Origin of the sequence: Citrobacter sp. wls829, assembly GCF_005280825.1 — a bacterium.
Taxonomy (GTDB): domain Bacteria; phylum Pseudomonadota; class Gammaproteobacteria; order Enterobacterales; family Enterobacteriaceae; genus Citrobacter; species Citrobacter gillenii.
On the sequence record NZ_SZWP01000104.1, the window covers coordinates 1 to 115,111 of the forward strand.

At 52.8% G+C, this 115,111-nt stretch carries 107 protein-coding genes and 4 tRNA genes (1 of these 111 cut by a window edge); 67 read left to right on the forward strand and 44 right to left on the reverse strand.

All coding sequences use genetic code 11. The features are described 5' to 3' along the window. The first annotated feature begins 1,217 nt into the window (after positions 1 to 1,217). Positions 1,218 to 5,312, forward strand: coding sequence for a peroxidase family protein (locus tag FDW88_RS20065; RefSeq protein WP_170974187.1), 4,095 nt, complete (start codon positions 1,218 to 1,220; stop codon positions 5,310 to 5,312). 431 nt (positions 5,313 to 5,743) lie between these two features. Here the strand turns inward: FDW88_RS20065 and FDW88_RS20070 are convergent. After that, positions 5,744 to 5,819, reverse strand: a tRNA-Phe gene (locus FDW88_RS20070). A gap of 169 nt (positions 5,820 to 5,988) precedes the next feature. Between FDW88_RS20070 and FDW88_RS20075 the strand changes: the two genes are divergently transcribed. Both FDW88_RS20075 and FDW88_RS20080 read left to right on the forward strand, forming a co-directional pair. Next, complete coding sequence (locus tag FDW88_RS20075) at positions 5,989 to 6,834, forward strand: AraC family transcriptional regulator (RefSeq protein ID WP_137363229.1); 846 nt, start codon at positions 5,989 to 5,991, stop codon at positions 6,832 to 6,834. Between the two features lie 36 nt (positions 6,835 to 6,870). After that, positions 6,871 to 7,461, forward strand: coding sequence for a LysE family translocator (locus tag FDW88_RS20080; protein WP_137363230.1), 591 nt, complete (start codon positions 6,871 to 6,873; stop codon positions 7,459 to 7,461). Here FDW88_RS20080 and FDW88_RS20085 read toward each other — a convergent pair. The 5 genes from FDW88_RS20085 to aspA all read right to left on the reverse strand — a co-directional run bounded on the left by FDW88_RS20085 (position 7,458) and on the right by aspA (position 13,082). After that, a complete protein-coding gene (locus tag FDW88_RS20085) occupies positions 7,458 to 8,033 on the reverse strand; it encodes a transcriptional regulator (RefSeq protein ID WP_115259638.1) in 576 nt (191 codons plus the stop codon). The genes FDW88_RS20080 and FDW88_RS20085 overlap by 4 nt on opposite strands. A 35-nt stretch (positions 8,034 to 8,068) precedes the next feature. Further along, a complete protein-coding gene (locus FDW88_RS20090) occupies positions 8,069 to 9,778 on the reverse strand; it encodes a protein-disulfide reductase DsbD (RefSeq protein ID WP_137363231.1) in 1,710 nt (569 codons plus the stop codon). Then, on the reverse strand, positions 9,754 to 10,101 hold the full coding sequence (gene cutA, locus FDW88_RS20095) for a divalent cation tolerance protein CutA (protein WP_096758613.1): 348 nt from the start codon (positions 10,099 to 10,101) through the stop codon (positions 9,754 to 9,756). The genes FDW88_RS20090 and cutA overlap by 25 nt, the downstream gene beginning before the upstream one ends. A 128-nt stretch (positions 10,102 to 10,229) precedes the next feature. Next, positions 10,230 to 11,531: an anaerobic C4-dicarboxylate transporter DcuA gene (gene dcuA / locus FDW88_RS20100; protein WP_115259636.1), complete on the reverse strand. Its 1,302-nt coding sequence runs from the start codon at positions 11,529 to 11,531 to the stop codon at positions 10,230 to 10,232. Between the two features lie 114 nt (positions 11,532 to 11,645). Then, positions 11,646 to 13,082: an aspartate ammonia-lyase gene (gene aspA / locus FDW88_RS20105; RefSeq protein WP_096758611.1), complete on the reverse strand. Its 1,437-nt coding sequence runs from the start codon at positions 13,080 to 13,082 to the stop codon at positions 11,646 to 11,648. A 339-nt stretch (positions 13,083 to 13,421) separates the two neighbouring features. Between aspA and FDW88_RS20110 the strand changes: the two genes are divergently transcribed. Next, entirely contained in the window at positions 13,422 to 13,901 is a 480-nt protein-coding gene (locus FDW88_RS20110; RefSeq protein WP_115259635.1) for an FxsA family protein, read from the forward strand. 53 nt (positions 13,902 to 13,954) lie between these two features. Here FDW88_RS20110 and yjeH read toward each other — a convergent pair whose 3' ends face one another. Beyond that, on the reverse strand, positions 13,955 to 15,217 hold the full coding sequence (gene yjeH, locus FDW88_RS20115) for an L-methionine/branched-chain amino acid transporter (protein ID WP_137363232.1): 1,263 nt from the start codon (positions 15,215 to 15,217) through the stop codon (positions 13,955 to 13,957). 275 nt (positions 15,218 to 15,492) lie between these two features. Between yjeH and FDW88_RS20120 the strand changes: the two genes are divergently transcribed. From FDW88_RS20120 to FDW88_RS20130, 3 genes are all read left to right on the forward strand, one after another. Next, entirely contained in the window at positions 15,493 to 15,786 is a 294-nt protein-coding gene (locus FDW88_RS20120) for a co-chaperone GroES (protein ID WP_000027827.1), read from the forward strand. A gap of 43 nt (positions 15,787 to 15,829) precedes the next feature. Beyond that, entirely contained in the window at positions 15,830 to 17,476 is a 1,647-nt protein-coding gene (groL, locus tag FDW88_RS20125; protein WP_096758608.1) for a chaperonin GroEL, read from the forward strand. Between the two features lie 186 nt (positions 17,477 to 17,662). After that, complete coding sequence (locus FDW88_RS20130) at positions 17,663 to 18,016, forward strand: DUF4156 domain-containing protein (protein WP_042999161.1); 354 nt, start codon at positions 17,663 to 17,665, stop codon at positions 18,014 to 18,016. Between the two features lie 88 nt (positions 18,017 to 18,104). Here FDW88_RS20130 and yjeJ read toward each other — a convergent pair whose 3' ends face one another. Further along, a complete protein-coding gene (yjeJ, locus tag FDW88_RS20135; protein WP_137363233.1) occupies positions 18,105 to 18,968 on the reverse strand; it encodes a YjeJ family protein in 864 nt (287 codons plus the stop codon). 181 nt (positions 18,969 to 19,149) lie between these two features. Then, on the reverse strand, positions 19,150 to 20,178 hold the full coding sequence (gene epmB, locus FDW88_RS20140) for an EF-P beta-lysylation protein EpmB (protein ID WP_137363234.1): 1,029 nt from the start codon (positions 20,176 to 20,178) through the stop codon (positions 19,150 to 19,152). 40 nt (positions 20,179 to 20,218) lie between these two features. On the opposite strand from epmB, the gene efp reads away from it, so the two are divergent. From efp to ecnB, 3 genes are all read left to right on the forward strand, one after another. Continuing rightward, a complete protein-coding gene (gene efp, locus FDW88_RS20145) occupies positions 20,219 to 20,785 on the forward strand; it encodes an elongation factor P (protein WP_096758605.1) in 567 nt (188 codons plus the stop codon). Positions 20,786 to 20,841: 56 nt separating this feature from the next. Then, positions 20,842 to 20,976 carry a lipoprotein antitoxin entericidin A gene (ecnA, locus tag FDW88_RS20150; protein ID WP_043018154.1) on the forward strand — a complete coding sequence of 45 codons (135 nt, stop codon included), beginning with the start codon at positions 20,842 to 20,844 and terminating at the stop codon, positions 20,974 to 20,976. A 107-nt stretch (positions 20,977 to 21,083) separates the two neighbouring features. Next, positions 21,084 to 21,230: a lipoprotein toxin entericidin B gene (gene ecnB / locus FDW88_RS20155; protein WP_096758604.1), complete on the forward strand. Its 147-nt coding sequence runs from the start codon at positions 21,084 to 21,086 to the stop codon at positions 21,228 to 21,230. A gap of 30 nt (positions 21,231 to 21,260) precedes the next feature. Here ecnB and FDW88_RS20160 read toward each other — a convergent pair whose 3' ends face one another. Then, complete coding sequence (locus tag FDW88_RS20160) at positions 21,261 to 21,860, reverse strand: helix-turn-helix domain-containing protein (RefSeq protein WP_096758603.1); 600 nt, start codon at positions 21,858 to 21,860, stop codon at positions 21,261 to 21,263. 259 nt (positions 21,861 to 22,119) lie between these two features. Between FDW88_RS20160 and sugE the strand changes: the two genes are divergently transcribed. Next, on the forward strand, positions 22,120 to 22,437 hold the full coding sequence (sugE, locus tag FDW88_RS20165) for a quaternary ammonium compound efflux SMR transporter SugE (RefSeq protein WP_016151397.1): 318 nt from the start codon (positions 22,120 to 22,122) through the stop codon (positions 22,435 to 22,437). On the opposite strand, the gene FDW88_RS20170 is transcribed toward sugE, so the two are convergent. The 5 genes from FDW88_RS20170 to frdA form a co-directional block, all read right to left on the reverse strand. Further along, positions 22,434 to 22,967, reverse strand: coding sequence for a lipocalin family protein (locus FDW88_RS20170; RefSeq protein ID WP_137363235.1), 534 nt, complete (start codon positions 22,965 to 22,967; stop codon positions 22,434 to 22,436). The two genes, sugE and FDW88_RS20170, sit on opposite strands and share 4 nt — an antisense overlap. 106 nt (positions 22,968 to 23,073) lie before the next feature. Beyond that, the gene (gene frdD, locus FDW88_RS20175; RefSeq protein WP_003025535.1) at positions 23,074 to 23,430 is read right to left on the reverse strand and encodes a fumarate reductase subunit FrdD; all 357 of its coding nucleotides are present in this window, start codon (positions 23,428 to 23,430) and stop codon (positions 23,074 to 23,076) included. A 10-nt stretch (positions 23,431 to 23,440) separates the two neighbouring features. Continuing rightward, a complete protein-coding gene (gene frdC / locus FDW88_RS20180; RefSeq protein ID WP_003025537.1) occupies positions 23,441 to 23,836 on the reverse strand; it encodes a fumarate reductase subunit FrdC in 396 nt (131 codons plus the stop codon). 10 nt (positions 23,837 to 23,846) lie between these two features. After that, a complete protein-coding gene (frdB, locus tag FDW88_RS20185) occupies positions 23,847 to 24,581 on the reverse strand; it encodes a fumarate reductase iron-sulfur protein (RefSeq protein WP_096758601.1) in 735 nt (244 codons plus the stop codon). Further along, the gene (gene frdA / locus FDW88_RS20190) at positions 24,574 to 26,364 is read right to left on the reverse strand and encodes a fumarate reductase (quinol) flavoprotein subunit (RefSeq protein ID WP_117342443.1); all 1,791 of its coding nucleotides are present in this window, start codon (positions 26,362 to 26,364) and stop codon (positions 24,574 to 24,576) included. The genes frdB and frdA overlap by 8 nt, the downstream gene beginning before the upstream one ends. Before the next feature lie 324 nt (positions 26,365 to 26,688). Between frdA and epmA the strand changes: the two genes are divergently transcribed. Next, a complete protein-coding gene (gene epmA / locus FDW88_RS20195) occupies positions 26,689 to 27,666 on the forward strand; it encodes an elongation factor P--(R)-beta-lysine ligase (RefSeq protein WP_096758600.1) in 978 nt (325 codons plus the stop codon). A gap of 212 nt (positions 27,667 to 27,878) precedes the next feature. Further along, positions 27,879 to 29,381, forward strand: coding sequence for a glutamate/gamma-aminobutyrate family transporter YjeM (yjeM, locus tag FDW88_RS20200; RefSeq protein ID WP_135912694.1), 1,503 nt, complete (start codon positions 27,879 to 27,881; stop codon positions 29,379 to 29,381). Between the two features lie 81 nt (positions 29,382 to 29,462). Here the strand turns inward: yjeM and mscM are convergent, their stop codons facing one another. The 3 genes from mscM to rsgA form a co-directional block, all read right to left on the reverse strand. Then, complete coding sequence (mscM, locus tag FDW88_RS20205; RefSeq protein ID WP_096758598.1) at positions 29,463 to 32,777, reverse strand: miniconductance mechanosensitive channel MscM; 3,315 nt, start codon at positions 32,775 to 32,777, stop codon at positions 29,463 to 29,465. A gap of 17 nt (positions 32,778 to 32,794) precedes the next feature. Then, positions 32,795 to 33,763, reverse strand: a complete 969-nt coding sequence (gene asd / locus FDW88_RS20210) for an archaetidylserine decarboxylase (protein WP_137363236.1) — start codon at positions 33,761 to 33,763, stop codon at positions 32,795 to 32,797. A gap of 92 nt (positions 33,764 to 33,855) precedes the next feature. Further along, complete coding sequence (rsgA, locus tag FDW88_RS20215) at positions 33,856 to 34,908, reverse strand: small ribosomal subunit biogenesis GTPase RsgA (protein WP_170974188.1); 1,053 nt, start codon at positions 34,906 to 34,908, stop codon at positions 33,856 to 33,858. 106 nt (positions 34,909 to 35,014) lie between these two features. On the opposite strand from rsgA, the gene orn reads away from it, so the two are divergent. The 4 genes from orn (at position 35,015) to FDW88_RS20235 (ending at position 36,177) form a co-directional block, all read left to right on the forward strand. Next, positions 35,015 to 35,560 carry an oligoribonuclease gene (gene orn, locus FDW88_RS20220; protein ID WP_096758595.1) on the forward strand — a complete coding sequence of 182 codons (546 nt, stop codon included), beginning with the start codon at positions 35,015 to 35,017 and terminating at the stop codon, positions 35,558 to 35,560. A gap of 196 nt (positions 35,561 to 35,756) precedes the next feature. Next, a tRNA-Gly gene (locus tag FDW88_RS20225) sits at positions 35,757 to 35,832 on the forward strand. Between the two features lie 157 nt (positions 35,833 to 35,989). Further along, positions 35,990 to 36,065, forward strand: a tRNA-Gly gene (locus FDW88_RS20230). A 36-nt stretch (positions 36,066 to 36,101) separates the two neighbouring features. Further along, positions 36,102 to 36,177: transfer RNA gene (locus FDW88_RS20235), tRNA-Gly, on the forward strand. 269 nt (positions 36,178 to 36,446) lie between these two features. Here FDW88_RS20235 and queG read toward each other — a convergent pair. Beyond that, positions 36,447 to 37,586, reverse strand: coding sequence for a tRNA epoxyqueuosine(34) reductase QueG (gene queG, locus FDW88_RS20240; protein ID WP_137363238.1), 1,140 nt, complete (start codon positions 37,584 to 37,586; stop codon positions 36,447 to 36,449). On the opposite strand from queG, the gene nnr reads away from it, so the two are divergent. The 21 genes from nnr (at position 37,585) to FDW88_RS20345 (ending at position 59,461) form a co-directional block, all read left to right on the forward strand. After that, positions 37,585 to 39,114 (forward strand): bifunctional ADP-dependent NAD(P)H-hydrate dehydratase/NAD(P)H-hydrate epimerase, encoded by a 1,530-nt coding sequence (gene nnr, locus FDW88_RS20245; protein WP_137363239.1) that lies wholly within the window; start codon positions 37,585 to 37,587, stop codon positions 39,112 to 39,114. The two genes, queG and nnr, sit on opposite strands and share 2 nt — an antisense overlap. Continuing rightward, on the forward strand, positions 39,104 to 39,565 hold the full coding sequence (gene tsaE / locus FDW88_RS20250; RefSeq protein WP_096758592.1) for a tRNA (adenosine(37)-N6)-threonylcarbamoyltransferase complex ATPase subunit type 1 TsaE: 462 nt from the start codon (positions 39,104 to 39,106) through the stop codon (positions 39,563 to 39,565). Before nnr ends, tsaE begins: the two co-directional genes overlap by 11 nt. A gap of 17 nt (positions 39,566 to 39,582) precedes the next feature. Next, positions 39,583 to 40,917 carry an N-acetylmuramoyl-L-alanine amidase AmiB gene (gene amiB / locus FDW88_RS20255; RefSeq protein WP_117342430.1) on the forward strand — a complete coding sequence of 445 codons (1,335 nt, stop codon included), beginning with the start codon at positions 39,583 to 39,585 and terminating at the stop codon, positions 40,915 to 40,917. Positions 40,918 to 40,926: 9 nt separating this feature from the next. After that, entirely contained in the window at positions 40,927 to 42,783 is a 1,857-nt protein-coding gene (gene mutL / locus FDW88_RS20260) for a DNA mismatch repair endonuclease MutL (RefSeq protein ID WP_137363240.1), read from the forward strand. After that, complete coding sequence (miaA, locus tag FDW88_RS20265) at positions 42,776 to 43,726, forward strand: tRNA (adenosine(37)-N6)-dimethylallyltransferase MiaA (RefSeq protein WP_096758589.1); 951 nt, start codon at positions 42,776 to 42,778, stop codon at positions 43,724 to 43,726. Before mutL ends, miaA begins: the two co-directional genes overlap by 8 nt. Positions 43,727 to 43,810: 84 nt before the next feature. Next, complete coding sequence (hfq, locus tag FDW88_RS20270; RefSeq protein ID WP_096758588.1) at positions 43,811 to 44,122, forward strand: RNA chaperone Hfq; 312 nt, start codon at positions 43,811 to 43,813, stop codon at positions 44,120 to 44,122. 74 nt (positions 44,123 to 44,196) lie between these two features. Then, positions 44,197 to 45,477 (forward strand): ribosome rescue GTPase HflX, encoded by a 1,281-nt coding sequence (hflX, locus tag FDW88_RS20275; protein ID WP_096758587.1) that lies wholly within the window; start codon positions 44,197 to 44,199, stop codon positions 45,475 to 45,477. A 189-nt stretch (positions 45,478 to 45,666) separates the two neighbouring features. Beyond that, positions 45,667 to 46,923, forward strand: coding sequence for an FtsH protease activity modulator HflK (hflK, locus tag FDW88_RS20280; RefSeq protein ID WP_096758586.1), 1,257 nt, complete (start codon positions 45,667 to 45,669; stop codon positions 46,921 to 46,923). A 2-nt stretch (positions 46,924 to 46,925) separates the two neighbouring features. After that, a complete protein-coding gene (gene hflC / locus FDW88_RS20285; RefSeq protein ID WP_096758585.1) occupies positions 46,926 to 47,930 on the forward strand; it encodes a protease modulator HflC in 1,005 nt (334 codons plus the stop codon). A gap of 82 nt (positions 47,931 to 48,012) precedes the next feature. Continuing rightward, on the forward strand, positions 48,013 to 48,210 hold the full coding sequence (locus tag FDW88_RS20290) for a DUF2065 family protein (protein WP_096758584.1): 198 nt from the start codon (positions 48,013 to 48,015) through the stop codon (positions 48,208 to 48,210). Positions 48,211 to 48,312: 102 nt separating this feature from the next. Continuing rightward, positions 48,313 to 49,611 (forward strand): adenylosuccinate synthase, encoded by a 1,299-nt coding sequence (gene purA / locus FDW88_RS20295; protein WP_096758583.1) that lies wholly within the window; start codon positions 48,313 to 48,315, stop codon positions 49,609 to 49,611. 216 nt (positions 49,612 to 49,827) lie between these two features. Then, positions 49,828 to 50,253, forward strand: a complete 426-nt coding sequence (gene nsrR / locus FDW88_RS20300; protein ID WP_096758582.1) for a nitric oxide-sensing transcriptional repressor NsrR — start codon at positions 49,828 to 49,830, stop codon at positions 50,251 to 50,253. Positions 50,254 to 50,291: 38 nt separating this feature from the next. Further along, positions 50,292 to 52,754, forward strand: coding sequence for a ribonuclease R (gene rnr / locus FDW88_RS20305; protein WP_096758581.1), 2,463 nt, complete (start codon positions 50,292 to 50,294; stop codon positions 52,752 to 52,754). A gap of 73 nt (positions 52,755 to 52,827) precedes the next feature. Continuing rightward, on the forward strand, positions 52,828 to 53,559 hold the full coding sequence (gene rlmB, locus FDW88_RS20310) for a 23S rRNA (guanosine(2251)-2'-O)-methyltransferase RlmB (protein ID WP_137363241.1): 732 nt from the start codon (positions 52,828 to 52,830) through the stop codon (positions 53,557 to 53,559). 122 nt (positions 53,560 to 53,681) lie between these two features. Continuing rightward, positions 53,682 to 54,086, forward strand: a complete 405-nt coding sequence (locus tag FDW88_RS20315; RefSeq protein WP_135912690.1) for a YjfI family protein — start codon at positions 53,682 to 53,684, stop codon at positions 54,084 to 54,086. Between the two features lie 15 nt (positions 54,087 to 54,101). Then, the gene (locus FDW88_RS20320; RefSeq protein WP_096758578.1) at positions 54,102 to 54,800 is read left to right on the forward strand and encodes a PspA/IM30 family protein; all 699 of its coding nucleotides are present in this window, start codon (positions 54,102 to 54,104) and stop codon (positions 54,798 to 54,800) included. Positions 54,801 to 54,858: 58 nt separating this feature from the next. After that, positions 54,859 to 55,518 (forward strand): YjfK family protein, encoded by a 660-nt coding sequence (locus FDW88_RS20325; RefSeq protein WP_096758577.1) that lies wholly within the window; start codon positions 54,859 to 54,861, stop codon positions 55,516 to 55,518. Between the two features lie 17 nt (positions 55,519 to 55,535). Further along, positions 55,536 to 55,934: a DUF350 domain-containing protein gene (locus tag FDW88_RS20330; RefSeq protein WP_096758576.1), complete on the forward strand. Its 399-nt coding sequence runs from the start codon at positions 55,536 to 55,538 to the stop codon at positions 55,932 to 55,934. Positions 55,935 to 55,943: 9 nt separating this feature from the next. Beyond that, positions 55,944 to 56,585: a DUF1190 domain-containing protein gene (locus FDW88_RS20335; RefSeq protein ID WP_117342427.1), complete on the forward strand. Its 642-nt coding sequence runs from the start codon at positions 55,944 to 55,946 to the stop codon at positions 56,583 to 56,585. A 2-nt stretch (positions 56,586 to 56,587) separates the two neighbouring features. Further along, positions 56,588 to 57,754, forward strand: a complete 1,167-nt coding sequence (locus tag FDW88_RS20340) for a glutathionylspermidine synthase family protein (RefSeq protein ID WP_137363242.1) — start codon at positions 56,588 to 56,590, stop codon at positions 57,752 to 57,754. 84 nt (positions 57,755 to 57,838) lie between these two features. Next, positions 57,839 to 59,461 (forward strand): isovaleryl-CoA dehydrogenase, encoded by a 1,623-nt coding sequence (locus tag FDW88_RS20345; RefSeq protein WP_115259611.1) that lies wholly within the window; start codon positions 57,839 to 57,841, stop codon positions 59,459 to 59,461. Positions 59,462 to 59,546: 85 nt separating this feature from the next. On the opposite strand, the gene yjfN is transcribed toward FDW88_RS20345, so the two are convergent. Together yjfN and bsmA are read right to left on the reverse strand one after the other, a co-directional pair. Further along, positions 59,547 to 59,822 (reverse strand): DUF1471 family protease activator YjfN, encoded by a 276-nt coding sequence (gene yjfN, locus FDW88_RS20350; protein ID WP_170974189.1) that lies wholly within the window; start codon positions 59,820 to 59,822, stop codon positions 59,547 to 59,549. 147 nt (positions 59,823 to 59,969) lie between these two features. Beyond that, positions 59,970 to 60,299 (reverse strand): biofilm peroxide resistance protein BsmA, encoded by a 330-nt coding sequence (bsmA, locus tag FDW88_RS20355; RefSeq protein WP_096758571.1) that lies wholly within the window; start codon positions 60,297 to 60,299, stop codon positions 59,970 to 59,972. Between the two features lie 182 nt (positions 60,300 to 60,481). Between bsmA and yjfP the strand changes: the two genes are divergently transcribed. Beyond that, complete coding sequence (gene yjfP, locus FDW88_RS20360; RefSeq protein WP_115259609.1) at positions 60,482 to 61,231, forward strand: esterase; 750 nt, start codon at positions 60,482 to 60,484, stop codon at positions 61,229 to 61,231. Here the strand turns inward: yjfP and ulaR are convergent. Continuing rightward, on the reverse strand, positions 61,228 to 61,983 hold the full coding sequence (gene ulaR / locus FDW88_RS20365) for an HTH-type transcriptional regulator UlaR (protein ID WP_096758569.1): 756 nt from the start codon (positions 61,981 to 61,983) through the stop codon (positions 61,228 to 61,230). The genes yjfP and ulaR overlap by 4 nt on opposite strands. 106 nt (positions 61,984 to 62,089) lie before the next feature. Next, positions 62,090 to 63,154, reverse strand: coding sequence for an L-ascorbate 6-phosphate lactonase (gene ulaG / locus FDW88_RS20370; RefSeq protein ID WP_137363244.1), 1,065 nt, complete (start codon positions 63,152 to 63,154; stop codon positions 62,090 to 62,092). Positions 63,155 to 63,520: 366 nt separating this feature from the next. On the opposite strand from ulaG, the gene ulaA reads away from it, so the two are divergent. Genes ulaA through FDW88_RS20400 form a run of 6 tightly spaced genes read left to right on the forward strand, consistent with a single transcriptional unit; the run spans position 63,521 to position 67,930 of the window. Then, positions 63,521 to 64,918 (forward strand): PTS ascorbate transporter subunit IIC, encoded by a 1,398-nt coding sequence (gene ulaA, locus FDW88_RS20375; RefSeq protein ID WP_096758567.1) that lies wholly within the window; start codon positions 63,521 to 63,523, stop codon positions 64,916 to 64,918. A gap of 15 nt (positions 64,919 to 64,933) precedes the next feature. Beyond that, positions 64,934 to 65,239, forward strand: a complete 306-nt coding sequence (gene ulaB / locus FDW88_RS20380; RefSeq protein WP_096758566.1) for a PTS ascorbate transporter subunit IIB — start codon at positions 64,934 to 64,936, stop codon at positions 65,237 to 65,239. 9 nt (positions 65,240 to 65,248) lie between these two features. Next, positions 65,249 to 65,716: a PTS ascorbate transporter subunit IIA gene (gene ulaC / locus FDW88_RS20385; RefSeq protein WP_096758565.1), complete on the forward strand. Its 468-nt coding sequence runs from the start codon at positions 65,249 to 65,251 to the stop codon at positions 65,714 to 65,716. A 13-nt stretch (positions 65,717 to 65,729) separates the two neighbouring features. After that, positions 65,730 to 66,380 (forward strand): 3-keto-L-gulonate-6-phosphate decarboxylase UlaD, encoded by a 651-nt coding sequence (gene ulaD, locus FDW88_RS20390; RefSeq protein WP_096758564.1) that lies wholly within the window; start codon positions 65,730 to 65,732, stop codon positions 66,378 to 66,380. A gap of 9 nt (positions 66,381 to 66,389) precedes the next feature. Continuing rightward, a complete protein-coding gene (gene ulaE, locus FDW88_RS20395) occupies positions 66,390 to 67,244 on the forward strand; it encodes an L-ribulose-5-phosphate 3-epimerase UlaE (RefSeq protein ID WP_115259607.1) in 855 nt (284 codons plus the stop codon). Then, positions 67,244 to 67,930: an L-ribulose-5-phosphate 4-epimerase gene (locus FDW88_RS20400; protein ID WP_137363245.1), complete on the forward strand. Its 687-nt coding sequence runs from the start codon at positions 67,244 to 67,246 to the stop codon at positions 67,928 to 67,930. The genes ulaE and FDW88_RS20400 overlap by 1 nt, the downstream gene beginning before the upstream one ends. Positions 67,931 to 68,066: 136 nt before the next feature. Here FDW88_RS20400 and yjfY read toward each other — a convergent pair whose 3' ends face one another. Further along, entirely contained in the window at positions 68,067 to 68,342 is a 276-nt protein-coding gene (yjfY, locus tag FDW88_RS20405) for a DUF1471 family protein YjfY (protein WP_096758561.1), read from the reverse strand. 298 nt (positions 68,343 to 68,640) lie between these two features. Between yjfY and FDW88_RS20410 the strand changes: the two genes are divergently transcribed. From FDW88_RS20410 to FDW88_RS20435, 6 genes are all read left to right on the forward strand, one after another. Continuing rightward, entirely contained in the window at positions 68,641 to 69,405 is a 765-nt protein-coding gene (locus tag FDW88_RS20410; protein WP_096758560.1) for a TSUP family transporter, read from the forward strand. A 158-nt stretch (positions 69,406 to 69,563) separates the two neighbouring features. Then, positions 69,564 to 69,959, forward strand: coding sequence for a 30S ribosomal protein S6 (rpsF, locus tag FDW88_RS20415; protein WP_096758559.1), 396 nt, complete (start codon positions 69,564 to 69,566; stop codon positions 69,957 to 69,959). Between the two features lie 6 nt (positions 69,960 to 69,965). Beyond that, positions 69,966 to 70,280, forward strand: a complete 315-nt coding sequence (gene priB / locus FDW88_RS20420; RefSeq protein WP_096758558.1) for a primosomal replication protein N — start codon at positions 69,966 to 69,968, stop codon at positions 70,278 to 70,280. Positions 70,281 to 70,284: 4 nt separating this feature from the next. Then, on the forward strand, positions 70,285 to 70,512 hold the full coding sequence (gene rpsR, locus FDW88_RS20425; RefSeq protein ID WP_002210155.1) for a 30S ribosomal protein S18: 228 nt from the start codon (positions 70,285 to 70,287) through the stop codon (positions 70,510 to 70,512). Between the two features lie 39 nt (positions 70,513 to 70,551). Further along, complete coding sequence (rplI, locus tag FDW88_RS20430; protein WP_003025676.1) at positions 70,552 to 71,001, forward strand: 50S ribosomal protein L9; 450 nt, start codon at positions 70,552 to 70,554, stop codon at positions 70,999 to 71,001. A gap of 142 nt (positions 71,002 to 71,143) precedes the next feature. Continuing rightward, entirely contained in the window at positions 71,144 to 72,070 is a 927-nt protein-coding gene (locus FDW88_RS20435; RefSeq protein ID WP_096759481.1) for a DMT family transporter, read from the forward strand. Positions 72,071 to 72,158: 88 nt separating this feature from the next. Here the strand turns inward: FDW88_RS20435 and FDW88_RS20440 are convergent, their stop codons facing one another. Beyond that, positions 72,159 to 72,809 (reverse strand): OapA family protein, encoded by a 651-nt coding sequence (locus FDW88_RS20440; RefSeq protein WP_096758557.1) that lies wholly within the window; start codon positions 72,807 to 72,809, stop codon positions 72,159 to 72,161. A gap of 219 nt (positions 72,810 to 73,028) precedes the next feature. Here FDW88_RS20440 and fklB point away from each other — a divergent pair, with 219 nt between their 5' ends. Both fklB and cycA read left to right on the forward strand, forming a co-directional pair. Further along, positions 73,029 to 73,649, forward strand: coding sequence for an FKBP-type peptidyl-prolyl cis-trans isomerase (gene fklB / locus FDW88_RS20445; protein ID WP_168246986.1), 621 nt, complete (start codon positions 73,029 to 73,031; stop codon positions 73,647 to 73,649). A 309-nt stretch (positions 73,650 to 73,958) separates the two neighbouring features. Beyond that, positions 73,959 to 75,368, forward strand: coding sequence for a D-serine/D-alanine/glycine transporter (cycA, locus tag FDW88_RS20450; protein ID WP_137363246.1), 1,410 nt, complete (start codon positions 73,959 to 73,961; stop codon positions 75,366 to 75,368). A gap of 63 nt (positions 75,369 to 75,431) precedes the next feature. Here cycA and ytfE read toward each other — a convergent pair whose 3' ends face one another. After that, the gene (ytfE, locus tag FDW88_RS20455; protein WP_115259604.1) at positions 75,432 to 76,094 is read right to left on the reverse strand and encodes an iron-sulfur cluster repair protein YtfE; all 663 of its coding nucleotides are present in this window, start codon (positions 76,092 to 76,094) and stop codon (positions 75,432 to 75,434) included. 245 nt (positions 76,095 to 76,339) lie between these two features. Between ytfE and FDW88_RS20460 the strand changes: the two genes are divergently transcribed. Further along, entirely contained in the window at positions 76,340 to 77,911 is a 1,572-nt protein-coding gene (locus FDW88_RS20460; RefSeq protein ID WP_137363247.1) for a methyl-accepting chemotaxis protein, read from the forward strand. Between the two features lie 64 nt (positions 77,912 to 77,975). Here the strand turns inward: FDW88_RS20460 and FDW88_RS20465 are convergent, their stop codons facing one another. From FDW88_RS20465 to FDW88_RS20475, 3 genes are all read right to left on the reverse strand, one after another. Beyond that, a complete protein-coding gene (locus FDW88_RS20465) occupies positions 77,976 to 78,941 on the reverse strand; it encodes a DMT family transporter (RefSeq protein ID WP_137363248.1) in 966 nt (321 codons plus the stop codon). A gap of 75 nt (positions 78,942 to 79,016) precedes the next feature. After that, positions 79,017 to 79,841 (reverse strand): AraC family transcriptional regulator, encoded by an 825-nt coding sequence (locus FDW88_RS20470; protein ID WP_096758553.1) that lies wholly within the window; start codon positions 79,839 to 79,841, stop codon positions 79,017 to 79,019. 74 nt (positions 79,842 to 79,915) lie between these two features. Next, entirely contained in the window at positions 79,916 to 80,770 is an 855-nt protein-coding gene (locus FDW88_RS20475; protein ID WP_137363249.1) for an SDR family oxidoreductase, read from the reverse strand. Between the two features lie 88 nt (positions 80,771 to 80,858). Between FDW88_RS20475 and FDW88_RS20480 the strand changes: the two genes are divergently transcribed. Further along, the gene (locus FDW88_RS20480) at positions 80,859 to 81,233 is read left to right on the forward strand and encodes a helix-turn-helix domain-containing protein (protein WP_115260000.1); all 375 of its coding nucleotides are present in this window, start codon (positions 80,859 to 80,861) and stop codon (positions 81,231 to 81,233) included. Between the two features lie 95 nt (positions 81,234 to 81,328). On the opposite strand, the gene cpdB is transcribed toward FDW88_RS20480, so the two are convergent. Continuing rightward, positions 81,329 to 83,272: a 2',3'-cyclic-nucleotide 2'-phosphodiesterase gene (cpdB, locus tag FDW88_RS20485; RefSeq protein WP_137363250.1), complete on the reverse strand. Its 1,944-nt coding sequence runs from the start codon at positions 83,270 to 83,272 to the stop codon at positions 81,329 to 81,331. A gap of 189 nt (positions 83,273 to 83,461) precedes the next feature. Between cpdB and cysQ the strand changes: the two genes are divergently transcribed. After that, positions 83,462 to 84,202, forward strand: coding sequence for a 3'(2'),5'-bisphosphate nucleotidase CysQ (gene cysQ / locus FDW88_RS20490; RefSeq protein WP_115259599.1), 741 nt, complete (start codon positions 83,462 to 83,464; stop codon positions 84,200 to 84,202). On the opposite strand, the gene FDW88_RS20495 is transcribed toward cysQ, so the two are convergent. Continuing rightward, the gene (locus FDW88_RS20495; RefSeq protein ID WP_096758549.1) at positions 84,192 to 84,749 is read right to left on the reverse strand and encodes a YtfJ family protein; all 558 of its coding nucleotides are present in this window, start codon (positions 84,747 to 84,749) and stop codon (positions 84,192 to 84,194) included. The genes cysQ and FDW88_RS20495 overlap by 11 nt on opposite strands. 326 nt (positions 84,750 to 85,075) lie before the next feature. Here FDW88_RS20495 and FDW88_RS20500 point away from each other — a divergent pair, with 326 nt between their 5' ends. After that, a complete protein-coding gene (locus FDW88_RS20500) occupies positions 85,076 to 85,282 on the forward strand; it encodes a DUF1107 domain-containing protein (RefSeq protein ID WP_003025710.1) in 207 nt (68 codons plus the stop codon). An 84-nt stretch (positions 85,283 to 85,366) separates the two neighbouring features. On the opposite strand, the gene FDW88_RS20505 is transcribed toward FDW88_RS20500, so the two are convergent. The 7 genes from FDW88_RS20505 to FDW88_RS20535 all read right to left on the reverse strand — a co-directional run bounded on the left by FDW88_RS20505 (position 85,367) and on the right by FDW88_RS20535 (position 94,155). Then, positions 85,367 to 86,704: a hemolysin family protein gene (locus FDW88_RS20505; RefSeq protein ID WP_096758548.1), complete on the reverse strand. Its 1,338-nt coding sequence runs from the start codon at positions 86,702 to 86,704 to the stop codon at positions 85,367 to 85,369. A gap of 166 nt (positions 86,705 to 86,870) precedes the next feature. Next, positions 86,871 to 87,941 (reverse strand): 1,4-beta-xylanase, encoded by a 1,071-nt coding sequence (locus FDW88_RS20510; protein WP_137363251.1) that lies wholly within the window; start codon positions 87,939 to 87,941, stop codon positions 86,871 to 86,873. 10 nt (positions 87,942 to 87,951) lie between these two features. After that, positions 87,952 to 89,496: an MFS transporter gene (locus FDW88_RS20515; RefSeq protein WP_137363252.1), complete on the reverse strand. Its 1,545-nt coding sequence runs from the start codon at positions 89,494 to 89,496 to the stop codon at positions 87,952 to 87,954. A gap of 206 nt (positions 89,497 to 89,702) precedes the next feature. Then, the gene (locus tag FDW88_RS20520; protein WP_137363253.1) at positions 89,703 to 90,725 is read right to left on the reverse strand and encodes a Gfo/Idh/MocA family protein; all 1,023 of its coding nucleotides are present in this window, start codon (positions 90,723 to 90,725) and stop codon (positions 89,703 to 89,705) included. Between the two features lie 10 nt (positions 90,726 to 90,735). After that, the gene (locus FDW88_RS20525; protein WP_137363254.1) at positions 90,736 to 91,803 is read right to left on the reverse strand and encodes a Gfo/Idh/MocA family protein; all 1,068 of its coding nucleotides are present in this window, start codon (positions 91,801 to 91,803) and stop codon (positions 90,736 to 90,738) included. Next, a complete protein-coding gene (locus FDW88_RS20530) occupies positions 91,803 to 92,984 on the reverse strand; it encodes a Gfo/Idh/MocA family protein (RefSeq protein WP_137363255.1) in 1,182 nt (393 codons plus the stop codon). Before FDW88_RS20530 ends, FDW88_RS20525 begins: the two co-directional genes overlap by 1 nt. A 10-nt stretch (positions 92,985 to 92,994) precedes the next feature. Then, positions 92,995 to 94,155, reverse strand: coding sequence for a Gfo/Idh/MocA family protein (locus FDW88_RS20535; protein WP_096758543.1), 1,161 nt, complete (start codon positions 94,153 to 94,155; stop codon positions 92,995 to 92,997). A gap of 189 nt (positions 94,156 to 94,344) precedes the next feature. Here FDW88_RS20535 and FDW88_RS20540 point away from each other — a divergent pair, with 189 nt between their 5' ends. Then, positions 94,345 to 95,397, forward strand: a complete 1,053-nt coding sequence (locus tag FDW88_RS20540; RefSeq protein ID WP_137363256.1) for a LacI family DNA-binding transcriptional regulator — start codon at positions 94,345 to 94,347, stop codon at positions 95,395 to 95,397. 47 nt (positions 95,398 to 95,444) lie between these two features. Here the strand turns inward: FDW88_RS20540 and msrA are convergent, their stop codons facing one another. Further along, positions 95,445 to 96,083 (reverse strand): peptide-methionine (S)-S-oxide reductase MsrA, encoded by a 639-nt coding sequence (gene msrA, locus FDW88_RS20545; RefSeq protein WP_115259592.1) that lies wholly within the window; start codon positions 96,081 to 96,083, stop codon positions 95,445 to 95,447. A 212-nt stretch (positions 96,084 to 96,295) separates the two neighbouring features. On the opposite strand from msrA, the gene tamA reads away from it, so the two are divergent. From tamA to FDW88_RS20560, 3 genes are read left to right on the forward strand one after another with little or no spacing between them, the layout of a single operon-like run. Next, a complete protein-coding gene (gene tamA / locus FDW88_RS20550) occupies positions 96,296 to 98,029 on the forward strand; it encodes an autotransporter assembly complex protein TamA (protein ID WP_115259591.1) in 1,734 nt (577 codons plus the stop codon). Then, positions 98,026 to 101,802, forward strand: coding sequence for an autotransporter assembly complex protein TamB (gene tamB / locus FDW88_RS20555; RefSeq protein WP_137363257.1), 3,777 nt, complete (start codon positions 98,026 to 98,028; stop codon positions 101,800 to 101,802). Before tamA ends, tamB begins: the two co-directional genes overlap by 4 nt. Positions 101,803 to 101,804: 2 nt before the next feature. Next, positions 101,805 to 102,149 carry a gamma-glutamylcyclotransferase gene (locus tag FDW88_RS20560; protein ID WP_096758538.1) on the forward strand — a complete coding sequence of 115 codons (345 nt, stop codon included), beginning with the start codon at positions 101,805 to 101,807 and terminating at the stop codon, positions 102,147 to 102,149. Positions 102,150 to 102,313: 164 nt separating this feature from the next. On the opposite strand, the gene FDW88_RS20565 is transcribed toward FDW88_RS20560, so the two are convergent. The 3 genes from FDW88_RS20565 to ppa form a co-directional block, all read right to left on the reverse strand. Next, complete coding sequence (locus FDW88_RS20565) at positions 102,314 to 104,323, reverse strand: TonB-dependent receptor domain-containing protein (RefSeq protein WP_135912674.1); 2,010 nt, start codon at positions 104,321 to 104,323, stop codon at positions 102,314 to 102,316. Between the two features lie 84 nt (positions 104,324 to 104,407). Further along, entirely contained in the window at positions 104,408 to 105,478 is a 1,071-nt protein-coding gene (locus FDW88_RS20570) for a YncE family protein (RefSeq protein ID WP_137363258.1), read from the reverse strand. A gap of 206 nt (positions 105,479 to 105,684) precedes the next feature. Beyond that, positions 105,685 to 106,212, reverse strand: a complete 528-nt coding sequence (gene ppa / locus FDW88_RS20575; protein ID WP_005134479.1) for an inorganic diphosphatase — start codon at positions 106,210 to 106,212, stop codon at positions 105,685 to 105,687. 309 nt (positions 106,213 to 106,521) lie between these two features. Between ppa and ytfQ the strand changes: the two genes are divergently transcribed. The 5 genes from ytfQ (at position 106,522) to FDW88_RS20600 (ending at position 111,701) form a co-directional block, all read left to right on the forward strand. Then, entirely contained in the window at positions 106,522 to 107,478 is a 957-nt protein-coding gene (ytfQ, locus tag FDW88_RS20580; RefSeq protein ID WP_096758535.1) for a galactofuranose ABC transporter substrate-binding protein YtfQ, read from the forward strand. A 105-nt stretch (positions 107,479 to 107,583) separates the two neighbouring features. Further along, on the forward strand, positions 107,584 to 109,086 hold the full coding sequence (ytfR, locus tag FDW88_RS20585) for a galactofuranose ABC transporter, ATP-binding protein YtfR (RefSeq protein ID WP_137363259.1): 1,503 nt from the start codon (positions 107,584 to 107,586) through the stop codon (positions 109,084 to 109,086). 13 nt (positions 109,087 to 109,099) lie between these two features. After that, a complete protein-coding gene (ytfT, locus tag FDW88_RS20590; RefSeq protein ID WP_135953042.1) occupies positions 109,100 to 110,122 on the forward strand; it encodes a galactofuranose ABC transporter, ATP-binding protein YtfT in 1,023 nt (340 codons plus the stop codon). Then, the gene (yjfF, locus tag FDW88_RS20595; RefSeq protein WP_096758532.1) at positions 110,109 to 111,110 is read left to right on the forward strand and encodes a galactofuranose ABC transporter, permease protein YjfF; all 1,002 of its coding nucleotides are present in this window, start codon (positions 110,109 to 110,111) and stop codon (positions 111,108 to 111,110) included. The genes ytfT and yjfF overlap by 14 nt, the downstream gene beginning before the upstream one ends. A gap of 78 nt (positions 111,111 to 111,188) precedes the next feature. Continuing rightward, positions 111,189 to 111,701: a DUF2569 domain-containing protein gene (locus FDW88_RS20600; RefSeq protein WP_115259584.1), complete on the forward strand. Its 513-nt coding sequence runs from the start codon at positions 111,189 to 111,191 to the stop codon at positions 111,699 to 111,701. A 38-nt stretch (positions 111,702 to 111,739) separates the two neighbouring features. Here FDW88_RS20600 and fbp read toward each other — a convergent pair whose 3' ends face one another. Then, entirely contained in the window at positions 111,740 to 112,738 is a 999-nt protein-coding gene (gene fbp / locus FDW88_RS20605) for a class 1 fructose-bisphosphatase (protein WP_096758530.1), read from the reverse strand. Between the two features lie 175 nt (positions 112,739 to 112,913). Between fbp and mpl the strand changes: the two genes are divergently transcribed. Further along, positions 112,914 to 114,293, forward strand: a complete 1,380-nt coding sequence (gene mpl, locus FDW88_RS20610) for a UDP-N-acetylmuramate:L-alanyl-gamma-D-glutamyl-meso-diaminopimelate ligase (protein ID WP_115259583.1) — start codon at positions 112,914 to 112,916, stop codon at positions 114,291 to 114,293. Between the two features lie 584 nt (positions 114,294 to 114,877). Here mpl and FDW88_RS20615 read toward each other — a convergent pair. Beyond that, positions 114,878 to 115,111 carry the 3' portion of a DUF2628 domain-containing protein gene (locus tag FDW88_RS20615; protein ID WP_117342407.1) on the reverse strand. 210 nt of this gene lie beyond the right edge of the window, so only the last 234 of its 444 coding nucleotides appear in the window; its start codon lies off the right edge, out of view — the gene reads right to left on this strand; the stop codon is at positions 114,878 to 114,880.

A 115,111-nucleotide genomic window follows, 5' to 3' on the forward strand; every position in this document is an offset into this window, starting at 1 on the left:
CCGCCATAAACTGCCAGGCATCAAACAAGCGAAGAAGCCCATCCTGACGGATGGGTTTTTTTGCGTCTGTTGTATGTGAAAGCGGGTGGATAGCCGCGTCAGCGCTGTATCTGTCCAGCGAAAGCCTCTCTTCTGTCCGCGTAAAATGTCCTTTATCCTGCCCGTGAACGACAAAGCATTCTTCTTTAATAATAAAATCTAACTGCCCATTAATTTATGGGGGGTAGCAGCGACGGTTGCGGGTAATTGATAAGGAGATGGCTTGGGATTGGCTGAAAAGCCTTGGGAAATACAATAGCAAAAAACCAGTCCGTAGGCTGGTTCTTCTAAATAGTGGTGCTGGACTCGGAATCGAACCAAGGACACGGGGATTATCAAAACTCATGTCAAATTTGGCTGTTAAATGTCCATCTTGCCAGTGTGCCCTATTTAGCTTCGATCCTATCGTGAAATAACTTCTTTCAAGGAAGTCATCTGAATTTTCCGCGCGTCCTTACATTCCGACGTTATCCAGTAAAGCCTCCAGGAAATCCGAGGCTATTCCGTATATCCAGTCAGGAAAATCATAATTTAAACCGCATAAGAAAATTTAACATTACATATAATGACTTCATTTATGTTGGTAATGATATATTAATATAGTTTAGCTCCGGAATTTCAGCAGCGCGGTAATGAGGATGTATTATTTTTATTGTCGCCATTTAAACTTTTATATCATTTTTATTAGTGCGGCTTGATGGGTGTTCAATTTTTTCTTTATGATTTATTCAATACTTGTCTGGATGGGTTTTTGTAGAATATTGAATTTAAAGGAAATTAATGTGCGACTGTTAACGCAGTGATGATCGATTAAATTCTGGGTGATGTATTAGCTATGTAATATTGATGATTTTTTTTGCCATTCGAAATTTAAAAATAGTTTCTACTAATTGACGGATGTTATTTTTTTGGCTTTATTCAATATTAAGGGGGCGCTTGTCTGAAGCCTGCTATCAGTTTGGCAAAGTAAGTCGTCGCGATTTTCCAGTGGGGGCTGAGCATATCTATCATAGGGTCTTTTGTGACGTTAAAGGGTGATATATAGGTTGTGCGTCCACCCGGAGCTCGAAGTCGCTCTACCTATTCGCTCAGTTAGCAATTCCAGGCGCGTAATTCGAGTGCCGCTTACCGGCTTCGCCTTTTCGTGCCTTTCATAATCATTACTGAGAGAAATGAAAATGAAGAATGTCATAAAACCTGACCTGAAATATACCCTCAAACAAATATCTATAGCACAAATGGATGTCGACGATCTCAACTTCAATATATTATCTAACCATCTTGTGCCATTCAGTATGCGAACCTTCGATGCTAGCTTTAACAACCTGGTCACAGGGCAAGGCAAGTTTGGTGTTACAGACTTTTCCTTCCTGCGCTTTTTTGATTCCTCATTTCAGGCGGGATACGCTGGGATATGGTCGGTTATAGATCCGCCGTCATGGATTATCAGCAACCGGACCGCCAATTTCTTATCCGCAGTTGAAGTGAACAAAGAGACCGATCCGGTGCTCGGTATAAGTCTGGATGATGTGTTTGGCACGCCGACGCCGCAGGAGGTTATTGAGCTGGCACCGAGATCCAAGGCTTCTACGCTAACTCAGGACAAGATCACGGTGCATGATGGCATAAACACCAAGTTGAAACCTACCGATCCCATTGTCTTAGCACGCAAGGAAACGTCGACGGAAGCCGATGACGATGACGATGACAATGACGATGTCGGCGGCGACGGTGCTTTCCCTCTCACCGCCAGTGATGTCGCCAACCTGAAGAATCTCGTCAACGGGCTTGAAGGAGGGGAAGACAACGATGCGCTCGGGATCCGAGATCTCGAAGGTACCGGTAATAACCGGGTTCACCTTGACTATGGATCAGCCGATCAGCCGTTCATACGGCTCACCGACGCGCACTACGGCGCCTGGAATGAGACGACCCAAAACCGCGACATCAACCCCCTGTTCTCCGGGCTGGATCCGCGAGCCATCAGCGATGCCCTTGGTGCACAGGAAGCAAATCTGTCCGGCAATGCCGCTGGCGTGAACAGCTTATTCACGGCCTTCGGTCAGTACTTCGATCACGGTCTCGATTTCCTCGGTAAGGGAGGTAACGGAACGATCCAGATTGGCACTCCGGGCTCGGTTCCAAACCCCGCGGACCTGACTCGTGGCACCGTTGACAGTATTGATGCCAATGGAATCCCGCAGCATCTCAATAAAACATCGCCATTCGCTGATCAGAACCAAACTTATGGCTCTAACGAACTCGTCGGCCAGTTCCTGCGAGAAGGTGATGGACTGGGCGGGTTTACGGGCAAGCTGTTAGAGGGCGGACTGGATCCATCAAATCCAAATTTCAAGCTACTGCCCACGCTGAGTGAACTGATCCTGCATCACTGGAACAACAACACGCTGTTCACCGACAGCTCGCTGCCGGGCGACCACCGCGTAGCCTTCCGGGAGTACTTCGCCGGACTGGTCGACAGTAATGGCGTTATCAACCAAGCGATGCTTCCTGCCATGACCTCTAATTTCATGGGAAGTGGCTTTGCGCTGCTGCTCGACACCAACCCCTTTATCAACCTGCTCGACCACTACGTGGCGGGTGATGGACGTGCGAACGAAAACATCGCACTAACCGCGATCCACAACATCTGGGAACGGAATCACAACTTCCATGTCAACGCATTGCTCGAAGCCGGATTTAATGGAACAGCTGAAGAGCTGTTCCAGGCTGCCAAGATCATTAACGAAGCTGAATATCAGCGCGTTATTTACACCGACTTTGCCGACAAGTTGCTTGGTGGCATGAGAGGTGAGGGCGATCACGGCTTCGCCGAGTACAATCCGGAAGTGGATGCACGAGTCTCGCACGAGTTCGCGGTTGCCGCTTACCGGTTCGGGCATTCGCTGATAGGGCAGACGCTGACGGTGCTCGACGCTGAGGGCAATGCAACGCAGGTGCCGCTGTTCGACGCGTTCCTCAACCCGACCAACGATACGAGCGCGTTTAACTTCCCCAAATCGCAATTGCCTTACTCTCCACAGCCAGGCTATGAGCAACTGGGTGCCGCCGGGATCATTGCCGGGGGTGTTGTCCAGCCTGCGGAAGAAGTCGACGTCAATATCGTCGATGCTGTGCGCAACGACCTTGTTCGTATGAGTGCTGACGTATTCGCCTTCGACGTCGCCCGCGAGTGGGACGTTGGTCTGGGTTCGATGAACCAGATCCGGGCCGACCTGATGGCCTCTCTCGATCCGTACGTCAAAGAGGCGGTCAGCTTTGCTGGCGATCTCACACCCTACGGTTCATGGGAAGACTTCCAGGCACGGAACAATCTCAGCGACACCGTCATTGCGCAATTCAAGAAGGCCTATCCCGACCTCGTACTAGAGGATAGTCAAATTGCAGACTTCCTGGCGGCAAATCCTGGCTATAAATTGGTCAACGGAAACACCGTCAAAGGTATCGACAGAGTGGATCTGTTCGTTGGCGGACTCGCCGAGAAGCACATCAATGGTGGTGTGGTTGGCCAGACCTTCTGGGTCATCATCCACGAACAACTTGACCGCATCCAGGAAGGTGACCGGCTGTATTATCTCGATCGCGTGGAGCATCTGGACCTCTACGAGGTTATCGAGGAACAGGGTTTTGCCGGGATCGTGGCACGCAACACGGGCCTGACCAATCTTCCCGAGAACATCTTCGGGACGAGTCAGCTCGATAAACCGCCGGTCATTGCCCACAATAACGTCGTCCTGAATGGTGGGAACGGCATTGACATCCTGAATGGTGGGCTCGGCAACGACGTCCTGAATGGCGGGGGCGGCAACGATACGCTTAACGGTGGGGCTGGCAACGATATTCTCAACGGTGGCCTCGGGGCCGATGTGATGGTGGGTGGTGCCGGAAATGACATCTATGTTGTTGATAATAATGGCGATGTCGTCACAGAAGATCTTAATGGCGGGACAGATACTGTCCAGACTACCCTCCACAATTACACGTTGACCAATAACGTTGAAAACCTGGTGTTCACCGGGACAGGCGCGTTTACCGGCAGAGGTAATGCCGTTGCCAACACCATCACCGGTGGCAGCGGTAATGACTTTTTGTATGGGATGGGAGGAAACGACACGCTCAACGGTGGGGCAGGAAATGACGTCCTTGATGGAGGGGAGGGTGCCGATAACCTTCAGGGCGGGACCGGTAACGATAAAATGACAGGCGGAGAGGGTAACGACAGGCTTGACGGTGGCGAAGGGGCTGATCTGATGGTGGGCGGCCTCGGCAATGACACCTATATTGTTGATAATAATGGCGACGTCGTCACTGAAGGTCTTAATGGCGGGACAGATGCGTCCCAGACCACCCACCATAATTACACGTTTACCGGCAGAGGTAATGCCGTTGCCAACACCATCACCGGTGGCAGCGGTAATGACTTTTTGTATGGGATGGGAGGAAACGACACGCTCAACGGTGGGGCAGGAAATGACGTCCTTGATGGAGGGGAGGGTGCCGATAACCTTCAGGGCGGGACCGGTAACGATAAAATGACAGGCGGAGAGGGTAACGACAGGCTTGACGGTGGCGAAGGGGCTGATCTGATGGTGGGCGGCCTCGGCAATGACACCTATATTGTTGATAATAATGGCGACGTCGTCACTGAAGGTCTTAATGGCGGGACAGATGCTGTCCAGACCACCCACCATAATTACACGTTGACCAATAACGTTGAAACCCTGGTGTTTACCGGGACAGGCGCGTTCACTGGTAGAGGGAATGCCATTGCCAACACCATCACCGGTGGCAGCGGTAATGACTTTTTGTATGGGATGGGAGGAAACGATACGCTCTACGGTGGCGCAGGAAATGACGCCCTTGATGGGGGTGACGGTGCCGATAACCTTCAGGGCGGGGCCGGTAACGATAAACTGACAGGTGGAGCGGGTAACGACAGACTCGAGGGGGGCCAGGGTGACGATATCATGACCGGTGGTGCCGGAAATGACACCTTCGTCTTTAGCGCAGGCTTTGGGCGAGACCGTATTACCAGCGGCTTCGACAGTAACCCCAGCGGCGGACAGGATTACCTCGATGTGAGTTTATTCGGCATTGGTGTGGCGAATTTTGCCAGCAGCGTCAAGATTGCCGGGGGAACAGGTAACAGTACCGTAATTACCATCGGCGATCCTGTTAATGCCAATGTCATTACTTTAGAAAACGTAAACTCTAAAAGCGTCAATATTGATGATTTTATTCTAATCGGATAAGGAGACGACGATGTCGCGCCAGCATACGCCAACAACACTAAATAAGTTATTAAAGGGAACGAAAGCTACCTTTATAACGTTGTTTTTTTAGTCGCGTTATCAATTTGCTTATGCTGGCGCCTCTACCGATGTGAATAGGTTCTATACCCAAAACCGAGGCTATCAAGATTAGGCGTTCAGGATTATTTTATTCCGAAAGCAATATAGTTTAATGCTCTCCATTAAATCTGAATGAGCCACAAGGAAGCGCAAAGAAGTTACAGAAATCCTGAGTGGACAACTTAAAAAAGGTCACAAATTTTTCAGTGCCATCAATATCCTCAGACTGGATGGCGGAAGCTAGGTAATGACATCAGCGGTCAAAGTGACCCGAAATCTACCGTAACCCCAGAAAGCAAAAAACCAGCCCTTAGGCTGGTTTCTCTAAATAGTGGTGCCCGGACTCGGAATCGAACCAAGGACACGGGGATTTTCAATCCCCTGCTCTACCGACTGAGCTATCCGGGCAACGGGGCGCATTAAACCGCATTCACGCCTGGCAGTCAATCAAATATCGTGAAAAGCTGTTCAACCGCTTAATATTACGGCAGTCTGTACGTTTATGCCTGAAGTTTGCACAAATCTTCCAGACAGGTGTGATTTAACCAGGCAATGCTGGCAGCGAGAGGAGGGCAGTATGGCAAACGACTGGCTTGAACTACGACAGCATGCCGATACCGGTATTGAGACTATTAAGGCGCACTTTGAAGGCCATGCCTTTGACCCGCACTGGCATGACAGCTATCTGGTGGGGATCACCCTTTCCGGTACCCAGCAGTTTCACTGTCGCCGGGAGCGTCATCACAGCCAGCCGGGTGATGCGTTTCTGCTAGAACCGGGTGAAATCCATGATGGTGATGCCCCGGTTGCAGGCGGTTTTACCTATCTGACCTTTTACCTTGATGAACAGTGGCTGACCCACACGTTGCATGGGCTGTACGAGGCTACTCCGGGTAGCTATTCACTGCACTTTAACCAAACGCTGACCCGTGAGCCACATCTGGTTCGGGCGATTGGTGAGACATTTGGTTCACTGCATACCGATGAAATGCGTATCGTGCAGCAAAGCAATATGGATAATTTGCTGACTCAGCTCACGGCACATTGTCGGTGGCGTAAGCGTCTGCCATCACAAATACAAGGTTGTGCAATGGCGCATCGAGCGCGGGACTATATGCATGCGCATATGGGCGACAATATCGGCCTTTCCGATCTGGCACGGGAGACAGGAACAGACCGCTTTACCCTGACCCGCAGTTTCAAACGAGAATTCCATATGGCACCGCATGCCTGGCTTATCCAGTTGCGGCTGGCAAAAGCACGTCAGCTCCTGGCGCGAGGGGAACAGCCCGCCGCTGTGGCGACAACGCTGGGCTTTGCCGATCAAAGTCATCTTGGGCGCTGGTTCCAGCGGGCGTACAGGATTACGCCTGCACATTACCGTAAGTTGTGCACAAACCTTCCAGACGTTTCCAATAAATAACGGCACAGTCAGGACTCCAATAATAAGGAGTCACCTGTGAATATTATGCCGTACTTGCTGTTTGCTTTTGTTGCTTCGATAACGCCAGGCCCCACCAATATTCTTGTGCTGACCAGCAGCCAGCATTATGGCGTGAGAGCCACACTGCCTGCGCTTGTCAGCGGCTGTGTGGCCGCCAGCGGCATTGTGCTGATATCTGGAGCCGGTGCGGGTGAACTGCTGCGCCAGTATCCGCTGGTACGCCAGGTGATGAGCTGGGCGGGTGTACTGTGGCTGACATGGATGAGCTGGCAACTGTTTTGTGCTCCGGCAACGAATATTGCTGGGCAAACGCGCCATCGCTTTACTGCCAAAGCAGCGGCACTGTTGCAGATTATCAATCCCAAAACGTGGATGATGGCGCTGGCGGTGGTGGGTCTGTTTGCCCCTACGGGTGAGCATATGCTGCGGGATGTCGCGCTAATGGCGCTGTGGTTCTTACTGATATCTGTGGCGTGCTTGTTGTGCTGGGCGTGGCTGGGTAAGGCGGTAAACAGGGTGTTTCGCACCACCACGGCGATGGTGCGTTTTCAACGGGTGATGGCGCTGTGTCTGCTTATCTCCGCATGGGCGGGGATGTTTGCTTAGGTCAGCGCACCGCCCATACGACATTGAGCGAAGCGCAGGATGTCTTCCGCCAGCCGGTGTGCCGTTTCCACGTCGGCCTGGCTACGATTGACCAGCATGCGGCTCAGGCAACCTTCAAGCACCAGTTCCATCTGTTTGGCGACCATCGCCGGGTCGTCAACTTCCAGCGTCGTCAGCAATTCATGGGTAAAATCATGGGCCGCCTTTTTTTGTTGATCCGCAAGTTGATGGATAGGGTGGCCAGGGTCAGGGTAGAAGGTACAGGCGGCGATGAACAGGCAGCCGGGGTAACGATTGTTGCTCACACATTCGGCCAGGGCGTTATAGCGAGCCAGTAACTTCTGCTCAGCGCTCAGGGTGTCATCAAGCAGAAGCTGACGCCGCCAGATATCTACCCGCTGGCTAAGGTACCGCAGGGCATCGTACAAGATGGCCTCTTTATCGGGCCAGAAGCGCTGCAGCTCATCAAGCGGATAATCAATATGGTCGGCCACCATTTCCAGCGTGGTATTGGCTATCCCTTGCACCTCAAGTAATTTCAGGGCTTCTCCCAGGACATCTTCACGTTGCACGGTATTCTCCTCCGTTTTCCTTTTGCAAGTGTCGCTCACGGTTGGCGATCGTGCAAATGTGCGCTAAATGTTGCGGCATCCATAAAGCCTGTTACCCGCGCGTTTGGCTGCTCTTTACCCTGAGCATCAAAAAACAAAATGGTTGGCAGCCCTAAAACCTGCAGATGCTTCAGCAGTGCGACATCCTGGGCATTATTTGCCGTGACGTCCGCCTGCAGTAATACCGTGTTGCTTAATGCCTGTTGAACCAGCGGATCGCTGAAGGTGTATTTCTCAAATTCTTTGCAGGCTACGCACCAGTCGGCATACAGATCCAGCATCACCGGCTTACCTTTTGCCTCTGCCAGCGCCTGATTTAACGCATCGACCGTCGCGATGGGTTTGAAGTTCAGATGTGCCTGCGTTTGTGCATGCGGCGTACCGTATGCCCAGTCCTGCAAGGGACGTACGCTCACCAGAGCGGCGGCGAGCAGGGCTATTTGCACAAGGCGCATCCATGGGCGTTTGGCTTGCAGACTGGTAATGAAGGCCCAGCTAAAGAACGCGACGCCGAGTAACGACCACAAGCGGATCCCCCACTCGTCACCGATAATACGTTCCAGTAAAAATACGGGAAGCGCCAGGATGACAAAACCAAAGGCGGTTTTGACATGCTCCATCCACGGGCCGCTTTTCGGTAGCAGACGGTTACCAAAGACGGTAATGAGCATCAGGGGCAGTCCCATTCCCAGCGCGTACAGATACAGCGTGCCGCCGCCTAGCCACATGTTTCCGCTCTGAGCGATATACAGCAGAATTGCGCTCAGTGGGGCGGTGGTGCAAGGCGAACAGATCAGACCGGCAATCGCCCCCATTGTAAATACGCTGCCGGGAGAGCCGCCTTGCTGACGGTTACTCATTAACGTGAGGCGTGTTTGCAGTGATGAAGGCAGCTGTAGCGTGAACAGGCCAAACATCGATAAAGCCAGCAGCGTAAAGGCGATAGCAAGGCTAACCAGGACATAAGGATGCTGTAGCGCCGCCTGGAACTGTAACCCCGCAGCGGCAACCACCAGACCCAGCGCGGTGTAGGTGAGCGCCATTCCCTGGACATAGATAAAGGTTAGCAGTAGTGCTCGTCCGGTTGATAAGCGCTGTTTTCCACCTAGCACGATACCGGAAATCAGCGGGTACATCGGCAGGACGCAAGGTGTAAAGGCAATGCCAATCCCGATCAGCAGTGCCCACAATGCGGAGAACGGCAGTTGGGTCGTGGGTTGTGGTTGTTCTTCTGGCGATACCGTTGCTGAAGAGGTCGTTGGTGGTGTTTCTGCACTGGCCGCCACTTCACGTAACGGCACGGTTTTTGTCTCAGGCGGATAACAGAACCCGGCGTCGGCACAGCCCTGGTAGGTAACCGTTAGCGTCGCACCCGCAGCAGCCTGCTTGACGGTGACAGGGATAGTCAACTGCTGACGATAAATTTCACTTTTGCCGTAAAACTCATCTTCATGCCAGACCCCGGGCGGCAATTTTACCTCGGCAGTCTCGGCCTGAGATGGGGTTATACTTATCTGTTTACGATAAAGATAATAGCCGTCTTTGACCTGCCAGGAGAGGTTCAGATCGTGTTGGTTTTGCTGAAAATCGAACACAAATGCCTGGTCGGCCGGGACAAACTGCGAGCGACCTGGTGCGTCAAATAAGCCAGCAAAAGTTGATGTGCTGCAGAGCAGCAGGATCAGCGTAAGGATGCGTTGAGCCATGAGCGGTAATCAAAATCTCCGTGAGTGACGGGTAAAACCAGAAGTTCAGGTGTTTGGTACGGGTGATGTGACTTCAGGCAATCGAGAAGTGCTTGCTGGTGTGAAACTGCGGTTTTTAAGATCATCTGGACTTCATATTCCTGCTCCAGCTTGCCTTCCCAATAATAGAGGGAGGTAGCGCCGGGCAGCAGTGTGACGCAGGCGGCCAGTTTTTCCGCCAGCACTTTAGCGGCCAGATCCTGAGCGGTTGCTTCATCCGGGGCGGTACAGAGCACGACAACGGTATCGGGGATGGAGATATCCTGATTCTTTACATCAAGCATAAACACCTCGAAAGCACAGAGTAACCAGCAAGAGAGGAGTCACTATACAACGGACGGAAGAAGGATGTTAGTCAAAGCGAGACGGGAGAGAGGAACTGCAGGGCGCACAGGCGCCCTGCAGGTAAAACTTACAGCATGAAGCTGCCCAGCAGGAAGCCGAAGCAGACAGCCAGTACCACACCCAGCGTACCCGGGATGAAGAACGGATGGTTAAAGACGAATTTACCGATGCGGGTTGTCCCGGTGTCATCCATCTGAACCGCCGCAACCAGCGTTGGGTAAGTTGGCAGAATGAACAGGCCAGAAACAGCTGCGAAGGACGCGACAGCGGTCAACGGAGAAACGTTCAGTGCCAGAGCCATCGGCATCAGAGCTTTTGCCGTTGCTGCCTGAGAATACAGCAGTGCAGAAGCAAAGAAGAAGATGACAGCCAGCAGCCACGGATGACCCTGAATGACGCTACCTGCAGTCTCTTTGATCCAGTCAATGTTATGAGAGACGAAAGTATCACCCAGCCATGCAACGCCCAGGATACAAATACAGGCGCTCATACCGGCTTTGAAGGTGCTGGAGTTCAGGATAGAGTCCGTTTCAACGCGGCAGATGATCGTGGTCAGCGTCGCGATGCTCAGCATGATGATCAGGATGGCGTTGGTGGTGTTCATCAGCGGTTTAGCGACCAGACCGAGGCTTGGACTGTTGATAATGGCGTAAGCCACCACGCAAACTACGCCCAGCAGGAACAACCATACGGAGGTTTTTGCGCCCGCTTTGATTTCAACTTGTCTTTCACCGCGCAGTTCGACCAGGCCTTCTTCCAGACGTTTACGGTAAATCGGATCGTCAGACAGCTTGGAGTTGAACAGCATAGTGACCAGGAAGGACATCACCAGTACCGCCAGCAGCGTGGACGGAATGACCACGGACAGCAGGTGGATGTAGCTGATGCCATGACCTTCCATGACGGAAGACATGTACACCACAGCTGCGGAGATTGGCGACGCAGTAATCGCAATCTGTGCAGAAACCACTGCAGTAGACAGCGGACGGCAAGGTTTGATGCCTTGTTCCTTCGCTACTTCAGCGATAACCGGCAGCGTTGCCAGAGAGATGTTGCCTGTACCTGCAAAGATGGTCAGGAAATAGGTCACAATCGGTGCAAGGATCGTGATGTATTTTGGGTTCTTACGCAGCAGTTTTTCAGTTTGGTGAACCAAATAGTCCAGACCACCTGCAATCTGCATAGCAGAAATGGCAGCGATGACCGCCATGATAATGGAAATAACATCGAACGGAATGTTACCCGGTTTTACGCCAATAGCGGCGAGAACCAGAACACCCAGCCCACCTGCAAATCCAATACCGATACCCCCAAGTCTGGCACCTAAAAAGATTGCCAGCAAAACGATGATAAGTTCTAAAACTATCATATTAGCCTTCCTTGTTGTTTAACAAGTTGATATTAAATTGTTGTTTTTAAGTAACTTCGTGCAAGAAAAAAGGCACGTCATCTGACGTGCCTTCTCTGGTACTACCCTACACGATTACTGTTCGCTTTCATCAGTATAACGTTTTGCTTTATAAGCAGGGTGCATCAGGTTCTGAGCAGAGAAGATATCGTCCAGCTCAGCTTCGGTCAGCAGGCCACGTTCAAGGACAACTTCACGCACGCTCTTACCGGTTTCGGCACAGATTTTACCGACGATATCGCCGTTGTGGTGACCGATGAACGGGTTCAGATAGGTTACGATACCGATAGAGTTATACACGAATGCTTCACACACTTCTTTGTTAGCCGTAATGCCGCTAACGCATTTTTCCAGCAGGTTATAGCAAGCGTTGCTCAGGATGTGGATAGATTCAAACATCGCCTGGCCAATAACCGGTTCCATAACGTTCAACTGCAGCTGACCTGCTTCAGACGCCATGGTGACGGTGATGTCGTTACCGATGACTTTAAAGCACACCTGGTTGACGACTTCCGGGATAACCGGGTTTACTTTTGCTGGCATGATGGAAGAGCCCGCCTGCAGTTCCGGCAGGTTGATCTCGTTCAGGCCGGCACGTGGGCCAGAGGAGAGCAAACGCAGGTCGTTACAGATTTTGGACATCTTAACAGCCAGACGTTTCAGTGCGCTGTGCACCATAACGTATGCGCCACAGTCGGACGTTGCTTCAATCAGGTCTTCAGCCGGAACACAGGCAAAACCAGTCACTTCAGCCAGTTTCTGTACAGCCAGCGGAGAGTACTCTTTCGGGGTGTTCAGACCTGTACCGATTGCGGTTGCGCCGAGGTTAACTTCCAGCAGCAGCTCAGCAGTACGGCCAATGTTCTTCACTTCTTCTTTCAACAGAACGCTGAAAGCACGGAATTCCTGACCGAGAGTCATCGGTACAGCATCCTGCAGCTGGGTACGACCCATTTTCAGGATGTCCTGGAATTCAACAGCTTTTTGTTCGAAGCCTTCACGCAGTTGGTTAAGGGCATCAATCAGTTTGATGATGGATGCGTAAACAGCGATACGGAAGCCGGTCGGATAAGCGTCGTTGGTAGACTGACATTTGTTCACGTGGTCGTTCGGATTCAGGTACTGATATTCACCTTTCTGGTGACCCATCAGTTCCAGACCGATATTGGCCAGCACTTCGTTGGTGTTCATGTTGACGGAGGTACCCGCACCACCCTGGTAAACATCTACCGGGAACTGATCCATGCATTTTCCGTTATTCAGAACTTCATCACATGCTGCGATGATGGCATTTGCCACACTCTTAGGAATGGTTTGCAGCTCTTTATTGGCCAGGGCCGCTGCCTTTTTCACCATTACCATACCGCGAACAAATTCAGGGATATCGCTGATTTTGTTGTTGCTAATGTAGAAGTTTTCAATCGCTCTCAGAGTATGAACACCGTAGTAGGCGTCCGCTGGAACTTCCCTGGTACCCAACAAGTCTTCTTCGATACGAATGTTGTTTAACATGTGAACCTTCTTTTTCAAGCTGCCAATGATTTTTTACTAAACACACAGGATATATGTGATTTCGATTGTTTCTCGACCGACGATTATCCCCTGCATCGGTCTGATACCCGAGATCATATGCTGGTTCAGGATTTCTACCGTAATCTGGATCACTTAAAACGCGGAAATTACCCCTTAATTATTATTCTGTGAAATAGATCACCCCTTTAGGATTAATACCAAAAATAAGTGTAGAACCCGCTTGAAATTTTGCTAATTCCCCCCACATCTTTCCGATGCGAGTCACATAACCATTCGGACAGACGTGGCGAAAACGGCTGTTATTTACAGGAGAGTCCTTTGCGCTGGATACCATTACTTGCCATTTTTCTCTATGTTTACATAGAGATATCTATTTTCATTCAGGTTGCCCATGTTATGGGTGTTCTGATGACGCTGATTTTGGTCATTTTTACCTCGGTTATCGGTATGTCTCTGGTTCGTAACCAAGGGTTTAAGAACTTTTTGTTGATGCAACAAAAAATGGCGGCGGGTGAAAGTCCTGCTGAAGAAATGATCAAGAGCGTGTCGCTGATTATTGCTGGTTTGCTGCTGGTGCTGCCGGGCTTCTTCACAGATTTCCTTGGTCTTCTTCTTTTATTACCTCCGGTGCAGAAGCATCTGACCATGAAGCTGCTGCCGCACCTGCGCTTTTCTCGTATGCCGGGGGGCGGCTTTAGTGCAGGAACTGGTGGGGGCGAGACCTTTGACGGTGAGTTCCAGCGTAAAGATGATGAGCGCAACCGCCTTGATCATAAAGACGACGACCGTCGGGATTAATGACGTTGTAGGCCGGATACGCCGTGTGAGCGGCATCATCCGGCAACGAGGCTTTACTTGCCGGATTGCGGTGTAACGGCCTTATCCGGCCTGCGGGGTAAAAACAACCACAGTCCAGCCAGCATAACCAGTGCATACAGACTCTTCCAGCCAACCATTGCCAGCAGCAACAGGCACAACAGACAGCCAATCACCGCCAACGCACGATAATGTCCTTTTAGCAGTCGGCACCCTGCCAGCATGCACAGCAGATAAATCATAATAAAGATGCCGTTGGCATAGATGATTAATGCATCGAGGTTGATTTGCAGTATATAGATGCACAATGTGCTGACCACGCAGCAAGCTAACACCGCGTTCAAAGCATTGCGCGGAAGATGGCGAGGGGACAAGCGAGCCAGGTAACTCTCCGGCTTATATTGCGCTTGCGACCACACCAGGCGGGAGAAACTCTGAATATAAATGTTCAGGCTGGCAAAGCAGGCCAGATAACCAATGATGCAGGCGACCCACAGAGCTTGTACGCCAAACAGTTGTACGACAATATTAGGTAGCGATGCCGCCGCAGCCATTTGCTCACCATAGGCGCCAAAATGTAGTACCACGACCGTACATGCCCAGTAGACTGAACCGGCCAGTAGCAAGCCGATCATCAGTGCACGGGGAAAGTCTCGCTCCGGTTTTTTGAACTCCGAGGCCAAGTGTGCGAATGCTTCAAGACCGACAAAACACCAGAACATCACCGACAGCGCCGCGAATAGCCCAGGCAGTTCAACATCGGTAATGGCAGGAAAGGGGATTTCGCCGGGTTTAAGTTCACCCGCCCACCAGATGCCAACGATAAGGGCAACAATCAGCCCGGCGATGACCGTTTGCAGGTTTGCACTGGAGCTGGCACCGCGGGAACCCACATACCAAACCAACGCCAGCGTACCGAGTTCTGCCAACAAAAGCTGCCAGCCATGCCAGCCAAACATGGCTTGACCGAATCCGGCGGCAATGTGCAATGCCGCTGGCAGCCCGACCGGAATCACCGATAAAAACAGCCAGCCGGTAACACGCTCCAGGCGAGGGCCAAAGGCCATGCCGACAAAATGTGCCACACCGCCGGCGCTGGGGTAATGGCGACCGAGCACGGCAAAGACAATCGCTACGGGGAAGACTAGAAGAATGAGGACCGGCCAGGCCCACAGGCTATTGTTACCCGCCACCAAGGCAGCCAGTGCGGGAACAGCAAAAACGCCTGTCCCTAACAATGATGTCGACAACAGGCCAATGCCCTGAGCCAGCCCCAGCTCTTGCTTCAGTCCACTCATAAATTGTTATCCGATTATGCCCGTTAAATAGGCTACAGCGCAGATTTTCGATGGTATCACAATCGGATTTGCTTATGACGACGTGACTGAAATCGGTATTAAATGTGAGGTGTGTCGGTGTTTTGGCGGGATTTTCTCCTGATAAAAAAAATTTTTCGCTTGCCCCCTTGAAGGGAGAAAACCCCATCCCCATCTCTCTGGTCACTAGCCGGTAAACCGTTCACGGGCCGGCGCCACCCATAACTGATAAAGACTTTCTCAAAGGAGAGCTATCAATGAGTATTCGTCCGTTACATGATCGTGTGATCGTCAAACGTAAAGAAGTTGAATCCAAATCTGCTGGCGGCATCGTACTGACCGGTTCCGCAGCGGGTAAATCAACTCGTGGCGAAATCATCGCTGTCGGTAAGGGTCGCATCCTGGACAACGGTACCGTACAGCCGCTGGACGTGAAAGTTGGCGATATCGTCATTTTCAACGATGGCTACGGTGTTAAATCTGAGAAGATCGACAATGAAGAAGTGTTGATCATGTCTGAAAGTGACATCCTGGCGATTGTTGAAGCTTAATCCGCGAACGACACTGAACATACGAATTTAAGGGAAAGAGAAAATGGCAGCTAAAGACGTAAAATTCGGTAACGACGCTCGTGTGAAAATGCTGCGCGGCGTGAACGTACTGGCAGACGCAGTAAAAGTTACCCTCGGTCCGAAAGGCCGTAACGTGGTTCTGGATAAATCTTTCGGTGCCCCAGCTATCACTAAAGATGGTGTTTCCGTAGCACGTGAAATCGAGCTGGAAGACAAGTTCGAAAACATGGGCGCGCAGATGGTGAAAGAAGTTGCCTCTAAAGCGAACGACGCTGCAGGTGACGGTACGACTACTGCGACCGTACTGGCTCAGTCCATCATCACTGAAGGCCTGAAGGCTGTTGCTGCGGGTATGAACCCGATGGATCTGAAACGTGGTATCGACAAAGCTGTCGCTGCTGCGGTTGAAGAACTGAAAGCCCTGTCCGTACCGTGCTCCGACTCTAAAGCGATTGCTCAGGTTGGTACCATCTCCGCTAACTCCGACGAAACCGTAGGTAAACTGATCGCTGAAGCGATGGACAAAGTCGGTAAAGAAGGCGTGATCACCGTTGAAGACGGTACCGGTCTGCAGGACGAACTGGACGTAGTTGAAGGTATGCAGTTCGACCGTGGCTACCTGTCTCCTTACTTCATCAACAAGCCGGAAACGGGCGCAGTAGAACTGGAAACGCCGTTCATCCTGCTGGCTGATAAGAAAATCTCCAACATCCGCGAAATGCTGCCGGTTCTGGAAGCCGTTGCGAAAGCAGGCAAACCGCTGCTGATCATTGCTGAAGATGTTGAAGGCGAAGCGCTGGCTACCCTGGTCGTTAACACCATGCGTGGCATCGTGAAAGTGGCTGCGGTTAAAGCACCTGGCTTCGGCGACCGCCGTAAAGCTATGCTGCAGGATATCGCGACCCTGACCGGCGGTACCGTTATCTCTGAAGAGATCGGTATGGAGCTGGAAAAAGCGACCCTGGAAGATCTGGGCCAGGCAAAACGCGTTGTGATCAACAAAGACACCACCACCATCATCGATGGTGTGGGCGAAGAAGCGGCAATCCAGGGTCGTGTAACCCAGATTCGCCAGCAGATCGAAGAAGCAACTTCTGACTACGACCGTGAAAAACTGCAGGAGCGCGTAGCGAAACTGGCAGGCGGCGTTGCAGTCATCAAAGTGGGTGCTGCTACCGAAGTTGAAATGAAAGAGAAGAAAGCACGCGTTGAAGATGCCCTGCACGCGACCCGTGCTGCGGTAGAAGAAGGCGTGGTTGCTGGTGGTGGTGTTGCGCTGATCCGCGTAGCATCCAAACTGAGCGAACTGCGTGGTCAGAACGAAGACCAGAACGTGGGTATCAAAGTTGCGCTGCGCGCAATGGAATCCCCGCTGCGTCAGATCGTTCTGAACTGCGGCGAAGAACCGTCTGTTGTCGCTAACACCGTGAAAGCGGGTGACGGTAACTACGGTTACAACGCTGCAACTGAAGAATACGGCAACATGATCGACATGGGTATCCTGGATCCGACTAAAGTAACCCGTTCTGCTCTGCAGTACGCGGCTTCTGTTGCGGGTCTGATGATCACCACCGAGTGCATGGTAACCGACCTGCCGAAAGGCGATTCCGCTGACTTAGGTGCTGCTGGTGGTATGGGCGGCATGGGCGGAATGGGCGGCATGATGTAATTTAATCTTCATACTTCAAGCCGCAGGTTCGTTGGCTGCAACTTGAATTATTTGATTAAATACGCATCTCGCGAAAAATGAGAAACCCCCGGGCAGAAATGTCCGGGGGTTTTTCTTTTGGTCATCTTTTTAGTATATGATTCAGCTACGGACAAAACGTCCAGCGCATTGATTATGGGGAATAACATGCACGTGAAATATTTAGCAGGGATCGTTGGTGCCGCGCTACTGATGGCGGGTTGTAGCTCCAGCAACGAACTGAGTTCAGCCGGACAAAGCGTACGCTTCGTTGAAGAGAAGCCAGGTGCCGAGTGCCAGCTGATTGGTACCGCAACCGGTAAGCAGAGCAACTGGCTTTCTGGTCAGCACGGCGAAGAGGGCGGCTCTATGCGCGGCGCGGCGAACGATCTGCGTAACCAGGCTGCGGCAATGGGCGGTAATGTGATTTATGGTGTAAGCAGCCCATCACAAGGTATGTTGTCGAGTTTTGTCCCAACCGCCAGCGAGATGATTGGTCAGGTTTATAAGTGCCCTAATTGATAAACGCTGTTGATGCCGGATGGCGACGCTGAAGCGTCTTATCCGGCCTACGGTACACATAAGCGTAGGCCTGATAAGCGTAGCGCCATCAGGCATTCTGCGCTTTACTGGCAGACTGTAGGCGTAAATGATGCAGCGCGCGCAGGCACTGATCCTGTGTCAGCTTTTGTGTTTTATCCCCCGTGAGTGTTCTGACAAACACTTTGCACGGTACACCGGCCAATTTTTTTAGCCGTGGGCTGAAGTCGATAAGCCGACGAGAGATCGCTTCTACGTCTTTATCATCCGAAGGGGATCGAGTTTTCACCACTGAACCACAGAACCGAACTTTCCCTGCTTTATCTTTATAGCGATAGATGACAGCCAGATAATGATTAAACAGATTATGTTTCCATTCTGATTGTGTATAGGCATCGTATTCAAGATTATCGTTATCCAGGCAATCAATGTCGTACAGAGGCAGGAAATCTAATAACGATGTGATACGCAGTGCTAATTCGCGCATCCCTGCATTATTTATTGCGTGAATAATTGCATGTGCCAGTACCGTAATTTGTAGTTCATTAATTAATAGCTCGCAAACTCGACCATTATGCAGTGTAAGAGAGAGCGTTAAGTTTTCGCCTTCGTCGCTTACTACTGCCAGTGAATTTATCCGACGATTAATATCCGCATTTTTAAGTTCATCCTCCTGAATTAATGGCATGTTTTTATTCATTTTTTGACTGACTTTGTCACGTGCTTTTTCATACTGCAGACGCGCATCCTCGCCCAACAGGTGCTTGGTATGCAATCTGCTCTCCAGCGCGATAAGCAGGTCTCGTAGCCCGAATGGTGACAGAAAAAACAGCGAATCTTTATTTCTGGGTTCCTTTATCTTTAATGCCAGCGCAATGAACTCATTTTTTTGACGAATAATGCCCGTATTAATACCTTTAATCGTTATAGCCACGGCGGTTCTCTCTCACCTAATATTCAACGGAAAACTAAATATTGATTTATTTATATGATTTATAAATACATTAAAAGATAGCTATCGCTAAAATAACATAAATTAAAAGCCAGAGAAGGACTGAATAAATTGAAATTATATTATTCGGCAGTGAGTGTCCGAAAGCGGACACTCATTTGGATTATTGTTGACGTAATTGCAGATCCAGCGGCGTTTTACTGGGCTCTCCGCCAATTTCACGCGCCAGTTTGGGGACCATATAGCCTGATACCAGCGTCAACAGTTCTCGCATGATTTGACGCGCTTCATCGTCGCTGACCATAAAGTGCGCAGCCCCTTGCACCTTATCCAGCACGTGCAGGTAATAGGGCATCACGCCGGCATCAAATAGCGCGTTGCTAAGATTCGCCAGCGTCTGGGCGTTATCGTTCACGCCGCGCAATAACACGCTTTGGTTGAGCAGTGTGACGCCAATCCGACGCAGTTTTGCCATCGCCTGACGAAATGTCTCATCAATTTCGTTGGCGTGGTTAATGTGATTCACCAGCAGAACTTGCAGAGAAGAGTGAGCAAAACGCTCGACCAATCCGTCGGTAATTCGCGCCGGAATGACAATCGGCAAACGGCTGTGAATGCGCAGGCGCTTAATATGTGGGATGGCTTCCAGTTGCGTGAGCAACCAGTCCAGTTCGTGGTCTTTGGCCATTAACGGATCGCCGCCGGAGAAGATAATCTCATCCAGCTCCGGGTGCGCCGCGATGTAATCTAACGCAATCTGCCAGTTACGCTTATTCCCCTGATTATCGGCATAAGGGAAATGGCGACGGAAGCAGTAGCGACAGTTGACCGCGCATCCGCCTTTTACCAGCAGCAACGCCCGATTGCGATACTTATGTAGTAATCCCGGCACGACGCTGTGCTGTTCTTCCAGCGGGTCGGTTGAGAATCCTGGCGCGGCGACAAATTCATCTTGGGAGGTGAGTACCTGGCGCAGCAGCGGATCGTTGGGGTTGCCTTTTTCCATCCGCGCGATAAACGATCGCGGGACGCGCAGGGCAAAAAGACGTTTTGCCTCACGACCTGCGAGCATATTTTCATCAGCGTCTATATTCAAAAGACGTAATAGTTCATCCAGATCGGTGAGAACATCGGCAAGTTGTACTAACCAATCTTCTCTGGATGGGGTGTTTAGGGTTACAATATGCGCCATTTTGTGGCTAAGCTACCAGTTAACAATTTCAGAGGGCCTTATGGCGACTTACTATAGCAACGATTTTCGTGCCGGTCTTAAAATCATGATGGACGGCGAACCTTATGCGGTTGAAGCCAGTGAATTCGTTAAACCGGGTAAAGGCCAGGCTTTCGCGCGCGTTAAGCTGCGCCGCCTGCTGACCGGTACTCGTGTAGAGAAAACCTTCAAATCCACCGACTCCGCTGAAGGCGCAGACGTTGTAGATATGAACCTGACTTACCTGTACAACGACGGTGAGTTCTATCATTTCATGAACAACTCCACTTTCGAACAGCTGGCTGCTGACGCGAAAGCGGTAGGCGATAGCGCTAAATGGCTGTTGGATCAGGCTGAGTGCATCGTGACCCTGTGGAATGGTCAGCCTATCTCCGTGACCCCACCGAACTTTGTTGAGCTGGAAATCGTTGAAACTGACCCGGGTCTGAAAGGTGACACCGCGGGTACGGGTGGCAAACCAGCGACGCTGTCCACCGGCGCAGTTGTTAAAGTTCCGCTGTTCGTACAGATCGGCGAAGTGATCAAAGTGGATACGCGTTCAGGCGAATACGTTTCCCGCGTTAAGTAATACATCCTATTTGATCGATGGCGCAGGCTGCTGCGCCATACTTTTCCAGGGCAGGAATGATGAAACGTCTTCTCGGTCTTGTAATGCTTATCCTGTTCACCAGCACACTCCTGACGGGCTGTAATACCGCACGTGGCTTCGGTGAAGACATCAAACATCTTGGTAATTCAATCTCTCACGCGGCCAGTTGAGCCTGTCATATTGTCTTAAAAATCTGCGTTTTTCCGTCATCCTTCCGGATCTTGTCTATCATTAAGTAGCTATACACAAACAATATTGGCTAGAAAAGGAAGACGTTATGGTTAAAAAGACAATTGCAGCGCTCTTTTCTGTGTTGGTTCTTTCTTCAGTGTTGACTGCGTGTAATACAACAAAAGGTGTTGGGCAGGATATTTCTGAAGGCGGTAGCGCAATCTCTGGTGCAGCGACAAAAGCTCAGCAATAATCATGAACGGTACGACGCTCTGTCGTACCGTTAATTCATTTTCTCGGGTAGCGACAGAAACGGTGAAAAGCGGTTTCCTAAATGCAGCTTGATGCGAATGTTGCGTTTATAGGTGTAAACCGTCTTGCCATGAATGCCGAGGGCCGAGGCTATCGCAGTGTTACTCACGCCATCCATCCACATCGACAGTACTTTCTCTTCCTGCGGCGTAAGCAGCGGTGTCGCGTTTTTAGTGGTCTTAAGCGCAGGACGAACGCAGAGAGCATCCTGAATACTGTCTGACAACTCAGAGAGCGTAGTGCGTTTGGATAATACCGAATGGACGGCGTATTGCGGGTTGTGAGCGGGTACAGGCTTTCTGTCTCCTGATTGCAGTAAAATCAGGGGGATCAGACCACAGCTCATAAAAAAAGGCGCAATCGGCGGACTGGCATGTACATCGCTGAGAAAACCATATAAATCCGCGATCACCAGATGCGGTTTCCACTGCGAAATATGTTCTTTTGCCAGTAAGAGGTTATTGATTCCTGATACCAGAAACGACGAATTAAACCTACCAGAATGATTAAGCAAGGCCTCGACCCCTGTACGGGTAAAGTGGCACCGGTCAATCACTAAAATTTTATGCATAAACTTTTCGCATTCAGAAGTGGGAAAAACGGCTTCCTGACTTCAGAAAGCCATTTATCATAGATAAGACCAATGGCAGCCAAATGCGGGAACTACGCTGCTATTTGTGCTCAATTCTTGCTTTAAGCAGGCAATGGATAAAAATGTTGAAATTCATTTTCTTTCGGGCAAAAATGCTTTTTCATACTTCAGCGTTGTAGGACGACCTGCAAACGCTTCTCTCACCGGGGACGGCCCCATTGTTATTCTGGAGCCTGACATGTCCTGGATCGTTTTATTGATTGCTGGCCTGCTTGAAGTCGTATGGGCAATTGGCCTGAAATATACCCACGGTTTTACCCGTCTGACGCCGAGCATTATTACCATTGTGGCCATGATCGTCAGTATCGCCATGCTTTCCTGGGCGATGCGAACGTTGCCCGTTGGAACAGCTTATGCGGTCTGGACCGGTATTGGTGCGGTAGGGGCGGCCATTACCGGTATCCTGCTGCTGGGGGAATCCGCCAGTCCGGCACGTTTGCTGAGTCTGGGTCTGATTGTCGCCGGAATTATTGGTCTGAAGCTCAGTACCCACTAAGCGCCAGGCTGTTTTACCCAAATTAGCTTGTTCACTTCAAACCCTTCCCGGGCCGCGACTGCCAGCATTTGCTGTTTCATCTCGTCTGAAATAGTGGGGGTACGTGAGAGGATCCACAGGTAGTCGCGATCCGGGCCACAAACCAGCGCGTGGCGATACTCCCGATCGAGAGCAATCACGTTATACCCACCGTAGAATGGACCGAAGAACGACACCTTCAGCGCCGCTCGCGTAGGATCACCAGTGAAATAAGCCTTGCCTTCCGTTTTTTGCCACATGCTTCTGTCGGGGTTGTAGCCTTTATTGATGACGTTGATACCCCCGTCATCGCGTAGGCTGTAGGTGGCCGTGACTTTATCCAGTCCTCGTTCGAAGCGATGATCGAAGCGCGCGATTTCGTACCAGGTTCCGAGATAGCGTTTAGCGTCAAAGTTATTGACAACGGTCACGCCTGAAGGTGGCGTAGGGGTGCTGCAAGCGACAACCAGAAATGCAGCCGTAACGGCAGCAACTACAGGCAGCAAGCGCATAGGATTTTCCTTTTAAGGTTTTTCCTAAGTGTAGAACCTGGCGGGGAATTAAGGGAAGAGAGAGCGAAAAAACGCCCTCTTACCGGATGATAAGAGGGCGGAGCGATTAGATGGTCAGAATACCAATCGCCGTTACAACGGTCAGGATCGCAGCCAGACCGTAGAATACCCACTTGCCAGCTGGCACGTGGATTTTCAGGTCATGCATCGCGTGGTGCATACGGTGTAAACCACACCACAGCGGCAGAACGATCATCAGGAACAGGAACGCACGTCCGATGAAGCTCTGAGCAAATGCCAGTACGCGTTCATAGCTGAAAGCATCAGGAACAAAGCCCAGCGGCAGCATAATGCCTACCAACAGGATCATCACCGGCGCAATGATAGCGCTCCACATACCGCCTGCACCAAACAGGCCCCAGAATACGGGTTCGTCAGAGCGTTTTGGATTTGGATTAATCATTCCGGACTCCTTACCAGAACAGGGCAACAAACAGTATTACTACTGTCGCAACCACAGTAACTGCCCAGAGACCTTTGATGATCGGCTCTGGCCCCATTTTTTCGTCTTTTACGATGATGTTGGCAGCTTTTGGCGCCAGCTCAAACCAGGTTTTGGTATGCAGCAGCGCTGCAGCCAGGGCGATAATATTAAGAATTACCACCACCGGGTTTTGTAAAAAGGCGACAAAACCCATCCAGGACTCTGCACCATGCTTGAGTGCAAACAGGCCGATAATCAGTTCAATGCTGAACCAGACTGCCGGAACTGCCGTACCTTCACGCAGCATGTAAAAACGATAAAATGGCAGTTTTTTCCACCAAGTGGACGTCATTGGCCGCACATAGGCTTTGCGTTTAGTCGTCATCGTGCACTCCTTAGCGTGGTTTCAGGGTAGCGATAAGAAAGTCTTTTGAACTTTCAACTTTACCCTGCTGAATGGCCGCAGCCGGATCGACGTGTTTCGGGCAGACTTCGGAGCAGTAGCCCACGAAAGTACAGGACCAGACGCCGTTCGGGCTGTTCAACTGAGCCATACGCTCCTTCTTACCGTGGTCGCGGCTATCTTCGTTATAACGATGCGCCAGGGTGATTGCAGCCGGTCCAATGAACTCTGGGTTCAGGCCGAACTGCGGGCACGCGGCATAGCACAGACCACAGTTGATGCAACCGGAGAACTGATGATACTTCGCCATCTGCGCCGGAGTCTGGGTGTTTGGACCCTGATCCGGAGTACGCGGGTTACCAATGATGTACGGCTTGATCGCTTCCAGGCTTTCGATAAAGTGCGTCATATCGACGACCAGATCGCGTTCGATCGGGAAGTTGCCCAGCGCTTCAACCTTCATACCGTTGGTGTATTCACGCAGGAAGGTTTTGCACGCCAGTTTAGGCACGTTGTTGACCATCATGCCGCAGGAGCCGCAGATTGCCATACGGCAGGACCAGCGGTAGCTCAGGTCCGGTGCCAGGTTATCTTTGATGTAACCCAACGCATCCAGTAGAGATGTGGTTTCATCATAAGGAACTTCATAGAAAGCACTGTGCGGCGCGGTATCGGTTTCCGGGTTATAGCGCACCACCTCAACTTTCAGGTTTTTCATCTCAGCCATTCGCCTTCTCCTTCTTATCGGCTGCTTCCGCTTCGCCACCGTACATACGTTTAGCTGGCGGCAGAGTGGTGATTTTCACGTCGCTGTATTCCAGGCGAGTTGTGCCGTCAGCATCACGGAAGGCGAGAGTGTGTTTGAGGAAGTTAACGTCATCACGCTCGGTGCAGCCTTCATCCAGACGCTGGTGCGCGCCGCGGGATTCTTTACGTGCCAGCGCAGAGTGCGCCATACATTCAGCAACGTTCAAACCATGACCCAGTTCGATGGTGTACAGCAAGTCGGTGTTGAAGACGCTGGAGGTATCGGTGATACGTACGCGCTTGAAACGTTCCTGCAGTTCGGCCAGTTTATCAACGGTTTTCTGCATGAGTTCCGGCGTACGGTAGATACCGCAACCTTCTTCCATGGACAGACCCATTTCGTCGCGGATTTTTGACCAGTTTTCGTTACCTTCCTGGTTCACCAGATCTTTCAGACGTTTTTCAACGCCTGCAACCTGTGCGTCGAGTGCGGCACCGTTTGCTGCGCCTACCGTTGCAGCGCGTTCTGCAGCACGTTCACCCGCCATGCGGCCAAAGACCACCAGTTCTGCCAGAGAGTTAGAACCCAGACGGTTAGCGCCATGCAGACCAACAGAGGAACATTCACCAACGGCGAACAGACCTTTAATGCGGGTTTCACAGTGCTGATCGGTTTCGATACCGCCCATGGTGTAGTGCGCGGTCGGACGTACCGGGATCGGTTCTTTAACCGGATCGACACCCACGTAGGCTTTCGCCAGTTCGCAGATGAACGGTAAGCGCTCGAGCAGTTTTTTCTCACCGAGGTGACGCAGGTCGAGGTAAACCACATCGCCACGCGGGGTGGAAATGGTGTTGCCTTTACGCCATTCGTGCCAGAAGGCCTGAGAAACTTTGTCGCGCGGACCCAGTTCCATGTATTTGTTCTTCGGCTCGCCCAGTGGGGTTTCCGGACCCATGCCGTAGTCCTGCAGATAGCGATAGCCATCTTTGTTGACCAGAATACCGCCTTCACCGCGGCAGCCTTCGGTCATCAGGATACCGGAGCCTGGCAGACCAGTCGGGTGATACTGAACGAATTCCATATCACGCAGCGGAACGCCGTGGCTCAGTGCCATGCCCATACCGTCGCCGGTAACGATGCCGCCGTTGGTGTTGTAACGGTACACACGGCCAGCGCCGCCTGTTGCCATGACAACCGCATTAGCACGGATTTGCATCAGCGTGCCTTCCATCATGTTCATCGCAACCAGGCCGCGAGCCTGACCGTCATCAACCAGGATGTCCAGGACGAAGTGTTCGTCGAAGCGCTGAATTTGCGGGAACTGCAAAGACGTTTGGAACAGCGTATGCAGCATGTGGAAGCCGGTCTTATCCGCGGCAAACCAGGTGCGCTCAATTTTCATACCGCCGAAGCGACGTACGTTGACGCTACCGTCTTCACGACGGCTCCATGGGCAACCCCATTGTTCCAGTTGCGTCATTTCAGTTGGGCAGTGGTGGACAAAGTAATCCACGACATCCTGCTCACACAGCCAGTCTCCGCCAGCTACCGTATCGTGAAAATGGTAGTCAAAGCTGTCATGATCCTGCGCGACAGCAGCAGAGCCGCCTTCGGCAGCAACGGTATGGCTGCGCATTGGGTACACTTTTGAGATCAGTGCGATTTTAGCGTTGGGATTTGCTTGTGCGGCAGCAATTGCAGCACGTAATCCCGCGCCACCGGCGCCTATAATGGCAAGATCGGCTTGAAAGGTTTGCACGACATTCCTCCAGATTGTTGTTATTTCATCCCCGCCCGTAATCAGATGCTTCATCTGAGTCAAACGGGTTATGAACGCGTTTCCACTGCTCCTTTATAGGTACAATAGTATAGTCTCAGGGAGGAGCGGGAAATTTGACGTGTTCGATTTTTTTAGCGTATCACAGGGGGGAATTATCATTGATTTTGATTAATTTAATTACTAAACCACCCAATGTTGCTTTTTTTATCAACTTGTCCGTGTTTGTTATTCCCTCCCGAAATTTGTCTCGCTAACGCGTTACGAGTAGACTTCGTGCCCTTGTCTTAAATCGGAGAAACAACCATGAGCGAAACGGCAACCTGGCAGCCGAGCGCGTCCATCCCCAATCTGTTAAAACGTGCAGCAATTATAGCGGAAATCCGCCGCTTTTTTGCCGACCGTGGCGTGCTTGAGGTTGAGACACCTTGTATGAGTCAGGCGACGGTTACGGATATTCATCTGTTCCCGTTCGAAACGCGTTTCGTTGGCCCGGGTCATTCTCAGGGCATGAACCTCTATTTAATGACCAGCCCGGAATACCATATGAAACGCCTGCTGGTGGCAGGGTGTGGTCCGGTCTACCAACTGTGTCGCAGTTTCCGTAACGAAGAGATGGGGCGTCACCATAACCCCGAGTTCACCATGCTCGAGTGGTACCGTCCTCATTACGATATGTACCGTCTGATGAATGAAGTGGATGATTTGCTCCAGCAAGTGCTGGACTGCTCTCCGGCGGAAAGCCTCTCTTATCAGCAAGCCTTCCAGCGTCATCTTGAAATCGACCCGCTGTCAGCGGATAAAACACAGTTGCGCGAAGCGGCGGCTAAGCTGGATCTCAGCAATATCGCGGACACCGAAGAAGACCGGGATACCTTGCTGCAACTGCTGTTTGCGATGGGCGTCGAACCGCACATTGGCAAAGATAAACCGACGTTTGTATATCATTTCCCGGCCAGCCAGGCGTCGTTGGCGCAAATCAGTACTGAAGACCACCGCGTGGCCGAACGTTTTGAGGTGTACTACAAAGGTATTGAGCTGGCGAATGGTTTCCATGAGTTGACCGATGCACGCGAGCAGCAGCAACGCTTCGAACAGGATAACCGCAAACGAGCCGCCCGTGGCTTACCGCAACAGCCTATCGATAACAATCTGCTTGAAGCGCTAAAAGTTGGGATGCCGGATTGCTCAGGCGTGGCGCTGGGCGTCGACCGTCTGGTTATGCTGGCTCTGGGGGCCGATAGCCTCGCTGATGTTATCGCCTTTACCGTCGATCGTGCGTAATTCACGTCTCCGCATTGCAAAGTGGCGCATAGTCGTCACTTTGTAGCATCTTTTTTCATTTCCCCTCTAATAGCCACAATTTAACTCTGGAATTTTGTTAGCATTCAGGTATCAATCCTGTGTTGATTTTCTTATTGCTGATCTCTGCAAGGGGGCAGTATTCACCGGTGAGTGGTGTTTGATAAACACTCTCCAGAGTAAGGGATAGTTTAATGACCCAAACAATAAAAAAGATGAGCCTGACTGGTCTCATCCTGATGATATTTACGTCTGTTTTTGGATTTGCTAATAGCCCCTCGGCTTTCTATTTAATGGGATACAGTGCCATTCCATGGTATGTATTTTCTGCATTATTATTCTTTATCCCATTTGCCTTAATGATGGCTGAAATGGGGTCTGCCTATCGGAAAGAAGAGGGTGGGATCTATTCGTGGATGAATAATAGCGTCGGACCTCGTTATGCGTTTATCGGCACCTTTATGTGGTTCTCTTCCTACGTTATCTGGATGGTGAGCACCGCGGCGAAAGTCTGGGTGCCTTTTTCCACCTTTATATTCGGCGCGGATATGACGCAGACCTGGCGTATCGCCGGGTTTGAGCCCACGCAGGTCGTCGGACTGCTTGCTGTTGGCTGGATGGTGTTGGTGACTGGCGTAGCGTCACGGGGTATTAATAAGATTGCTCGCATTACGGCGGTTGGCGGAATTGCCGTCATGTGTCTTAATTTAGTTCTGTTGTTAGTGAGTATCGCTATTTTGTTATTAACCGGTGGCCACTTTGCACAGGATATTAATTTTGTCTCTTCACCGAATCCGGGATATCAGTCCGGTCTGGCCATGCTGTCATTTGTGGTGTTTGCTATTTTTGCCTATGGCGGAATAGAAGCCGTGGGTGGACTGGTTGATAAAACAGAGAAACCTGAAAAGAACTTCGCGAAAGGCATTGTCTTCGCGGCGATTGTCATTTCAGTGGGTTATTCGCTGGCCATCTTTTTATGGGGCGTGAGTACCAACTGGCAGGATGTATTAAGTAATAGTTCAGTGAACTTGGGTAATATTACTTATATCCTGATGAAAAGTTTGGGGATGACGCTGGGCCATGCGCTGCATCTTTCACCTGAGGCGGCAATCACTACGGGCGTCTGGTTTGCGCGTATTACCGGCCTGTCTATGTTCCTTGCTTATACCGGGGCATTCTTCACGCTCAGCTACTCGCCGCTGAAAGCGATTATTCAGGGGACGCCAAAAGCACTGTGGCCTGCACCGATGACCAGACTGAACGCTATGGGGATGCCGACGACGGCGATGTGGATGCAGTGTCTGCTGGTGAGCCTGTTTATTCTTCTGGTGTCGTTTGGCGGCGATACGGCCTCAGCGTTCTATAACAAGCTGACGCTGATGGCGAACGTCTCGATGACGCTGCCGTATCTGTTCCTCGCGCTGGCGTTCCCTTTCTTTAAATCTCGCGTCGGTCTGGAAAGACCGTTTGTGATATTTAAAACCCGAGCCGCAACGCTACTGGCAACGAGTGTCGTGGTGCTGGTGGTGACGTTCGCCAACGTGTTCACCATTATCCAGCCGGTGATTGAAGCTGGCGACTGGAACAGTGCACTGTGGATGACCGGCGGGCCGATTTTCTTCTCGTTGTTAGCCATGGCGATTTACCAGAACTACAGCCGTCGTATAGCCAATGAGCCTGAATGGGCGGTTGAATAAACGACCTGCCTAATCCGGCCTACTAAAGAAGCATCTTCGTAGGCCGGATTAGGCGAAGCCGCCATCAGGCACCACTCACGTTTACAAGCTTCCCGCCGGGCGCTTACCTCTGCCCGCAGAACTTAACGTTCTCCCCGTTTGCTTTCCGCTGAGGCTCTCCAGACGCATCTGGAACGGTGGGAATGGCATATCAATACCGTGCTCACGGAAGCCCGCCAGAATCAGCTGGTGGATCTCGTGGCGCAATGGCATACGGTGTCCCATCTCTGCGGCATAGATACGCAGTTCAAAGATCTGAATCCCCTGCTGAAGGTCAACCAGGAAGACTTCCGGCGCCGGTGTGTCGATAACCAGTGAGCAGCGCTGGGCGGCAGTGAGCAGGATTTGCGTGACCTCCTCGCTGTTGGCTTCTGACGGTGCAGGAATGGTCAATACCACACGAGTCACTGAGTCGGATAACGACCAGTTGATAAACTGCTCGGTGATAAACGCCTTGTTGGGCACGATGATCTCTTTACGATCCCAGTCGCTGATGGTGGTCGCGCGGGTGTTAATCTTGGTCACGCTGCCGGTGAGGTCGCGAATGGTCACCGTGTCGCCAATACGAATTGGTTTTTCAAACAGGATGATCAGGCCGGATATAAAGTTGGCGAAGATCTCTTGTAAACCAAAGCCCAAACCAACACCGAGAGCAGCAACCAGCCACTGCAGTTTCGACCACTCAATACCAATCATTGAGAAGCCCACCAGACCACCAATTAGCATCAGTAGATACTTGGTTATAGTGGTGATGGCGTAACCGGTACCTGGTGTTAAATCCAGGTGCTGCAACAGCGCCAGTTCCAGCAGTGCAGGCAGGTTACGCACCAGCTGGGTGGTGATGATAAACACCAGAATGGCAATAAGCACTGCGCCCAGCGTAATCGGCTCTAAGCTTTCTACGCCCTGCACCGTGGACGTCACATCCCATAGTGAGATATTTTCCAGGAAGCCGAACGCGGAATGAATTTCTGACCACAGCACGATGACTGAAAGCAGGGCGATGAGCATCAGGATAGACCGCACCAGGCGCAGCGACTGTGCGCTTATCGCGTCCAGATCGACTTCGCTTTCATCGATATCTATCGCTCCTTCCAGGCTGGTGGAGTGCGCGGGTTCTTCTTCACCACGTGCACGCTGCGCCAGCATTTCTGCGCGTCGGTGTTTGGCGCGGTCAAAAGCCAGACGACGGCGCTGGATAAGCATCCAGCGGCGGATGACGTGATAAACCACCAGCAACAAGAACCAGATAGCAACAGACGTCTCCAGGCGGGCCAGCAGCGCCTGTGCTGTGGCCAGGTAACCTACCGCGGCCGCAAGAATGGCAACTAACGGGGCACCCATTAGCATATTCCACAGCATGCTGTTGACCATGTTGTCGCCGTTGCCCTCTTTGTCGAGGTACAGCGGGATCCCGGCGCGTTTGAGGCTCAGAGTGACGATGGCCAGTGCGCCACAAATCAACATAAAGCACAGGCGTCCTAATGAAGCGGAGAATTCCCGGTCATTGAGATTATCAAACATGATCACCGCCATGATCAGCGGAACAATCAGTCCGATGCTCATCAGGTAATAGTGCATAGCTTTAGCGACGCGGTTGCGCGGCCAGCCAAAGTGCGCGATGAACAGACCATTCGGCCGCGCAAAGGTAGCGCAAATCATCACCGCCCATAGCATAGGTACCGTGGCGGTCACACCATCGCCGATGGCGACGGCCAGCGGATAGGGCCAGGCTTCCTGCAGGCCGTAACCCAGCGTCGCCCACAGCACCGGCAGCGGCGAGGCAACGAGAATTGACCAGAATACCGTTCGTATCGTCAGCCAGAAGTGATCCTGGGTGACTTTACCGACCCGCGCAGACGATCGCTCAAGAAAGCGGGTGAAGTGCTTACGCGAATAGAGGCTAAACCCTACCAGCACCAGCGCGGCGAACAGCGGCAGCAGCGTGGCTTTACTGGTGAGCATCATGACGCTGGCTTTACCAAGCTGATTAAACGTATCTAATGAGATTAGACGACGCAGATCCTGAACCAAATCGACCGGCCAGGAGAGTGAAATCGGGCTGACGTCAGAGGTCCAGAACAGATAGCGGTGCGTGGCTTCGTTAACCTCTTTCAGCGCATCTTCCAACTGACTATTGGAGACTTTCAGCTTGGTTAACTCGAGTATCAGCGTATCGCCGCCCTGTAGCAGGGAATTCAACAGCTCACGCTGGGTACGCAGTTGGGCATTGAGAATACGGGTCTGCTCTGCGGTAAGCGGCTGTCCATCCGCTTGATGGATCTGGCGTAGCTGCGGCTGTTTGTTGAGGAGGTCTTCATAGCGCATGCGATGTACGCGCAGCTGCGCCATTTCGGTATCGAGCTGTTGCGGCTTAGGCATTTCAGGTAGACGGGAAACCTGCGCGCGAAGAGCTTCGCCCAGCATATTCGACGCCCCCAGCCACTGTGACTGCTCGCGCAGCGTGTTCAATGCCTGACGTACCTGCAACGTTTGACCGGTGGCCTGACGCTGCTGAGACGCCACCAGGTCCATACGTTGTGCCTGTTGGTTTAACGCCTGTGACAGTTCGCGGTTGACCTTGAACTGATCGACAATGCCTTCCGGCAGTCCTGCACTGTTTTCTGCCAGCAGTTCGGTGCTTTCCAACGCCCGCTCCGCTTCACGCTGCCGCTGGCTATTGAGCTGATTTCGTAATGCCTGCAGGTAAGCGTCGAGCTGCTGGCTCTGTTTTTCGGCCAGTTCGGAGCGCATACGCGCCAGTTCCTGACGATTGTTGGCGGAAAGTTGTGCCAGCTCCAGCTCATCGACCAGCGCTTTGAGTCTGGCGGATTCAGCTTGCAACGACTGATTGAGCGGCGTATTGCCGCTGGCTGCGCCAAGGCGTCGTTCAATTTCATTTAATTGACGGCGAGCATCGGTTTGCTGTTGAGGGAGCTGGTTTAATGAATCGGCGATTTCGCGGGCGCGATCCTGCTCCTGCTGGGCCTGACGGCTTTTTTCCAGCAACTGGCTGCTGACCTGCAGGATCTCCTGGTTTAAGGCGTCAGCCGAGAGGTCCGTGGGGATGCTGCGAGGTTCATCGCGCAGGTTGCTAAGCTGCGCGCGTAGCGTCGCGGACAGCTTGGGGAAGTTATCAATAACCTGCTGATACTGTTCGGCGCGCTCGAGAGAGCCTTTACGCTCTTCAAGGGCATTCAGCGCGGACTGGAGCGCCTCGACGGCTTCTGGCTGAGCGGGTTTTGCCGCTTTGGCCTGCTCCAGTTCCTGGGTGATTTGTTTGGTATCGGGGGCCGTCGCAGCGTACGCCCCCTGGCTGAGGCACCAGGCCATCAGAAAAGTGATAATCAGGCGCACAGCAGCGATTCCTATGTTTAACTTTCGTCTTTTTTGTCGTCAACCAGCGGGCTGGCAGCGTGTTCTGCTTCGATCTCGTCTTGCGCAAGCGGGGCGGGTTTGGCCTCTGGCGTCACGAACGTTTCGGTAGAGATTGCCATCGGTTGACCGATTTTGGTGACCGAAAGATCCTGCAACTGCTCGACCAGATTAACTTTGCCTGGCGCAAACAGGTTGATGACGGTTGAACCAAGCTTAAAGCGGCCCATTTCCTGGCCTTTCAGCAGCGCCACTGAACCTTTACTTTCACCTTCAGGCCATGTCCAGCGCTTAATTACACCTTCACGCGGTGGCGTGATGGTGCCAGCCCAGACAGTTTCGATGCTACCGACGATGGTTGCACCGACCAGAATTTGCACCATCGGGCCAAATTCAGTGTCAAACAGGCAAATAACGCGTTCGTTACGGGCAAAAAGGTTGGGCACGTTTTGCGCGGTCAGAATGTTGACCGAGAAAAGATCGCCGGGCACGTACAGCATTTCCCGCAGGATACCGTTACACGGCATATGTACGCGGTGGTAATCACGCGGTGAGAGGTACGTTGTGACAAACGTTCCGTTACGGAACTTGTCCGCCATTTGGTAGTTACCTGCCAGCAGTGCTTCAAGGCTGTAGCTGTGCCCTTTGGCCTGCAACAGTTTGTCTTCTTCGATGTTCCCCAACTGGTTAATCACGCCGTCAGCTGGCATAACCAGAACATTCGGGTCGGTATTAATTGGGCGGGCATCGTCACGCAGTGGGCGCACGAAGAAGTCGTTAAAGGTGCGATAGCTGGCGGTATCCGGCTTTTGCGCCTCTGTCATATCGACCTTGTAATATTTCACGAACAGATCGATAACCAGTTTAGTTAGCCATCCTGCTCGTTTGCTTGCACCCCAACCCGCCAGGCGAGTGAGCCATAGTTTCGGCAGAATGTATTGTAGCGAAAGCTTAAATGAATTTAACAAGGTAGCCTCCAGGCCATAATTTGTTCCCGATCCGGCATGCGGGCCGGATCCTGAAAAAAGGGGGACGATTCTAGCGATGCTTAGCTTAGTTGTCAGTTGTCCGTATCAGAAAAGTTTTTACGCGTTTTTACCTGCGCCATGCTTTCAAGGATGCGGTGATAATTCTCAAACCGAGTTTCGGCGATAGCCCCTTTATCTACTGCTTCACGGATAGCGCAGCCTGGATCCGTATCATGTTTACAGTCGCGGTATTTGCAATGACCTAAGAAGTCATGGAATTCGACAAACCCGTGGGTGATTTGTTCCGGCTCAAGATGCCACAACCCAAACTCACGTACGCCGGGGGAGTCAATGACGTCACCGCCGTGCGGGAAGTGGTACAAGCGAGAGGCCGTGGTGGTGTGTTGCCCAAGACCGGAGTTATCGGAGACATCGTTGGTCAGGATCTCTTTCTGCAGGCCGAGCAGGTTGTTGAGCAGGCTGGATTTGCCCACGCCTGATTGACCAGCAAAAATGCTGATGCGATCGGTCAGCGCTTCCTCAAGCGGCTGCAGGCCGTCTTTTTTATGGCTGGAGACCATCAACACGCGATAGCCAATATTGCGATAGATATCCATCTGCTTATTCACGAAGACCATGCCTTCATCGTCGAGCAGATCGATTTTGTTGAGTACGATAATGGGCTCAACCTGCAACGTTTCGCAGGCAACAAGATATCGGTCGATAATATTGAGTGACAGCTCGGGTAAGATGGCTGAGACAATGACGATTTGGTCGATGTTGGCCGCAATGGGTTTTACACCGTCATAAAAGTCCGGACGCGTTAGCACCGAGGTACGTTCATGTACCGCTTCAACGATCCCTTTAACGTTCACGCCTTCGGCTGCGGCCTTACCTGGACGCCAGACTACACGATCGCCGGTTACCAGCGAACGAATTGTGCGACGGATGTTGCAACGGTGGACATCGCCGTCGGCAGACTCCACGTCGGCATGCATGCCAAAGCGGCTGATAACAATACCTTCAGCGGTCTCGCCAAACAGGTTGTCGTCGTAGTCGGGCTTCTCCGTGGACGTTTTAAGACGACGCTGGTGATTGGCGTTCACGCGGCGCTGTTGGCCTTTGGAGAGTTTATTTTTACTCAATCGTACTGACTCCTGGTCGCCCATGATGGGCAAAACATTTATGATACACGCAATTTTAGATGAATATAGTCACACTGAATGTGACGTCTGAAGGGTGGAAAATAGCATGAGTGGCAATGAAAACAACCTGATTTGGATCGATCTGGAGATGACAGGTCTGGATCCCGAGCGCGATCGCATTATTGAGATCGCGACGCTGGTGACTGACGCCAATCTGAATATTCTGGCTGAAGGACCGACGATTGCCGTCCACCAGTCCGACGCGCAGCTGGCGCTAATGGATGACTGGAACGTGCGTACGCATACCGGAAGTGGTCTGGTGGAGCGCGTGAAGGCGAGCACCATGGGCGATCGTGAAGCGGAGCTGGCGACGCTGGCATTTTTAAAAGAGTGGGTTCCGGCAGGGAAATCCCCGATTTGTGGCAACAGCATCGGCCAGGATCGTCGTTTCCTGTTCAAATACATGCCGGAACTGGAAGCGTATTTCCATTATCGCTATCTGGACGTTAGCACGTTGAAAGAGCTGGCCCGTCGCTGGAAGCCGGAGATCCTCGATGGCTTCACGAAGCAGGGGACACACCAGGCGATGGACGACATTCGTGAGTCCGTCGCTGAGCTGGCTTACTACCGTGAGCATTTTATTAAGCTTTGATTTTGTTCTCCGGTGGCTTGCGTCACCGGCTTTTTGACGCTAAATTGTCCAGCTTGATTGTAAAGTAATCACTTGAACGAGTTTTCAAAAAAATCGTATTCAAGGGGGTTGCAGCTAAACGAATTTCTCGTATAATGCGCCTCCCGTAACGACAGAGATTTACGCGTTACGACAGCAACAAAAGCAGTACAGATTTGCGGGAATAGCTCAGTTGGTAGAGCACGACCTTGCCAAGGTCGGGGTCGCGAGTTCGAGTCTCGTTTCCCGCTCCAAAATTTGAAAAGTGCTTTCTAAGCACAGACCACCAATCGCAGGATTTCGAATTGCGACAAGGCGGCAACTGAATGAATCCTTGGGAACTTACTTGAGTAAGTGACTAAGGTGAATGAAGGCAGCCAACGCAGTAGCGTTTCGAAAGACGAAGATTAAGCGGGAATAGCTCAGTTGGTAGAGCACGACCTTGCCAAGGTCGGGGTCGCGAGTTCGAGTCTCGTTTCCCGCTCCAAAATTTGAAAAGTATCGCAAGATACGCACCACCCAAGCGGGAATAGCTCAGTTGGTAGAGCACGACCTTGCCAAGGTCGGGGTCGCGAGTTCGAGTCTCGTTTCCCGCTCCAAATTCTTATCTCAATAAACATATCCACAACGAATAATCGCGTTGGGGCTGTTTTCTTTTGTCTTTGACATACTCTTGTAAACAGACTTATCCACAGGTCAGAGTAATATTCCTGGAATGCAAAAAACTTCGCTTGGTGAATAGTATCTTTATAACCATTTGAATTTAATGAATTAATTATCATTTCAAATTGTTAATGTGATCACTTGACGATTTTTTCCTTCTTGAATATCAATGTGTTTTTATTTTTATGCACAAGCTGTGGATGACTTAAGCATCACGCGGCAGACCTTTTTCAATCACCCTGACCAGCCGCTGTTTCTTCGGTAACTGCACTTCAACCACGCAGGCATTTCTTTTCTCAATCTGCTGCGCAATCGCCCATTCTATGTGCTCGTCGAGAAGTGGGTGCTCACCTCTGCGATTTTCCAGCGCATTTATTACGGTTTCATCCCACGGGGCATTTCCCAGCGCGACGGCGATATTTCGCAACCAACGCAAGTGTCCGATGCGACGAATAGCCGAACCTTCCGTCACTTTTAAAAACCACGCTTCGCTCCAGCCAAACAGCTCAATCAGTTCCGGGGCATGCAGTTGTTTACGTGGGCTAAAGTCATCTTCTACAGTGAGCTGCGAATAGCGATTCCAGGGGCAAATGAGCTGGCAGTCATCGCAGCCATAGATTCGGTTGCCCAACAGTGGGCGAAACTCTTCCGGGATAGCGCCTTCTAGTTCGATCGTGAGATAGGAAATACAGCGGCGGGCATCAACGGTGTAGGGTTCAACGATGGCGCCCGTGGGGCAAATGGTCATACAGGCCACGCATTTGCCGCAGGCTTCTTCTACAGGCTGATCCACCGGAAGCGGTAAATCGATCAGCAGTTCACCAAGGAAGAAAAATGACCCGGCTTCACGGTTAATAATTAGTGAGTGCTTACCAACCCAGCCAAGTCCGGCTTTTTCCGCCAGCGGACGCTCCAGAATGGGCGCAGAATCGACAAAAGGTCTAAAATTCAGCGAAACGCAATGCTGCTGGATCAACTCTCCCAGCTTTTTTAAACGGTTACGCAGCAGCTTATGGTAGTCACGGCCCAGTGCATAACGGCTGATGTAGCCTAGCGACGGATTTTTTAGCGTGCTGGCAAACGCGGCGTTGGCGGGGAGATAATTCATCCGTACGCTGATGACGCGTAAAGTTCCGGGTAATAACTCGTGGGGGCGGGCGCGCATCATACCGTGACGGGCCATCCAGTCCATTTCGCCATGGTATTGTTTATCCAGCCAGGCCTGCAGTTTGGGTTCGGCTTCGCTAAGGTCTGTATCGGCAATACCGACCTGCTGAAAGCCAAGTTCCAGCCCCCACTGCTTAATTTTTTGTGCTAACTGATTGAGATCGAGGGGCTCTGACATGACGGACCATACAATGAAGAAAAACCCCGCAAGTATACCACACTCCATCTGGCACGCCGATGACATCAAACGGATGGAACATGAGGCGGCAGACAGCCTTGGGCTGACGCTGTATGAGCTGATGCAACGTGCGGGAGAGGCGGCGTTCCAGGTTGCTCGCAATGCATATCCTGCCGCTCGGCACTGGCTGGTGCTCTGTGGCCACGGTAATAACGGCGGCGACGGCTATGTCGTGGCGAGACTTGCCAAAGCCGCGGGGATTCACGTCACGCTATTAGCGCAAGAAAGCGACAAACCGCTCCCACAGGAGGCAGAACATGCTCGTCATGCCTGGCTGAACGCAGGTGGCGTTATCCATGCCCCGGATATTATCTGGCCGCAAGAGGTGGATGTGATTATCGATGCGCTGCTCGGCACCGGCTTAAAACATGCACCTCGCGACCCACTGGCGACATTAATCAAACAGGCGAATGTGCATTCTGCTCCCACAGTGGCTATTGATATTCCTTCCGGTCTGCTGGCGCAGACGGGGGGAACGCCCGGAGCGGTGATTCATGCTGCCCATACCGTTACCTTTATTGCATTGAAGCCCGGTCTGATCACGGGCAAAGCGCGTGATGTCACAGGGTGTATCCATTTTAACGCGCTCGGGCTGGATGCCTGGCTGGCGGGGCAGGACGCGCCCATTCAGCGCGTTGATGCCTCACAGCTTAGATGCTGGCTGACACCACGCCGCGCAACATCGCACAAAGGTGACCATGGTCGACTGGCGATCATCGGGGGTGACTATGGCACAGCAGGCGCCATACGCATGGCCGGTGAAGCGGCGCTTCGCGCTGGTGCCGGATTGGTTAAGGTGCTCACGCGCAGTGAAAATATTGCACCGATCCTGACCGCCCGTCCGGAACTGATGGTCGATGAGTTGACGCCTCGCGCGGTGGAGGAAAGTCTGGTGTGGGCGGATGTCGTGGTCATCGGTCCCGGACTTGGGCAGCAAGAGTGGGGAAAAAAAGCACTGCAAAAAGTTGAGAATTTTCGCAAACCGATGCTGTGGGATGCCGATGCGCTTAACCTGCTGGCAATCAATCCCGATAAACGTCACAATCGCGTGATCACGCCGCATCCGGGCGAGGCTGCGCGACTGTTGGGCTGCTCCATTACAGAAATTGAAGACGATCGCTTACTTTCTGCACAGCGTCTGGTAAAACGGTACGGAGGTGTGGTGGTGCTGAAAGGCGCGGGTACGGTAGTGGCCTCGGAGCACAATGCATTAGCCATTATCGATGCCGGTAACGCAGGAATGGCCAGCGGCGGTATGGGTGATGTCCTTTCCGGAATCATTGGCGCATTGCTCGGACAGAAGCTTACCCCGTATGATGCTGCGTGTGCGGGATGTGTGGCGCACGGCGCGGCAGCGGATGTGCTGGCGGCGCAATTTGGTACGCGCGGCATGCTGGCGACAGATCTCTTTACCACGCTACAGCGTATTGTTAACCCTGATGTGATTGACGTTTATCATGATGAATAGAGTAATTCCGCTACCGGATGAACAGGCGACGTTAGACCTGGGACTGCGGGTCGCGAAGGCCTGTGACGGCGCAACGGTTATTTATTTGTACGGCGATTTAGGTGCGGGTAAAACCACCTTCAGCCGGGGATTCCTGCAGGCGCTAGGTCATAAAGGCAATGTAAAAAGCCCCACCTATACGCTGGTCGAACCCTATTCGCTTGAAAATTTAATGGTATATCACTTCGATCTGTACCGACTTGCGGACCCCGAGGAGCTCGAATTTATGGGGATCCGTGATTATTTTGCCAATGATGCAATTTGCCTGGTGGAATGGCCACAACAAGGTAAAGGTGTGCTCCCGGACCCGGACGTCGAAATACACATCGAATACCAGGCGCAAGGTCGAGAGGCGCGCGTAAGTGCCGTCTCCTCATCGGGTAATTTATTGCTGGCGCGTTTAGCCGAATAACCTTAAAGGGTGGCGGGATGATTTATCGCATCAGAAATTGGCTGATGGCAACCCTGGTCCTGCTGTGCGCGCAGGCAGGGGCCGCCAGCCTTTCCGATCTTCAGGTTTCTAACGGCGAACAACAGGCGCGGATTACGCTCAGTTTTATTGGCGAGCCTGAATATGCTGTTTCGCAGGACGGGAAGCGCACCGTTGCGCTGGATATTAAACAAACCGGCGTGATTCAGGGACTGCCGCTGCTGTTTAGCGGTAATAACCTGGTTAAGGCCATCCGTGCGGGTACACCGAACGATCCACAGTCTTTGCGACTGGTTGTCGATTTAACCGAGAACGGAAAAGCCGCCGCTGTAAAACGGCAAAACGGCGGTAACTATACCGTGGTGTTTACCATCAATGCTGATGCACCTCCGCCGCCACCGCCACCTCCTGTGGTGGTGAAGCGCGTTGAAGCACCCGTTGTCGCTCCGCGTCCGTCAGAACCTGCGCGTAACCCGTTTAAAACGGAAAATAATCGCACGACAGCCGTCATCAACAGTAATACGGCCACGCGGCCTGCCGCTCGGGCGGTGAGCAACAATAATGGCGATAAAGTGGTCATTGCGATTGATGCCGGGCACGGTGGACAAGATCCTGGCGCGATTGGTCCTGGCGGCACGCGTGAGAAAAACGTCACCATCGCCGTCGCGCGTAAGCTGCGCAGTCTGCTCAATGACGATCCGATGTTTAAGGGCGTACTCACTCGTGACGGCGATTACTTCATCTCGGTGATGGGCCGTTCTGACGTGGCGCGTAAACAAAATGCCAACTTCCTGGTCTCCATTCATGCTGATGCGGCACCCAACCGGGATGCCACGGGTGCTTCCGTTTGGGTGTTGTCAAACCGTCGAGCCAACACTGAAATGGCTGGCTGGCTGGAACAGCACGAGAAGCAATCGGAGCTGTTGGGTGGCGCGGGTGATGTGCTGGCCAACAGTCAGTCCGACCCGTATTTGAGTCAGGCGGTGCTGGACCTGCAGTTCGGTCATTCACAGCGTGTAGGGTATGATGTGGCAACCAGTATGATCGGCCAGCTGGAGCGCATTGGTTCGATGCATAAGCGTCGTCCGGAGCACGCCAGTCTTGGCGTATTGCGTTCGCCGGATATCCCGTCTGTGCTGGTTGAAACCGGCTTTATCAGTAACAACAGCGAAGAACGTTTGTTGGCGAGCGATGATTATCAGCAGCAGCTGGCCGAGGCGATTTACAAAGGATTGCGTAATTACTTCCAGTCGCATCCGATGCAAACCGGGCCACAGGGCGCACCGGCGCAAACTGCTAGCGCCATCTCGCCGGGCGACACGTTAACCAATTAAGGATTAGCCATGCCGATTCAGGTTCTACCGCCACAGTTGGCGAACCAAATTGCCGCAGGTGAAGTGGTAGAACGGCCTGCGTCAGTGGTTAAAGAACTGGTAGAAAACAGTATCGATGCGGGTGCAACGCGCATTGATATTGATATCGAACGTGGTGGCGCCAAGCTGATCCGTATTCGTGACAACGGCTGTGGCATTAAAAAAGACGAGCTGGCGCTCGCGCTGGCGCGTCATGCGACCAGTAAAATTGCCTCCCTTGACGATCTCGAAGCTATTGTTAGCCTCGGATTTCGTGGGGAAGCGCTGGCCAGCATCAGCTCGGTCTCTCGTTTAACCCTGACGTCACGTACGCAAGAACAATCCGAAGCCTGGCAGGCCTATGCCGAAGGGCGCGATATGGATGTGACGATTAAACCTGCCGCACATCCGGTGGGCACCACGCTGGAAGTGTTGGATCTGTTCTACAACACGCCAGCACGGCGTAAGTTCATGCGCACCGAGAAAACCGAATTTAACCATATCGACGAGATTATCCGCCGCATTGCGCTGGCGCGTTTTGATGTGACCATAAATTTGTCGCATAACGGTAAAATGGTGCGTCAGTACCGTGCAGTCGCCGCCGATGGGCAGAAAGAGCGTCGTCTGGGCGCGATTTGCGGCACGCCGTTTCTGGAGCATGCGCTGGCGATTGAGTGGCAGCATGGAGATTTAACGCTGCGTGGCTGGGTCGCTGACCCGAATCACACCACGACGGCGCTGGCCGAAATACAGTACTGCTATGTGAATGGCCGTATGATGCGCGATCGGCTGATCAACCATGCTATCCGTCAGGCCTGTGAAGACAAACTTGGGGCCGATCAACAGCCTGCGTTTGTCCTGTACCTGGAAATCGACCCGCATCAGGTGGACGTTAACGTGCATCCTGCCAAGCATGAAGTCCGTTTCCATCAGTCCCGGCTGGTGCATGACTTTATCTATCAGGGGGTGTTGAGCGTATTGCAACAGCAGCTTGAAACGTCGCTGCCGTTGGCCGATGACGACACGCCTGCGCCAAGGCATATCCCGGAGAACCGGGTTGCGGCTGGACGAAACCACTTTGCCGAACCTGCCCCCGCGCGTGAACCGGCTACGCCGCGTTATTCCGTATCGGCAGGCGGTGGTGGTGGCCGTCAGGCGAGTGCCAGTTGGCCACATGCTCAGCCTGGGTATCAAAAGCAGCAGGGGGAAGTTTATCAGCAACTGCTGCAGACACCTGCGCCAACGCATAAAACCACGATGCCTGAAACACCCTCGGCACCGCTTACCGGAAATAGCCAAAGTTTTGGTCGTGTATTGACGATCGTGGGGGCTGACTGTGCATTACTGGAATGTGACGGTCATATTCGCCTGCTGGCGTTGCCGGTGGCCGAGCGCTGGCTGCGTCAGGCGCAGTTAACGCCAGCGCAAGGACCCGTTTGCGCCCAGCCGTTACTGATCCCCTTGCGTTTGAAAGTGACCGATGATGAGAAGACGGCACTGGAAAAAGCACAGAATCAGTTGGCTGAGTTGGGCATTGAATTTCAACTGGATGCGCAGCATGTGACCATCCGAGCGGTGCCTTTACCCTTACGCCAACAAAATTTACAAATCTTGATTCCTGAACTGATAGGCTACCTGGCGCTGCAGTCCGTATCCGAACCTGGCGATATTGCACAGTGGATTGCGCGAAACGTCACGAGTGAACATCCGCAGTGGAGCATGGCTCAGGCCATTACGCTGTTAACGGATGTTGAGCGGCTATGCCCACAGTTAGTGAAGGCGCCGCCGGGTGGTCTGTTACAACCTGTTGACTTACATTCGGTAATGAACGCCCTGAAACATGAGTGATATCAGTAAGGCGAGCCTGCCAAAGGCACTATTTTTGATGGGGCCGACGGCCTCCGGTAAAACGGCATTAGCAATTGAATTGCGTAAAGTTTTGCCAGTAGAGTTGATAAGCGTTGATTCCGCCCTTATCTACAAGGGGATGGATATCGGTACAGCTAAGCCGGATGCTGAAGAGTTAAAGGCTGCGCCGCATCGATTGCTGGATATTCGCGACCCAGCGCAGGCGTATTCTGCGGCGGATTTTCGTCGCGATGCGCTAGCGGAGATGGCCGATATCACCGCAGCGGGACGAATTCCGCTGTTAGTGGGTGGCACAATGTTATATTTCAAAGCCTTGCTGGAAGGGTTGTCGCCGTTACCGTCGGCGGACCCGGAGGTCAGAGCCAGCATTGAGCAGCAGGCGGCAGAGCGTGGATGGGATGCGTTACACCGACAGCTTCAGGAGATCGATCCGGTTGCTGCGGCGCGGATTCATCCAAATGATCCGCAAAGACTTTCCCGGGCACTGGAAGTTTTTTTCATTTCGGGTAAAACTTTAACGGAGCTGACGCAAACGTCAGGAGATGCTTTGCCGTATCAGGTGCATCAGTTTGCAATCGCCCCGGCGAGCCGTGAACTGCTCCATCAGCGAATTGAGCAGCGTTTTCATCAGATGTTAGCTTCAGGTTTTGAAGCAGAAGTCCGGGCGCTTTTTGCCCGAGGAGATTTGCATACGGATTTGCCTTCCATTCGTTGTGTTGGGTATCGCCAGATGTGGTCGTACATTGAAGGCGAAATTTCATACGATGAAATGGTTTATAGAGGTGTTTGCGCCACGAGGCAATTGGCGAAGCGGCAGGTAACCTGGTTACGTGGTTGGGAAGGGGTGCACTGGCTTGACAGTGAAAAGCCTGACCAGGCGCGAAACGAAGTATTACAGGTTGTTGGTGCTATCGCGAATTGAATGTGTACAATTGAAACGTATCGTGCGCAATTTTTCAGAATCGAAAGGTTCAAAGTACAAATAAGCATATAAGGAAAAGAGAGAATGGCTAAGGGGCAATCTTTACAAGATCCGTTCCTGAACGCATTGCGTCGGGAACGTGTTCCAGTTTCTATTTATTTGGTGAATGGTATTAAACTGCAAGGTCAAATCGAGTCTTTTGATCAGTTCGTGATCCTGTTGAAAAACACGGTCAGCCAGATGGTTTACAAGCACGCGATTTCTACTGTTGTCCCGTCTCGCCCGGTATCTCATCACAGCAATAATGCCACCGGCGGCACAGGTAGCAGTAACTACCATCATGGTAGCAGCGCGCAGGGTTCTTCTGCGCAACAGGACAGCGAAGAAACCGAATAAGGTTTTGGGCTGTTTTACACACGGGGAGCCAGAGATCCTGCGTTCCCCGTTGATATATATTAAGGGGTTGACGCTTGTTTGACCGTTATGATGCCGGTGAGCAGGCGGTACTGGTACACATCTATTTTTCGCAAGACAAAGATATGGAAGACCTCCAGGAGTTTGAATCTCTGGTTTCTTCCGCCGGTGTCGAAGCAATGCAGGTGATTACCGGGAGCCGTAAAGCACCGCACCCGAAGTTTTTTGTTGGTGAAGGTAAGGCAATCGAAATTGCGGAAGCCGTAAAAGCGACTGGCGCTGCGGTGGTGATTTTTGATCATGCTTTGAGCCCTGCCCAGGAACGTAACCTGGAACAGTTATGCCAGTGTCTTGTTATCGACAGGACCGGTCTCATTTTAGATATTTTTGCCCAGCGTGCGCGTACCCATGAAGGTAAGTTGCAGGTTGAGCTGGCGCAGTTGCGCCATATGGCTACGCGTCTGGTCCGTGGCTGGACCCACCTTGAAAGGCAAAAGGGCGGGATTGGTTTGCGCGGTCCGGGTGAAACCCAGCTCGAAACCGACCGTCGTTTGCTGCGTAATCGTATTTTGCAGATCCAGTCGCGCCTGCAAAAAGTTGAAAAGCAACGTGAGCAGGGGCGGCAGTCGCGCAAGAAAGCGGATGTCCCAACCGTATCACTGGTGGGATATACCAACGCCGGAAAATCCACCCTGTTCAACCAGATAACCGAAGCCCGGGTTTATGCAGCAGATCAACTGTTTGCGACCCTGGATCCGACGCTACGTCGTATCGACGTGGCGGACGTCGGCGAAACCGTGCTGGCGGATACCGTAGGGTTTATCCGTCATTTACCGCATGACCTGGTAGCGGCATTTAAAGCCACTTTGCAGGAAACTCGTCAGGCGACATTGCTGCTGCACGTTATTGATGCGGCAGATTTTCGTGTGCAGGAAAACATTGAGGCCGTCGATACGGTACTCGAAGAGATCGATGCGCATGAGATCCCGACTCTGCTGGTAATGAATAAAATCGATATGCTGGACGATTTTGAACCGCGTATCGACAGAGATGAAGAAAATAAACCAATCCGTGTTTGGGTTTCAGCGCAAACCGGTATTGGCATACCACAGCTTTTTCAGGCTTTAACAGAGCGTCTTTCTGGTGAGGTTGCGCAGCATACGCTGCGTTTGCCGCCGCAGGAAGGGCGTCTGAGAAGCCGGTTTTACCAACTTCAGGCAATAGAAAGAGAGTGGATGGAGGAGGACGGCAGCGTAGGTCTGCAAGTACGTATGCCGATCGTTGACTGGCGTCGCCTCTGTAAACAAGAACCGGCACTGGAAGACTATGTTGTCTGACCTGTCGGATATGGCCTGAAGATTTTTTCGCCTCTATACCTCGTGGATTTTGTACGGTAGGAAGGCGGCAAGTCCCGGCATCCCCAAACGCATAGTCAACTATGTGACTGGGAGTGAAGGGCGTAGCCAACGCATCTGCAACGCAAAAGACGCAGGTATAGCATCGCATAACAAATATGGAGCACAAACATGGCGTGGAATCAGCCCGGTAATAACGGACAAGACCGCGACCCCTGGGGAAGCAGCAAACCTGGCGGCAACCCTGAGGGAAATGGAAACAAAGGTGGTCGCGAGCAGGGGCCTCCCGATCTTGATGATATCTTCCGCAAGCTGAGTAAAAAACTCGGTGGTCTGGGTGGCGGTAAAGGTACAGGCTCTGGTGGTGGCGGTAGTTCATCGCAAGGCCCGCGTCCGCAACTGGGCGGTCGAGTCTTTACTATTGCTGCTGCCGCTATTGTCATTATCTGGGCAGCCAGCGGTTTCTACACCATTAAAGAAGCGGAACGCGGCGTAGTGACACGCTTCGGTAAATTCAGCCATTTGGTTGAGCCGGGTCTGAACTGGAAACCGACATTTGTGGATACCGTTACGCCGGTAAACGTTGAAGCCGTGCGTGAACTGGCAGCCTCCGGTGTGATGCTGACTTCTGACGAAAACGTCGTGCGCGTTGAGATGAACGTGCAGTACCGCGTGACCGATCCGCAGAAATATCTGTTTAGCGTGACCAGTCCTGATGACAGCCTGCGTCAGGCAACCGACAGTGCACTGCGTGGGGTTATCGGTAAATACACCATGGACCGTATCCTGACCGAAGGGCGTACCGTTATTCGTAGCGATACCCAGCGTGAACTGGAAGAGACCATTCGTCCATACAACATGGGTATCACCCTGCTGGACGTCAACTTCCAGGCTGCTCGTCCGCCGGAAGAGGTGAAAGCGGCATTTGACGATGCCATTGCGGCGCGTGAAAACGAGCAGCAGTACATTCGTGAAGCAGAAGCGTACACCAACGAAGTACAGCCGCGTGCTAATGGTCAGGCGCAGCGTATTCTTGAAGAAGCGCGTGCATACAAAACACGAACCATCCTGGAAGCTCAGGGTGAAGTGGCGCGTTTTGCCAAAATCCTGCCGGAATATAAAGCCGCACCGCAAATTACTCGCGAGCGTCTGTATATCGAGACTATGGAAAAAGTGCTGAGCCATACCCGTAAGGTGTTGGTTAACGACAAGGGTGGCAATCTGATGGTTCTGCCGTTGGATCAAATGCTAAAAGGCGGCAACGCTCCGGCAGCCAAGAGTCAGAGCAGCTCAAACCTGCTGACTCTGCCGCCAGCATCCTCTTCCAGCACGGGAGCAAGCAACACTTCGTCCACCAGTCAGGGCGATATTATGGACCAACGCCGCGTTAACGCGCAGCGTAACGACTACCAGCGTCAGGGGGAATAACGATGCGTAAGTCAGTTATTGCGATTATCATCATCGTTCTGGTAGTGCTGTTCATGTCTCTCTTTGTGGTCAAAGAAGGCGAGCGTGGTATTACTCTGCGCTTTGGCAAAGTTTTACGTGACGATGACAACAAACCATTGGTTGTTGCACCGGGTCTGCACTTCAAGATTCCATTTATTGAATCCGTGAAGATGCTTGATGCGCGTATTCAGACCATGGACAACCAGGCCGATCGCTTTGTCACCAAAGAGAAGAAAGACCTGATCGTTGATTCCTACATCAAGTGGCGTATCAGTGACTTCAGCCGTTACTACCTGGCAACGGGCGGTGGCGATGTTTCTCAGGCAGAAGTTCTGCTGAAACGTAAGTTCTCTGACCGTCTGCGTTCTGAAATTGGTCGTCTGGACGTAAAAGACATCGTTACCGACTCTCGTGGTCGCTTAACGCTGGAAGTCCGTGACGCGCTGAACTCGGGTTCTGCAGGTACGGAAGACGAAGTCGCAACGCCGGCAGCGGATAGCGCGATTGCCGAAGCGGCTGAGCGTGTTCAGGTTGAAACCAACGGTAAAGTACCGGTCATCAACCCGAACAGTATGGCGGCGTTGGGGATTGAAGTGGTTGACGTGCGTATTAAGCAAATCAACCTGCCTGCTGAAGTGTCTGAGGCGATCTACAACCGTATGCGTGCTGAGCGTGAAGCTGTAGCGCGTCGCCATCGTTCACAGGGTCAGGAAGAAGCGGAAAAACTGCGTGCAACAGCGGACTATGAAGTCACCAAGACGTTGGCAGAATCTGAGCGTCAGGGCCGTATTATGCGCGGTGAAGGCGATGCAGAAGCCGCTAAACTGTTTGCTGATGCATTCAGTCAGGATCCTGACTTCTACGCCTTCATCCGTAGCCTGCGTGCTTATGAGAAGAGCTTCGAAGGCAATCAGGACGTGATGATCATGAGCCCGGACAGCGATTTCTTCCGCTACATGAAGACGCCGAGCAACGCAACACGCTAAACTCGCACCCGCGGTTTTAAACCAGCAAAACCACCAGCATCCCCAAGGGTGCGGTGGTTTTCTTTTTAGATAAGGACAACGGATGAACTCAACAATTTTGTTGGCACTCGCGCTGGTTTTGGTGCTGGAAGGGCTGGGTCCGATGCTTTATCCCAGTGCCTGGAAGAAAATGATCGGGGCAATGGCGCAACTTCCTGAAAATATTTTGCGGCGTTTTGGTGGAGGTCTTGTGGTTGCAGGCGTGGTGGTCTACTACATGTTGAAGAAAACGATTGGCTGACCAATAAGTAGACTAATTTACGGATTTCCGCATGCAAAAAGTGCTGTATATCTGAAAAAGCGGTGGTAGAATCCATTTTTAAGCAAACGGTGATTTTGAAAAATGGGTAACAACGTCGTCGTACTGGGCACCCAATGGGGTGACGAAGGTAAAGGGAAGATCGTCGATCTCCTGACTGAACGGGCTAAATATGTTGTGCGCTACCAGGGTGGTCACAACGCAGGCCATACTCTCGTAATCAACGGTGAAAAAACCGTCCTCCATCTTATTCCATCAGGTATTCTTCGCGAAAACGTCATCAGCATCATCGGTAATGGTGTTGTGCTGTCTCCGTCCGCGCTGATGAAAGAGATGAAAGGGCTGGAAGACCGCGGGATTCCTGTCCGTGAGCGCCTGCTGCTGTCTGAAGCGTGTCCGCTGATCCTTGATTATCATGTTGCGTTAGATAATGCGCGTGAGAAAGCACGTGGCGCGAAAGCGATCGGCACCACCGGTCGTGGCATCGGGCCAGCTTATGAAGACAAGGTAGCACGTCGCGGTCTGCGCGTTGGCGATCTGTTTGATAAAGCAACCTTCGCTGAAAAACTGAAAGAAGTGATGGAATATCACAACTTCCAGCTGGTGAATTTCTATAAAGTTGAAGCCGTTGACTACCAGAAAGTGCTGGATGATGTGATGGCGATTGCCGACATCCTGACCTCTATGGTTGTTGATGTCTCCGATCTGCTGGACCAGGCGCGTAAGCGTGGCGATTTCGTCATGTTTGAAGGTGCGCAAGGTACGCTGCTGGATATCGACCACGGTACCTATCCGTACGTAACATCCTCCAACACCACCGCAGGTGGCGTGGCGACCGGCTCCGGCCTGGGCCCGCGTTATGTGGACTACGTTCTGGGTATCATTAAAGCCTACTCTACTCGTGTAGGTGCGGGTCCGTTCCCGACCGAACTGTTTGATGATGTCGGCGAGTTCCTGTGCAAGCAGGGTAACGAATATGGCGCAACCACTGGTCGTCGTCGTCGTACCGGCTGGCTGGACTCCGTTGCTGTGCGTCGTGCAGTACAGATTAACTCCCTGTCTGGCTTCTGCCTGACCAAACTGGACGTCCTGGACGGTTTGAAAGAAGTGAAAATCTGTGTCGCTTACCGTATGCCGGATGGCCGTGAAGTCACGACTACCCCGCTGGCAGCTGACGACTGGAAAGGCATCGAGCCGATCTACGAAACCATGCCTGGCTGGTCTGAGTCCACCTTCGGTGTGAAAGAGCGTAGCGGTCTGCCGCAGGCAGCGCTGAACTACGTCAAGCGTATTGAAGAGCTGACCGGTGTGCCGATTGATATCATTTCAACTGGCCCAGACCGTACTGAAACCATGATTCTGCGCGACCCGTTCGACGCATAATGTAGGTTGTAGCGTAGCGTCAGATGGCGCTGCGCTTGCTTTAAAGCAAGCCGGATGCAAGGCTTTGTATCAGTATCTGGCTTAAAATCATGTAGGTTCCTCGCTTTTTTCCTTCCCGAATTGAAATAAATTAGCGACCTGGCTGGTGGCTGGTTTATCATCAATATAATTAATACTACCAGGCTTATCCGTTTTATCCTTTTTCCAGAGGTTGATGTGCAGTTAACGAGTTTCACCGATTACGGATTACGTGCGCTAATCTACATGGCGTCGCTACCCGAAGGACGTATGACCAGTATTTCTGAGGTGACAGAAGTCTACGGCGTGTCCCGTAATCATATGGTCAAAATAATTAATCAACTTAGCCGGGCTGGCTTCGTTACTGCTATCCGTGGAAAAAATGGCGGTATCCGCTTGGGCAAAGCGGCAAAGGATATTGGTATTGGTGATGTGGTCCGCGAGTTGGAGCCGTTGACGTTGGTCAACTGCAGCAGCGAGTTTTGCCACATTACCCCTGCCTGTCGACTCAAACAGGCGCTTTCTAAGGCAGTGCAAAGTTTTCTCACGGAACTGGACAACTACACACTTGCTGATTTGGTTGAAAAGAATCAACCGCTATATAAATTATTGCTGGTGGAGTGACGAAAATCTTCATCAGAGCTGACAATGGAGGAACCTCGATGTCACATGATCCTTTCCAGGAACGCGAAGCAGAAAAATACGCGAATCCCATCCCGAGCCGGGAATTTATCCTCGAACATTTAACTAAACGTGAAAAACCGGCCAACCGCGATGAGCTGGCCGTTGAACTCAACATTGAAGGCGAAGAGCAGCTCGAAGCGCTTCGTCGCCGCCTGCGCGCGATGGAGCGTGATGGGCAACTGGTCTTCACCCGCCGGCAGTGTTACGCACTGCCGGAGCGTCTTGACCTGCTGAAAGGTACCGTTATTGGCCACCGTGATGGCTACGGCTTTCTGCGCGTCGAAGGACGTAAAGACGATCTGTATCTCTCCAGTGAGCAGATGAAAACCTGCATCCATGGCGATCAAGTACTGGCGCAACCGCTGGGCGCGGATCGTAAAGGCCGCCGCGAAGCGCGTATTGTGCGTGTACTGGTGCCGAAAACCAGTCAGATTGTCGGTCGTTACTTTACCGATGCGGGCGTAGGTTTTGTCGTCCCGGACGACAGCCGTCTCAGCTTTGATATCCTGATCCCACCAGAAGAGGTGATGGGCGCCCGCATGGGCTTTGTGGTGGTGGTTGAACTGACCCAGCGCCCGACTCGTCGCACTAAAGCGGTGGGTAAAATTGTTGAAGTGCTGGGTGACAACATGGGTACCAGCATGGCCGTTGATATGGCCCTGCGTACGCACGAAATCCCTTATATCTGGCCTGATGCAGTCGTTAAACAGGTCGCCGGGCTGAAAGAAGAAGTACCGGAAGAGGCCAAAATCGGTCGTGTTGACCTGCGTGATTTGCCGTTGGTGACAATTGATGGTGAGGATGCGCGTGACTTTGATGACGCAGTCTACTGTGAGAAGAAACGCGGCGGTGGCTGGCGTTTGTGGGTTGCTATCGCTGACGTCAGTTATTACGTGCGTCCGCCTACCCCGCTGGACCAGGAAGCGCGCAGCCGCGGGACTTCCGTCTACTTCCCGTCGCAGGTTGTACCGATGCTACCGGAAGTCCTTTCCAACGGGTTATGCTCGCTGAACCCGCAGGTAGACAGGCTGTGCATGGTTTGTGAGATGACCATCTCCACGAAAGGGCGTCTGACGGGCTACAAATTCTATGAAGCGGTGATGAGCTCCCACGCGCGTTTGACCTACACCAAGGTCTGGCACATGCTGCAGGGTGATGAGGAACTGCGTGAGCAATACGCACCGTTGGTGAAACACATTGAAGAGCTGCACAATCTCTACAAAGTGTTGGATAAAGCCCGTGAAGAGCGCGGCGGTATCTCGTTTGAGAGCGAAGAAGCGAAGTTTATCTTCAATGCCGAACGCCGTATTGAACGCATTGAGCAGACTCAGCGTAACGACGCACACAAGCTGATCGAAGAGTGCATGATCCTGGCGAACATCTCAGCGGCACGTTTTGTTGAGAAAGCCAAAGAGCCGGCACTGTTCCGTATCCACGACAAGCCGACGACTGAAGCGATTACCTCCTTCCGTTCCGTGCTGGCGGAGTTGGGACTGGAGCTGCCGGGCGGTAACAAACCCGAGCCGCGCGATTACGCCGAGTTGTTGGAGTCGATTGCCGATCGACCTGACGCAGAAATGCTGCAAACTATGCTGCTGCGCTCGATGAAGCAGGCGATTTACGATCCCGAAAACCGCGGTCACTTTGGCCTGGCGCTGCAGTCTTATGCCCACTTTACCTCGCCGATCCGTCGTTACCCGGACCTCTCTTTGCACCGTGCGATCAAGTATCTGCTGGCGCAGGAGCAGGGCCACAAAGGCAATACCACGGAAACCGGTGGCTACCACTATTCGATGGAAGAGATGCTGCAACTGGGTCAGCACTGTTCTATGGCAGAACGCCGTGCTGATGAAGCTACGCGCGATGTATCTGACTGGCTGAAGTGTGACTTCATGCTGGATCAGGTCGGTAATGTCTTTAAAGGCGTCATTGCCAGTGTGACCGGTTTTGGCTTCTTTGTCCGCCTGGATGAACTGTTTATTGACGGCCTGGTGCATGTCTCCTCGCTGGATAACGACTACTATCGCTTCGATCAGGTTGGGCAACGCCTGACCGGTGAATCAAGCGGTCAGATGTATCGCCTGGGCGATCGCGTCGAAGTGCGTGTGGAAGCCGTCAACATGGACGAGCGTAAAATCGACTTTAGCCTGATCTCCAGCGAACGTGCCCCGCGCAACGAGGGTAAAACTGCGCGTGAAAAGGCGAAGAAAGGCGATACGGGTAAAAGCACCGGCCGACGTCGTCAGGCGGGAAAAAAGGTGAATTTCGAACCGGATAGCGCATTCCGCGGCGAGAAAAAAGGCAAAGCTAAACCTCAGGCGGATAAAAAAACGGCTGAGAAAAAAGGCGATAAAAAAGCGAAAAAGCCTTCGACAAAAACGCTTAAAATCGCGGCCGCCACCAAAGCCAAACGCGCGGCGAAAAAGAACGTCGCGCAATAACAGCCATAAACCGTAAGCCGGGCGGCCACGCGTTGCCCGGCGTTACACTTAAACTATCTTAACGAGTACATTCATGAGTGAAATGATTTACGGCATCCATGCGGTGCAGGCCCTGCTTGAGCGTGCGCCTGAGCGCTTTCAGGAGGTCTTTATTCTCAAAGGGCGTGAAGACAAACGCCTGCTGCCGCTGATCCATGCCCTGGAAGCCCAGGGTGTTGTCATCCAGTTGGCGAATCGCCAGTTCCTGGATGAGAAAAGTGAGGGTGCAGTTCATCAGGGAATCATTGCCCGCGTGAAACCGGGTTGTCAGTATCAGGAGAACGATCTGCCGGATCTGATTGCCTCACTTGATCAACCGTTCTTTTTGATCCTCGATGGTGTCACCGATCCGCACAACCTCGGTGCTTGCTTGCGTAGCGCAGACGCTGCCGGTGTGCACGCGGTTATCGTACCGAAAGATCGTTCTGCGCTGCTGAATGCCACGGCGAAAAAAGTAGCCTGCGGTGCTGCTGAAAACGTACCGCTGATCCGCGTGACCAATCTGGCACGTACCATGCGTATGCTGCAGGAAGAGAATATCTGGATCGTCGGAACCGCCGGTGAAGCGGACCATACTCTGTTCCAGAGTAAAATGACCGGTCGTCTGGCATTGGTGATGGGCGCAGAAGGCGAAGGTATGCGTCGTCTGACCCGCGAACATTGTGATGAGCTGATCAGTATTCCGATGGCGGGGAGCGTTTCATCGCTTAACGTTTCTGTTGCGACGGGGATTTGCCTGTTTGAGGCCGTCCGCCAGCGTGGATAAACGTTAATTTTCAGAAAAAGCCATCCAATTTCGGATGGTTTTTTTTTATCTAAAACTGATATTCTAATAAGAGAAGGAAAATATTTTTATATTTATTTAAGTATAACATACAGGATTTATATATGGCATGGACCCCGCAGGTGCTGACTAAAGCGCTCACTAATTTTCATGGTTTAAATATAGATATTATAAGTAATGAGCAGTCATTGATTATTAAAATGAATGATTATGGAGACTTACTTCTCAGTATTCTATTTACCTCCCGCCAGATGATTATCGAAACTGTTATTTGCCCAGTGAATAATATTCAGCATCAGGACGCATTTAATCTTTTCTTATTACGCAATCAAAAGCTGCTTCCACTGTCGTCTGTAGGCATTTCTCGTGTGCGGCAGGATGAATACTACGTCGCATTTGGTGCGCTGTCGCTGAACTCCACATTAGAGGACGTGGTGCTTGAAATGACAACGCTCGTGGATAACGCGCTAGATCTGGCGGAAATCACTGAAGAATATACTCACAAATAACAAGGAACGCTGTTGATGGGAATCTTGAAAAGCCTGTTTACCCTCGGCAAATCTGTGCTTTCTCAGGCAGAAGAGTCAATCGAAGAAGCACAGGGCGTCAGAATGCTGGAGCAACACATTCGTGACGCAAGAAATGAACTGGAAAAAGCCGGGAAATCGCGAGTTGACCTGTTGGCACGCGTGAAACTGAGCAATGACAAACTGAAAGATCTGCGCGAACGTCAGTCCACTCTTGAAGCGCGGGCGCTGGAAGCGCTAAGTAAAAACGTCAATCCGTCGTTAATTAACGAAGTCGCCGAAGAGATCGCGCGTCTGGAGAACGTGATTGCGGCTGAACAGCAAGTGCTTACTAACTTAGAAATCTCACGTGATGGCGTTGAAAAGGCCGTTACCGCAACGGGCCAGCGGATTGCTCAGTTTGAACAGCAGCTTGAGGTGGTTAAGGCAACGGAAGCGATGCAGCGCGCTCAACAGGCCGTGACAACATCTACAGTCGGGGCTTCTTCCAGCGTATCGACGGCAGCAGAGTCACTTAAACGTCTGCAAACACGTCAGGCAGAGCGACAGGCCCGGCTGGATGCGGCAACACAGCTGGAGAAAGTGGCTGACGGACGTGATCTGGACGAGAAACTGGCTGAAGTCGGCATTGGCGCTGCCAACAAAAGTTCTGCCCAGGATGTGCTGGCGCGACTACAACGCCAGCAAGGCGAGTAATTATACGGCAAAGCCTGCCCGCAAAGATTGCTAGCTGGCAGGTTAGTAAGGGATAACGATGTCGACTTTTTTACAGCGTATATTTGGCACTGCAGAGGCCGCTACGCCCGTTCGTGGCCCATTGGGCCTACATTTGAGCGCAGGGTTTACGCTCGACACACTGGCGTTTCGCCTGTTAGAAGAGGATTTGTTGGTGGTGTTGCCCGGCGAGGAGTATACCGTTGCGGCAATCAGCCATATTAATTTGGGCGGTGGAAGCCAGATTTTCCGCTACTACACCTCGGGCGAGGAATTTCTGCAAATCAATACTACCGGCGGGTCAGATATGGATGATATCGACGATATCAAACTGTTTGTGTATGAAGAAAGCTATGGCTTAACTCAGAAAAAACACTGGCAGTCCGCCATTAGCCCGGCAGAGATCGGCATGCCAGCGCTTTTCTGGCAGGGTCAGCACTGGCAGCGTTTTTTTAATGACGAAGAACCGGGGAATATTGAGCCAGTCTACATGCTGGAAAAGGTCGAGAATCAGCAGCATGCAAAGTGGGAAGTGCATAACTTTACCATGGGCTACCAACGACAGGTAACAGCAGATACCTGGGAATATCTGCTGTTGAACGGCGAAGAGTCGTTCAATGAACAAGGCGAGCCAGAGTGGATATTCTCACGGGCGCTGGGTGTCGATATCCCATTAACATCTCTTAATATTATTGGTTAACGTCAGGGACGAAAACAATGCATATCCTGGAATCATTACTGGCCTTTTGTGCCTATTTTTTTATTGGTGCGGCCATGGTGATAATTTTTCTTATTATCTATTCAAAGATAACACCGCACAATGAATGGCAGTTGATTAAAAATAACAATACGGCAGCCTCTCTGGCATTTAGCGGCACGCTGCTGGGCTATGTTATTCCTTTATCCAGCGCAGCAATCAACGCGGTCAGTATTCCTGATTATTTTGCCTGGGGCGGTATTGCGTTGGTGATACAGCTTATTATCTACGGTGGTGTACGCTTATATATGCCAGCATTGAGTGAAAAAATTATTAACCACAACACCGCTGCGGGACTGTTTATGGGAACCGCTGCGCTGGCTGGCGGGATTTTTAATGCCGCCTGTATGACATGGTAATGGACGATCATGGCTAGAAAACGTAAATCCGGACAAAAGAAATTGGGAACAGGTCATTCGGCGATCGCCCGAATGAATCGCCCGGTGAATCCCTTTGAGAAAAAACGCAGCCGCTACAGTGGAAAGTATCTGACGCTGGCGATTATGGGCGGCGCAGCATTTTTTATCCTCAAGGGATGCGGGGATGATACAGGCTCGGACAACGACGGCGACGGCCGGTTTTACTCCACGGTGAGCGAATGTATTGATGACGGTAATACCGCTACCGTGTGTGCGGACGGCTGGAACAATGCCAAGACAGAGTTCTATGGCAAAGTGCCAACGCAATTAAGTAAGGCGAGTTGTCAGACCCAGTTTGGCGATTGCTACCTCGATAGCACCGATCAGAGCTGGGTGCCGGTGTTTACCGGTTTTTTGCTCAGTCGGGTGATTCGCAAAGATCGTGACGAGCAGTATGTTTACAGCAGTGGCGGCTCATCATACGTTTCCCGCCCCGTCTGGCGTACGACCTCAGGCGACTATGCCTGGCGTTCCGGTAGCGGAAAAAACGATACCGCCACGACGCATGCCTACACGACGAAGAAAGTCTCGACGGTTTCTCGCGGGGGTTACGGGCGTTCGTCCAGCGCGCGCGGGCACTGGGGAGGCTAACGATGTTACGACATGATATTCCTGTTCGCCAGGATCTGGACCAGATCGCCTACGATCATGGTTTTGATTTTCACATTATCGACAACGAAATCTACTGGGATGAAAGCCGGGCTTATCGCTTTACGCTACGGCAAATTGAAGAGCAGATCGAAAAGCCTACTGCTGAGTTGCATCAAATGTGTCTGGACGTCGTTGAGCGAGCAGTTAAGGACGAGCAGATTCTTCAGCAATTGGCCATTCCCCCACTGTACTGGGATGTTATTGCTGAGAGCTGGCGCAATCGCGATCCTTCGCTGTATGGGCGAATGGATTTTGTCTGGTGTGGCAACAATTCGCCGGTCAAGCTGCTGGAATACAACGCTGATACACCAACGTCGTTGTACGAGTCGGCGTATTTCCAGTGGCTATGGCTGGAAGATGCTCGCCGCAGTGGGGCGATCCCGCGGGACACTGACCAGTACAACGCTATCCAGGAACGTCTGATCGCCCGTTTTAGTGAGCTTTACAGTCCGGAGCCGTTTTACTTCTGCTGCTGTGAAGATTCCGACGAAGATCGCACCACCGTGCTGTATTTGCAGGATTGTGCGCAGCAGGCAGGTCAAGCGTCGCGGTTTATTTATGTTGAGGATCTGGGGCTTGGCGTCGGCGGTGTGCTGACGGATCTTGATGACAACGTCATTCGTCGCGCCTTTAAGCTCTATCCTCTGGAGTGGATGATGCGTGACGATAACGGTCCGTTGCTACGTCATCGCCGGGAAAAGTTGGTCGAACCACTGTGGAAGAGCGTGCTCAGTAACAAAGGGTTGATGCCTCTGCTGTGGCGATACTTCCCCAACCATCCAAACCTCCTGCCAGCCTGGTTCGAAGGTGAAACGTCAAAAATTGCACCCGGCGAAAGCTATGTACGCAAACCGATATTTTCCCGTGAGGGGGGCAACGTCACCATTTTTAATGGTCAGCAGCAGATTGTTGAACATGCTGATGGCGACTACGCAGAAGAACCGATGATCTATCAGGCGTTTCAGCCGCTGCCGCGTTTTGGCGATAGCTACACGCTGATTGGTAGTTGGATCGTCGACGATGAAGCCTGCGGCATGGGGATCCGTGAAGACAATACGTTGATTACGAAAGATACTTCTCGTTTTATTCCTCATTACATTGCTGGCTAAACGTACTTTTGTGATCTCCCTCCTTCGCAGAGAGTGTGGTTCTGACCATACTTAAGGCTATGGCCATTGATGGAGGGAGACACAATGCATTGGCAAACGCATACCGTTTTTAACCAACCAGTACCACTCAATAACAGCAACTTATACCTATCGGATGGAGCACTGTGTGAAGCAGTCAACCGCGAAGGCGCTGCCTGGGATAGCGATCTCCTCGCCAGTATTGGTCAGCAATTAGGCACTGCAGAATCGCTTGAACTGGGTAGGTTGGCTAACGCGTATCCGCCTGAATTGCTGCGATACGATCCGCAGGGGCAGCGGTTGGATGATGTGCGCTTTCATCCCGCCTGGCATTTACTGATGCAGGGATTGTGCGCCAACCGCGTGCATAATCTTGCCTGGGAAGAGGATGCGCGGCAGGGAACGTTTGTTGCCCGAGCTGCACGTTTTATGCTGCATGCACAGGTGGAAGCGGGAACCTTATGCCCGGTGACCATGACCTTTGCCGCTACGCCGTTGTTACTCCAGATGTTACCTTCGCAATTTCATGACTGGCTGACGCCGCTGCGTAGCGATCGCTACGATTCTCATCTTCTGCCCGGCGGGCAAAAACGCGGCCTGCTGATTGGTATGGGGATGACGGAAAAGCAGGGTGGCTCGGATGTGCTGAGCAATACCACTCAGGCAGAACGGCTGGCGGATGGCGCGTATCGGCTGGTGGGGCATAAATGGTTCTTCTCGGTACCGCAAAGTGACGCCCATCTGGTGCTGGCGCAGGCCAGGGGCGGCTTATCCTGCTTTTTTGTGCCGCGATTTTTACCTGATGGCCAGCGTAACTCCATCCGTCTTGAGCGCCTGAAAGATAAGCTAGGCAACCGCTCTAATGCCAGCTGTGAGGTTGAGTTTCAGGACGCGATGGGCTGGCTGCTGGGAGAAGAAGGTGAAGGTATTCGCCATATTCTGAAAATGGGCGGCATGACGCGTTTTGACTGTGCGCTGGGGAGCCACAGTATGATGCGACGCGCTTTTTCTGTCGCCATTTATCATGCGCATCAACGCCAGGTATTTAGCAAGCCGTTGATTGAGCAACCGATGATGCGACAGGTATTAAGCCGCATGGCGCTTCAACTGGAAGGTCAAACCGCGCTACTGTTTCGCCTGGCGCGGGCCTGGGATCGTCGAACGGATGCGAAAGAAGCGTTGTGGGCCCGGTTGTTCACCCCGGCAGCCAAGTTTTCCATCTGCAAAGGCGGTATGCCATTTGTTGCAGAGGCCATGGAGGTGCTCGGCGGTGCAGGCTATTGCGAAGAGAGTGAGCTGCCGCGTTTATACCGTGAAATGCCGGTCAACAGCATCTGGGAAGGGTCTGGCAACATCATGTGCCTTGATGTGTTGCGGGTGTTGGCGAAACAACCTGGTATGGTCGACATGCTCAGCGAGGCCTTTGCCGAGGTCAAAGGGCAAGACAGGCATTACGATCGAATGGTGCGTAAGCTACAGCCGCATTTACACAAACCCAGTGAAGCGCTGGGACGGGAAATTACCCAGCAACTGTTCCTGCTCGGCTGCGGGACGCAGATGTTGCGTTATGCGTCTCCGCCCGTGGCGCAGGCCTGGTGTCAGATGATGCTGGATACGCGCGGCGGGATGAAGTTGTCTGAACAGGTACAGAATGATTTGCTACTGCGGGCAACGGGGGGATTACGGTAATAATATGCCTGATGGCGACGCTGGCGCGTCTTATCCTGCCTACGTTCGTTGTAGGTAGGATAAGTTTACGCCATCCGGCAATCTGTTATGCATAAAGTATGGCCTGTACGCGCCAGTTATCGGGCTGCTGTTCTTCGTACATCTGAATAATCCGGTACCATGAGGCACCTTGCTCATCCGCTTTTAACGCCACAACCCGCTCCACATCCTGCGGATTTCCCGCAATGTTACTGACAGATATCTGGCCAATTTCGTTGAGACCCGTTACGCAGTCAGCGCTGGCGAACTCGGCAGACTGTGCCGTGGTATCCACCATTCCAGTAGAAAGCAGCAGTGAGGATAAGGCTAGTGATTGTTTCATCGTCAGCTCCATTATTCGTACCCCTACACGTGGCAGGGCATTCCATCGCGAGAATAAACCTCCAGCTCCCTGCTGTTGGTTTATTGTGCACAGGAAAACGCATAGGGGCGCAAAGCAATGTAAAACTGACTAAATTTCAACCCAATGTTATTTACGATACAAAATGGCTTGTGAATACCATTGGCCTGTTACGATGGTCTCATCGACTAATAAGACAACGTAATAATCAGCTTTAGCCGCAGCGGCTTTGGCGCGGATCTCTGCCAGCGCATCATCTGGAGAACCTCTTACCAACGCGCTCACAACCCCCAATCGCTGTAACCCATTACTCTGGTCACGGCGGATTTCTTGTGGGTGATCGGCGACGGGCGGTGCCGGTTGTGGCGTGCCCTGCAGCACGCTACAGGCGCTTAACAACATCACCAGCATCAAAGAGGCAAACCGACGCATAACTCTATCTCGTTTCCTGATAGCCATAGTGTAGTGCCTTATTAATTTCCCTTTAGGGGGAATGTTCCCGAATTGTTATCTCTCACGCGATTTTCGAATGAAAATGTTGCGAAAGCGTAACCCAGTTCTCAACATTATGAATCATTGCCGCACACATTCACTTGCGTTAAGTATTTCGCCATGGCATACCAGAAAAAAAGAGGCGACATATGATAGAAATTGAAACACGACAGTTGGCGGGGATCCCTGTCCTGCACGCATTTCCCACGAATAAACACGACCTTTCACTCCCCTGCGTTATCGTCTATCACGGGTTTACCTCTTCCAGTCTGGTCTACAGCTATTTTGCCGTTGCACTGGCACAGGCCGGGTTTCGGGTCATCATGCCCGATGCGCCCGATCATGGCACGCGCTTCCACGGTAATGCGCAGGAAAGAATGCACCGCTTCTGGCAGATATTGCAGCAAAACATGCAGGAATTTACGGCGTTACGTGCGGCGCTGGTGGCTGAAAATTGGCTGTTGGATGAACGTCTTGCCGTGGCAGGGGCATCTATGGGGGGTATGACAACGCTGGGCATTATGGCGCGCCATCCCGAGGTGAAATGTGCAGCCTGCCTGATGGGATCGGGCTATTTTACCCGACTTGCCCATACGCTTTTTCCGCCAGTATTGGTACAGACGACGGAGCAGCAGGCGGAATTTGATGCGATTGTCGCGCCACTGGCTGACTGGGAGGTAACGCATCAACTGGAGCGCCTTGCCGACAGACCGTTGCTGTTGTGGCATGGCCAGGATGACGACGTGGTGCCGGCAGTGGAAACCTTCCGCTTACAACAGGCGCTAATCCAGGCAGGTCTGGACAACTCTCTGACCTGCCTGTGGGAAGCAGGCGTACGGCATCGCATCACGCCAGAAGCGCTGGCGGCGACAGTCGCGTTTTTCCGCCAACACCTCTAAACGCGCAGAATAGTCACGCCCTGTGCTTCCAGCTGTTGCAGGATCTCAGGGTTCGCATTTTTGCCGGTAATCAGCATGTCGATTTGATCGGCACGGCTGAACAGCATGCCCGCGCGCTCACCGACCTTGCTGCTATCAACCAGCACCACCAGTTTGCCGACCACGTTAAGCATCTTTTGTTCAGCCATCGCGGTGAGCATATCGGTTTTATACAGTCCGTCAGCGGTCAGTCCTTTACCGCTGGTAAACATCCAGTGTCCGGCATACAGGCTATTCTCGCTGCCTTGTGGGCTCAGCGTGATGGACTGACTTTTGTTGTACTGCCCCCCCATGATGATCACGCTTTCATGCTCCTGGTCGATCAGAAAATTCGCCAGCGGCAGGTAGTTGGTGATGATTTGCACCGGTTTGCCACACATTTCGCGGCCAAGCAGGAACGCCGTTGATCCACAGTTGATCACGACACTTTCACCCGCGTTCACTAACTGGGAAGCGGCTTTGGCAATCCGCACTTTTTCGTCGTGGTTTTGCGCCTGATGCAGATTCATTGGGGTCCAGCGCGGGCGCTGCTGGGTAATGGCTTCTGCACCGTTACGGACTTTCTTGAGCTTGCCGCTTTCGTCGAGTTTATTGATATCCCGGCGCGCTGTGGCGGGTGAGATTCCCAGACGTTCAATCACGTTCTCAACGGTAACAAAGCCCAATTGCGCCAGCATATCCAGCAATATTTGATGTCTTTGTGCTTCAGTCATGAGCTATTCCGATACAAATTGATTTGAAAAGATGATATTTGAAATAGCCTGAAAATACTAAGATAAATGGGTAAAAATGCCGGGAAGACCCGGCATTTAACTGCAATCACAGGAAGGATTTAAACGGTAAATCCGGTTCAATGGTAAAGCAGTCTTCAAAGCCGCGCGGGTAGTGATACTCAAAATTATCTTTGTCCAGCGGCCAGGTGAACTTGCCGCCAACCTGCCAGATAAACGGTTTGAAGCCATACTTCAGCCGGTCTTTTTTCATCTCCCAAAGAACACGGATCTCCTGTGGATCGGCCTGGAAGTTTGACCAGATATCATGGTGGAAGGGGATAACCACCTGGGTGTTCAGCGCTTCTGCCATACGCAGCATATCGGAACTGGTCATTTTGTCGGTGATACCGCGCGGGTTCTCACCGTAGGAGCCAAGTGCGACGTCGATGTGATGCTCGTTGCCGTGCTTTGCATAATAGTTGGAGTAGTGAGAATCACCGCTGTGATATAGCGTACCGCCCGGCGTTTTGAACAGGTAGTTAACCGCACGTGCATCCATGCCGTCAGGCAGGATACCTGCCGCTTTTTGATCCGCAGGCAAGGTGATCAATGCCGTACGATCAAACGCGTCGAGCGCATGAATTTCAATATCTTTTACTTTAACGACGTCGCCTGGCTTCACCACGATGCAGCGTTCTTTTGGCACGCCCCAACCCACCCACAGATCCACACAGGTTTGTGGTCCGATAAACGGCACATCGTCGGCACAGTTCTGCATGACGGCGGCAGCAACGTTCACGTCGATATGATCGTTATGATCGTGTGTGGCGAGAACGGCATCGATCTGGCGAATAGCGAAAGGATCGAGAACAAACGGCGTGGTGCGCAGGTTTGGCTGGAGTTTCTTCACGCCTGCCATACGCTGCATCTGATGGCCTGTTTTCATCAGTGGATTACCGTGGCTCTGCTTGCCTGTTCCGCACCAAAAATCAACGCAGACGTTAGTCCCGCCTTCCGATTTCAGCCAAATTCCGGTACAGCCCAGCCACCACATCGCAAAGGTGCCTGGTGTAACCTGTTCTTGTTCGATCTCTTCGTTTAGCCAGCTGCCCCACTCCGGGAATGTGCTCAGGATCCATGATTCACGCGTGATACTTTTTACTTTACTCATCGCATTTACCTTCATGTTTGTTCAAGTTGAATCAAATTGTGACTTATTTTGATTAATCCTGACACCATTTTATCAAAATGGCAATGCGTGTTTTTTCAACGAAAAGAGACGTTCTCGATAAATATTGCAATAAGATAAAGTGCCTCCTCATTAATTAATAATCATACTTAATTGTTTTTATTGATTTTATTTTCGTTTTATTGAATGTGGTAAAAACCATTTCATTCGTAAGTGAATAATTTGCGTACTGCATCACATTTAATCAAATTCAATCTTGATGTGATTACTTTTGAAAACTAAAGTGAGGGCACAATATCCTGGGCATCTGTAATGAATGTTCAGCAACTTCGTCTACTGGAGATCGTTATGGAGATCCTCTACAACATCTTTACCGTGTTCTTTAATCAGGTCATGACCAACGCCCCGCTGCTGTTGGGTATTGTGACCTGCCTCGGTTACATCCTGCTGCGTAAAAGTGTCAGCGTTATCATCAAGGGCACTATCAAAACGATCATCGGCTTTATGCTGCTGCAGGCCGGGTCCGGCATTCTCACCAGTACGTTCAAACCGGTCGTGGCGAAGATGTCTGAGGTTTATGGCATCAACGGGGCGATTTCCGATACCTACGCCTCAATGATGGCAACCATCGAACGCATGGGCGACGCTTATAGCTGGGTGGGCTATGCGGTGCTGTTAGCGCTGGCGCTGAACATCTGTTACGTGTTGCTACGACGGATTACCGGGATTCGCACCATCATGCTGACCGGGCATATCATGTTTCAGCAGGCGGGATTGATTGCGGTCTCGTTCTATATCTTCGGCTATTCCATGTGGACCACCATTATCTGCACTGCGGTGCTGGTGTCGCTTTACTGGGGCATCACTTCAAACATGATGTACAAGCCGACGCAGGAAGTGACTGATGGCTGCGGCTTCTCTATCGGGCACCAGCAGCAGTTTGCGTCGTGGATTGCTTATAAAATCGCACCGTATCTGGGCAAAAAAGAGGAAAGCGTTGAAGACCTCAAGCTGCCAGGCTGGCTGAATATCTTCCACGACAATATCGTCTCGACAGCGATTGTGATGACCATTTTCTTCGGTGCGATCCTGCTCTCTTTCGGTATCGATGTGGTGCAGGCGATGGCGGGGAAAACCCACTGGACGGTCTATATCCTGCAAACCGGCTTCTCGTTTGCGGTGGCCATTTTCATTATTACCCAGGGCGTGCGCATGTTTGTCGCCGAACTCTCTGAGGCCTTTAACGGTATCTCCCAACGCCTGATCCCTGGGGCGGTACTGGCCATCGACTGTGCGGCTATTTATAGCTTCGCGCCGAATGCCGTGGTCTGGGGCTTTATGTGGGGCACTATCGGTCAGCTGATCGCCGTCGGCATCCTTGTCGGCGTAGGTTCCTCCATTCTGATCATTCCGGGCTTTATCCCGATGTTCTTCTCTAACGCCACTATCGGCGTGTTTGCTAATCACTTTGGCGGCTGGCGTGCTGCGCTCAAGATTTGCCTGGTGATGGGAATGATTGAAATCTTCGGCTGCGTTTGGGCGGTGAAACTCACCGGTATGAGCGCCTGGATGGGCATGGCGGACTGGTCAATTCTGGCACCGCCGATGATGCAGGGCTTCGCCTCCATAGGGCTGATTTTTATGGCCGTCATTATTGTGATTGCACTGGCTTATATGTTTTTCGCAGGACGCTCATTGCGCGCTGAGGAAGACGCAGAAAAACAACTGGCAGAACAGTCTGCTTAATAAGGAGTTCCGATTATGACCGTACGTATTCTGGCTGTATGTGGTAATGGGCAAGGCAGCTCCATGATTATGAAAATGAAAGTGGACCAGTTTTTAACCCAGTCAAATATCGACCACACGGTGAACAGCTGCGCGGTGGGTGAATACAAAAGTGAACTGAGCGGCGCGGATATCATCATTGCCTCCACCCACATCGCCGGTGAGATTACCGTTACCGGCAATAAATACGTGGTGGGTGTACGTAACATGCTGTCGCCCGCTGACTTTGGTCCAAAGCTGCTGGAAGTGATCAACGCGCATTTCCCACAAGATGTGAAGTAAGGACGCCATATGAAATTACGAGATTCATTGGCGGACAATAACGCGATCCTATTACAGGCCGAGGCCAGCACCTGGCAGGAGGCGGTCAAGCTGGGCGTTGATCTGCTGGTTAAGGCTGATGTGGTTGAGCCGCGCTACTACCAGGCCATTCTGGATGGCGTTGCCCAACATGGTCCCTATTTTGTGATAGCGCCGGGTCTGGCGATGCCGCACGGGCGCCCAGAAGAAGGTGTGAAGAAAACCGGTTTTGCGCTGGTGACCCTGAAAACGCCGCTGGTCTTCAACCATGAAGATAACGACCCTGTCGATATCCTGATAACGATGGCGGCTGTTGACGCCAACACCCATCAAGAAGTGGGCATCATGCAGATCGTTAACCTGTTTGACGATGAAGCTAACTTTGACCGTTTACGTGCCTGCCGCACCGCGCAGGAAGTGCTGGATTTAATTGATAACGCCACCGCGGCGGCTGTTTAAAAGGAACACCAAAATGTCATTACCTATGTTGCAGGTTGCGCTGGATAACCAATCCATGTCTTCCGCGTATGAAACGACACGCCTGATTGCCGATGAAGTAGACATTATTGAAGTGGGTACCATTCTTTGTGTTGCCGAAGGCGTGCGTGCGGTTCGCGACCTGAAAGCGCTGTATCCGCATAAAATCGTGCTGGCAGACGCCAAAATCGCCGACGCGGGAAAAATTCTCTCCCGCATGTGTTTTGAAGCCAACGCGGATTGGGTGACAGTTATCTGCTGTGCAGATATCAATACCACCAAAGGTGCGCTGGACGTGGCGAAAGAGTTCAATGGCGACGTGCAGATTGAACTGACCGGCTACTGGACCTGGGAGCAAGCGCAGGAGTGGCGTGAAGCGGGCATTCAACAGGTGGTGTATCACCGCAGTCGCGATGCGCAGGCTGCAGGTGTGGCGTGGGGTGACGCGGATATCAGTGCGATCAAACGTCTGTCTGATATGGGCTTTAAGGTCACGGTGACTGGTGGCCTGGCGCTGGAAGATCTGCCGCTGTTTAAAGGCATTCCGATTCACGTCTTTATCGCGGGTCGCAGCATTCGCGATGCCGCTTCCCCGGTTGAAGCCGCGCGTCAGTTTAAACGCTCTATTGCCCAGCTGTGGGGCTAAGGAGCAATTATGCTGTCGAAACAAATTCCGCTCGGCATCTACGAGAAAGCACTCCCCGCCGGAGAGTGCTGGATGGAGCGGCTACAGCTTGCGAAAACGCTGGGTTTTGACTTCGTTGAGATGTCAGTCGATGAAACCGACGTTCGCCTGGCGCGTCTCGATTGGGGCCGTGAGCAGCGTCTGGCGCTGGTTAACGCCGTTGCCGAAACCGGCGTGCGGGTACCGTCGATGTGCCTGAGCGCCCATCGTCGCTTCCCGCTCGGCAGTGAAGATGACGTGGTACGTGCGCAGGGGCTGGAGATCATGCGTAAAGCGATCCAGTTCGCCCAGGACGTCGGCATTCGAGTCATCCAACTGGCGGGCTATGACGTTTACTATCAAGAAGCCAACAACGAGACGCGTCGGCGTTTTCGTGACGGGCTGAAAGAGAGCGTCGAGATGGCGAGCCGCGCACAGGTGACGCTGGCGATGGAGATCATGGATTACCCGCTGATGAACTCGATCAGCAAGGCGCTAGGCTACGCGCACTACCTGAATAACCCGTGGTTCCAGCTCTACCCAGACATCGGCAACCTGTCGGCGTGGGATAACGACGTACAGATGGAGCTACAGGCCGGAATCGGACACATCGTCGCCGTACACGTGAAAGACACTAAACCCGGCGTATTTAAGAACGTACCGTTTGGTGAAGGCGTTGTCGATTTCGAGCGCTGTTTTGAGACGCTCAAGCAGAGTGGCTATTGCGGACCCTATCTGATTGAGATGTGGAGTGAAACCACTGACGACCCGGCGGCGGAAGTGGCGAAAGCGCGTGACTGGGTGAAGGCCCGAATGGCAAGCGCAGGTCTGGTGGAGGCGGCGTAATGCAAAAACTCAAACAGCAGGTGTTCGAAGCCAATATGGATCTACCGCGCTATGGCCTCGTGACCTTTACCTGGGGCAACGTCAGCGCTATCGACCGTGAACGCGGGCAGGTGGTAATCAAGCCCAGCGGTGTCGCCTATACGCATATGACAGTAGACGATATGGTGGTGGTGGATATGTCAGGGAAAGTGGTGGAGGGTGGCTATCGCCCTTCCTCTGATACCGCGACTCATCTGGCGCTGTATCAGCGTTATCCATCGCTTGGCGGCGTAGTGCATACCCACTCTACCCACGCCACAGCATGGGCGCAGGCGGGGCAGGCGATCCCGGCGCTGGGAACCACCCATGCGGATTACTTTTTTGGCGATATTCCCTGCACCAGGGCATTAACGGAAGAAGAAGTGCAGGGCGAATATGAGCTGAACACAGGAAAGGTGATCATAGAAACGCTAGCCGACGTTGAGCCGTTACATACGCCGGGCATCGTGGTTTATCAGCACGGCCCGTTTGCCTGGGGTAAAGATGCCGAGGATGCGGTGCATAATGCGGTGGTGATGGAGGAGGTGGCAAAGATGGCGTGGATTGCGCGCGGCATTAACCCCGGGCTTAATCCCATCGATGATTACCTGATGAATAAACACTTCATGCGTAAGCACGGTCCGAACGCCTATTACGGGCAGAAGTAAGAAAAATGCCCCGGAGCTAAATCTTTAAGGGGATGTTATCGGTCTGGCTTCGGCGGCGTTTTACTGTAAAAAAAAGCCCCCAATCAAGGGGGCAAGTCAAACTGTGGCAATGTTCTCGTTGGTTATTTCTGGGTAGCTAGCGATAAATATCCGCGCTGGCGTGCATATTTCCGTTACTTCCGGGTTCCCTGGTGAGGATCACGTGGTAGTAGGTGGCGCCTTGCGCATCTGTTTCTTCATTCAGGGCCTGATTTGCTTCACTTTCAGTGGCGAAGTTATGGTTTATGTAAATCACGCCTAAGCTCTGCACATCATCCATATTCCTGGCCTGACGGTGGGTAATTTCAATGGCTGCCATTGCATTTGCACTGAGCAATAGCACGGCCAAAAGGGTTAACACACGGGTTCGCATAGGTACCTCCTCGACCGCGGTCTCTGGTTAGGGCTCTCCTGTGAGTGGATAACTTCTGATTTAATTTTAACCACAACCGACAGAGTCGATAGCGACCATTTCTGATGCAGTTGTTCAAAAAATTACCGCATAGCCGTCTTTTCTTTAATTAACAATCAACTGATACCTTCCGCTACGGTTAAAAAATTCCTGTTTCCCCGGCATAAGCTCTTACCAAATGGTCAATTTAACCGGAAGGGTACGCCGTTTATAGTGAGCTGAAAAAGAATATAACTTCATGATTATAAGGCAAAAGCTTATGGATACTTCATTCATGGATTTCAGCTACTTCGTGATTATGTTTATGGTTGCGCTGGTGGCGGGTTTTATTAATGTGGTTTCAGGGGGCGGTGGGTTTCTTTCAATTGGCGCATTGTTGATCTCCGGTTTACCGCCGGCCAATGCGCTGGCAACCAATAAAATTCAGGCCTTGGGTAGTTCACTCACCTCTGGGATTTACTTTTTGCGCCGGGGGCATATCAACGTGCAGGAACACAAGTATGTGTTCTTATCTGCCTTTATCGGTTCCGCGCTGGGTACCACACTGATTCAGTTCATTGAGCCGGACCTGCTAAAAAAGCTGCTGCCGGTGCTGATAATTACCGTCGCCATCTACTTTATTTTTGCCCCTAACCTGAGCGAACCAAAAAGAAAGCAGCAGGTATCGCTGTTTCTCTTTTCACTTATCGGCGGTGGGTGCGTAGGTTTTTATGACGGTTTTCTCGGCGCAGGGGCCGGTTCCTTGTATACGCTCTGCTATATCACGTTATGGGGATACGGCATCGATAAGGCGCAAATTCACTCCAACTTTATTAACCTGGCGTCGAACATCGCCTCGATTCTGTTCTTCATTTTCGGCGGTAAAATGATCTGGTCGCTGGGACTGGTGATGTTCGTTGGGCAATCTCTCGGTGCGCGTCTTGGAGCCTCGGTGGTACTGACGCGTGGGAAGAAAGTCATCCGACCGATGATTGTGATTGTCTCGATTTGCATCAGTGTCAAAATGCTGGTGGATATGTATTAATGACGGTTTGATAAATATTCATACAATCACCTTGAGTTTACCTGCTACCGCCAGTATTATGACGCGTCATTTTTCAGCCGACCTTTAACACGTTCCTTGCCTCCATGGGCCTCGGCTGACCCAGACAGGAGGCTGAATAATCCGTAAGGAGCAATTCGATGCGTCATTACGAAATCGTTTTTATGGTCCATCCTGACCAGAGCGAACAGGTTCCGGGTATGATCGAACGCTACACTGGTGCAATCACTGCAGCAGAAGGCACGATCCACCGTCTGGAAGACTGGGGCCGCCGTCAGCTGGCTTACCCGATCAACAAACTGCACAAAGCTCACTACGTTCTGCTGAACGTTGAAGCGCCGCAGGAAGTTATCGATGAGCTGGAAACAAACTTCCGCTTCAACGATGCCGTTATCCGTAGCATGGTAATGCGTACTAAGCACGCTGTTACCGAAGCATCTCCGATGGTTAAAGCGAAAGACGAGCGTCGTGAACGTCGCGATGATTTCGCTAACGAAACCGCAGATGATGCTGAAGCTGGGGATTCTGAAGAGTAATTTCTGATGACCAACCGTCTGGTGTTATCTGGCACAGTGTGCAGGACGCCGCTTCGCAAGGTCAGCCCATCAGGAATTCCTCATTGCCAGTTCGTGCTTGAGCATCGTTCTGTGCAGGAGGAAGCCGGTTTCCACCGGCAGGCGTGGTGCCAAATGCCCGTTATTATTAGCGGACACGAAAACCAGGCCATTACTCACAGTATAACGGTCGGTAGCGCAGTAACTGTTCAGGGGTTCATTTCTTGCCACAAGGCAAAGAACGGCCTGAGCAAAATGGTTCTGCATGCCGAGCAGATTGAATTGATAGATTCTGGAGACTAGCCATATGGCACGTTATTTCCGTCGTCGCAAGTTCTGCCGTTTCACCGCGGAAGGCGTTGTTGAGATTGATTACAAAGACATCGCAACGTTGAAAAACTACATTACCGAAAGCGGTAAAATTGTCCCGAGCCGTATCACCGGTACTCGTGCAAAATACCAGCGTCAGCTGGCTCGCTGCATCAAGCGCGCTCGCTACCTGTCCCTGCTGCCGTATACCGATCGTCATCAGTAATCGGCCGCTGTCTATTAACGACTTTAAGAGGATAAGGTAATGCAAGTTATTCTGCTTGATAAAGTAGCAAACCTGGGTAGCCTGGGTGATCAGGTTAACGTTAAAGCGGGCTACGCTCGTAACTTCCTGGTACCACAGGGTAAAGCTGTTCCTGCTACCAAGAAAAACGTTGAATTCTTCGAAGCACGTCGCGCTGAACTGGAAGCCAAACTGGCTGACGTTCTGTCTGCTGCTGAAGCTCGCGCTGAGAAAATCAATGCACTGGAAACCGTAACCATCGCGTCTAAAGCAGGCGACGAAGGTAAACTGTTCGGTTCCATCGGTACTCGCGACATCGCTGACGCTGTAACTGCAGCTGGCGTTGAAGTGGCTAAGAGCGAAGTTCGTCTGCCGAACGGCGTTCTGCGTACCACTGGCGAGCACGAAGTGAGCTTCCAGGTTCACAGCGAAGTGTTTGCTAAGCTGACTGTAAACGTAGTTGCAGAATAAGTTTTTATTCTAAAAACCGCGTAAAAGCGCCGGCCTTGTGCCGGCGTTTTGCTTTTCTGCCCTCCTGTTTTTCGCTCTGGCTATTCTTTATCCTTTTCGCGATAATCATAAAAATAAAACACAATTTCAAAGTGGTGATGGCATGGACACAACGCACCAACCTCTGTTCGCGCGTAAAAACGTGGTCTACCTGAGCGCGGCATTTTGCTGCCTGCTGTGGGGGAGCGCCTATCCGGCGATTAAAAGCGGATATGAGATTTTCCAGATTGCCACCGATGATATTCCGTCAAAGATTGTTTTTGCCGGATACCGATTTTTGTTTGCGGGGTTATTGCTGCTACTGCTGGCGATGGCGCAGCGAAAACCCATTGGCAGGTTAAGTCCGCGTCAATTTGGTCAGCTTACGCTGCTGGGGCTGACGCAAACCTCGCTGCAATACATCTTCTTCTATATTGGTCTGGCCTTCACCACGGGTGTGAAAGGCTCAATCATGAACGCCACCGGAACGTTCTTTAGCGTGCTGCTGGCCCACTTTATCTATCAGAACGACAAGCTGAGCTACAACAAAGCGTTGGGCTGCATTCTGGGCTTTGCTGGCGTGATGGTGGTGAATTTTAACAGTGGGCTGATGGATTTTAGCTTTACCCTGTTAGGAGACGGTTCAGTGGTATTGGCGGCCTTTATTCTCTCTGCCGCTACGCTGTACGGAAAACGTATTTCGCAGACGGTTGACCCGACGGTAATGACGGGGTATCAGCTGGGGATGGGCGGTCTGGCTCTGGTTATCGGTGGCTACGCTTTTGGCGGAACACTTACCGTCCACGGCTCTGCATCGGTGGCGATTCTGGGCTACCTGACGCTGCTCTCCTCAGTGGCGTTCGCACTGTGGAGTATTCTGCTCAAATACAACCGCGTGGGAATGATCGCGCCGTTTAACTTCCTGATCCCGGTCTCTGGTGCGGTGCTGTCGTCGATTTTTCTTGGTGAGAACATTCTCGAATGGAAATACGCAGTGGCGCTGGTGCTGGTCTGTTCGGGGATTTGGTGGGTGAATAAGGTGAAGCGGTAACGCCTGATGGCACTACCGTTTATCAGGCCTACAATCGCGGGAGCCGTAGGCCGGGTAAGGCGAAGCCGCCACCCGGCAATCAGTACATTTAACGTGCGCGAATAAAGCTGCCGTTAGGCTGACGGGTAAACAGCACCTGCTGGCCGTTGCCGGTATCGATGGTTAACCCCGTGACCACGCCATTGGCATTCTGCCTGATTTGTATCATCTGACCGTCTTTCAGGTTGCTCAGCGGTTTTCCGGTACCTTCAACCTGCGCCATGGCATACACATCGGTCGGTGGAAGATTATGGTCACGGAACACCTGGGCGAGCGTTTTTCCGGAGTCTACACGGTAGGTACGCCATTGTTGGTCAATCCCGCTATCGGGCTGAAAAGGCTGCGTCTGAGGCTGGGACTGCTGGGCTTGCGGCTGCGCATCGGGATCGCCTTCCTGGATGGGTTCCGGTGCGACCGGTGCCATCTGACCCGGATCGTTTTGCGGGGCGACCAGCTGCGCCTGCAGCTGAGCTTCAGTGGGTGGCTGCGATTGCGACTGGAGATCCAACTGGGCATCACGTGTGACCGCAGGAGTATCGCTGGTATCGTTGGAAGGGAGCAGGAAACCTATCACCAGCACGATAGCGGCAGCAATAATGCCGCGGCGATGCATAGGCGGTAGCGGGTCCATAATGCGAAAATTGTCCGGTGCATGCCAGATTTTCGCCAGGGTTGGTTTTAATTCAAAGCGCCCGGGCATGGCTTTCCTCCTGCTCCGCGTCTCGTTCCTGAATCATAGAGTATAGATGCCTGATTCTATGATATTTGCCTTCATGCCCGCTTTCGTGACGTCAACGCGGGATATTCCTATTGTTTATGTTTCCTCGCGATTTGTCATCTGTTCCCGAGACAAAGTTTTACCGGATGCGGCATGGCTGCTATGCTGCCCGCTACTTTACCTCCGATGAAAGGAAATATGATGGCCACCCCGACTTTTGACACTATCGAAGCGCAAGCAAGCTACGGCATTGGTTTGCAGGTAGGACAGCAGCTGAGCGAATCCGGTCTGGAAGGGCTGTTGCCTGAAGCGCTGGTTGCGGGTATTGCTGACGCGCTGGAAGGCAAACATCCAGCTGTGCCGGTTGACGTTGTGCACCGTGCGCTGCGTGAAATCCACGAACGTGCTGATGCGGTCCGTCGCGAGCGTTTCCAGTCTATGGCTGCTGATGGCGTCAAATATCTGGAAGAAAACCGTGAGAAAGACGGTGTAAACAGCACTGAATCCGGTCTGCAGTTCCGCGTTCTGACGCAGGGCGAAGGGGCTATCCCGGCACGTACCGACCGTGTACGCGTGCACTACACCGGTAAACTGATCGACGGTACCGTGTTCGACAGCTCCGTTGCCCGTGGTGAACCGGCTGAATTCCCGGTTAACGGCGTTATCCCTGGCTGGATTGAAGCGCTGACCCTGATGCCGGTGGGTTCTAAATGGGAGCTGACTATCCCTCAGGAACTGGCCTACGGTGAGCGTGGCGCGGGTGCGTCCATTCCTCCGTTCAGCACGCTGGTATTCGACGTTGAGCTGCTTGAAATCCTGTAAGCAGTGACTTCTGTTCCCCTCAGCCTTGGGGGGAGTAGAAAAATAGCGTGAAAAGCTATAGTTATACCGATGTCGATATTTTATCTTGCAAATAGCGCGCTTGCGCGTATTTTTGTGAGCTGATTCGCGCTATCAGAGTGATATGACACTCACTTTAAACATAAAATTAACATTATATCTAAATCTTAGTATTCATCCCGCCAATTCTTACCTAATATCGATGAGTCCTGATAACGGGATCGTCGTATCATAGACACACCAAAGGCCGTAGAGCCTGAACAACACAGACAGGTACAGGAAGAAAAAAACATGGTAGATCAGGTAAAAGTCGTTGCCGACGAAGAGGCTTCGTCTGAACAGTCGCTGCGGCGCAATCTCACAAACCGACATATTCAACTTATTGCCATTGGTGGCGCTATCGGTACCGGCCTGTTTATGGGCTCCGGGAAAACCATCAGCCTCGCCGGGCCGTCGATCATCTTTGTTTATATGATCATCGGTTTTATGCTGTTTTTCGTGATGCGTGCAATGGGAGAATTGCTGCTCTCGAATCTCGAATACAAATCTTTTAGTGATTTCGCCTCCGACCTGCTCGGGCCGTGGGCTGGGTATTTTACCGGCTGGACCTACTGGTTTTGCTGGGTCGTGACAGGAATAGCGGACGTCGTTGCCATTACCGCGTATGCGCAATTCTGGTTCCCTGGGCTATCCGACTGGGTGGCATCGCTGGCGGTAATCATTCTGCTGCTGGTCCTCAACCTCGCCACGGTGAAAATGTTTGGTGAGATGGAATTCTGGTTTGCGATGATCAAAATTGTCGCCATCGTCGGCCTGATCGTGGTTGGTCTGGTGATGGTGCTGACGCAGTTCCAGTCACCTACTGGCGTTCAGGCATCGTTCACCCACCTGTGGAATGACGGTGGCTGGTTCCCGAAAGGCCTGAGCGGCTTCTTTGCGGGCTTCCAGATTGCGGTGTTTGCGTTCGTGGGTATTGAATTGGTCGGGACGACAGCGGCGGAAACCAAAGATCCGGAGAAATCCCTGCCGCGTGCGATTAACTCGATTCCAATCCGTATCATCATGTTCTACGTGTTCGCGCTGATTGTGATTATGTCTGTCACCCCGTGGGGCTCGGTGGTTCCAACCAAGAGCCCGTTTGTCGAACTGTTCGTGCTGGTCGGCTTGCCGGCGGCGGCGAGCCTGATTAACTTTGTGGTTCTGACGTCTGCGGCGTCTTCTGCGAACAGCGGTGTGTTCTCGACTAGCCGTATGTTGTTCGGTCTGGCGCAGGAAGGCGTGGCACCGAAAGCGTTCGCCAAGCTGTCCAAACGTGCTGTTCCGGCGAAAGGCTTAACCTTCTCCTGTATCTGCCTGCTGGGCGGTGTGGTGATGCTGTACGTTAATCCGAGCGTAATCGGTGCGTTCACCATGATCACCACCGTATCGGCGATTCTGTTCATGTTTGTCTGGACCATCATTCTTTGCTCGTACCTGGTGTACCGCAAACAGCGTCCGCAGCTGCATGAGAAGTCGATTTACAAAATGCCGTGGGGCAAGGTGATGTGCTGGGTGTGCATGGCGTTCTTCGTGTTCGTGCTGGTACTGCTGACGCTGGAAGAAGATACCCGTCAGGCGCTGATCGTCACGCCGCTGTGGTTCATTGCGCTGGGGCTGGGCTGGTTGTTTATCGGTAAGAAACGTATGGCAGGTGTACGTTAATAAAAAAAGAGCCGCGACGCGGCTCTAATGCTTCATCAATCAGGGCGCTCTCAGGCGCCCTTTTTATTCACCAGCGAGGGCACGCGGGAACAACACATTGTTTTCCAGACTGATGTGTTCCATCAGGTCGTCGATCAGTTCGTTAATGCCGTTATACATGGCTTTCCAGGTGGTGCAGGCTTCCGGCGGCGGCGTCACGTTTTGGGTAATGTGCTTGATCACTTCGACCAGCTCACCGGCGTCGTCATGCTCGCTTTCCATCACGCTGATTGGCCCCATCGCCTGGCTACCCATTCCCTGTTTGATCATCGGGAACAGGATCTGCTCTTCTTTCATCATGTGGCTGGACAGCTCGTCATGCAGCATGGTCAGGTTTTTCGCCAGACCGCGTGGTACGTTTGGCTTGTCTGCGTGCACGCGTTCAACTTTGGTGGCCTGCAGGATCAGTTCCGGCAGCTGTTCGCGGTGGCGGTCATGATAACGAACGACGATATGGTCGATAATTTCTGCCAGTGCCACGCTGCGCCAGTCTTTTTCCAACGGCTGCTCAGCCAGTTTTGCCAGTTCGGCTTCGATAGCCTCGACATCCAGCTCTTTACGTGCGGCAGCGCGTGCCAGCGTTTGCTTACCGCCGCAGCAGTAATCCATATCGTACTTACGAAACAGTGCCGAAGCGCGAGGAATAGAGAGCGCCAGTTCACCTAAAGGTTGATCGCGATAAGACATAGCCGTTACCTCATTCTCAATAATATAAGATGTATTTTAAATGCAACTTATGGCGAAGGATATACCCCTTTCGGGGTGGTGGGATTTGTGATGGCTGTCACGAAAATTTCTTATACCGTTAACCTGCTGAATCTTATTGAAAAGGCGCAAAACGGCGAAAAAAGCCGCGTCAGAAGATTAAATAAGCGGGCGCGGCTGCCGATAGTTAGACCTCAGACAATACCTGCATAATAAAAAGGCAACAGATGTTCAAACGAATCAAAGTGATAACCTTACTTATCACCGTGTTACTTTCCCTGGGCGCGATGCAGCTCATCTCCGCAGGCGTCTTTATTGGCGCACTCAACAACGATAAGCAAAATTTTAACGTGTCTCAGCTTTCCAGCCAGAACGTGGCCGAGTTTACCGATGCGTGGATTAGCCTGAACCAGGCGCGCGTCACGCTCAACCGGGGCATGCTGCGTCTGCAGGGCACGATGGCCAGCGAGGTGAACGGCGGGCAGCTCACAGAGCTGGTAAGCACGGCAAATCGCCTGCTGGCAGAAGCGAAAGAGCATTATGATAAATACTATGCGTTGCCGGAAACGCCGGGTCTGGATGAACATCTGGCTGATCGACTGGAAGAGCAGTACGGCATTTATTCGACCACGCTTGCCAAAATGAACGCGCTGCTGGCGGAAGGCAAACTGGAAGAGATGTTCAAACAGAATGCTGAACAAAAGCAGACGGCAATGCAGGGTGTGTATCAGGAATGGCGTGCGGCACAATCCGCGCTGGCAAATGCGGGCGTGCAGGATAACGAGAATGACTACCAGAAAATTATCTGGTTGCTGTCTGCCGTCATGCTGATTGTGGTCACGGTGATTGTCGTTAGCTGGATAGCCATGCAGCGCGTGCTGTTGAAGCCACTGCGCGAGGTGATGGAACATATTCGCCATATTGCCGCAGGTGACCTGACCCACAGCATCAGTGCTGACGGCAGCAATGAAATGGCGCTGCTGGCACGTAACGTCCGCGATATGCAGCAGTCGCTGGCGAACACGGTTAGCGTGGTGCGTGACGGGGCCGATACGATTTACACCGGGGCGGGTGAAATCGCCGCGGGCAGTAACGATCTCTCCTCGCGTACCGAACAGCAGGCCGCATCGCTGGAGGAAACGGCAGCCAGCATGGAACAGCTCACCGCTACCGTGAGACAGAATGCGGATAATGCACGACAGGCGACCAGCCTTGCAAAAAATGCCTCGCAGACGGCGCAAAAAGGCGGCACGGTGGTTGATGGCGTGGTGCGTACCATGGATGAAATTGCCACCAGTTCCAGCAAAATCGCGCAAATTACCACTGTTATTGACGGTATTGCCTTCCAGACCAATATTCTGGCGCTGAACGCGGCGGTAGAAGCCGCACGCGCCGGTGAACAGGGGCGTGGTTTTGCGGTAGTAGCAGGAGAAGTGCGCACTCTGGCGCAGCGCAGCGCGCAGGCGGCTAAAGAGATTAAGGCCCTGATTGATGATTCTGGTCATCGGGTCAACGCCGGTACCGCACTGGTGCATGAGGCGGGTGAAACAATGGCGGAGATCGTCAGCGCCGTCACCCGCGTGACCGATATCATGGGTGAGATTGCTTCGGCCTCTGATGAGCAGAGTCGGGGAATCGATCAGGTTGGTCAGGCCGTTGCCGAGATGGATCGCGTGACGCAGCAAAACGCCTCGCTGGTGGAAGAATCCGCGTCAGCGGCGGCGGCGCTCGAAGAACAGGCGGCACGCCTGAATCAGACCGTTGCGGTGTTTAAAGTGTCGCGCCGGATGGCGGCGTAAACGCCTTATCCGGCCTACAAGGAATTATCGCGTAGGCCGGATAAGCGCAGCGCCATTCGGCACATTATGATTGTGGAACCACGACGACGCTCGGTTTCTCCGGCTTGGCTCTGACGGCCACCACCACACCGATAACCAATAACGCGATGCCGCTAATCGTCAGCGCCGACGGCATTTCATGGCGCAAGATAAAGGTATACAGCAGTCCCGCCAGCGTCTCGAATACAATCAACGGCCCGAGGATCACCGTTGGCAGCTTTTGGCTGGCGATGTTCCAGCACAATGCCCCCACCCACGAACACAGCACCGCAATGGCGACCATCAGGCCGATAAATACGCCTGGACGCGGGCCGAAGGGCAGGGAGAAGTCCGGCGTTTGCCCGTTCAGCCACAGGCAGGCCGCAATGTAACCGAGCAGAGAAACGGGCAGCGTCACCAGTGCCTGGGCGGTGGCCCACATCATCGGATGCTTATCGGGGTTTTCACGCAACCAGCGGGCATTACGCAGCGCATACCATGCCCAGCACACCACGGAAACCAGTGCCAGGGCGATACCCGACCCGTAGCGCCAGCCGCTAAAATCAGGTAACCCCTGATTCAACTCAGAAATATTCACGCACAGCAGGCCAATGCCGATCAGCACCAGCGCCGGGGCCAAACGCCACCAGGATAATTTACCGTCACGCTGGCTATAGAGCAGATTGGCGAAGACCGGGATCACTACCGGTAACGTGCCGATGATCATCGTCGAGACCGGCGCACCGGTGCGCTGAATGGCGCTGGCCAGACAAACATAATAAATCAGGTTGCCCATCATCGTCAGAGCCAGCGCGGTTCTCCAGTCCTTGCGCGATAGCTGACGCAGACGTCCGCGACCCAGCCAGGCCAGCGGCAGGGCAATCAGCCCCAGCGCCAGGTAGCGTCCCATCGACTGTAATACCGCCGGGTATTCCGGCACGATCAACGGCCCGACAAAAATCAGCCCCCACATCAACCCCGCCAGCAGGGCGTACAACACACCGCTAATCATTTTGACATCCACATCATTGAACATTGCGCCGAGTGTAGGCAGGGAAAACACCGCTGTATTGTATGAGATTGCGCATTAGCGCGAATAAACCTGCTTCTGATAACGCACAGGCGTAATACCGTAGCGATGGGTAAACGCGCGGGTGAGGTGCGACTGGTCGGTCAGGCCGGTTGCCGCAGCAACGTCGGCGGCGGGCATACCGCGCGTGAGAAAATCTTTGGCGCGCCACAGGCGAACAGCCATGAGCATCTGATGCGGGGTGACGTGAAAGTGCAGTTTGAACTGGCGCTGAAAATGCCAGGGGCTGAGCGCAGCCACGCGAGCCAGTTCGTCGAGCGTAACCGGGTGCATGTAGTTATCATGCAGATATTCGCGCACGCGATCAAAGCGATGCGCGCCTTCCCGCGACACCGGCGCATGACGAGCCAGTGGCTGGAAGGTGTCGATCAGATCGAGCAGCAATCCTTTTTGTGCCAGCGGATCCTCGGTGTTCCACATCCCGTGGATCAGCGAACAGATCTGGCGTGAACGGTGGGGATCGTGGCGCGTCACATCATGGAACCACCAGTGGCGGATCCCGGTGACCTCTTGCAGAAGAGAGGGGTCGAGATAAATCATCCGGTAGCGCCAGCCGTCGGCGGTTTCAGCCTCGCCGGTGTGCAGCTCATCGGGATTCATGGTCACGACGGAATGGGCCGGTGCCACGTACTGGGTGCCACGATAGCGAAAACGCTCGGCGCCGGCTTCGATCGCGCCAATGCCAAACGCTTCGTGGGTATGAGGCTCAAACGCGTAACGCGAGATATGCGCATGATACAGCTCAACGCCCGGTATCTGCGCCAGATGGCGAAAACGGGCGCTGTCTTTCTCATCAATAAACTGCTCAGGTACACCCTGCACGTTATCTCTCCCCACACATCGTCTTATCATTATCAGAGAGGATGCGCGGGGATGCCACCGTAATTAACCAAATTTTAACAGTTTACGATGCCGCTGACGCTCTCCGCCAGCGATGTGGTCGGGCGTTTAATCAGTGTGCTCAGCGTATGGCTGTCGTCAAACAGCCCGCCTTTTGAGGCACCGATATCAGAGTCGGCCAACATCTCTGCCAGTCCGGCAGGCAGGCCAAATCCTTTCAGCGCGGCGGAAAAATCGGCCTCGCTAAGGTTCTGATACACCACTTTTTTGCCGCTCTGTTGAGCCAGTTCGGCGGCCAACTGGCTCAGCGTCCAGCCTTCATCTCCCGCCAGCTCGTAGATTTTCCCGGCATGGCCTTCTTCACTGATGACGCGCGCGGCAGCAGCAGCGTAGTCCGCGCGGGTGGCGGCGGCGATTTTGCCGTCTCCGGCGGCACCAATAAACACGCCGTGCTCGAGGGCTGCGGGGGCGCTGGCGAGATAGTTTTCGCAGTACCAGCCGTTACGCAGCAGCGCGTAATCGAGGCCGGATTCTGCCAGCATCTTCTCGGTTGCCACGTGTTCATCTGCCAGCCCCAGCGGGGAGGTATCGGCATGCAGCAGGCTGGTGTAGGCGATGAATTTCACACGTGCAGATTTCGCCGCATTGATCACGTTGCGGTGCTGTGGGGTACGCTGTCCGACTTCGCTTGAGGAGATCAGCAGCAGTTTGTCGATGCCTTGCAACGCGGTGGTAAAGGCGGCTTCGTCGGTGTAATCCGCCTGGCGGACGGTAATACCCTGCAGGCTGAGGGTAGCGGCTTTCGCTGGGTTACGCACAATCGCCACAATCTGGCTGGCGGGAACGGTTTTCAGCAGGTTTTCAATAACGTGTTGGCCCAGTTGGCCAGTGGCGCCGGTAATCGCAATCATGAGGAACTCCAGGTTTTTGTCTTGTGTTGACTCACGCTAACACCTAAACTTACTTTTAGTAAGTACGCACAAAAAGGTAAGTATGAAAATGACAGATTCGACGCTTTCTCAGCAACTGCGCGACGGCAACTTATTTGCTGAACAGTGTCCTTCCCGCGAGGTGTTAAAACACGTTACCAGCCGTTGGGGAGTATTGATTCTGGTGGCGCTGCGCGACGGCACGCACCGTTTTAGCGATCTGCGCCGTAAGATGGGCGGTGTCAGTGAAAAGATGCTGGCGCAATCCTTACAGGCGCTGGAGCAGGACGGGTTTATCAACCGGGTGTCGTATCCGGTGGTACCGCCGCACGTGGAATACAGTTTGACGCCGTTGGGTGAGCAGGTGAGTGATAAAGTTGCCGCACTGGCGGACTGGATAGAAATGAATTTACCGCAGGTTTTGGCGCAGCGGATCCCGGGGTGAACGATGTGCCGGATGGCGCTGCGCTTATCCGGCCTACAAGTCGGCTTCATGCGTAGGCCGGATAAGACGCTATAGCGTCGCATCCGGCACTAAAATTACTTACTCAAATCCAGCTGATAAATCGCAAAACCGATATCGTCGGTGGCGACTTTTTGCAGCGGATACTGTCCTTTTTCTTTGATAAACGCGGCGGCTTTATCGGACGGCGAGGTTTCAAAACGAATATCCAGCTTCGTCTCGCTGTGGATCGGCGCCAGACGCCAGTTATTATCCGCCGCCGGGTGAATTTCACCGGCACGCTTCGTCTCGGCCCCTATCCACGCGGCCAGCACCGAGCGGTTTTCATCCGGTGAGGCAAAGGCGATATGGCTGTCGCCGGTACCGGCAAACTTACCGCCATAGGCGCGATAGTTATTGGTTGCTACCAGGAAGGTAGCGTCCGGGTCGATAGGTTTACCGTTAAAGGTCAGATGCTTAATACGCTCTGCCTGCGGGTTGATCGTCTGGCATTCGCCGTCGTAGCGGGCGGGTTGTGACACATCAATCTGATAGTCTACGCCGTCGATCACGTCGAAGTTATAGGTACGAAAGCCATCCCAGTTGATCAGCGACTGCGGTTTGCTGCTGTGAATATCAATCTGATTAAACTGTCCTGCGGAACATTCCAGCCACTCTTTCACCTCTTTACCGCTGGCTTTTACCACTACCAGCGTGTTGGGATAGAGGTACAGATCGGCTGCGTTGCGGAAGGTGAGCTGGCCTTTTTCCACTTCAACAAAGCTGGCCGGATCGTTCTTACGGCCGCCCACTTTAAACGGTGCGGCGGCGGAAAGTACCGGCAGTTTCGCCAGATCCGGATCGCCCTGAATAAAGCGTTCAACGTAAGCTTTTTGCGCGTTGTTCACCACCTGCACGGTTGGATCGTCCTGCACCAGTGCCAGATAGCTGTACATGTTATCGGCCGATTTACCGATTGGTTTGCTGACGAATTCGCGCGTGGCGTCGTGGTCGGCTTTCAGGATCTCAACGATTTTTGTGTCTTCAGCGGCCAGGGATTTTTTTGCCGCCGCATCATAAATCGGGCGGGCTTCAGCTTTCGCCTGGGTGACCTGCCATTTCCCGCTGTCGTTATTCAGCACCAAATCCACCACGCCCAGATGATCGCCCCACATGCCTGGCATTACTGCCGGAACGCCATTCAGGGTACCTTTAGCGATATCTGCGCCTTTGATGTTGGCAAAGTCTTTCCCTGGGAACACGGCGTGAGCATGACCAAACATGATGGCATCAACACCCGGTACTTCGCTGAGGTAATAAACCGAGTTCTCCGCCATAGCCTGATACGGGTCGGCAGAAAGGCCCGAGTGAGCCACCACGACGACCACATCCGCGCCCTTGGCCCGCATTTCCGGTACGTATTGACGTGCGGTTTCGGTGATGTCATTCACTGTCACTTTGCCGCTGAGATTGGCTTTATCCCAGGTCATGATTTGCGGTGGCACAAAACCGATGTAGCCAATTTTCAGCGTCTGCTTGTGACCCTCTTTGTCGACCACCTCGGTGTCTTTAATCAAATAGGGGGTAAAAAGCGGTTTTTTGGTTTTAACGTCGATGATATTGGCGTTAACGTAAGGGAACTTCGCGCCTGCGAGCGCCTTATGCAGATAGTCCAGACCGTAGTTAAATTCATGGTTGCCGAGGTTGCCGACCGCGTAATCCAGCGTATTCAGCGCCTTATAAACCGGGTGCGTTTCGCCGGCTTTCAGCCCTTTCGCCGCCATGTAATCCCCGAGCGGGCTGCCCTGAATCAGATCGCCGTTATCGACCAGTACGCTGTTTTTGACTTCATTTCTGGCGGCATTGATCAGACTTGCCGTACGTACCAGACCGAATTTTTCCGTTGGCGTATCTTTGTAATAATCGAAATCCATCATATTGCTATGCAAATCAGTGGTTTCCATTATGCGCAGATCGACGGTTGAGGCATTCACGCTGGCCGCTATCAGCGTGGCCAGAAGCGTTGCACTAAACTTAATCATCAGAGGGCATCCTTTTTAGAACCAGGCCACAAAAGAAAATGTATATACAGCTTATTGCTTACAGAAGTGTGAATCATGCCATGAATAGAGCGTTTAAAACCGCAGGCGCTATCACAGTTGGCGGATCCTCTGACGATCGGGTATAAGTAAAACAACGAGTTAACACCGCTGCTATAAATGAGGTGGAGAATGCTAGAACATGTATGCCAGCTTGCACGGAACGCGGGCGATGCCATTATGCAGGTCTACGATGGAATCAAACCGATAGAAATCACCAGCAAGCAGGATGATTCTCCGGTCACGGCGGCGGATATTGCCGCGCACACGGTGATCCTTGCAGGATTACAGGCGCTGACGCCGGATATTCCGGTGTTGTCAGAAGAGGACCCGCCGGGCTGGGATATCCGCCAGCACTGGCAGCGTTACTGGCTGGTTGATCCGTTGGATGGTACCAAGGAGTTCATCAAACGTAACGGTGAATTTACCGTTAATATCGCGTTGATCGAGAAAGGAAAACCGGTACTGGGCGTGGTATATGCCCCGGTAATGAAGGTGATGTACAGCGCGGCCGAAGGTAAAGCCTGGAAAGAAGAGTGCGGCGTGCACAAACAAATCCAGGTGCGCGACGCGCGTCCACCGCTGGTGGTGATAAGCCGTTCGCATGCCGACAACGAGCTAAAAGAGTATCTGCAACAGCTCGGTGAGCATCAGACCACGTCGATTGGCTCATCGCTGAAGTTCTGCCTGGTGGCAGAAGGGCAGGCGCAGCTGTACCCGCGTTTTGGGCCGACCAACGTCTGGGACACCGCAGCAGGCCACGCCGTTGCCGCGGCAGCCGGAGCGCACGTTCACGACTGGCAGGGTAAACCGTTGGATTACACCCCGCGTGAATCGTTCCTTAACCCCGGCTTCCGCGTTTCTATTTACTGAGCAGTTTGTGCAGCAGGGCGATAACCTGCTGCACCTCTTCCTGCGTTAACGCCCCGTCTTTCGCCCACTGAACGCGACCGTCTTTGTCGAGGACCGCGATGGCTGAGCTCTCTTCGTCCAGTTGCCAGGTTTTACGCGCGATGCCGTTGCTGTCGACAATAAACTGTGACCACGGGTAAAGCTTCTTGTTGCTCTCAAGGCTGCTGCGTACAAACATGCCGGAGCCGGGAATGGCATCATCCGTGTTAACGATGGTGGTGGTCTGATACTTATCGTGTGGCAGATTCGCCGCTTTGATGGCCTCAATCAATGTGGCGTTTTTCTCTTTTGCCGAGGTGCGTCCGGCGATGTGTTGCACAATGCGAACTTTCCCCGGCAACTGCGCGCTATTCCAGCTTTTGTAGCTAAACTTATCGTTATCAAGAATCAGTTCGCCGCGATCGGCGATCCCGACCGGCGGCACGCGCTGGTTGGTTTCAAATTTATGGGCAGAGGCCATCATCGGCAGCAACAGGCACGACAGTGCCAGCAGTTTTTGTAAGGTCATGGTGTTTCCTTCTTTCTTATTTTGCAGGTGATCCGACCACTTGGGTGTGGAGTTTAAGCATATGTGCGATTGATGCTTTTTCCCGCAAGCGCAATGCCAGTTTGCGGACGAGCGCACAAATCCTGTGAAAAATGAAGGCTTATACTGAGGACCGCGAAACGTTGAAAAGATAATTCTGAATAATTGTAACCTGAAGGTAAATAAACTTATACACGCTGGAAACAACGTAGAGATAGTCTATAGTCATATGGCATTAAAATTTGCGCCTGAGGATTGTCGGACCGATTGTGGTACCGCAAAGGCGTAATGCTCAGCAGGAGACAACAATGAAAATTTTCCAACGGTACAACCCGCTGCAGGTGGCGAAGTACGTGAAGATCCTGTTTCGTGGACGGTTATATATCAAGGACGTAGGCGCTTTTGAATTTGATAAGGGTAAGATTCTTATCCCAAAAGTGAAGGACAAACTGCATTTTTCTGTTATGTCCGAAGTTAACCGTCAGGTCTTGCGTCTGCAAACTGAGATGGCTTGATCAAAGTGCTATGCGGTAGTTTAAGTAGTCTATAAAAAAACGGCTCCTGTAACAGGAGCCGTTGATGTTTTCAGGTCGGCAAACTTATGCCGCGCCGTCTTCTTTCGCATCCGGCAGCTTTGGCACCAGAACGGTGGGTTTGCTGTCCAGACGCGTCACCAGCAGCTGATCGATCTTGTAGTTATCGATGTCCACCACTTCGAATTTATAGCCTGAGTACTTCACTGAGTCGGTACGTTTCGGGATTTTACGCAGCATAAACATCATAAAACCACCGATGGTTTCATAGTTGCCGGACTGCGGAAACTCGTCGATATCCAGTACGCGCATCACGTCATCAATGGGCGTACCGCCGTCGATAAGCCAGGAGTTCTCGTCACGCGCCACAATCTGTTCTTCCAGACCCTGACCGACTAAGTCACCCATCAGCGTGGTCATCACGTCGTTCAGTGTGATAATGCCCACCACCAGCGCGTACTCGTTCATGATAACGGCAAAGTCTTCGCCTGCGGCTTTAAAGCTTTCCAGCGCCTCAGACAGCGTCAGGGTATCCGGGACGATCAGCGTATTGCGGATCTGCACGCCGCTGTTCAGCGCCATGCTTTGGTTGGCCAGCACACGGTTCAGCAGATCTTTGGAGTCCACGTAGCCGATGATGTGATCGATATCTTCGTTACACACCAGAAACTTGGAATGTGGATGTTCCGCCACTTTGTTCTTCAGGCTCTGCTCATCTTCGTGCAGATCGAACCAGATGACGTTCTCACGTGAGGTCATGGATGACGGTACGGTACGGGATTCCAGTTCGAACACGTTTTCGATCAGCTCATGCTCCTGCTTACGCAAGACACCCGCCAGCGCACCGGCTTCAAATACGGCATAGATATCATCGGAGGTGATGTCATCTTTACGCACCATTGGGATCTTGAACAGCCGGAAAATACTGTTTGCCAGCCCATTGAAGAACCACACCAGCGGACGGAACACCATTAAACAGAAGCGCATCGGGTTGATGATGCGCAAAGCCACAGTTTCTGGCGCAATCATACCGATGCGTTTCGGGGTTAAATCCGCGAACAGGATGAACAGACCCGTTACTAGCGAGAACGACAAAATAAAGCTCAGTTGTTCGGACAGTTCTGGAGCAAAGTACTTTGAGAAAAGGCCGTAAAAGACCGGGGAAAATGCCGCATCACCCACGATACCGCCAAGAATGGCGACGGCGTTAAGGCCAATTTGCACCACCGTGAAGAACATGCCGGGGTTTTCCTGCATCTTCATTACGCGTTGCGCATTAATGTTGCCTTCATCGGCAAGCAGCTTAAGTTTAATTTTGCGTGATGCGGCAAGCGAGATCTCGGATATCGAGAAAAACGCACTCACGGCGATCAGGCAGAGAATGACTAAAATACTGTTTAACATATCTTATCCAGCCGTTAAGGCCAGATCCTCGGAAGGGAAATGGATAAATCCGTATGAATCTATATTGAATTCAAACTAAAGACCGGCTCGTGGAAGTGAGCCGGTAAATTCAGAAGCTAGTATAGCGTAAGGTACTGTAAAGTCGCCAGAGGGGGATTATTACGGCTTATCCAACGGCGTTAATCCGGCGTACGGTCTGCATCTCTTGTTCGCAATAGGGTGAACCGTCTGGCTTCAGGACATCATGAAACCATAGCTGTGCTGTCTTGTCGTTGAGCTCGATATCCGGCCACGGTAGCCAGGTTTGCGTTTTGCCCTGTACCAGCCCCCAGTGATAGCTGGAAACGCGCTGCGCGTTAAACAGCGGCAGCTGTTCTTCTATTCGGCTACCAACGTGGCGGGCCAGCCATTCGGTACAGAAAACCGGTCTGCCAAACTCAGCAAGCTGTGACAAAAGAGACAGTTGGCCTGGGGTATCAACATACGCATGGTAGCTAATGACATCTGAAAGTCGCAGTGCGGCAACATCTATCGGATGGGTAAAGGCGTTCCCGCATGCTGCGCGATCGTCAATATGCCAGGCGGCGACGGTTAGGGGCTGAGACGGCGACTCCTGTCGCGCCCAGCTAAACAGGTGGGTTAGCAGGGTCAAGGCGTAAATTTCCAGCCGGTCGTCGTAACGGGCAAATTCACCTGTGCTACAGAAAATCCCGCCATTGCCGGGCTCATTGTAGAGATCCCAGACGCAGATGCGCGAGTCATGACGATAGTATCGAATGATATCGCGAACGTAGGCTTCAATGTGCGGCCAGCAGGTTCTGTCCATTACGCAGGCCCGTCCCGGACTGCCCGCCGCCTGGCTATTATGCACGCCGGGAACCGGGGCTTTTTGCAGGCCGATAAACGGTTCATCGCCGGAAAAGGCGCAGTCGTCGAGCAGCGTCAACATCACCTTGATACCGTGGGCGTGTGCAATGCTTAGAAAAGTGTCGATGCGGCCAATCAGGCCATCGCGGTCATGCTGCCAGACGGTAAACGGTAAGTTCGTTCGCAGCTGGTTATAGCCGTACTGGCTGGCCCAGCGAAGTTCCTGTTCGATGGTGTGGATATCGAAACTCTCGGCTTGCCACATGTCGAGCCAGTTGACCGCTGTACGTGGTAAATAGTTAAAACCACAGCCCCAGGGTTGCTGCTGATGCCAGCGCTGTGCCTGCGTTTTGCTCCAGGGTTTATACATGATGCGCTCCTTATTCTGCTTCTGAAAGACTGACGCGTCCCGTGGCCCGCTGTGTTGCAGTGCCACCCCAGACTTCATCGTACTCGTAGCCGGTGAGCTGCTTTATCACCACCCGAGTTTCCTCATCGCAGTCGCGATAGTTGCCTCCCAGCTTGCGGCGGGCTATCTCTTTGAGCAGCAATTTATGCGTCTCACGCGTGAGCTTGAATTTGTAGGTGGTGTAGAAACTGACGGCCAGCAGCGCGGTGGTAGCAAAGATCATCAAGCCGATAATGGCGTGCAGCGCCATTGCAGGCTGGGCGCCGCTGCCTTTCACAAAACCCGACTCCTCCAGCACCATGCCGATCAGCAGGATAGCGATAGCCACGGTACTCTTGCGGGTGAGTACCATTACGCCCGCAAAAATGCCTTCGCGCCGCTGTTGGGTCACCATCTCGTCGATATCGGGGATAAAACTGTAAATATTCCACGGAATATAATAGAGACCCGAGCGCGCCATGCCGAGCAGAATAAAGACGGCGGAGAACAACACGTTGGAGACCTGAGTTTGGGTGTAATAGATAATAAATAAAAATGCCAGTACCGCAAATATACAACTATAAGAGAGTCGTAGCGCCGCGGACGGCGTAATATTGAGTTTATTCAGTAATAGCATAAAACCATAGGTGCCAAACACCGACGCAAACGCGGCAATGCTTAACCAGCCGGAAACCGATGCGGCATCCTGATTCAAACAATAGATAACGTAAAAGGTAAATACTGAACCGAATACATCCATCGCGGTGAAAGAGAAAATATAAATAATAATATGCAAACGAAAGGCGCGAATTTTGAACGAGGAGAAGAGATCGAGTACCAGGTACTTCAGATGATTGAACAATCCGCTACTGCGCTGAAGGTCCGTTTTAAATGTCTCCTCTTGCACATCTTTGGCCTCCCATGTGCAGCGCCAGGTAATAAATACGGCGATACAGAAAACGACGGAAAAGATAATCCCGGTCAGGGTGTAGGTAAACGGATTATCTTTGCCCGTAAACTGCATCAGAATGCCGGGAACCGAGACGGCCAGAAAGCCGCCGAGCTGCGAGCAGATCATGCGCACGCCGGAAAGGCGGCTGCGCTCTTCGTAACGGTTAGTCATCTCTGCTGCCAGGGTTTCCCACGGTACCAGTACCATGGCCGACAGCAATTCAATCGACAAATAGGTTCCCAGGTAATACCAGTAACCCATATCGGTCAGCCACAGCAGGGCATAGAGAAACATGAGCGGCGAACTGAGTAATAAAAAGAAGCGGCGACGGCCAAATTTCCGCCCAAGCCAGGTATTGCCAAAATTATCGGTGACGTAGCCCATAATCGGGCTGAGTAAAGCATCAATCACGCGGGCAATAGCAAATATGGAACCTGCCTCCAGGACGCTTAAACCGCAATAGGTAGTGTAAAAAAATAACAGCCAGGTGCCGATAATAGCGAAAGCCCCGCCGCCAAATAAATCAGTGATGCCGTAGCCAATTGCTACACCATAACCGACTCTGCGTTCAGTTGGTTTAACCATAATTATTTTTCCAGTGTATATATACGTCATCCTTCAAGCAGCCTCTTTGTTGGCTACGCCTGCTCACCCCAGTCACTTATTTATGTAAGCGCCTGGGCGTTACCAGACTTGCCGCCTTAAAGCATCTTGAATGATTTTGTGTATAGGGTATCTGTATGCCGGTATTACCCGGCTTATTTATTTACTTATGGAATGCTTAATGAATTTTAATTATTAATATTTATCCATTGTCGCGTCAGAGATGAACGATAAATAGCGTCCACCATCAACAGCGATTTTTGGGCTTGATGGATATCGATATATTCTGTCTGACCGCGATGGGTAATAGCATGATAGAACTGGCGAATGGCCAGTTGGTGACCAAGACCCCAGTAGCTTTTGGCGCTGCCGTCTGGTGAACCATCGCTATCCAGCTTCAGGCGCTGGTCCTTTGTGACGCGCCATAGCGCGTTGTCAGTTAGCTGAAGCATGCCGTTTTCACAGTGGATCTCCAGCAACAGCGGAGAATCGAGAGTATTGCAGTTGCTGGCGTAAAACAGGCCACGTGCACCGTTGGCAAAATGCAGCGTTGCCATCGCGCTGTCTTCTGCTTCCGTCACCGCTGCCAGTTCGCTGCTATCCACCACGCCTTTTAAGCGTGTGACGCCCCCGGCGAACCACTGCATCAGATCGAGAGTATGAATGGCCTGATTAATCAGCAAACTGCCGCCTTCGCGAGCAAAACGCCCGCGCCACGGACTGTCGCTGTAGTACGCCCCGGAGCGTGACCAGGTCAGCACGGCTTTCATGCTGAGCATTTTACCAAGCGTATTTTTCGCCAGTTCATCGCGTATGCGTAAGCTGGTGGGATTCAGCCGGTTCTGGTAGCACACGCCCAGCAGTCCCGGCGCCGAGGCTGCGGCGTCAGCGATGTCGGCAACTTCCCCTCCATTCATGCCTACCGGCTTTTCGCAAAACACATGTTTCCCGGCAGCAAGGGCGGCGAGAATCATATTTTTATGCTCAAAATGCGGCGTACAGATATGCACGACGTCAATGTCGTTATCCAGCAGCATTTCCCGGTAATTGGGGTAAAAGCGGCAGTTATAGGCCATCGCCTGCTGTAGCCCGTTGACGCTGTCGGTGTCGACCAGCGCGCGTAGCGTCACCCCCGGCAAGAGCCGTAGGGCGTTGACGTGACTACGGTGTATGGCACCGGCACCAATAATGGCGGCATTTAACGTTTTCATGCTGCCCCCATTATGCATGCGCATTGGCGAGCATTTGCGCCTTCACGCACAGCTCGGCGGCTTTAAACGCGTGGGCCTGGGTCATGGCGTTTTCGGTACGGTTCAGGCAGTCGAGAATAAACTCGCCGAAGAACGGGAACCCTACCTTACCGGCGACCGGATAGCGGAATTCCCCCTCTTTATTAACCAGATACACCACATCCTGTTCACCTTGGGTAATATCGACATACTTGCGGATCTCGATATAGCCCTCGGTGCCCAGCAGCGTCAGGCGTCCGTCCCCCCAGGTGCTGAGGCCGTCCGGCGTGAACCAGTCGCAGCGGAAATAGCCCGTTGCGCCGTTCTCGCCCGCCAGCATCGCATCGCCAAAGTCTTCAAACTGTGGATACTGCGGATGATTGACGTTGCGCACCTGGCTTGCGACCACACGCGCCTCGAGGTTGTCGGTGTAAAACAGGAACTGCTCAATCTGATGGCTGCCGATATCACACAGAATGCCGCCGAAATAGCGTCGATCGTAGAACCAGTCCGGACGTCCGCTGCCTTCACGATGCGGGCCGGTGCCCAGGGTCTGGATCACCCGGCCTATTGCCCCCCGCTTGACCAGAACGCCCGCAAAAACTGCGCTTTCAACGTGCAGGCGCTCGCTGTAGTAAACCGCGTACTTGCGCCCGGTCCTGGCCACCATGGCTTTGGCGTCTTCCAGCTGTTCGAGAGTAGTCAGCGGTGCTTTGTCGGTGAAATAATCTTTACCCGCCGCCATCACCTTTAGTCCCAGCGGGCAGCGTTCAGAGGGGATTGCCGCCCCGGCGACCAGTCTGACATCGCGGTCGTTGAGAATGGTCTCCAGTGAGTCAGCCACCTGCGCCTGCGGGTACTGTTGCAGGAATTTCTCCACTTTCGCCGGGTCCGGGTCGTACACCCACTTCAGGGTGGCTCCGGCTTCGATCAGCCCGTTGCACATCCCGTAGATATGACCGTGGTCGAGCGTGGCAGCGGCAATCACAAACTCACCAGGTTTTACCACCGGCTGTGGTTTGCCGGTCGGGGCGTAGTTCATTCCATCTGTCTTGTTCATTACTCTGCTCCTGAATCTAAGTCTTTACCCAGAGGGATAGCACCGACTTCCGTGAAATTGCTCACGGAGGCGGATTTCTCATAAAAATGCGGGGCTTTTGCCATCAGGCCGCCGGTACGATAAAAATCGTCGTGGCTGGGGATGGGCAGCGTTACCACCGTGCGGGTAATGGCGGATTTGTAGATAGCGGTAATCAGCTCCAGCGAACGTTTACCCTGTTCCCCGTCGACCAGTGGGGGAGTCTGTTGTTCGATGGCGCTGAGCAGGTTGTCGATTTGTCCGCTATGCAGCGTCCATTGAAGCGCAGGCGTGGCATGAAACAGCGCGTCCAGTTGCTCTTCCAGTTCGTGATTATTGTCCGCTTGTGGAAAGCCGTTATCCGCCGACTGGCTGGCATACACCTTCCACGGGGCGGAGATCCGCGCCTTTTCGCCCTGAATAACGATTTTCTGATCTTCACCATGATGCACAACGGATGCGGTGAGCTGAGCCAGCGCCCCGTCTGAATATTTGAAAATGGCCGCACTGAGATCTTCCACTTCCGCGTTGTCATGGGCGACATTGCTCATCATCGCTACCACTTCGCTCGGGAAGCCGAGCATCCACTGAATTGCATCGATGTGGTGTACCGCATGATTCAGCGTGCAGCCGCCGCCTTCTTTCTGCCAGGTGCCGCGCCACCACAGATCGTAATAGCAATGCCCGCGCCACCAGAACGAGTCCACCTGCGCGTGGCAAATTTTGCCCGCAAGGCCGGAATCAACGGCGGCTTTTAAGCGCCAGAAGGCATCGGTAAAGCGGTTTTGTGCGATGACCGATAACATTTTTCCGCTGGCTTTCTGCGCGGCAATCATCGCATCACACTCTGCGAGCGAGGCGGCCATCGGTTTTTCGCACAGCACGTGTTTGCCCGCGTGCAGAGCATCAATGCTGATGTCGGCGTGGACGTACGGCGGAGTACAGACGTCGACAACGTCCACATTAATACCCGCGTCCAGCATGGCCTGATGGCTGTTGTAGACCCGTGCTTCGCTTAGGCCGTAGCGCGTTTTCTTCTCTTCGGCTTTTTCCGGCCAGATGTCGACCAGCGCGACGATCCGGCAGCGATCCGCAAACTGTAAATAGCTTTGAATGTGGTTATGGGAGATGTTTCCGGTGCCGACAATGGCAATATTCAGCATGGTCATCCCCTTAACGCTGCCAGCTTGCGGAGGCGTCCAGCGTGCGGCTGGCGGTGGTTTTCTCGACCGATGAGTCGATACGCGCCTGCAACAACCGGGCGTAGCGCTGCTCGTCAATTGGCAGCTCAACCCAGTCATCGGTCCAGGTGGAGAGGTGCATGGCGTTGGACAGCGTCAGGCCGCGAATGCCTTCCAGACCAGGGGCGATGAGCGGTTCGCCGTGCAGGACCGCGGCGGTGAAATTGGCGGTGATGACATGATGCTCACTGCATTCTGGTGCGGTAGGGATAGTCACTTCCCAGCACTCCGGCTCGCCAAAGCCGTTTTGCCAGCGGGCGTTGAAGTCGGTTTCGGATTCACGCAGTCGCCAGAAGCGCAGGCGGCCTTCTTCCACCACCACTTTTCCGCGATCGCCGACGATCTCGAGGCGGTTGGTGCCGGGGGTTTCGGCGACGGTGGTGATGAACACGCCGGTTGCACCGTTGGCGTATTCCGCGTAGGCGGTGACCTCATCTTCTACTTCAATCTGGCGGTGTTTGCCAAACTGGCAAAACGCGCGCAAGCGTATGGGCATACCGACCAGCCATTGCCACAAATCAAGCTGGTGCGGGTCCTGATTGAGCAGCACGCCGCCGCCTTCGCCTTTCCATGTCGCGCGCCAGCCGCCGGAGTTGTAGTAACTCTGTGAGCGATACCAGTTGGTGATTATCCAGTTGGAGCGGCGCAATTCGCCCAGCTCGCCGCTGTCGATCAGATCTTTCACCTTCTGATACAGCGGGTTCGGGCGCTGGTTGTACATCATGCCGAACACCACATCGCATTCACGGGCGCAGGTGTTCATCTCGTGGACCTGCGCGGTACAGACCCCGGCAGGTTTTTCGCACAACGTATGAATGCCAAGACGCATCGCCATCATCGATAAACCCGGATGCGCATAGTGCGGCGTAGCGACGATAACCGCGTCGACAAGCCCACTGTTCAGCATCTCCTCAGCGCTGATAAACAGTGCAACCGCATCGCCTACTAACTGGCGAATAGCGGCATGCTTGTCGGCGTTATTATCACAGACCGCCGTCAGGCAGGCGTCCTTTACGGTCCCAGCCAGCAGATAGCGGGCGTGGACGGTGCCAATATTTCCCACGCCAATAATGCCAAAGCGTAATTTTTTCATGTCAGGCCTTTTCATCAGAAATAAGGGATAAGCGGACCATAAGAAACGCCTGGAATATCGACAATGTGATTTTGTGAGAGCGGTTGCAGGATGAGGAAGAAGTTCGCACAGATATTAAAAAAGTGTTTTAGAGTCAATGAACTAGGTTTGCAAAAACTTGCAAAGATAGATTGCGAGCGAGGTCACAGAATGTCAGGCAAGCTAAAAATGGATGAAATCGCTGCCTTAACCGGGTTCTCCGTGAGTACCGTGTCGAGGGTATTGAGCGGGAAGTCTTGTACCAGCGATAAAGCTCGGGAAGCCATCGTGAAATGTGCGCGCCAGCTAGGGGTGCTTGATACGCTGGCCTGCGGGCGGCTGCTGATCAACGGGATTGCGGTCTTCGCTCCACAGCGCACATTCATTGCGCAGGGCGATGTGTTTTACCTCGAAGTGACGCGCGGCATTGCTGAAGCTATTGCGCCGCATGATGTCTATCTGAGCTACTGCGGGTTAGATGAGCAGCGAGCCGACATCAAGCTCTTTCTGGAAAAGGCCAACAGCAAGAATATCAACGCCATTATTCTCATCGGCATTGATGACCCCACCGTGCATAAGCTGGCGCAGTCGCTGGGAAAACCCTGCGTGCTGATCAACTCACAGGATAAAGAAGGGGTATTGGACGCGGTCTCGCCCGATCACCGATCGATTGGCAACCAGGCGGTGCAGTATCTTTTTGAGCAGGGGCATCGGCGCATTCTCCACGTCACCAGCCTACGACGTGAAACCCTGTACTGGCGTCTGGAAGGCATAAAGGAGATCTATCGGCAGTATCAGGTGCCGTTTGATGCCCGGCGCGATCTGTTGGTGACGGAAGGATTTTCTGAACCAGAGGCGATACAGGCGATTAGCGACCGGCTACGTGAACTGCCGCAGAGCGAATGGCCGGAAGTGATTTTCTGTGCCGGGGCGTCAATGTCCAGCGGCGTTCGTCGCGTGCTGGAAGCGTTGGGGGTACGCATTCCCGATGATATCTCGCTGATGACCACGGACGTCAAAGAACTGGATGGCCATGTGGTTTCTGCGGTCACCAGCATTACCATTCCCTGTCGGGCATTAGGCGTAGAAGCGGTGTATTTGCTGCAAAACCGCCTCAATCGCCCGGCTGCGCCGGTGTTTAATCTGCTGCTCAAGGGCAAAGTGACGGAAAGGGGAACCGTCGCCAATGCCACGCGCCATGCCGCGCTGGCGCGGGAGCAATAGTTGACCCGACAGGCCCGATAAACGTAGCGCCATCGGGCAGCAGCAGATTAGTTCTGCGGCGGCAGGCACACGCCAATGCCGCCAATACCACAATATCCATAAGGGTTTTTATGCAGATATTGTTGGTGATCGTCCTCGGCATAATAGAACGGCGTGGCGGTATTAATCTCTGTCGTGATGTGGCGGTCATCGCCCGCAGCGGTCATCGCCGCCTGAAAACGCGCGAGGCTGGCATCTGCGGCACTCTTTTGCTCCGGCGTGAGCGGATAAATGGCCGAACGATACTGCGTGCCCTGGTCATTGCCCTGACGCATGCCCTGCGCCGGATCGTGATTCTCCCAGAACACCTGCAGCAGTTGCTCGTAGCTGATAACATGCGGGTCATAAACGATACGCACCGCTTCGGCATGGCCCGTTTCGCCAGAACAGACTTCCCGATAGGTTGGGTTAGGCGTGTAGCCGCCGGTATACCCGGCAGCCGTGCTGTAAACGCCGGGTAAAGACCAGAACAAACGCTCCACGCCCCAGAAACAGCCCATCGCGAACAGGGCGATTTCCATCCCTTCGGGTACGTGGGTCATCGAATGTTGGTTCACCGCATGCAGCGTTGCCACGGGCATCGGGGTGTTGCGTCCAGGTAGAGCATCTGCTTGAGAAACAAGATGCTTTTTATCAAATAAACTCATGGCCGTTCTCCCGAAATCAGTCATTTGGGTTAAGGTTGTAACAAGACGCGTCTTTGCCCACAATAACTGGCGTGAATACGTCTAGAGTTAAACATAAGAAATATTTGGGTTGCCGTCTGTTTTTCAACTCTTATTGTTGATTTTTTGTTAAGCCGAGGAACGGCAGAGTATTTTTTTCCAGGGGTGGGAAAAAAGGATATTCAGGAGAAAATGTGCCACATATCCGTCAGTTGTGTTGGGTGGGGTTGCTGTGCTTAAGCGGCCCGGCCGTCGCCGCAAATGTTCGCTTACAGGTCGAAGGATTATCGGGACCGCTGGAGAAAAACGTCCGTGCGCAGTTGTCCACGATTCAAAGTGATGAAGTCACACCGGACCGACGTTTTCGTGCACGCGTTGATGACGCTATTCGCGAAGGGTTAAAAGCGCTGGGCTATTTTGAGCCGACCATTGATTTTGAACTGCGTCCGCCGCCGGCGAAGGGACGTCAGGTATTAATCGCTAAAGTGACGCCCGGAGAGCCGGTACTTATTGGTGGCACCGACGTTGTTTTACGCGGCGGGGCGCGCACCGATAGCGATTACCTGGATCTGCTGAAAACGCGTCCGGCAATCGGCACGGTGCTCAATCAAGGAGACTATGACAGCTTCAAAAAGTCATTAACCAGCGTGGCGCTGCGCAAAGGCTACTTTGACAGTGAATTTAATAAAAGCCAGCTGGGGATTGCGCTCGATCGTCGCCAGGCGTTCTGGGATATCGATTACAACAGCGGTGAGCGCTATCGCTTTGGTCATGTCACCTTTGAAGGTTCGCAAATTCGCGATGAGTACCTGCAAAACCTGGTGCCGTTCAAAGAGGGCAAAGAGTACGAATCCAAAGACCTGGCGGAGCTGAACCGCCGTCTCTCAGCAACCGGCTGGTTTAATTCTGTCGTGGTGGCACCAGAGTTCGACAAAGCCCGCGAAACCAAAGTGTTACCGCTGAAAGGTGTGGTCTCACCACGCACGGAAAACACCATTGAAACCGGGGTGGGCTATTCAACCGACGTCGGACCACGGTTAAAAACCACGTGGAAAAAGCCGTGGATGAACTCCTACGGCCATAGCCTGACCACCAGTGCCAGTATCTCTGCGCCGGAGCAGGTCCTGGATTTCAGCTATAAAATGCCGCTGTTAAAGAACCCGCTGGAGCAGTATTACCTGGTGCAGGGGGGCTTTAAACGTACCGATTTGAACGACACCGAGCAGGACTCAACCACGCTTGCCGTCTCCCGCTACTGGGACCTCTCCAGCGGCTGGCAGCGTGCGATCAACCTGCGCTGGAGTCTTGACCACTTTACTCAGGGTAACGTCACCAACACCACGATGCTGCTGTATCCGGGCGTGATGATCAGCCGGACGCGCTCGCGCGGCGGCCTGATGCCCGTCTGGGGCGATTCCCAGCGCTATTCCATTGATTACTCCAATACCGCCTGGGGTTCTGACGTCGACTTCTCCGTCTTTCAGGCGCAAAACGTCTGGATCCGTACGCTGTACGACAGCCATCGCTTTGTGATGCGTGGCAACCTCGGCTGGATTGAAACCGGCGATTTCGACAAAGTCCCGCCGGACCTGCGTTTCTTCGCCGGGGGCGATCGCAGTATTCGCGGCTATAAATACAAATCTATTTCGCCTGAAGGGAGTGACGGCAAGCTGAAAGGGGCCTCCAAGCTGGCGACCGGATCGCTGGAATACCAGTACAACGTAACCGGTAAATGGTGGGGGGCGATGTTTGTGGATAGCGGTGAAGCGGTGAGCGATATCCGCCGAAGCGATTTCAAAACCGGTGCCGGGGTTGGCGTTCGTTGGCAGTCACCGGTCGGGCCGATCAAGCTCGATTTAGCTGCGCCGATCGGCGACAAAGATGAACATGGTTTACAGTTTTACATCGGTCTGGGGCCTGAATTATGAGTTTATGGAAGAAGATAAGCCTCGGCGTATTGATTGTTATCCTGCTGTTGTTGGGCTCCGTGGCGTTCCTCGTCGGCACGACCTCGGGCCTGCATTTGGTCTTCAAGGCCGCTAATCGTTGGGTTCCAGGGCTGGAGATTGGCCAGGTCACCGGCGGCTGGCGGGATCTGTCGCTTAAAAATATTCGCTACGACCAACCTGGTGTGGCGGTGAATGCCGGTGAAGTGCATCTGGCCGTTGGTCTTAACTGCCTGTGGGACAGCAGCCTGTGCGTCAACGATCTGTCGCTGAAAGACATCAACGTGGCGATCGACAGCAAAAAGATGCCGCCTTCTGCGCCGGTTGAGGAAGAAGACAGCGGCCCGCTAAACCTCTCCACGCCTTACCCGATCACGCTTTCCCGCGTGGCGCTTAACAACATCAATATCAAAATCGATGACACCACGGTGTCGGTGCTGGATTTTACCTCCGGACTGAACTGGCAGGAAAAAACGCTGACCCTGAAACCTACGTCATTGCAGGGGCTGTTAATCGCCCTGCCAAAAGTGGCGGACGTGGCGCAGGAAGAGGTGGTGGAACCGAAGATCCAAAACCCGCAGCCGGATGAAAAACCGCTGGGCGAAACGCTGAATGATCTGTTCTCAAAACCTGTTTTGCCGGAAATGACCGACGTTCATCTGCCGCTGAATCTTAATATCGAAGAATTTCGCGGTGAGCAGCTGCGCGTCACCGGTGATACGGATTTAACGGTATATAACATGCTGCTGAAGGTGAGCAGCATTGACGGCAACATGAAGCTCGACGCGCTGGATATCGACTCCAGCCAGGGGGCAGTGAAGGCCAGCGGTACGGCGCAACTGACCGACAAATGGCCGGTTGATATTACCCTCAACAGCACGCTGAACATCGAACCGTTAAAAGGCGAGAAGGTGAAGCTGAAGGTTGGCGGCGCGCTGCGTGACCAGCTGGAAGTGGGTGTCAATCTGTCTGGTCCGGTGGACATGGATCTGCGTGCACAGACACGTCTGGCGGAAGCGGGATTACCGCTCAATCTGGAGGTGGTGAGTAAGCAGGTTTACTGGCCATTTACCGGCGACAAGCAGTTCCAGGCCGATGACATCAAGCTCAAACTGACCGGCAAGATGACCGACTATACGCTCTCGATGCATGCCGCCGTGAAAGGCCAGGATATTCCTCCGGCGACCATCACGCTGGATGCCAAAGGCAATGAGCAGCAGATCAATCTCGACAAACTTAGCGTTGCCGCGCTGGAAGGTAAAACCGAGCTGAAAGCGCTGGTGGACTGGCAGCAAGCCATTAGCTGGCGCGGGGAGCTGACGCTGGACGGCATCAATACGGCGAAAGAGGTGCCGGACTGGCCCTCGAAACTGAATGGTGTGATCAAAACCCGCGGTAGCCTGTACGGCGGAAGCTGGCAGATGGAGGTGCCAGAGCTGAAGCTGAGCGGAAACGTGAAGCAGAACAAGGTCAATGTGAACGGCTCACTGAAGGGTAACAGCTACCTGCAGTGGACCATCCCCGGCCTGCATCTGGAACTGGGGCGCAACAGCGCTGAGGTGAAAGGTGAGCTGGGCGTCAAAGATCTCAATCTCGACGCGACGATTGATGCCCCAAGTCTGGATAACGCGCTGCCGGGGCTGGGCGGCACGGCGAAGGGGCAGGTCAAGGTGCGTGGTACGGTAGAGGCGCCGGAACTGCTGGCGGATATCACCGCCCGTGGCCTGCGCTGGCAGGAACTGTCCGTGGCTCAGGTGCGTGTTGAAGGCGATGTGAAATCAGCGGAGCAGATTGCCGGTAACCTCAACGTGCGCGTTGAGCGGATTGTGCAACCTGATGTGAACATCAATCTGGTTACGCTGAACGCCAAAGGAAGCGAAAAGCAGCATGAGCTGCAGCTACGTATTCAGGGCGAGCCGGTTTCGGGACAGCTTGATCTGGCCGGGAGTTTTGATCGCAAAGAGCAGCGCTGGAAAGGGGAATTAAGCAATACCCGCTTCCAGACCCCGGTTGGCCCGTGGTCGCTGAACCGCGCCATTGCGCTGGATTACCGCAATCAGGAACAGAAAATCAGCATCGGGCCGCACTGCTGGAACAACCCGAATGCGGAACTGTGCGTACCGCAGACGATAGATGCCGGAGCGGAAGGTCGCGCAGTGGTGAACCTTAACCGTTTCGATCTGGCGATGCTGAAACCGTTTATGCCGGATGCCACCCAGGCCAGCGGCGTGTTCACAGGCAAGGCCGATGTGAGCTGGGACACCACCAAAGAAGGACTGCCGCAGGGGCAGGTGACGCTGAATGGACGTAATGTGAAGGTGACACAAAGCGTCAACGATGCCCCGCTGCCGGTGGCGTTTGACACGCTGAATCTCACCGCCGACCTGCACAACAACCGTGCCGAACTGGGCTGGCTGATCCGCCTGACCAATAACGGCCAGTTTGACGGTCAGGTGCAGATAAGTGACCCGCAAGGACGACGCAATCTGGGCGGGAACGTCAATATCCGCAATTTCAATCTGGCGATGGTGAACCCTATCTTCTCGCGCGGCGAAAAAGCCGCCGGGATGCTAAACGCCAACCTGCGCCTCGGAGGTGACCTGCAAAGTCCACAATTGCTCGGCCAGTTGCAGCTGAGCGGCCTGGACGTTGACGGCAACTTTATGCCGTTCGACATGCAACCCAGCCAGTTGGCCGTTAACTTCACCGGGACCCGTTCGACAATTGCGGGCGTGGTGCGCACGCAGCAGGGAGAGATAAACCTGAGCGGTGACGCCGACTGGAGTCAACTAGACAACTGGCGAGCGCGCATTGCGGCCAAAGGCAGCCGGGTGCGTATCACCGTGCCGCCAATGGTGCGCCTGGATGTCTCGCCGGATGTGGAATTTGAAGCCACGCCGAACCTGTTTACTCTGAACGGCAATGTTGATGTGCCGTGGGCGCGTATTGTGGTGCACGACCTGCCGGAAAGCGCAGTCGGTGTTTCCAGTGATATGGTGATGCTCAATGACAATCTACAGCCGGAGAAACCGCAGAGCGCCGGGATCCCGATCAACAGCAACCTGAACATCCACGTCGGCAACAACGTGCGTATCGATGCCTTTGGTCTGAAAGCACGTTTGACGGGCGATCTCAAAGTGGCACAGGATAAGCAGGGGCTGGGCCTCAACGGGCAGATTAATATCCCAAGCGGCCGCTTCCATGCGTATGGTCAGGATTTGATTGTACGTAAAGGTGAGCTGTTGTTCTCCGGTCCACCGGATCAGTCGCTGCTCAATATCGAGGCTATTCGTAACCCGGATGCCACCGAAGACGACGTGATCGCCGGTGTTCGCGTAACGGGTACGGCAGATGAACCGAAAGCGGAAATCTTCTCCGACCCGGCGATGTCGCAGCAAATGGCGCTCTCTTACCTGCTGCGCGGGCAAGGATTGGACAGCGAACAGAGCGATAGTGCGGCAATGACGTCTATGCTTATTGGCTTAGGGGTTGCACAAAGTGGTCAGATTGTGGGTAAAATCGGGGAGACGTTTGGCGTAAGCAATCTGGCGCTGGACACGCAAGGGGTGGGCGATTCATCTCAGGTGGTTGTCAGCGGATATGTACTGCCAGGTCTGCAGGTGAAATATGGTGTGGGTATATTTGACTCTTTAGCGACACTCACGCTACGTTATCGTCTGATGCCTAAGCTATATCTGGAAGCTGTGTCTGGCGTTGATCAGGCACTTGATTTGCTCTATCAGTTCGAGTTTTAGCAATGCGAATATTTGTTTATGGTAGTTTACGTACCAAGCAAGGTAACAGCCACTGGATGACCAACGCCCAGTTGCTGGGTAATTTCAGCATCGATAACTACCAGTTGTACAGTCTGGGCCACTATCCAGGCGCGGTTCCGGGAAACGGAACGGTACACGGGGAAGTTTATCGTATTGATAACGCCACGCTGGCAGAGCTTGATGCGCTGCGCTCGCGCGGCGGAGAGTACGCACGCCAGTTAATTCAGACGCCTTACGGAAGTGCATGGATGTATGTATATCAACGTCCGGTAGATGGGTTAACGCTGATAGAAAGCGGTAACTGGTTAGACCGCGACAAGTACTAACATATACCTGATGGATTTCGAGTTGCATCAAGGCGGCGACGCAGAGAATCCCCAGGAGCGTACATCAGTACGTGACTGGGGTAAGCGAGAAAAGCCAACGCAGAGGCAGTTTGAAAGACGACAGGTATAACACGCCACCCTCGGGTGGCGTTGTTTTTTAGGATTTAGAACTCCACGCGCGCGCCAAGGTTATAGCGGCGTCCTTCCACCTGAGCGGACTCACTCCATGCGGTCGTGAGTTTCGGATCCTCATCCAGCACGTTGTAGACCCCCGCCATCAGCTGTGTGTGCTTATTCAACTGGTAGCGTACGCCCACATCCACCATCGTGTAATCATCGTACTTGTTGTTATTACCGCTGTTGCGGTTGCTGCTGCGGTAGTTCACCGTACTCCACACGTCGAGGCTTTGCGTCGCCGTCCAGTTCAGCGACAAGTTCGCCATATGGCGTGGGTAGTCGTTCAGCGCGTAGCCTTTGTTGACGCCACTTTTCTGCTCGCTGTGGTTGTAGGTGTAGTTGGCATTGGCTTTGACGTCGGTGCTAATTTGCCAGTCGGCGTTGAGCTCGACGCCGTACACATCGGCTTCGCTGACGTTAAAGTATTTACTCACCGAGTCGGCGTTGTAGCCATTGACTGAGCACTGGTTGGTCGCCGTGGTTTCACAAATGGTTTGTTCCGCAATCTTGTCTTTGAATTGCGTATAGAACACGGTGCCATCGAGCGACAACACATCGCCCGTCCAGTACAGACCCAGCTCAGAGTTAACGCTTTTCTCCGGTTTTAAGTCGTCATTGCCGACCGTCAGGAAGGGATAGGGCACGGTTGAACCGTAAGGGGTGACGAAGTTACTGGAGGTGGCTCGCAGTTCCGGCTTTTTATATCCGGCGGAGACGCCGCCTTTCAGCGCCCAGGCATCGTTGAATGCCCAGTTGCCGTACATTTTCGGCGTAATGTGCGTACCAAAGTTATCGTCCTGATCCATACGTGCGGAGGTCGTCAGGATGAAATCGTTGATGCTCCAGCCGTCTTCCACGAACAACGCCCAACCGTTGCGGCTGATTTTGGTAACAGGCTCCGAGCCTGGCAGCGTTTTGTTGGCGACATCAAACCGGTCGTTTAACTCTTCGCGGGTGAAGTTCGCCCCGACGGTCAGCTTATGGGTGTCGAGCGTGAAGGTGGTTTGTGAATTGGCGACGTAGTTTTCCATCTGCACATACTGCGGTGACTGCCCGTCATAAACGTATTTTGAGCGGCCTTTTTCGTAGTTAATGTAGTTAGTTGTCGCGATAGTATCGTCGGCATACCAGCCGGTATGGGTCAGGGTGGCGGCGTTACGATCATATAACCATGACCACGGCGCACCGCGTTTCTGGGTGCGGTTTTTTTCCTGCTCGCCGGTGACAACGTTGAGATCGAAGAGGTTATTTTCGCTGGCGGCCAGACCCAGCGTCATATCCACGGATTTGCGGTTATGTTTGCCGAAGTAATTATTCCGATCGTCGTCGCGACGGTCGAGCCAGTCGGCAGCCACGCTTAAGCCGAGAACATCGGGAATAATTGGCCCCATGGTGAAAAGATTCATCTGACTGGTATTGCCGAGATACTGGTGTTCCTGAAGCCAGGTATTTGCGGCAATTGCCGTCGTCCAGTCTTTCGCCCCATACGGCTTTTTGGTGATGACGTTAACCACGCCGCCGATGGCATCGGAACCGTACAATGATGACATCGGCCCACGAATAACCTCGATGCGCTCAATGGCTTCCATTGGCGGTAAGAAGTTGGCTTCGGTGCCGATGTCGTGCCCATAGGGGCGTGACTGGCCGGTATTTTGTTTGACGCTGTTCACCATGAAGGCGGTATAGGACGGGTCCATGCCGCGGATCATAATGCTGCCAGCATTCATGCCGCTGCTGTTCGACACCGAGACGCCGGGAATATTTTTAATGGCTTCCCCCACGTTGCGGTCCGGCTGAATATCCAGCGTTTTACGGTCGATAACTGAAATAGTCGCCGGGGCTTCACGCTTTTGCTGCGAGAAACCGGACGCCGTAATCACCATTTCATCTTCGCTATTGCGTGAGGTTTCCGTTAATTCTTCGGCCTGCGCGGGAAAAATAACCCCGCCTGAGAATGCAACGATCCCTGTCAGCGTAATAAGTTGACGCGTTTTCATAATATAAGACACCTGAAAAGTAAAAAATAAAAGCGCCACCTTGCCGCTCAACATGGCGACAAGGTGCAAAATAGTTTTTGATTATTAGTATTGAGATAAATCGATTTTCAGCACGTAATCGGGCTTGACGCCAATCATTTTTTCCGGCTGTTTTACGCTGACATACAAGGTGTTAGCGTCCGGTGAAAGCGCCAGGCTGTTAGGTAACGCATTGGTTTCAATGCTGTTTTTTACCTGATAGGTGTTGCTGTCGACAATGCTGACCTGCTTGGCATTGCGGTGTGTAATATAAACTTCCTGACGTGTCTCGTTATAGAGAACGGCTAGTGAATTAATGACTTTGATTGGGGCAATGACTTTTCCGGTATGAATATCGACAACCAGAACATCGGCTAAATCAGGATCGGTCAGGAACGCGCGATTATTTTTGCTATCAAGGGCGATATTCAGGAAGAAATGTTTTTTAGTCGGTTCAACGGAAAAACGGTTAATTATTTTGTGGCGGGTAGTATCCAGCGTAATCAGCTCGTTTCTGCCGTTCACCACGTACAGACGATCGTTTGTAGCATCAATCGCCATGCCGGTCGGGTATTCGCCCATATTTTCAAGGGTGGCTATTTTTTCACGCTTTTGCGTATCCACCACCCAGACAACGCCTTTTTCAGCCACGCCGGAAACGTACAGGCGGTGATGTTGCTTATCCAGCACCATTTCACGCGTATGGATGATTTCCTTCGGGTTGCTGGTATCGCTCAGTTGCAGTATTGCCCGTTCTTTACCGCTGCGGGTATCGATAATCGTCACCGAACCTTCCAGCGTATTACCGACATACAGCACCTGATTTTCTTCATCCAGCGCGGTAGCAAACGCCCGGCGGCTGGTTTCGATGACTTCGGTGGTGGTGAGTTTCTCCAGATCGAGTTTGTAGATAACCCCGCGGGTTTTGTCTTTATCAAACGACGGTGAAGAGGCGGCAAAAAGCGCCTTCTGCTGGCCATCAACCGCCAACTCATACACCCCGTTACCGACGTCGCGGGTCAGGAAATCTTTCTCAGACAGCGTCTCTGCCACGCTGGGCAGGCTGGTAAATAACAATGTTGTGGCGAGGGCCACGGCGGAATAGTGTTTCAGGGACTTCACAGTGTGGAGGTTCATTGACGTTTATTCACATTTATTTACGTGTTGCGAATGATAATGAGATCTAGTCTCATTCGCAAATAAGATGAGCAAAATGTGACTACCCAATCTGGTAGGTCAAAAAGAAAACAGCGGAGAAAGGAAAAACGAAGAGAGGGAAAATGAGAAGTAAAAAACCCTTACTAACCAGACGCTGGTGTTCAGGGTTTTGAGCTCAGGCGAACTTATTTCTTCGCACGCTCGAAGGATGCAACGATTTCAGCTTTAGCGGCTTCAGCGTTGTCCCAACCGTCAACTTTCACCCATTTGCCTGCTTCGAGATCTTTGTAATGCTCGAAGAAGTGAGTGATCTGCGCTTTCAGCAGGTCCGGCAGGTCGTTCACATCTTTGATGTGATCGTATTCTTTGCTCAGCTTGGTGTGCGGTACCGCAACCAGTTTCGCATCTTCACCGGATTCGTCGGTCATTTTCAGTACGCCAACCGGACGGCAGCGGATCACTGAACCTGGCTCCAGCGGGTACGGTGTCGGGACCAGAACGTCGACCGGGTCGCCATCCAGAGACAGGGTGTGGTTGATGTAACCGTAGTTGCACGGATAGAACATCGCAGTGGACATGAAGCGGTCAACGAACAGGGCGCCGCTCTCTTTGTCAACTTCGTATTTGATCGGATCTGCGTTCGCAGGGATCTCGATAACAACGTAGATATCTTCCGGCAGATCTTTACCGGCAGGGACGTTGAGTAAGCTCATGTCTGTTTCCTTTAAATATGCTATGGCAAACAAGTGGCGGGTATTATAGCCAACTCGCGCTGAATGTCTCCGCTTGTTTTCGATTTGCCACCTCGGATTTTCGCTTTTTCTCCCTGTTTTGATGACAGAAAAATCCATAACTTCAGCTGCATTTTTCATAGGGTAATGAAAGCGATTACAAACTTGTGATTAACGTTTTATTTACTTTTTTGAAGTGTGATGTAACGCAATCCGTTACATGCTCGATTGTCTATAGTTTTTTCGCGACGGTTTATTAATCAACAATAATCACCCTACGAGGACGCACTTATGTGGAAGCGCTTACTTTTAGTCACAGCAGTTTCGGCAGCCATGTCATCTATGGCGATGGCCGCCCCTTTAACCGTAGGATTTTCGCAGGTCGGGTCTGAATCCGGCTGGCGTGCAGCAGAAACCAACGTAGCGAAAAGCGAGGCCGAGAAGCGCGGCATTACGCTGAAAATTGCCGACGGCCAGCAAAAACAGGAAAACCAGATTAAAGCGGTACGTTCATTCGTGGCGCAGGGCGTGGATGCTATTTTCATTGCGCCAGTGGTAGCAACCGGCTGGGAGCCGGTATTAAAAGAAGCGAAAGATGCCGAGATCCCGGTCTTTTTGCTCGATCGTTCCATCGATGTCAAAGACAAATCTCTCTATATGACCACCGTGACGGCCGACAACGTGCTGGAAGGCAAATTGATCGGCGACTGGCTGATTAAAGAAGTGAACGGCAAGCCGTGTAATGTTGTGGAGCTACAAGGAACCGTCGGTGCCAGCGTGGCGATTGACCGTAAAAAAGGCTTTGCTGAAGCCATTGCCAAGGCACCAAACATCAAAATTATCCGCTCTCAGTCCGGCGACTTTACCCGCAGTAAAGGCAAAGAAGTCATGGAGAGCTTTATCAAAGCGGAAAACAACGGCAAGAACATCTGTATGGTTTACGCCCACAACGATGACATGGTGATCGGGGCGATTCAGGCAATCAAAGAAGCGGGTCTGAAACCGGGCAAAGACATTCTGACCGGCTCTATCGACGGCGTGCCGGATATCTATAAAGCGATGATTGACGGGGAAGCCAACGCCAGCGTCGAGTTGACGCCGAACATGGCCGGTCCAGCCTTTGACGCGCTGGAGAAATTCAAAAAAGACGGCACCATGCCTGAGAAGCTGACCATTACCAAATCTATCCTCTATCTGCCGGATACCGCGAAAGAAGAGCTAGAGAAGAAGAAAAACATGGGCTACTAAGCCTTCATGAAAATGCCGGGGGCGCTGCGCTTGCCCGGCCTACATTAAGCGCTTTTGTAGGCCGGATAAGCGTAGCGCCATCCGGCGTAATGCCGGAGGAATACCATGACCACCGACCAACATCAGGAAATCCTTCGCACCGAAGGGTTAAGTAAATTTTTTCCTGGCGTCAAAGCGCTGGATAACGTGGATTTCAGCCTGCGGCGTGGCGAGATTATGGCGTTGCTCGGTGAAAACGGAGCCGGTAAATCGACGCTGATCAAAGCGCTGACCGGCGTTTACCACGCCGATCGCGGCACCATCTGGCTTGAAGGCCAGGCTATCTCACCCAAGAATACCGCCCATGCCCAGCAACTGGGGATTGGCACCGTGTATCAGGAAGTGAACCTGCTGCCCAATATGTCGGTGGCAGATAACCTGTTTATTGGCCGCGAGCCGCGACGCTTTGGCCTGCTGCAGCGCAAGCAAATGGAAAAGCGTGCTACGGAGCTGATGGCCTCCTACGGTTTTTCCCTTGATGTGCGCGAGCCGTTAAACCGTTTTTCGGTGGCGATGCAGCAGATTGTCGCCATTTGCCGGGCTATCGATCTGTCGGCGAAAGTATTGATCCTCGACGAACCCACCGCCAGCCTGGATACCCAGGAAGTCGACATGCTATTCGGTCTGATGCGGCATCTGCGCGATCGCGGCGTCAGCCTGATCTTCGTTACCCATTTTCTCGATCAGGTCTATCAAGTCAGCGATCGGATCACCGTTCTGCGTAACGGCGGCTTTGTCGGCTGTCGCGAAACCCGCGAACTGCCGCAGATCGAACTGGTGAAGATGATGCTCGGTCGGGAACTGGATACCCACGCGTTGCAGCGTGCGGGCCGCACGTTGCTGAGTGACAAACCGGTGGCTGCCTTCAGTGGTTTTGGCAAAAAAGGCACGATCGCACCGTTCGATCTGCAGGTCCGTCCCGGCGAGATCGTCGGCCTGGCGGGGTTGCTGGGATCGGGACGTACAGAAACCGCAGAAGTGATCTTTGGCATTAAACCTGCCGACAGCGGCAGTGCGCTGATCAAAGGCAAACCGCAGACCCTGCGATCGCCGCATCAGGCCTCGTGTCTGGGGATCGGCTTCTGCCCGGAAGACAGGAAAACGGACGGCATTATTGCTGCCGCCTCGGTGCGAGAAAATATCATCCTGGCCCTGCAGGCACAGCGCGGCTGGCTGCGGCCGATTCCGCGCAAAGAGCAAAATGACATTGCCGAGCGTTTTATCCGCCAGTTGGGTATCCGCACCCCCAACGCCGAACAGCCGATCGAGTTTCTCTCCGGCGGTAATCAGCAAAAAGTTCTGCTGTCGCGCTGGCTGCTGACTAAACCGCAGTTTTTGATCCTTGATGAACCCACGCGTGGGATCGACGTTGGGGCGCACGCCGAGATCATTCGCCTGATCGAGACACTGTGCGCCGACGGTCTGGCGCTGCTGGTGATCTCTTCTGAACTGGAAGAACTGGTGGGTTACGCCGATCGGGTCATTATCATGCGCGATCGCAAACAGGTGGCCGAGATCCCGCTGGCTGAACTGTCCGTACCGGCAATCATGAACGCTATTGCGGCCTAAGGAGACTGTTGTGATGCCTCAATCTCTCCCTCAATCCAACACCGCGAAACGACGATTTCGCTGGCCGAAGGGCATGCCGCAACTGGTGGCGCTGCTGCTGGTGCTGCTGGTTGACAGCCTGGTCGCCCCGCACTTTTATCAGGTGATTTTGCAGGATGGCCGTCTGTTCGGCAGCCCGATTGATATTCTCAACCGCGCCGCGCCCGTGGCGCTGCTGGCGATTGGCATGACGCTGGTGATTGCCACCGGCGGTATCGATCTTTCCGTTGGCGCGGTGATGGCCATTGCGGGGGCAACCACCGCCGCGATGACGGTTGCCGGGCACAGCCTCCCGGTGGTCCTGCTTGCGGCGTTAGGCTCGGGTATCCTGGCGGGATTGTGGAATGGGATTCTGGTGGCCATCCTCAAGATCCAACCGTTTGTTGCCACGCTGATCCTGATGGTGGCCGGGCGCGGGGTAGCGCAGTTGATCACCTCCGGGCAGATCGTCACGTTTAACTCGCCCGATCTGTCATGGTTCGGTAGCGGATCGCTGTTGCTGTTCCCGACGCCGGTGATCATCGCGCTGCTAACGCTGGTCGCTTTTTGGCTGCTGACGCGTAAAACGGCGCTGGGTATGTTTATTGAGGCGGTCGGCATCAACATTCGGGCGGCGAAAAATGCCGGTGTGAATACCCGCGTTATCGTGATGCTCACCTATGTGCTGAGCGGTCTGTGCGCGGCCATTGCCGGGATTATCGTCACGGCGGATATTCGCGGAGCCGATGCCAACAACGCCGGGTTATGGCTGGAATTAGATGCCATTCTGGCGGTAGTGATCGGCGGCGGTTCGCTGATGGGCGGGCGATTTAACCTGCTGCTGTCGGTGGTGGGGGCGTTGATTATTCAGGGCATGAACACAGGGATTTTACTGTCCGGCTTCCAGCCGGAGCTCAACCAGGTGGTTAAAGCCATCGTGGTGCTGTGCGTGCTGGTCGTCCAGTCGCAACGCTTTATCAGCCTGATAAAAGGAGTGCGTGGTCATGATAAAACGTAACTTACCGCTGATGATCACCCTTGGCGTCTTTGTGCTGGGCTACCTCTACTGCCTGACGCAGTTCCCGGCCTTTGCCTCGACGCGCGTGATCTGCAATATCCTGACCGACAACGCCTTTTTAGGCATTATCGCTGTGGGTATGACCTTCGTGATCCTCTCCGGCGGCATCGATCTTTCCGTCGGTTCGGTGATTGCCTTTACCGGCGTATTTCTGGCAAAAGCCATTGGTTACTGGGGGATTTCCCCGCTGCTGGCGTTCCCGTTGGTTCTGGCGATGGGCTGCGCGTTTGGCGCCTTTATGGGGTTACTGATTGATGCCCTGAAGATCCCGGCGTTTATTATTACGCTGGCGGGAATGTTCTTTCTGCGTGGCGTCAGCTATCTGGTCTCCGAAGAGTCTATCCCCATTAACCACCCGATTTATGACACGCTCTCCAGCCTTGCCTGGAAGATCCCCGGCGGTGGTCGTCTGAGCGCCATGGGACTGTTGATGCTGGGCGTAGTGGTGATCGGTATCTTCCTTGCGCACCGTACACGCTTTGGCAATCAGGTGTACGCCATTGGCGGTAGCGCGACGTCAGCTAACCTGATGGGGATCTCGACCCGCAGCACGACAATCCGCATCTATATGCTTTCTACTGGGCTGGCGACGCTGGCCGGGATTGTCTTCTCCATTTATACCCAGGCCGGTTATGCGCTGGCAGGCGTCGGCGTCGAGCTGGATGCCATTGCCTCGGTGGTGATCGGCGGTACGTTGCTGAGCGGTGGCGTGGGCACGGTACTGGGCACTCTGTTTGGCGTGGCAATCCAGGGATTGATTCAGACCTACATTAACTTTGACGGCACATTAAGTTCATGGTGGACGAAGATCGCCATCGGTATTCTGCTGTTTGTTTTTATCGCCTTACAGCGCGGTCTGACGGTGCTATGGGAAAACCGCCAAAGTTCACCGGTCACACGGGTGAATACCACGAGCGCGTCAAAATGATGTCGTGGGCTGTTTTTCGCGTATAGCGGGTAATGCGTATACACTAGGAGGCTACACTTACTTAATGGAATCAAAAGCATGAAAGGAATCGAAGGCGAAGGGCTACCGACAGCATGCGCCAGCTGTGGGGAGAACGTACTGCCTCCGGATACCCACTGCACGCGTTGTGAGAATAAAAAATATACGGGAATTGGCGGCTGGCTTTATTTACCGGCGGTGACGCTGGTGATGTCCGTCATTTCTGGGGTCATTGGCTTTTTCGGTGTGGCGATGTTTGTTTTGCACACTGAAACGGACGTGAGTGCGCTGGTTATTTTTGAACTCGTCTGTATGGCTGTTCTCTTAATGCTGCTGGTTTACACGACGTTTTTGTTTTTCAAAAAGAAACGTCAGCTACCCAAGTTTTATACTGCCTTCATTTTAGGCACCACGCTTTACTACGCGATGGACAGCTGGTTGGGTGCCATGTTCTATGGCGTGGGGCTGAGCACTGACGATATAAAAGCGTTTGTCTCCTGCGCGGCCCAGATCCTTATCTGGATACCGTATTTCCGCGTATCAAAACGGGTCAAACTGACCTTCGTCAACTAAGCACGTAAAGGACGCCGGATTGCTCCGGCGTCTGAGTCTTACGCGTCCGGGAACTCACGGATTAAACGTTCAACGTCTTCAACCATATGGTCGTTACCGACGAAGAATGAACGACGCTGGTGCAGGCTCTCCGGGATGATATCCAGAATACGGTTTTTACCGTCACTTGCTTTGCCGCCCGCTTGCTCGGCCAGCAGGGCCATTGGGTTGCATTCGTACAGCAGGCGCAGTTTTCCATCCGGATGGCTGGCCGTGCTCGGGTACAAATAGATCCCGCCTTTCAGCAGATTGCGGTGGAAATCCGCCACCAAAGAGCCAATGTAGCGCGAGGTATACGGGCGCTGGGTGGCTTTATCCTCTTCCTGGCAGAACTTAATGTACTTCTTCACGCCATTCGGGAATTTGATGTAGTTGCCTTCGTTAATGGAGTAGGTGCTGCCTTTGGCCGGGAAACGCATGCGCTCCTGGCTGAGGCAAAATACGCCCAGAGAAGGATCGTAGGTGAACGCATGTACGCCACAACCGGTGGTATACACCAGCATGGTGGATGAACCGTAAACGACGTAGCCCGCCGCCACCTGCTTGTTACCCGGTTGCAGGAAATCCTCTTCCGTTACCGGCGTACCGACAGGGGTGACACGACGATAAATCGAGAAGATCGTGCCGACAGAGACGTTAACATCGATGTTCGATGAACCATCCAGTGGATCCATGAGTACAACGTATTTTGCGTGTTCACAGCCTTCGAAGACGACGATTTCATCTTCTTCTTCAGAGGCAATGCCCGCCACAATATCGCGTGCCTTCAGTGCAGCTTTCAGTTTTTCGTTCGCGAACAGATCGAGCTTCTGCTGAACCTCTCCCTGCACGTTCTCAGCACCGCTGGCACCCAGGATATCGACCAGACCGGCCTTGTTGATATCGCGGTGGATGATCTTGGCGCCCAGCTTTATTGCCGATAACAAAGCAGTCAGCTCACCGGTAGCATGAGAGAACTCGTGCTGCTTTTCGACAATAAATTCACCTAACGTTTTCATAACACTTTCCCTGCAAATTGTATGGAGTAAAGCGACCGCCATAATCTTAACAAATATTTCAGCCCTCGCGCTTAGGTGAATCGCGCCAGCAAACTGCGGATTATCCTGAAATGCGTTTCTCAGTTGCCTGACATGTGCGTAAAATGACCCCCAGATTAAAAAAGGATAGTGACGTATGCGCATTCATATTTTGGGAATTTGTGGCACCTTCATGGGCGGTCTGGCGATGCTGGCTCGCTCGCTCGGTCATGAAGTAACGGGTTCGGACGCCAATGTGTATCCGCCGATGAGCACCTTACTTGAGAAGCAGGGCATCTCACTGATTCAGGGTTACGATGCCAGCCAGCTCGACCCGCAACCGGACCTGGTGATCATCGGCAATGCCATGACACGCGGTAATCCGTGCGTGGAAGCTGTGCTGGAGAAGAACATTCCGTACATGTCTGGCCCGCAGTGGCTGCATGACTTTGTGCTGCGCGATCGCTGGGTGCTGGCAGTGGCGGGAACTCATGGCAAAACCACCACGGCTGGAATGGCGACCTGGATCCTCGAAGTCTGCGGCTATAAGCCAGGCTTTGTCATCGGCGGTGTGCCGGGGAACTTCGAGGTTTCTGCGCGTTTGGGTGAAAGCGACTTTTTCGTTATTGAAGCGGACGAGTACGACTGCGCATTCTTCGATAAGCGTTCCAAATTCGTACATTACTGCCCGCGTACGCTGATCCTCAACAACCTTGAGTTTGATCACGCGGATATCTTTGACGATCTGAAAGCCATTCAGAAACAGTTCCACCATCTGGTACGTATCGTGCCGGGTCAGGGACGCATCATCTACCCGGAAAACGACATCAATCTGAAACAGACGATGGCGATGGGCTGCTGGAGCGAACAGGAACTGGTTGGTGAGCAAGGTCACTGGCAGGCGAAGAAACTGACGACCGATGCCTCCGAATGGGAAGTGTTGTTAGACGGTGAAAAAGTGGGCGAAGTGAAGTGGGGCCTGGTCGGCGAACACAACATGCACAACGGCCTGATGGCCATTGCTGCCGCTCGCCACGTTGGTGTTCAGCCTGCGGATGCCGCCAATGCGCTGGGCTCGTTCATTAACGCACGTCGACGTCTTGAACTGCGCGGCGAAGCCCATGGCGTGACGGTGTATGACGATTTCGCCCATCACCCGACGGCGATTCTGGCAACGCTCGCCGCGCTGCGCGGAAAAGTCGGTGGCACGGCGCGCATTATTGCCGTGCTGGAACCACGTTCTAACACCATGAAAATGGGACTGTGCAAAGACGATCTGGCGCCGTCGTTAGGTCGTGCAGATGAAGTGTTTCTGCTGCAACCGCCGCACATTCCGTGGCTGGTATCGGAAGTCGCGGAAGCCTGCGTGCAGCCTGCTCACTGGAGCGGTGATGTTGACGCGCTGGCGGACATGGTGGTGAAAACCGCGCAGCCTGGCGATCACATTCTGGTGATGAGCAACGGCGGGTTTGGCGGTATTCATCAAAAACTGCTGGACGGCCTGGCGAAGAAAGCACAGGCACAAGCCGAAGAGTAAAAAAATGCCCGGTGGCGCAATGCTTACCGGGCCTACGATCGACTGTAGGCCGGATAAGGCGTTTACGCCGCCATCCGGCAAGCTCGTTTTGCTAAACTTTGTTTCTCTAAATAAAAAAGAAAACTGATGTCGTCAGATTTCTTTTTCCTGTTCTGATTGGTTATTGCAATAAATATAATTTTGCTGCATATTGAAAACATTATTTTAATATTTTACACAAGGATCGGTGCTCCTTAATATGACAGCGAGTATAGTCTCTTCAAGTGATGGTAACAGAGAAATGGTAACGGTTTCTCTTTGGGTAAGTTTCATTGGATTAGCTCTGGCAATTTGCTTTTTCTTGTGTCTCATAACCGCAAGTATTGATGATGATGATGGTATAGCTATATTTCTCGTCATGGCTGGAATACTTTTGTTTGTTGTTGGTTTTTCGATGAGTATTGCCGGAATGATATCGTCGAATTATCGTTTAAAGGCGTTTTGTGCTTTCATTATCACCTGCTTATCAGCTGCGATGTACGTATCGACCACATTATTAATTGCTTTTTAATAATAGCAGGGAGCCAAATATGCTCCCTGTGAGATTAATACTGACGTGATGGCAGGTTTGACACCGCTTCTGCGCTTTTACGGGTTAACCCCTGGAACGGATTCCAGCTTTCAACACCCTTCACCATGCGCAGGTAGTAGGCGGTATTGACTAAATAAGAGCATACACAGGCGTATCCAATATTTATGACTTTGGCAAAGGCATTCATATCAATATCTGCCACAGTTTCTATTGCGATCAGTGCGGCCTGTATGGCCGCTACGCCCAA

What these genes read in the sequence shown, in the direction of transcription:
- yjeM (WP_135912694.1), top strand. Translation starts at nt 27,879, where the DNA reads ATGACCCAAACAATAAAAAAGATGAGCCTGACTGGTCTCATCCTGATG.
- FDW88_RS20480 (WP_115260000.1), top strand. Translation starts at nt 80,859, where the DNA reads ATGACAGATTCGACGCTTTCTCAGCAACTGCGCGACGGCAACTTATTT.
- ulaA (WP_096758567.1), top strand. Translation starts at nt 63,521, where the DNA reads ATGGAGATCCTCTACAACATCTTTACCGTGTTCTTTAATCAGGTCATG.
- ecnB (WP_096758604.1), top strand. Translation starts at nt 21,084, where the DNA reads ATGGTTAAAAAGACAATTGCAGCGCTCTTTTCTGTGTTGGTTCTTTCT.
- rlmB (WP_137363241.1), top strand. Translation starts at nt 52,828, where the DNA reads ATGAGTGAAATGATTTACGGCATCCATGCGGTGCAGGCCCTGCTTGAG.
- ulaD (WP_096758564.1), top strand. Translation starts at nt 65,730, where the DNA reads ATGTCATTACCTATGTTGCAGGTTGCGCTGGATAACCAATCCATGTCT.
- FDW88_RS20315 (WP_135912690.1), top strand. Translation starts at nt 53,682, where the DNA reads ATGGCATGGACCCCGCAGGTGCTGACTAAAGCGCTCACTAATTTTCAT.
- ulaG (WP_137363244.1), bottom strand. Translation starts at nt 63,154, where the DNA reads ATGAGTAAAGTAAAAAGTATCACGCGTGAATCATGGATCCTGAGCACA.
- FDW88_RS20410 (WP_096758560.1), top strand. Translation starts at nt 68,641, where the DNA reads ATGGATACTTCATTCATGGATTTCAGCTACTTCGTGATTATGTTTATG.
- cycA (WP_137363246.1), top strand. Translation starts at nt 73,959, where the DNA reads ATGGTAGATCAGGTAAAAGTCGTTGCCGACGAAGAGGCTTCGTCTGAA.
- efp (WP_096758605.1), top strand. Translation starts at nt 20,219, where the DNA reads ATGGCGACTTACTATAGCAACGATTTTCGTGCCGGTCTTAAAATCATG.
- hfq (WP_096758588.1), top strand. Translation starts at nt 43,811, where the DNA reads ATGGCTAAGGGGCAATCTTTACAAGATCCGTTCCTGAACGCATTGCGT.
- FDW88_RS20435 (WP_096759481.1), top strand. Translation starts at nt 71,144, where the DNA reads ATGGACACAACGCACCAACCTCTGTTCGCGCGTAAAAACGTGGTCTAC.
- ytfR (WP_137363259.1), top strand. Translation starts at nt 107,584, where the DNA reads ATGACCACCGACCAACATCAGGAAATCCTTCGCACCGAAGGGTTAAGT.
- aspA (WP_096758611.1), bottom strand. Translation starts at nt 13,082, where the DNA reads ATGTTAAACAACATTCGTATCGAAGAAGACTTGTTGGGTACCAGGGAA.
- ytfQ (WP_096758535.1), top strand. Translation starts at nt 106,522, where the DNA reads ATGTGGAAGCGCTTACTTTTAGTCACAGCAGTTTCGGCAGCCATGTCA.
- FDW88_RS20520 (WP_137363253.1), bottom strand. Translation starts at nt 90,725, where the DNA reads ATGAAAACGTTAAATGCCGCCATTATTGGTGCCGGTGCCATACACCGT.
- epmA (WP_096758600.1), top strand. Translation starts at nt 26,689, where the DNA reads ATGAGCGAAACGGCAACCTGGCAGCCGAGCGCGTCCATCCCCAATCTG.
- rnr (WP_096758581.1), top strand. Translation starts at nt 50,292, where the DNA reads ATGTCACATGATCCTTTCCAGGAACGCGAAGCAGAAAAATACGCGAAT.
- hflC (WP_096758585.1), top strand. Translation starts at nt 46,926, where the DNA reads ATGCGTAAGTCAGTTATTGCGATTATCATCATCGTTCTGGTAGTGCTG.
- yjfN (WP_170974189.1), bottom strand. Translation starts at nt 59,822, where the DNA reads ATGAAACAATCACTAGCCTTATCCTCACTGCTGCTTTCTACTGGAATG.
- frdC (WP_003025537.1), bottom strand. Translation starts at nt 23,836, where the DNA reads ATGACGACTAAACGCAAAGCCTATGTGCGGCCAATGACGTCCACTTGG.
- nnr (WP_137363239.1), top strand. Translation starts at nt 37,585, where the DNA reads ATGACGGACCATACAATGAAGAAAAACCCCGCAAGTATACCACACTCC.
- ulaE (WP_115259607.1), top strand. Translation starts at nt 66,390, where the DNA reads ATGCTGTCGAAACAAATTCCGCTCGGCATCTACGAGAAAGCACTCCCC.
- yjfP (WP_115259609.1), top strand. Translation starts at nt 60,482, where the DNA reads ATGATAGAAATTGAAACACGACAGTTGGCGGGGATCCCTGTCCTGCAC.
- FDW88_RS20495 (WP_096758549.1), bottom strand. Translation starts at nt 84,749, where the DNA reads ATGACCTTACAAAAACTGCTGGCACTGTCGTGCCTGTTGCTGCCGATG.
- FDW88_RS20345 (WP_115259611.1), top strand. Translation starts at nt 57,839, where the DNA reads ATGCATTGGCAAACGCATACCGTTTTTAACCAACCAGTACCACTCAAT.
- FDW88_RS20335 (WP_117342427.1), top strand. Translation starts at nt 55,944, where the DNA reads ATGGCTAGAAAACGTAAATCCGGACAAAAGAAATTGGGAACAGGTCAT.
- rplI (WP_003025676.1), top strand. Translation starts at nt 70,552, where the DNA reads ATGCAAGTTATTCTGCTTGATAAAGTAGCAAACCTGGGTAGCCTGGGT.
- FDW88_RS20120 (WP_000027827.1), top strand. Translation starts at nt 15,493, where the DNA reads ATGAGTATTCGTCCGTTACATGATCGTGTGATCGTCAAACGTAAAGAA.
- FDW88_RS20500 (WP_003025710.1), top strand. Translation starts at nt 85,076, where the DNA reads ATGAAAATTTTCCAACGGTACAACCCGCTGCAGGTGGCGAAGTACGTG.
- FDW88_RS20515 (WP_137363252.1), bottom strand. Translation starts at nt 89,496, where the DNA reads ATGGTTAAACCAACTGAACGCAGAGTCGGTTATGGTGTAGCAATTGGC.
- yjfY (WP_096758561.1), bottom strand. Translation starts at nt 68,342, where the DNA reads ATGCGAACCCGTGTGTTAACCCTTTTGGCCGTGCTATTGCTCAGTGCA.
- frdD (WP_003025535.1), bottom strand. Translation starts at nt 23,430, where the DNA reads ATGATTAATCCAAATCCAAAACGCTCTGACGAACCCGTATTCTGGGGC.
- FDW88_RS20600 (WP_115259584.1), top strand. Translation starts at nt 111,189, where the DNA reads ATGAAAGGAATCGAAGGCGAAGGGCTACCGACAGCATGCGCCAGCTGT.
- amiB (WP_117342430.1), top strand. Translation starts at nt 39,583, where the DNA reads ATGATTTATCGCATCAGAAATTGGCTGATGGCAACCCTGGTCCTGCTG.
- FDW88_RS20320 (WP_096758578.1), top strand. Translation starts at nt 54,102, where the DNA reads ATGGGAATCTTGAAAAGCCTGTTTACCCTCGGCAAATCTGTGCTTTCT.
- FDW88_RS20170 (WP_137363235.1), bottom strand. Translation starts at nt 22,967, where the DNA reads ATGCGCTTGCTGCCTGTAGTTGCTGCCGTTACGGCTGCATTTCTGGTT.
- priB (WP_096758558.1), top strand. Translation starts at nt 69,966, where the DNA reads ATGACCAACCGTCTGGTGTTATCTGGCACAGTGTGCAGGACGCCGCTT.
- FDW88_RS20540 (WP_137363256.1), top strand. Translation starts at nt 94,345, where the DNA reads ATGTCAGGCAAGCTAAAAATGGATGAAATCGCTGCCTTAACCGGGTTC.
- mpl (WP_115259583.1), top strand. Translation starts at nt 112,914, where the DNA reads ATGCGCATTCATATTTTGGGAATTTGTGGCACCTTCATGGGCGGTCTG.
- bsmA (WP_096758571.1), bottom strand. Translation starts at nt 60,299, where the DNA reads ATGGCTATCAGGAAACGAGATAGAGTTATGCGTCGGTTTGCCTCTTTG.
- FDW88_RS20560 (WP_096758538.1), top strand. Translation starts at nt 101,805, where the DNA reads ATGCGAATATTTGTTTATGGTAGTTTACGTACCAAGCAAGGTAACAGC.
- yjeH (WP_137363232.1), bottom strand. Translation starts at nt 15,217, where the DNA reads ATGAGTGGACTGAAGCAAGAGCTGGGGCTGGCTCAGGGCATTGGCCTG.
- ytfE (WP_115259604.1), bottom strand. Translation starts at nt 76,094, where the DNA reads ATGTCTTATCGCGATCAACCTTTAGGTGAACTGGCGCTCTCTATTCCT.
- FDW88_RS20075 (WP_137363229.1), top strand. Translation starts at nt 5,989, where the DNA reads ATGGCAAACGACTGGCTTGAACTACGACAGCATGCCGATACCGGTATT.
- mutL (WP_137363240.1), top strand. Translation starts at nt 40,927, where the DNA reads ATGCCGATTCAGGTTCTACCGCCACAGTTGGCGAACCAAATTGCCGCA.
- ppa (WP_005134479.1), bottom strand. Translation starts at nt 106,212, where the DNA reads ATGAGCTTACTCAACGTCCCTGCCGGTAAAGATCTGCCGGAAGATATC.
- FDW88_RS20440 (WP_096758557.1), bottom strand. Translation starts at nt 72,809, where the DNA reads ATGCCCGGGCGCTTTGAATTAAAACCAACCCTGGCGAAAATCTGGCAT.
- cysQ (WP_115259599.1), top strand. Translation starts at nt 83,462, where the DNA reads ATGCTAGAACATGTATGCCAGCTTGCACGGAACGCGGGCGATGCCATT.
- ulaC (WP_096758565.1), top strand. Translation starts at nt 65,249, where the DNA reads ATGAAATTACGAGATTCATTGGCGGACAATAACGCGATCCTATTACAG.
- orn (WP_096758595.1), top strand. Translation starts at nt 35,015, where the DNA reads ATGAGTGGCAATGAAAACAACCTGATTTGGATCGATCTGGAGATGACA.
- cpdB (WP_137363250.1), bottom strand. Translation starts at nt 83,272, where the DNA reads ATGATTAAGTTTAGTGCAACGCTTCTGGCCACGCTGATAGCGGCCAGC.
- fbp (WP_096758530.1), bottom strand. Translation starts at nt 112,738, where the DNA reads ATGAAAACGTTAGGTGAATTTATTGTCGAAAAGCAGCACGAGTTCTCT.
- epmB (WP_137363234.1), bottom strand. Translation starts at nt 20,178, where the DNA reads ATGGCGCATATTGTAACCCTAAACACCCCATCCAGAGAAGATTGGTTA.
- sugE (WP_016151397.1), top strand. Translation starts at nt 22,120, where the DNA reads ATGTCCTGGATCGTTTTATTGATTGCTGGCCTGCTTGAAGTCGTATGG.
- ecnA (WP_043018154.1), top strand. Translation starts at nt 20,842, where the DNA reads ATGATGAAACGTCTTCTCGGTCTTGTAATGCTTATCCTGTTCACCAGC.
- FDW88_RS20330 (WP_096758576.1), top strand. Translation starts at nt 55,536, where the DNA reads ATGCATATCCTGGAATCATTACTGGCCTTTTGTGCCTATTTTTTTATT.
- rpsF (WP_096758559.1), top strand. Translation starts at nt 69,564, where the DNA reads ATGCGTCATTACGAAATCGTTTTTATGGTCCATCCTGACCAGAGCGAA.
- FDW88_RS20530 (WP_137363255.1), bottom strand. Translation starts at nt 92,984, where the DNA reads ATGCTGAATATTGCCATTGTCGGCACCGGAAACATCTCCCATAACCAC.
- FDW88_RS20475 (WP_137363249.1), bottom strand. Translation starts at nt 80,770, where the DNA reads ATGATTGCGATTACCGGCGCCACTGGCCAACTGGGCCAACACGTTATT.
- cutA (WP_096758613.1), bottom strand. Translation starts at nt 10,101, where the DNA reads ATGCTTGATGTAAAGAATCAGGATATCTCCATCCCCGATACCGTTGTC.
- FDW88_RS20160 (WP_096758603.1), bottom strand. Translation starts at nt 21,860, where the DNA reads ATGCATAAAATTTTAGTGATTGACCGGTGCCACTTTACCCGTACAGGG.
- FDW88_RS20130 (WP_042999161.1), top strand. Translation starts at nt 17,663, where the DNA reads ATGCACGTGAAATATTTAGCAGGGATCGTTGGTGCCGCGCTACTGATG.
- FDW88_RS20570 (WP_137363258.1), bottom strand. Translation starts at nt 105,478, where the DNA reads ATGAACCTCCACACTGTGAAGTCCCTGAAACACTATTCCGCCGTGGCC.
- FDW88_RS20090 (WP_137363231.1), bottom strand. Translation starts at nt 9,778, where the DNA reads ATGGCTCAACGCATCCTTACGCTGATCCTGCTGCTCTGCAGCACATCA.
- FDW88_RS20535 (WP_096758543.1), bottom strand. Translation starts at nt 94,155, where the DNA reads ATGAAAAAATTACGCTTTGGCATTATTGGCGTGGGAAATATTGGCACC.
- FDW88_RS20510 (WP_137363251.1), bottom strand. Translation starts at nt 87,941, where the DNA reads ATGTATAAACCCTGGAGCAAAACGCAGGCACAGCGCTGGCATCAGCAG.
- FDW88_RS20340 (WP_137363242.1), top strand. Translation starts at nt 56,588, where the DNA reads ATGTTACGACATGATATTCCTGTTCGCCAGGATCTGGACCAGATCGCC.
- purA (WP_096758583.1), top strand. Translation starts at nt 48,313, where the DNA reads ATGGGTAACAACGTCGTCGTACTGGGCACCCAATGGGGTGACGAAGGT.
- ulaR (WP_096758569.1), bottom strand. Translation starts at nt 61,983, where the DNA reads ATGACTGAAGCACAAAGACATCAAATATTGCTGGATATGCTGGCGCAA.
- groL (WP_096758608.1), top strand. Translation starts at nt 15,830, where the DNA reads ATGGCAGCTAAAGACGTAAAATTCGGTAACGACGCTCGTGTGAAAATG.
- ytfT (WP_135953042.1), top strand. Translation starts at nt 109,100, where the DNA reads ATGCCTCAATCTCTCCCTCAATCCAACACCGCGAAACGACGATTTCGC.
- fklB (WP_168246986.1), top strand. Translation starts at nt 73,029, where the DNA reads ATGGCCACCCCGACTTTTGACACTATCGAAGCGCAAGCAAGCTACGGC.
- hflK (WP_096758586.1), top strand. Translation starts at nt 45,667, where the DNA reads ATGGCGTGGAATCAGCCCGGTAATAACGGACAAGACCGCGACCCCTGG.
- yjfF (WP_096758532.1), top strand. Translation starts at nt 110,109, where the DNA reads ATGATAAAACGTAACTTACCGCTGATGATCACCCTTGGCGTCTTTGTG.
- FDW88_RS20290 (WP_096758584.1), top strand. Translation starts at nt 48,013, where the DNA reads ATGAACTCAACAATTTTGTTGGCACTCGCGCTGGTTTTGGTGCTGGAA.
- FDW88_RS20400 (WP_137363245.1), top strand. Translation starts at nt 67,244, where the DNA reads ATGCAAAAACTCAAACAGCAGGTGTTCGAAGCCAATATGGATCTACCG.
- FDW88_RS20325 (WP_096758577.1), top strand. Translation starts at nt 54,859, where the DNA reads ATGTCGACTTTTTTACAGCGTATATTTGGCACTGCAGAGGCCGCTACG.
- dcuA (WP_115259636.1), bottom strand. Translation starts at nt 11,531, where the DNA reads ATGATAGTTTTAGAACTTATCATCGTTTTGCTGGCAATCTTTTTAGGT.
- tsaE (WP_096758592.1), top strand. Translation starts at nt 39,104, where the DNA reads ATGATGAATAGAGTAATTCCGCTACCGGATGAACAGGCGACGTTAGAC.
- FDW88_RS20460 (WP_137363247.1), top strand. Translation starts at nt 76,340, where the DNA reads ATGTTCAAACGAATCAAAGTGATAACCTTACTTATCACCGTGTTACTT.
- FDW88_RS20465 (WP_137363248.1), bottom strand. Translation starts at nt 78,941, where the DNA reads ATGATTAGCGGTGTGTTGTACGCCCTGCTGGCGGGGTTGATGTGGGGG.
- tamB (WP_137363257.1), top strand. Translation starts at nt 98,026, where the DNA reads ATGAGTTTATGGAAGAAGATAAGCCTCGGCGTATTGATTGTTATCCTG.
- miaA (WP_096758589.1), top strand. Translation starts at nt 42,776, where the DNA reads ATGAGTGATATCAGTAAGGCGAGCCTGCCAAAGGCACTATTTTTGATG.
- FDW88_RS20065 (WP_170974187.1), top strand. Translation starts at nt 1,218, where the DNA reads ATGAAGAATGTCATAAAACCTGACCTGAAATATACCCTCAAACAAATA.
- frdB (WP_096758601.1), bottom strand. Translation starts at nt 24,581, where the DNA reads ATGGCTGAGATGAAAAACCTGAAAGTTGAGGTGGTGCGCTATAACCCG.
- FDW88_RS20525 (WP_137363254.1), bottom strand. Translation starts at nt 91,803, where the DNA reads ATGAACAAGACAGATGGAATGAACTACGCCCCGACCGGCAAACCACAG.
- queG (WP_137363238.1), bottom strand. Translation starts at nt 37,586, where the DNA reads ATGTCAGAGCCCCTCGATCTCAATCAGTTAGCACAAAAAATTAAGCAG.
- rpsR (WP_002210155.1), top strand. Translation starts at nt 70,285, where the DNA reads ATGGCACGTTATTTCCGTCGTCGCAAGTTCTGCCGTTTCACCGCGGAA.
- msrA (WP_115259592.1), bottom strand. Translation starts at nt 96,083, where the DNA reads ATGAGTTTATTTGATAAAAAGCATCTTGTTTCTCAAGCAGATGCTCTA.
- ulaB (WP_096758566.1), top strand. Translation starts at nt 64,934, where the DNA reads ATGACCGTACGTATTCTGGCTGTATGTGGTAATGGGCAAGGCAGCTCC.
- FDW88_RS20565 (WP_135912674.1), bottom strand. Translation starts at nt 104,323, where the DNA reads ATGAAAACGCGTCAACTTATTACGCTGACAGGGATCGTTGCATTCTCA.
- FDW88_RS20505 (WP_096758548.1), bottom strand. Translation starts at nt 86,704, where the DNA reads ATGTTAAACAGTATTTTAGTCATTCTCTGCCTGATCGCCGTGAGTGCG.